The organism is Cupriavidus sp. USMAHM13 (assembly GCF_001854285.1).
Lineage (GTDB): Bacteria > Pseudomonadota > Gammaproteobacteria > Burkholderiales > Burkholderiaceae > Cupriavidus > Cupriavidus malaysiensis.
This window is the reverse complement of the sequence record NZ_CP017752.1, coordinates 566,065-679,122: the sequence shown is the minus strand read 5'-3', so window position 1 is coordinate 679,122 and position 113,058 is coordinate 566,065. Positions and strand designations below refer to the sequence as shown.

Annotated in this window: 96 protein-coding genes, 2 tRNA genes, 3 rRNA genes and 1 pseudogene (2 of these 102 cut by a window edge); 60 read left to right on the top strand and 42 right to left on the bottom strand. The window is 69.5% G+C overall.

Going from position 1 to position 113,058, the window contains the following annotated elements; translation table 11 throughout:
* A protein-coding gene (gene eutC / locus BKK81_RS21415) for an ethanolamine ammonia-lyase subunit EutC (RefSeq protein WP_442873319.1) crosses the window boundary here: on the top strand, positions 1-482 show its 3' portion. The gene continues 325 nt to the left of window position 1, outside the view; the window shows 482 of its 807 coding nt (coding positions 326-807); the start codon falls outside the window, past its left edge; the stop codon is at positions 480-482.
* A 58-nt stretch (positions 483-540) separates the two neighbouring features.
* Here the strand turns inward: eutC and BKK81_RS21410 are convergent, their stop codons facing one another.
* Entirely contained in the window at positions 541-1,968 is a 1,428-nt protein-coding gene (locus BKK81_RS21410; RefSeq protein ID WP_231908188.1) for an FAD-binding oxidoreductase, read from the bottom strand.
* A 161-nt stretch (positions 1,969-2,129) separates the two neighbouring features.
* Complete coding sequence (pdxR, locus tag BKK81_RS21405) at positions 2,130-3,728, bottom strand: MocR-like pyridoxine biosynthesis transcription factor PdxR (protein WP_197524033.1); 1,599 nt, start codon at positions 3,726-3,728, stop codon at positions 2,130-2,132.
* Between the two features lie 145 nt (positions 3,729-3,873).
* Between pdxR and BKK81_RS21400 the strand changes: the two genes are divergently transcribed.
* From BKK81_RS21400 to BKK81_RS21345, 12 genes are all read left to right on the top strand, one after another.
* Positions 3,874-5,217 (top strand): ArgE/DapE family deacylase, encoded by a 1,344-nt coding sequence (locus BKK81_RS21400; RefSeq protein WP_071017527.1) that lies wholly within the window; start codon positions 3,874-3,876, stop codon positions 5,215-5,217.
* Positions 5,218-5,412: 195 nt separating this feature from the next.
* Entirely contained in the window at positions 5,413-6,975 is a 1,563-nt protein-coding gene (locus tag BKK81_RS21395; protein WP_071021964.1) for an ABC transporter substrate-binding protein, read from the top strand.
* Positions 6,976-7,133: 158 nt separating this feature from the next.
* On the top strand, positions 7,134-8,138 hold the full coding sequence (locus BKK81_RS21390) for an ABC transporter permease (RefSeq protein ID WP_071017524.1): 1,005 nt from the start codon (positions 7,134-7,136) through the stop codon (positions 8,136-8,138).
* The gene (locus tag BKK81_RS21385) at positions 8,135-8,974 is read left to right on the top strand and encodes an ABC transporter permease (RefSeq protein WP_071017522.1); all 840 of its coding nucleotides are present in this window, start codon (positions 8,135-8,137) and stop codon (positions 8,972-8,974) included. The genes BKK81_RS21390 and BKK81_RS21385 overlap by 4 nt, the downstream gene beginning before the upstream one ends.
* A 21-nt stretch (positions 8,975-8,995) precedes the next feature.
* Positions 8,996-10,666 (top strand): ABC transporter ATP-binding protein, encoded by a 1,671-nt coding sequence (locus BKK81_RS21380; RefSeq protein ID WP_071021962.1) that lies wholly within the window; start codon positions 8,996-8,998, stop codon positions 10,664-10,666.
* Between the two features lie 73 nt (positions 10,667-10,739).
* Positions 10,740-12,002: a 4-aminobutyrate--2-oxoglutarate transaminase gene (gene gabT / locus BKK81_RS21375; protein WP_071017520.1), complete on the top strand. Its 1,263-nt coding sequence runs from the start codon at positions 10,740-10,742 to the stop codon at positions 12,000-12,002.
* 24 nt (positions 12,003-12,026) lie between these two features.
* On the top strand, positions 12,027-12,338 hold the full coding sequence (locus tag BKK81_RS21370; protein ID WP_071017518.1) for a cupin domain-containing protein: 312 nt from the start codon (positions 12,027-12,029) through the stop codon (positions 12,336-12,338).
* The gene (locus BKK81_RS21365) at positions 12,335-14,083 is read left to right on the top strand and encodes a thiamine pyrophosphate-binding protein (protein ID WP_071017516.1); all 1,749 of its coding nucleotides are present in this window, start codon (positions 12,335-12,337) and stop codon (positions 14,081-14,083) included. The genes BKK81_RS21370 and BKK81_RS21365 overlap by 4 nt, the downstream gene beginning before the upstream one ends.
* A 93-nt stretch (positions 14,084-14,176) precedes the next feature.
* Positions 14,177-15,250, top strand: coding sequence for a histone deacetylase family protein (locus tag BKK81_RS21360; protein WP_071017514.1), 1,074 nt, complete (start codon positions 14,177-14,179; stop codon positions 15,248-15,250).
* 87 nt (positions 15,251-15,337) lie between these two features.
* A complete protein-coding gene (locus BKK81_RS21355; RefSeq protein WP_071017511.1) occupies positions 15,338-16,582 on the top strand; it encodes a Zn-dependent hydrolase in 1,245 nt (414 codons plus the stop codon).
* Positions 16,579-17,487 carry a DMT family transporter gene (locus BKK81_RS21350; protein ID WP_071017509.1) on the top strand — a complete coding sequence of 303 codons (909 nt, stop codon included), beginning with the start codon at positions 16,579-16,581 and terminating at the stop codon, positions 17,485-17,487. The genes BKK81_RS21355 and BKK81_RS21350 overlap by 4 nt, the downstream gene beginning before the upstream one ends.
* 278 nt (positions 17,488-17,765) lie before the next feature.
* Positions 17,766-18,713, top strand: coding sequence for a Bug family tripartite tricarboxylate transporter substrate binding protein (locus tag BKK81_RS21345; RefSeq protein ID WP_071021959.1), 948 nt, complete (start codon positions 17,766-17,768; stop codon positions 18,711-18,713).
* An 82-nt stretch (positions 18,714-18,795) separates the two neighbouring features.
* On the opposite strand, the gene BKK81_RS21340 is transcribed toward BKK81_RS21345, so the two are convergent.
* Together BKK81_RS21340 and BKK81_RS21335 are read right to left on the bottom strand one after the other, a co-directional pair.
* Positions 18,796-19,269 carry an aminoacyl-tRNA deacylase gene (locus BKK81_RS21340; protein ID WP_071017507.1) on the bottom strand — a complete coding sequence of 158 codons (474 nt, stop codon included), beginning with the start codon at positions 19,267-19,269 and terminating at the stop codon, positions 18,796-18,798.
* Between the two features lie 180 nt (positions 19,270-19,449).
* The gene (locus tag BKK81_RS21335) at positions 19,450-20,388 is read right to left on the bottom strand and encodes a LysR family transcriptional regulator (protein WP_071017505.1); all 939 of its coding nucleotides are present in this window, start codon (positions 20,386-20,388) and stop codon (positions 19,450-19,452) included.
* Positions 20,389-20,549: 161 nt separating this feature from the next.
* Here BKK81_RS21335 and BKK81_RS21330 point away from each other — a divergent pair, with 161 nt between their 5' ends.
* Together BKK81_RS21330 and BKK81_RS21325 are read left to right on the top strand one after the other, a co-directional pair.
* Positions 20,550-21,707 (top strand): acyl-CoA dehydrogenase family protein, encoded by a 1,158-nt coding sequence (locus tag BKK81_RS21330; protein WP_071017503.1) that lies wholly within the window; start codon positions 20,550-20,552, stop codon positions 21,705-21,707.
* Between the two features lie 6 nt (positions 21,708-21,713).
* Positions 21,714-22,322, top strand: a complete 609-nt coding sequence (locus tag BKK81_RS21325; protein WP_071017502.1) for a hypothetical protein — start codon at positions 21,714-21,716, stop codon at positions 22,320-22,322.
* Positions 22,323-22,683: 361 nt separating this feature from the next.
* On the opposite strand, the gene BKK81_RS21320 is transcribed toward BKK81_RS21325, so the two are convergent.
* Positions 22,684-23,058, bottom strand: a complete 375-nt coding sequence (locus tag BKK81_RS21320) for a PHA-granule associated protein 4 (RefSeq protein ID WP_071017500.1) — start codon at positions 23,056-23,058, stop codon at positions 22,684-22,686.
* A gap of 284 nt (positions 23,059-23,342) precedes the next feature.
* Between BKK81_RS21320 and BKK81_RS21315 the strand changes: the two genes are divergently transcribed.
* The 3 genes from BKK81_RS21315 to thpR all read left to right on the top strand — a co-directional run bounded on the left by BKK81_RS21315 (position 23,343) and on the right by thpR (position 25,995).
* Complete coding sequence (locus BKK81_RS21315; RefSeq protein WP_071017498.1) at positions 23,343-24,785, top strand: DNA-3-methyladenine glycosylase 2 family protein; 1,443 nt, start codon at positions 23,343-23,345, stop codon at positions 24,783-24,785.
* A complete protein-coding gene (locus tag BKK81_RS21310) occupies positions 24,782-25,318 on the top strand; it encodes a methylated-DNA--[protein]-cysteine S-methyltransferase (protein WP_071017497.1) in 537 nt (178 codons plus the stop codon). The genes BKK81_RS21315 and BKK81_RS21310 overlap by 4 nt, the downstream gene beginning before the upstream one ends.
* 92 nt (positions 25,319-25,410) lie before the next feature.
* Entirely contained in the window at positions 25,411-25,995 is a 585-nt protein-coding gene (thpR, locus tag BKK81_RS21305) for an RNA 2',3'-cyclic phosphodiesterase (RefSeq protein ID WP_071021957.1), read from the top strand.
* Here thpR and BKK81_RS21300 read toward each other — a convergent pair.
* Positions 25,945-26,568: a LysE family translocator gene (locus BKK81_RS21300; protein ID WP_071017495.1), complete on the bottom strand. Its 624-nt coding sequence runs from the start codon at positions 26,566-26,568 to the stop codon at positions 25,945-25,947. The two genes, thpR and BKK81_RS21300, sit on opposite strands and share 51 nt — an antisense overlap.
* A gap of 150 nt (positions 26,569-26,718) precedes the next feature.
* On the opposite strand from BKK81_RS21300, the gene BKK81_RS21295 reads away from it, so the two are divergent.
* Together BKK81_RS21295 and BKK81_RS21290 are read left to right on the top strand one after the other, a co-directional pair.
* On the top strand, positions 26,719-27,606 hold the full coding sequence (locus BKK81_RS21295) for a LysR family transcriptional regulator (protein ID WP_071017493.1): 888 nt from the start codon (positions 26,719-26,721) through the stop codon (positions 27,604-27,606).
* A gap of 200 nt (positions 27,607-27,806) precedes the next feature.
* Positions 27,807-28,577: a flagellar brake protein gene (locus BKK81_RS21290; protein WP_071017492.1), complete on the top strand. Its 771-nt coding sequence runs from the start codon at positions 27,807-27,809 to the stop codon at positions 28,575-28,577.
* A 51-nt stretch (positions 28,578-28,628) separates the two neighbouring features.
* On the opposite strand, the gene BKK81_RS21285 is transcribed toward BKK81_RS21290, so the two are convergent.
* Complete coding sequence (locus BKK81_RS21285; RefSeq protein ID WP_071017490.1) at positions 28,629-29,477, bottom strand: IclR family transcriptional regulator domain-containing protein; 849 nt, start codon at positions 29,475-29,477, stop codon at positions 28,629-28,631.
* Positions 29,478-29,951: 474 nt separating this feature from the next.
* On the opposite strand from BKK81_RS21285, the gene BKK81_RS21280 reads away from it, so the two are divergent.
* From BKK81_RS21280 to BKK81_RS21265, 4 genes are all read left to right on the top strand, one after another.
* Positions 29,952-30,188 (top strand): hypothetical protein, encoded by a 237-nt coding sequence (locus BKK81_RS21280; protein WP_071017488.1) that lies wholly within the window; start codon positions 29,952-29,954, stop codon positions 30,186-30,188.
* A 161-nt stretch (positions 30,189-30,349) separates the two neighbouring features.
* Entirely contained in the window at positions 30,350-30,676 is a 327-nt protein-coding gene (locus BKK81_RS21275; RefSeq protein WP_071017487.1) for a hypothetical protein, read from the top strand.
* Positions 30,677-30,825: 149 nt separating this feature from the next.
* Positions 30,826-31,017 (top strand): oxidoreductase-like domain-containing protein, encoded by a 192-nt coding sequence (locus tag BKK81_RS36525; RefSeq protein ID WP_231908187.1) that lies wholly within the window; start codon positions 30,826-30,828, stop codon positions 31,015-31,017.
* Positions 31,018-31,039: 22 nt separating this feature from the next.
* Positions 31,040-31,861 (top strand): NAD-dependent protein deacetylase, encoded by an 822-nt coding sequence (locus BKK81_RS21265; protein ID WP_071017484.1) that lies wholly within the window; start codon positions 31,040-31,042, stop codon positions 31,859-31,861.
* 43 nt (positions 31,862-31,904) lie between these two features.
* Here BKK81_RS21265 and BKK81_RS21260 read toward each other — a convergent pair whose 3' ends face one another.
* From BKK81_RS21260 to BKK81_RS21250, 3 genes are all read right to left on the bottom strand, one after another.
* Positions 31,905-32,474 carry a DUF1439 domain-containing protein gene (locus BKK81_RS21260; RefSeq protein WP_071017482.1) on the bottom strand — a complete coding sequence of 190 codons (570 nt, stop codon included), beginning with the start codon at positions 32,472-32,474 and terminating at the stop codon, positions 31,905-31,907.
* 163 nt (positions 32,475-32,637) lie between these two features.
* Entirely contained in the window at positions 32,638-32,838 is a 201-nt protein-coding gene (locus BKK81_RS21255; RefSeq protein WP_071017480.1) for a SlyX family protein, read from the bottom strand.
* Positions 32,839-32,952: 114 nt separating this feature from the next.
* Positions 32,953-33,381, bottom strand: coding sequence for a VOC family protein (locus BKK81_RS21250; RefSeq protein WP_071017478.1), 429 nt, complete (start codon positions 33,379-33,381; stop codon positions 32,953-32,955).
* Between the two features lie 223 nt (positions 33,382-33,604).
* Between BKK81_RS21250 and BKK81_RS21245 the strand changes: the two genes are divergently transcribed.
* Positions 33,605-34,549 carry a LysR family transcriptional regulator gene (locus BKK81_RS21245; RefSeq protein ID WP_071017476.1) on the top strand — a complete coding sequence of 315 codons (945 nt, stop codon included), beginning with the start codon at positions 33,605-33,607 and terminating at the stop codon, positions 34,547-34,549.
* A 43-nt stretch (positions 34,550-34,592) separates the two neighbouring features.
* Here the strand turns inward: BKK81_RS21245 and BKK81_RS21240 are convergent, their stop codons facing one another.
* Positions 34,593-35,420: an enoyl-CoA hydratase gene (locus tag BKK81_RS21240; RefSeq protein WP_083384317.1), complete on the bottom strand. Its 828-nt coding sequence runs from the start codon at positions 35,418-35,420 to the stop codon at positions 34,593-34,595.
* 70 nt (positions 35,421-35,490) lie between these two features.
* Positions 35,491-35,883: pseudogene (locus BKK81_RS34560) on the bottom strand (tripartite tricarboxylate transporter substrate-binding protein); the annotation flags it as partial.
* Between the two features lie 373 nt (positions 35,884-36,256).
* Here BKK81_RS34560 and argG point away from each other — a divergent pair.
* A complete protein-coding gene (argG, locus tag BKK81_RS21230) occupies positions 36,257-37,579 on the top strand; it encodes an argininosuccinate synthase (protein WP_071017472.1) in 1,323 nt (440 codons plus the stop codon).
* 167 nt (positions 37,580-37,746) lie between these two features.
* Positions 37,747-38,421: a 5,6-dimethylbenzimidazole synthase gene (bluB, locus tag BKK81_RS21225; protein ID WP_071017470.1), complete on the top strand. Its 675-nt coding sequence runs from the start codon at positions 37,747-37,749 to the stop codon at positions 38,419-38,421.
* Between the two features lie 86 nt (positions 38,422-38,507).
* Here the strand turns inward: bluB and BKK81_RS21220 are convergent, their stop codons facing one another.
* Complete coding sequence (locus tag BKK81_RS21220; protein ID WP_197524032.1) at positions 38,508-39,389, bottom strand: alpha/beta hydrolase; 882 nt, start codon at positions 39,387-39,389, stop codon at positions 38,508-38,510.
* A gap of 225 nt (positions 39,390-39,614) precedes the next feature.
* Here BKK81_RS21220 and BKK81_RS21215 point away from each other — a divergent pair, with 225 nt between their 5' ends.
* Positions 39,615-40,646, top strand: coding sequence for an aldo/keto reductase (locus tag BKK81_RS21215; protein WP_071017468.1), 1,032 nt, complete (start codon positions 39,615-39,617; stop codon positions 40,644-40,646).
* Between the two features lie 196 nt (positions 40,647-40,842).
* On the top strand, positions 40,843-43,962 hold the full coding sequence (locus tag BKK81_RS21210) for a transglycosylase domain-containing protein (protein WP_442873414.1): 3,120 nt from the start codon (positions 40,843-40,845) through the stop codon (positions 43,960-43,962).
* A 179-nt stretch (positions 43,963-44,141) separates the two neighbouring features.
* On the opposite strand, the gene fusA is transcribed toward BKK81_RS21210, so the two are convergent.
* Positions 44,142-46,250, bottom strand: a complete 2,109-nt coding sequence (gene fusA, locus BKK81_RS21205; protein WP_071017466.1) for an elongation factor G — start codon at positions 46,248-46,250, stop codon at positions 44,142-44,144.
* 135 nt (positions 46,251-46,385) lie between these two features.
* The gene (locus tag BKK81_RS21200) at positions 46,386-47,270 is read right to left on the bottom strand and encodes a LysR family transcriptional regulator (RefSeq protein ID WP_071017464.1); all 885 of its coding nucleotides are present in this window, start codon (positions 47,268-47,270) and stop codon (positions 46,386-46,388) included.
* Between the two features lie 174 nt (positions 47,271-47,444).
* Here BKK81_RS21200 and BKK81_RS21195 point away from each other — a divergent pair, with 174 nt between their 5' ends.
* Positions 47,445-48,884, top strand: a complete 1,440-nt coding sequence (locus tag BKK81_RS21195; RefSeq protein ID WP_071017462.1) for an MFS transporter — start codon at positions 47,445-47,447, stop codon at positions 48,882-48,884.
* Between the two features lie 70 nt (positions 48,885-48,954).
* Here BKK81_RS21195 and BKK81_RS21190 read toward each other — a convergent pair whose 3' ends face one another.
* The gene (locus BKK81_RS21190; protein ID WP_071017460.1) at positions 48,955-49,500 is read right to left on the bottom strand and encodes a cupin domain-containing protein; all 546 of its coding nucleotides are present in this window, start codon (positions 49,498-49,500) and stop codon (positions 48,955-48,957) included.
* Between the two features lie 218 nt (positions 49,501-49,718).
* Here BKK81_RS21190 and BKK81_RS21185 point away from each other — a divergent pair, with 218 nt between their 5' ends.
* The 3 genes from BKK81_RS21185 (at position 49,719) to BKK81_RS21175 (ending at position 54,398) form a co-directional block, all read left to right on the top strand.
* Entirely contained in the window at positions 49,719-50,348 is a 630-nt protein-coding gene (locus tag BKK81_RS21185) for a response regulator transcription factor (protein ID WP_071017458.1), read from the top strand.
* 149 nt (positions 50,349-50,497) lie between these two features.
* Positions 50,498-51,475 (top strand): DedA family protein/thiosulfate sulfurtransferase GlpE, encoded by a 978-nt coding sequence (locus tag BKK81_RS21180; RefSeq protein ID WP_071017456.1) that lies wholly within the window; start codon positions 50,498-50,500, stop codon positions 51,473-51,475.
* A gap of 145 nt (positions 51,476-51,620) precedes the next feature.
* Positions 51,621-54,398, top strand: a complete 2,778-nt coding sequence (locus BKK81_RS21175) for a hypothetical protein (RefSeq protein ID WP_071017454.1) — start codon at positions 51,621-51,623, stop codon at positions 54,396-54,398.
* Positions 54,399-54,412: 14 nt separating this feature from the next.
* On the opposite strand, the gene BKK81_RS21170 is transcribed toward BKK81_RS21175, so the two are convergent.
* Complete coding sequence (locus BKK81_RS21170) at positions 54,413-55,144, bottom strand: TetR/AcrR family transcriptional regulator (protein WP_071017453.1); 732 nt, start codon at positions 55,142-55,144, stop codon at positions 54,413-54,415.
* A 300-nt stretch (positions 55,145-55,444) separates the two neighbouring features.
* Between BKK81_RS21170 and BKK81_RS21165 the strand changes: the two genes are divergently transcribed.
* The 3 genes from BKK81_RS21165 to BKK81_RS21155 all read left to right on the top strand — a co-directional run bounded on the left by BKK81_RS21165 (position 55,445) and on the right by BKK81_RS21155 (position 59,665).
* Positions 55,445-56,776, top strand: coding sequence for a nitrate- and nitrite sensing domain-containing protein (locus tag BKK81_RS21165; RefSeq protein ID WP_071017451.1), 1,332 nt, complete (start codon positions 55,445-55,447; stop codon positions 56,774-56,776).
* A gap of 315 nt (positions 56,777-57,091) precedes the next feature.
* On the top strand, positions 57,092-57,928 hold the full coding sequence (locus tag BKK81_RS21160) for a formate/nitrite transporter family protein (protein ID WP_071017449.1): 837 nt from the start codon (positions 57,092-57,094) through the stop codon (positions 57,926-57,928).
* A gap of 9 nt (positions 57,929-57,937) precedes the next feature.
* Positions 57,938-59,665 (top strand): bifunctional protein-serine/threonine kinase/phosphatase, encoded by a 1,728-nt coding sequence (locus BKK81_RS21155; RefSeq protein WP_071017447.1) that lies wholly within the window; start codon positions 57,938-57,940, stop codon positions 59,663-59,665.
* A 102-nt stretch (positions 59,666-59,767) separates the two neighbouring features.
* On the opposite strand, the gene BKK81_RS21150 is transcribed toward BKK81_RS21155, so the two are convergent.
* Together BKK81_RS21150 and BKK81_RS21145 are read right to left on the bottom strand one after the other, a co-directional pair.
* Positions 59,768-60,748, bottom strand: a complete 981-nt coding sequence (locus BKK81_RS21150) for a TauD/TfdA dioxygenase family protein (RefSeq protein WP_071017445.1) — start codon at positions 60,746-60,748, stop codon at positions 59,768-59,770.
* 173 nt (positions 60,749-60,921) lie between these two features.
* Positions 60,922-61,551 (bottom strand): TetR/AcrR family transcriptional regulator, encoded by a 630-nt coding sequence (locus tag BKK81_RS21145; RefSeq protein WP_071017444.1) that lies wholly within the window; start codon positions 61,549-61,551, stop codon positions 60,922-60,924.
* A gap of 125 nt (positions 61,552-61,676) precedes the next feature.
* Here BKK81_RS21145 and BKK81_RS21140 point away from each other — a divergent pair, with 125 nt between their 5' ends.
* From BKK81_RS21140 to BKK81_RS21110, 7 genes are all read left to right on the top strand, one after another.
* Complete coding sequence (locus BKK81_RS21140; protein ID WP_071017442.1) at positions 61,677-62,675, top strand: LLM class flavin-dependent oxidoreductase; 999 nt, start codon at positions 61,677-61,679, stop codon at positions 62,673-62,675.
* A 355-nt stretch (positions 62,676-63,030) separates the two neighbouring features.
* The gene (locus BKK81_RS21135; protein WP_071017440.1) at positions 63,031-65,019 is read left to right on the top strand and encodes a sigma-54-dependent Fis family transcriptional regulator; all 1,989 of its coding nucleotides are present in this window, start codon (positions 63,031-63,033) and stop codon (positions 65,017-65,019) included.
* A gap of 432 nt (positions 65,020-65,451) precedes the next feature.
* Positions 65,452-66,510, top strand: coding sequence for an ATP-NAD kinase family protein (locus tag BKK81_RS21130; protein WP_071017439.1), 1,059 nt, complete (start codon positions 65,452-65,454; stop codon positions 66,508-66,510).
* A gap of 40 nt (positions 66,511-66,550) precedes the next feature.
* Positions 66,551-67,555 carry a thiamine pyrophosphate-dependent dehydrogenase E1 component subunit alpha gene (locus tag BKK81_RS21125; protein ID WP_071017436.1) on the top strand — a complete coding sequence of 335 codons (1,005 nt, stop codon included), beginning with the start codon at positions 66,551-66,553 and terminating at the stop codon, positions 67,553-67,555.
* Between the two features lie 109 nt (positions 67,556-67,664).
* Entirely contained in the window at positions 67,665-68,681 is a 1,017-nt protein-coding gene (locus tag BKK81_RS21120; RefSeq protein WP_071017434.1) for an alpha-ketoacid dehydrogenase subunit beta, read from the top strand.
* Positions 68,681-69,814, top strand: coding sequence for an acetoin dehydrogenase dihydrolipoyllysine-residue acetyltransferase subunit (locus tag BKK81_RS21115; protein ID WP_071017433.1), 1,134 nt, complete (start codon positions 68,681-68,683; stop codon positions 69,812-69,814). The genes BKK81_RS21120 and BKK81_RS21115 overlap by 1 nt, the downstream gene beginning before the upstream one ends.
* A gap of 179 nt (positions 69,815-69,993) precedes the next feature.
* Complete coding sequence (locus BKK81_RS21110; protein WP_071017431.1) at positions 69,994-70,737, top strand: lipoyl protein ligase domain-containing protein; 744 nt, start codon at positions 69,994-69,996, stop codon at positions 70,735-70,737.
* Between the two features lie 49 nt (positions 70,738-70,786).
* On the opposite strand, the gene BKK81_RS21105 is transcribed toward BKK81_RS21110, so the two are convergent.
* The 4 genes from BKK81_RS21105 to BKK81_RS21090 form a co-directional block, all read right to left on the bottom strand.
* Complete coding sequence (locus BKK81_RS21105; RefSeq protein ID WP_231908185.1) at positions 70,787-71,668, bottom strand: DUF3047 domain-containing protein; 882 nt, start codon at positions 71,666-71,668, stop codon at positions 70,787-70,789.
* A gap of 234 nt (positions 71,669-71,902) precedes the next feature.
* A complete protein-coding gene (locus tag BKK81_RS21100; RefSeq protein WP_071017429.1) occupies positions 71,903-72,724 on the bottom strand; it encodes a hypothetical protein in 822 nt (273 codons plus the stop codon).
* A 434-nt stretch (positions 72,725-73,158) separates the two neighbouring features.
* Positions 73,159-74,328: a 4-hydroxybenzoate 3-monooxygenase gene (gene pobA / locus BKK81_RS21095; RefSeq protein ID WP_071017427.1), complete on the bottom strand. Its 1,170-nt coding sequence runs from the start codon at positions 74,326-74,328 to the stop codon at positions 73,159-73,161.
* Positions 74,329-74,618: 290 nt separating this feature from the next.
* Positions 74,619-75,008, bottom strand: coding sequence for an OsmC family protein (locus tag BKK81_RS21090; RefSeq protein ID WP_071017426.1), 390 nt, complete (start codon positions 75,006-75,008; stop codon positions 74,619-74,621).
* Between the two features lie 658 nt (positions 75,009-75,666).
* On the opposite strand from BKK81_RS21090, the gene BKK81_RS21085 reads away from it, so the two are divergent.
* The 6 genes from BKK81_RS21085 (at position 75,667) to BKK81_RS21060 (ending at position 81,300) form a co-directional block, all read left to right on the top strand.
* Positions 75,667-77,198 (top strand): 16S ribosomal RNA (locus BKK81_RS21085).
* Between the two features lie 61 nt (positions 77,199-77,259).
* Positions 77,260-77,336: transfer RNA gene (locus BKK81_RS21080), tRNA-Ile, on the top strand.
* 10 nt (positions 77,337-77,346) lie between these two features.
* Positions 77,347-77,422: transfer RNA gene (locus BKK81_RS21075), tRNA-Ala, on the top strand.
* Between the two features lie 288 nt (positions 77,423-77,710).
* A 23S ribosomal RNA gene (locus BKK81_RS21070) occupies positions 77,711-80,589 on the top strand.
* 122 nt (positions 80,590-80,711) lie between these two features.
* Positions 80,712-80,825, top strand: a 5S ribosomal RNA gene (gene rrf / locus BKK81_RS21065).
* The 16S, 23S and 5S rRNA genes sit together here with 2 tRNA genes alongside, the layout of an rRNA operon.
* Before the next feature lie 187 nt (positions 80,826-81,012).
* The gene (locus tag BKK81_RS21060; protein WP_071017424.1) at positions 81,013-81,300 is read left to right on the top strand and encodes a GIY-YIG nuclease family protein; all 288 of its coding nucleotides are present in this window, start codon (positions 81,013-81,015) and stop codon (positions 81,298-81,300) included.
* A 34-nt stretch (positions 81,301-81,334) separates the two neighbouring features.
* Here BKK81_RS21060 and BKK81_RS21055 read toward each other — a convergent pair whose 3' ends face one another.
* Positions 81,335-81,757, bottom strand: coding sequence for an organic hydroperoxide resistance protein (locus BKK81_RS21055; RefSeq protein ID WP_071021943.1), 423 nt, complete (start codon positions 81,755-81,757; stop codon positions 81,335-81,337).
* A 371-nt stretch (positions 81,758-82,128) separates the two neighbouring features.
* On the opposite strand from BKK81_RS21055, the gene BKK81_RS21050 reads away from it, so the two are divergent.
* Complete coding sequence (locus BKK81_RS21050) at positions 82,129-83,589, top strand: DegQ family serine endoprotease (RefSeq protein WP_071017422.1); 1,461 nt, start codon at positions 82,129-82,131, stop codon at positions 83,587-83,589.
* A gap of 296 nt (positions 83,590-83,885) precedes the next feature.
* A complete protein-coding gene (locus BKK81_RS21045; RefSeq protein ID WP_071017420.1) occupies positions 83,886-84,209 on the top strand; it encodes a hypothetical protein in 324 nt (107 codons plus the stop codon).
* 90 nt (positions 84,210-84,299) lie between these two features.
* Here BKK81_RS21045 and BKK81_RS21040 read toward each other — a convergent pair whose 3' ends face one another.
* From BKK81_RS21040 to BKK81_RS21020, 5 genes are all read right to left on the bottom strand, one after another.
* Positions 84,300-85,874: an MFS transporter gene (locus BKK81_RS21040; RefSeq protein WP_197524031.1), complete on the bottom strand. Its 1,575-nt coding sequence runs from the start codon at positions 85,872-85,874 to the stop codon at positions 84,300-84,302.
* Complete coding sequence (locus tag BKK81_RS21035; protein ID WP_071017417.1) at positions 85,871-86,362, bottom strand: MarR family winged helix-turn-helix transcriptional regulator; 492 nt, start codon at positions 86,360-86,362, stop codon at positions 85,871-85,873. Before BKK81_RS21035 ends, BKK81_RS21040 begins: the two co-directional genes overlap by 4 nt.
* Before the next feature lie 132 nt (positions 86,363-86,494).
* Positions 86,495-88,486 (bottom strand): transglutaminase TgpA family protein, encoded by a 1,992-nt coding sequence (locus BKK81_RS21030; protein ID WP_071017415.1) that lies wholly within the window; start codon positions 88,484-88,486, stop codon positions 86,495-86,497.
* Complete coding sequence (locus BKK81_RS21025) at positions 88,483-89,541, bottom strand: DUF58 domain-containing protein (RefSeq protein WP_083384315.1); 1,059 nt, start codon at positions 89,539-89,541, stop codon at positions 88,483-88,485. Before BKK81_RS21025 ends, BKK81_RS21030 begins: the two co-directional genes overlap by 4 nt.
* A gap of 4 nt (positions 89,542-89,545) precedes the next feature.
* Complete coding sequence (locus BKK81_RS21020) at positions 89,546-90,463, bottom strand: AAA family ATPase (RefSeq protein ID WP_071017413.1); 918 nt, start codon at positions 90,461-90,463, stop codon at positions 89,546-89,548.
* Between the two features lie 149 nt (positions 90,464-90,612).
* Between BKK81_RS21020 and BKK81_RS21015 the strand changes: the two genes are divergently transcribed.
* Positions 90,613-91,440, top strand: a complete 828-nt coding sequence (locus tag BKK81_RS21015) for a phytanoyl-CoA dioxygenase family protein (RefSeq protein ID WP_071017411.1) — start codon at positions 90,613-90,615, stop codon at positions 91,438-91,440.
* Between the two features lie 42 nt (positions 91,441-91,482).
* On the opposite strand, the gene BKK81_RS21010 is transcribed toward BKK81_RS21015, so the two are convergent.
* Positions 91,483-92,307, bottom strand: a complete 825-nt coding sequence (locus BKK81_RS21010; protein ID WP_071017409.1) for an IclR family transcriptional regulator — start codon at positions 92,305-92,307, stop codon at positions 91,483-91,485.
* 275 nt (positions 92,308-92,582) lie between these two features.
* Here BKK81_RS21010 and BKK81_RS21005 point away from each other — a divergent pair, with 275 nt between their 5' ends.
* Entirely contained in the window at positions 92,583-93,509 is a 927-nt protein-coding gene (locus tag BKK81_RS21005) for a LysR family transcriptional regulator (RefSeq protein ID WP_071017407.1), read from the top strand.
* Positions 93,510-93,616: 107 nt separating this feature from the next.
* On the opposite strand, the gene BKK81_RS21000 is transcribed toward BKK81_RS21005, so the two are convergent.
* Positions 93,617-93,934, bottom strand: a complete 318-nt coding sequence (locus BKK81_RS21000; protein ID WP_071017405.1) for a hypothetical protein — start codon at positions 93,932-93,934, stop codon at positions 93,617-93,619.
* A 158-nt stretch (positions 93,935-94,092) separates the two neighbouring features.
* Positions 94,093-94,662, bottom strand: coding sequence for a YggT family protein (locus BKK81_RS20995; protein WP_071017403.1), 570 nt, complete (start codon positions 94,660-94,662; stop codon positions 94,093-94,095).
* Between the two features lie 176 nt (positions 94,663-94,838).
* Here BKK81_RS20995 and BKK81_RS20990 point away from each other — a divergent pair, with 176 nt between their 5' ends.
* Both BKK81_RS20990 and BKK81_RS20985 read left to right on the top strand, forming a co-directional pair.
* Positions 94,839-95,291: a MarR family winged helix-turn-helix transcriptional regulator gene (locus tag BKK81_RS20990; protein ID WP_071017401.1), complete on the top strand. Its 453-nt coding sequence runs from the start codon at positions 94,839-94,841 to the stop codon at positions 95,289-95,291.
* Between the two features lie 135 nt (positions 95,292-95,426).
* Positions 95,427-96,212, top strand: a complete 786-nt coding sequence (locus tag BKK81_RS20985) for a glycine zipper 2TM domain-containing protein (RefSeq protein ID WP_071017399.1) — start codon at positions 95,427-95,429, stop codon at positions 96,210-96,212.
* A gap of 75 nt (positions 96,213-96,287) precedes the next feature.
* Here the strand turns inward: BKK81_RS20985 and BKK81_RS20980 are convergent, their stop codons facing one another.
* The 3 genes from BKK81_RS20980 to BKK81_RS20970 all read right to left on the bottom strand — a co-directional run bounded on the left by BKK81_RS20980 (position 96,288) and on the right by BKK81_RS20970 (position 99,282).
* The gene (locus tag BKK81_RS20980) at positions 96,288-97,826 is read right to left on the bottom strand and encodes an acyl-CoA synthetase (protein WP_071017398.1); all 1,539 of its coding nucleotides are present in this window, start codon (positions 97,824-97,826) and stop codon (positions 96,288-96,290) included.
* A gap of 179 nt (positions 97,827-98,005) precedes the next feature.
* The gene (locus BKK81_RS20975) at positions 98,006-98,704 is read right to left on the bottom strand and encodes a dienelactone hydrolase family protein (RefSeq protein ID WP_071017396.1); all 699 of its coding nucleotides are present in this window, start codon (positions 98,702-98,704) and stop codon (positions 98,006-98,008) included.
* A 155-nt stretch (positions 98,705-98,859) separates the two neighbouring features.
* Positions 98,860-99,282 carry a hypothetical protein gene (locus BKK81_RS20970; protein WP_071017394.1) on the bottom strand — a complete coding sequence of 141 codons (423 nt, stop codon included), beginning with the start codon at positions 99,280-99,282 and terminating at the stop codon, positions 98,860-98,862.
* Positions 99,283-99,895: 613 nt separating this feature from the next.
* On the opposite strand from BKK81_RS20970, the gene BKK81_RS20965 reads away from it, so the two are divergent.
* The 4 genes from BKK81_RS20965 (at position 99,896) to BKK81_RS20950 (ending at position 103,577) form a co-directional block, all read left to right on the top strand.
* Positions 99,896-100,681, top strand: coding sequence for an ABC transporter ATP-binding protein (locus tag BKK81_RS20965; RefSeq protein WP_071017392.1), 786 nt, complete (start codon positions 99,896-99,898; stop codon positions 100,679-100,681).
* A 69-nt stretch (positions 100,682-100,750) separates the two neighbouring features.
* Positions 100,751-101,734 carry an ABC transporter substrate-binding protein gene (locus BKK81_RS20960; protein WP_071017390.1) on the top strand — a complete coding sequence of 328 codons (984 nt, stop codon included), beginning with the start codon at positions 100,751-100,753 and terminating at the stop codon, positions 101,732-101,734.
* Complete coding sequence (locus BKK81_RS20955; protein ID WP_156811413.1) at positions 101,734-102,582, top strand: ABC transporter permease; 849 nt, start codon at positions 101,734-101,736, stop codon at positions 102,580-102,582. Before BKK81_RS20960 ends, BKK81_RS20955 begins: the two co-directional genes overlap by 1 nt.
* Entirely contained in the window at positions 102,579-103,577 is a 999-nt protein-coding gene (locus BKK81_RS20950) for a tripartite tricarboxylate transporter substrate binding protein (RefSeq protein ID WP_071017388.1), read from the top strand. The genes BKK81_RS20955 and BKK81_RS20950 overlap by 4 nt, the downstream gene beginning before the upstream one ends.
* A 389-nt stretch (positions 103,578-103,966) precedes the next feature.
* Here BKK81_RS20950 and BKK81_RS20945 read toward each other — a convergent pair whose 3' ends face one another.
* The 7 genes from BKK81_RS20945 to BKK81_RS20915 all read right to left on the bottom strand — a co-directional run bounded on the left by BKK81_RS20945 (position 103,967) and on the right by BKK81_RS20915 (position 112,648).
* Positions 103,967-104,851 carry an IclR family transcriptional regulator gene (locus BKK81_RS20945; protein ID WP_083384314.1) on the bottom strand — a complete coding sequence of 295 codons (885 nt, stop codon included), beginning with the start codon at positions 104,849-104,851 and terminating at the stop codon, positions 103,967-103,969.
* A gap of 32 nt (positions 104,852-104,883) precedes the next feature.
* Positions 104,884-106,011: an FAD-dependent monooxygenase gene (locus tag BKK81_RS20940; protein ID WP_071017387.1), complete on the bottom strand. Its 1,128-nt coding sequence runs from the start codon at positions 106,009-106,011 to the stop codon at positions 104,884-104,886.
* A gap of 331 nt (positions 106,012-106,342) precedes the next feature.
* Positions 106,343-107,155: a 4-hydroxy-2-oxoheptanedioate aldolase gene (hpaI, locus tag BKK81_RS20935; RefSeq protein ID WP_071017385.1), complete on the bottom strand. Its 813-nt coding sequence runs from the start codon at positions 107,153-107,155 to the stop codon at positions 106,343-106,345.
* A 47-nt stretch (positions 107,156-107,202) separates the two neighbouring features.
* Complete coding sequence (locus tag BKK81_RS20930; RefSeq protein WP_071017384.1) at positions 107,203-108,729, bottom strand: NAD-dependent succinate-semialdehyde dehydrogenase; 1,527 nt, start codon at positions 108,727-108,729, stop codon at positions 107,203-107,205.
* A gap of 97 nt (positions 108,730-108,826) precedes the next feature.
* Entirely contained in the window at positions 108,827-110,395 is a 1,569-nt protein-coding gene (locus BKK81_RS20925; RefSeq protein ID WP_071017382.1) for a UxaA family hydrolase, read from the bottom strand.
* 27 nt (positions 110,396-110,422) lie between these two features.
* Positions 110,423-111,421, bottom strand: a complete 999-nt coding sequence (locus tag BKK81_RS20920; RefSeq protein WP_071017380.1) for a Bug family tripartite tricarboxylate transporter substrate binding protein — start codon at positions 111,419-111,421, stop codon at positions 110,423-110,425.
* 81 nt (positions 111,422-111,502) lie between these two features.
* A complete protein-coding gene (locus BKK81_RS20915) occupies positions 111,503-112,648 on the bottom strand; it encodes a tartrate dehydrogenase (RefSeq protein WP_071017379.1) in 1,146 nt (381 codons plus the stop codon).
* Between the two features lie 97 nt (positions 112,649-112,745).
* Here BKK81_RS20915 and BKK81_RS20910 point away from each other — a divergent pair, with 97 nt between their 5' ends.
* Positions 112,746-113,058: the 5' end (the start) of a LysR substrate-binding domain-containing protein gene (locus BKK81_RS20910; RefSeq protein WP_071017377.1), read on the top strand. It continues 602 nt past the right edge of the window; the window shows 313 of its 915 coding nt (coding positions 1-313); it begins with the start codon at positions 112,746-112,748; the stop codon falls past the right edge of the window.

Here is a 113,058-nt window from a genome sequence, read left to right as displayed (position 1 = left end):
CCCGGCTGGCGGCGGCACGCGCCGTGCCGGGGCCCGACGTGGTCTTCGTGATCGCCGACGGCCTGTCCGCCGTCGCCGCCGAGCGCCATGCGCTGCCCCTGCTGCAGGCCGTGCGGCCGCTGCTGCCCGGCTGGCGCTTCGGGCCGGTGGTGGTGGCCGAGCAGGCACGCGTGGCGCTGGGCGATGAGATCGGCGCAGAAATGGGTACGCTTCAGGTCGTGATGCTGATCGGCGAGCGTCCCGGCCTCAGTTCGCCGGACAGCCTCGGCATCTACCTGACCCATGGTCCGCGCGTCGGCCGCACCGATGCCGAGCGCAACTGCATCTCCAACGTGCGCCCGCAGGGGCTGTCCTACGCCGAGGCGGCGGCGCGGCTGGCCTTCCTGCTGCGGGGCGCGCTGGCGCTGGGACGCTCGGGGGTGGACCTGAAGGACGATAGCGGGCCGGGCGCGCTGGTTCCGACCGTACCCGTATCGCGCTGACCCGCGCTGACCCGCGCGCGGGCCGCGGGCCGCGGGCGGCAGGGGCCGGCCGGCGTCCTCAGGCCATGTCGAACACCCGTCCCGGATTGAGGATGCCGCGCGGGTCCAGCGCTTGCTTGAGCGTGCGCATCAGGGCCAGCTCGGCCGGCGTGCGCGAGTGGTGCAGGTAGGGCTTCTTGTGCAGGCCGATGCCGTGCTCGGCCGAGATGCTGCCGGCGAATTCGCCGACCACGCCATAGACCAGGGCCTCGATCTCCGCCTCGGGAAAGCTTGCCGCGGTGGCGCCGGGCAGGTGCACGCTGACATGCAGGTTGCTGTCGCCGACGTGGCCGAAGTTGACCAGCTCGGCCCGCGGCCAGGCGGCCAGCACGCGGGCGCGCAGGGTGTCGGCGAAGGTGCCGATGGACCCGATCGGCAGGCTGACGTCGAAGGCGGCGTTGGGAGCCCAGCGTTGCGGGAACTCGGCCACGGCGTCGCGCAGCGCCCACAAGGCATCGGCCTCCTTCTGGCTGGTGGCCAGCGCGGCGTCGGCGATCAGGCCGGCTTCCAGCGCGGCTTCGAGCAGGGCTTCGAAGGCGGCGCCGTCCTGGGCGGCATCGTCGCCCTGCAGGTCGAGCAGCACGTAGAAGGGGTGGCCGGCCGGCAGCGGGGCGCGCATGCCGGGCACGCGGCCGGTGACGATGCCGTAGTAGTCCGCCCACATGACTTCGAAGGCGGACAGCCGTCCCGACAACCGCCGCTGCGCCAGGCGCAGCAGCGCGACCACATCCTCGTAGCGTGCCAGCGCGCACAGCGCCGTCTGCGTGCAGGCCGGCAGCGGCGCCAGCCGCAGCACCGCGCGCGTGATGACGCCGAGCGTACCTTCGCTGCCGACGAAGAGCTGGCGCAGGTCGTAGCCGGCGTTGTTCTTCTGCATCTTGTTGAGGGCGCTGAGCACGGTGCCGTCGGCCAGCACCGCCTCGAGCCCGAGCACCTGCTCGCGCGCCATGCCGTAGCGGATCACGCGGTTGCCGCCGGCATTGGTGGCGAGGTTGCCGCCGATCTGGCAGCTGCCGCGCGCGCCCAGGTCCAGCGCGAGCAGCCAGCCGGCCTCGCGCGCGGCCTCCTGCGCGGCCTGCAGCGTGGTGCCGGCGCGCACGGTCATGGTGCCGGCCTGGGGATCGATTGCCTCCACGCCGCGCAGGCGTTCGAGCGATAGCACCAGTTCGCCGCCGCGCGGCGTGGCGCCGGCCGCCAGCCCGGTCAGGCCACCCTGCGGCACCACCGGCTGGCCGTAGCGATGGCAGGCGGCCAGCACGGCCGCCACTTCGCCGGTGTCGCGCGGCCGCGCCACCGCGAGTGGCGGCTGTGGATCGAGCGGGGCGTACCAGTCCTTGCGGAAACGCATCTCGATGTCGGCACCGGCCTGCAGGCCGGCGGGGTCGAGGCGGTCCCGCAAGGCCTGCAGCAGCGAGGCGCGGTCGGAGGACATGAGAGTGCTGGGCATGGCGGGCATGGTCGAGGTGGCAGCGGAGGTGGCCGCGCGCCCGGGATGGTCCCATGGCGCGCAGGACGGTCGCAGATGCTAGGCCGCCGCGGTGGTCCGGTTAAGAGCCAATCGGCGCCGGCCGCATGGCGCCACCTCGGGGTGCCGGCCTGGGGCCGCCCTCAGGCCCCGCTCCAGGCCTCCCGGTTGATGGTGGCGGCGCCCAGCACCGGGCGCGGCCGCTGCGTGCGCGCCAGGTGTTCCAGCGCGGGTTCGATCACCTCGGCGAGCTTGTGGAAGGCGGGGCCGATGGTTTCCTCGGGCACGCAGGCGTAGCCCAGCAGCAGGCCCTGCTGCGGTGTCGAGGTATCGCTGTAGTAGCGCGACAGCGGGCGCGCGGACAGCCCCTGGGTGCGGGCCGCCATGCTGATGCCGAGGTCGTCGGTGCCCGCCGGCAGGTGCATCACCATGTGCAGGCCGGCCTCGTGCGTGGAGGTCGGCCAGTCGGCGCCGAAGCGGGTGGCGATGGCCTCGCGCAACAGGCCCTGGCGCTGGGCATAGCGCTGGCGCATGCGGCGGATGTGGGTCGCGTAGTGTCCTTCCTCGATGAATTCGGCCAGCACCGCCTGCTGCACCAGCTGGCCTTCGCGGAAGAGCTCGGACTGGGCGGTGGCGAAGTGCGGGGCGAGCGGCTTGGGCAGCACCATGAAGCCCATGCGCAGGCCCGGGAACAGCGTCTTGGAGAAGGTGCCCATGTAGATCACGCGGTCGTGCTCGTCCAGGCCCTGCAGCGAGGCCAGCGGCCGTCCCTCGAAGCGGAACTCGCTGTCGTAGTCGTCCTCCACCAGCCAGGCGCCGCGCTGGCGCGCGTACTCCAGCAGCATGCGCCGCCGCGGCAGGCTCATCACCATGCCGAGCGGGTACTGGTGCGAGGGCGTGACGAAGATGAAGCGCGGCGGGTCCTGCAGCATGGCGGCATCGGGCGCGATGCCTTCCTGGTCGACCGGTACCGGCAGCGTTTCGATGCCGGCGTTGGTGAGCAGGCTGCGCGTGCCCCAGTAGCCGGGGTCCTCCATCCACGCCTTGTCGCCCGGGTCGGCCAGCAGCCGCCCGATCAGGTCGATGGCCTGGTGGATACCCGTGGTGAGGATGATCTGGTCGGGCTCGCAGCGTACCGAGCGCACCAGGCGCAGGTGTTCGGCCAGCACGCGCTTGAGCGGCGGGTAGCCACCGTTGTGCGCATACGTCAGCAGCTCGGGGCGCGGCGCGCGCCAGACCTTGTTGAGCAGCCGCGCCCAGACCGCGTGCGGGAACAGCGAGACATCGGGCACGCCGGCGACGAAGGCACCCCATTGGCGATCGGATGCACTGGCGTGGGACACGAGATGCTGGCCGCGCCGGGAAAGGGTGAATCGGTTTGGATTTTGCTGCACTGCGGGCACTGGCGTGGTGCCACTTTGCGCCTTACCGTGGTGCAGTGCACTGTGGTCGGGAAAACTATGCGACACGAAGGTGCCACTTCCCGTCGAGGCCGTGACATAGCCCTCGGCGAGCAGTTGCTCATAGGCATAGAGCACGGTGTTGCGCGAGACCCCGACTTCCTTCGCCAGCATGCGCGAAGCGGGCAGCTTGCTGCCCGCCACCAGCGTTCCGGCAAGGATTTCCTGCCGGATGATGTCGTAGAGCTGGCGGTTCATATGCGCCCCGTTTTTATCCACGGCGCCGCCCGCCGGCCGTTCCAGACGCTGCAGCAGCAGTTCCGACAGAATCGTTTCCTTCAAAGTGGCACCTGATGAAATCGGAAATATGGACCTACCTATGGTACCAACCTTGCGTTAATTTTCCAGCGACTTGTTCCTTGCCGTCGCGTTGCGACGGTCCCTCTGATCTTCCCGGGCCTGGCCCGGACAGCCAGTGGAGTCCCCCATGCAAGACGCTGCCAGCCACGCGCCCGCGAGTGCCGTGACGCTGCCCACCGAAGCCATCGCGGCCGCCGTGCGGGCGCTCACGCCGTACATGATCGAGACCCTGTCGCAGCTGGTGGCGGCGCCCAGTCCCTCGGGGCAGGAGCAGCCGGCGGTGGCCGTGATGGAGCGCGCCTTGCAGGACCTGGGGCTGGAGCCGGAGCGCATCTACCTGAACTCCGATTCGCTCAAGCACCTGCCGCTGTTCTCGCCGCCCTGCTGTCCCGACGGCGGCCGCTACAACCTGCTGGCGGCCTACCGCCCGCCCGTGCCGGGCGGCCGCTCGGTGCTGTTCAACGGCCACCTCGACGTGGTCCCGACCGGTCCGGACGCGATGTGGCGCCAGTCGCCCTACGCGCCTTTCGTCGAGGACGGCTGGCTGTACGGCCGCGGTGCCGGCGACATGAAGGCCGGCATCGTGTGCGCGCTGGCCGCCTTCAAGGCGCTGGACGCGCTGGGCGCGCGCCCGGCGGGCGCGGTCGGCTTCAATGCGGTGCTGGAGGAAGAGAACACCGGCAATGGCGCGCTGGCCACGGTGGCGGCGCTGCGCAGCGCGGTGGGCGCGGGCAAGCTGGCGTCCTTCGACACGGTGGTGATCCCCGAGCCGCTGGGCGAGTGCCTGATGAGCGCGCAGATGGGCGTGTTCTGGATGTTCGTCGAGCTGACCGGGCGCCCGGCGCACGCGGCCTACATGACGTCGGGCGTCAATCCGGTCGAGGCCGGCATCGCCGTGGTGGCCGGCCTGCGCGAGCTGGAAGCCGAGTGGAACCTGCCGCAGAACCGTCCCGCCGCCTATCGCGAGCATGCCCACCCGATCAACTTCAACCTCGGCCAGATCCATGGCGGCGAGTGGAATTCCTCGGTGCCGTGCACCTGCACGCTGGGCGTGCGCATCGGCTTCTATCCGGACATGGACGTGAACGATGCCAAGGCGCGGGTCGAGGCCTGCATCCGCGCCACGCTGGCGCGCCTGGACAGCAACCTCGACCTTGCCATCCGCTATGAGGGCTTCCACGCGCCGGGCTGCGAGTTCGATCTCGACACGCCCAGCATGGCCGCGCTGGGCGAGGCCCACCGCAAGGTCCACGGCGAACCGGTGCGGCGCCAGGCCACCACGGCCACCACCGATGCGCGCCACTTCAAGCTGATGCTGGAGACGCCCGTGACCTGCTACGGGCCGGAGGCACGCAACATCCACGGCATCGACGAATCCGTCTCCATCGACAGCATGGTGCGCGTGACCACCACGCTGGCGCAGTTCATCCACGACTGGTGCGGCGTCGAGCCCGCCGGCGTGGCCGGCTGAGGCGCCCCTGAGGCGCTCCTGAGGCGCCCGATGGCGAGCCTTGCCGTCACGCGGGGCCGGGCGGGCATGTCCCGCCGCGGCTTTACCCGGATTCCGACGACTCCGACGACTTCCACGCACCCACTCAGAGGGAACTGAACGATGACATTCCATTCACCACTGCTGAAGCAGCGGCTGGGCGCGCGCCTGGCCTCGATGGCGCTGGCGCTGGCCGGCATCGGTTTCGCCGCGCTGGCGCTGCCGGCCGGCAACGCCGCCGCCCAGACCGTCGGCGGCACGTTGTCCGGCATCGTGCAACCCGAGCCGCCCACGCTGATCAGCGCGATGAACTCGCAGGCGCCGACGCAGTACGTGGCCGGCAAGATCTACCAGAGCCTGCTGACCTACGGCCCCGACCTGAAGCCGCGCCCCGAGCTGGCCAGGTCCTGGAAGATCTCGCCCGATGGCCTGACCTACACCTTCGAGCTGCAGAGCGGCGTGAAGTGGCACGACGGCAAGCCCTTCACCTCGGCCGACGTGGTGTTCTCGGTCGACAAGATGCTGCGCGAGGTGCAGCTGCGCGCGCGCGCCATCATCAACAAGTACATGGAGTCGATCCGCGCGGTCAACGACACCACCGTCGAGATCAAGCTCAAGGAGCCGTTCCCGCCCTTCATCTCGATGTTCGAGGCCGGCACCATGCCGATCATGCCCAAGCACCTCTACGAGGGCACCGACTACCGCAACAACCCGGCCAACCAGAAGCCGGTCGGCACCGGTCCCTTCATGTTCAAGGAGTGGAAGAAGGGCGCCTATATCAAGCTGGTGAAGAACCCCAACTACTGGAAGAAGGGCAAGCCCTACCTCGACGAGCTGGTGTTCTACGTGATCCCGGACTCCGCCTCGCGCGCGGTCGCCTTCGAGAAGGGCGACGTGCAGGTGCTGCGCGGCGGCGACGTCGACAACGTCGACGTCAAGCGGCTGCGCGCCCTGCCCAACGTGGACTACACCACCAAGGGCTGGGAGATGTTCGCGCCGATGTCCAACCTGCTGATGAACACGCGCAAGCCGCCCTTCAACAACGTCAAGGTGCGCCAGGCGGTGATGCATGCGCTCAACCGCAAGCTGATCGTCGACAACATCTTCTTCGGCATGGGCAAGCCGGCGGTGAGCCCGTTCTCGTCGACCACGCTGTTCTTCGACAAGAACATGCCGGCCTACGACTTCAACCTGAAGAAGGCGCGCGAGCTGATCAAGGAGTCGGGCGTCAACGTGGGCCAGTACCCGGTCAAGATCCTGTCGTCGTCCTACGGCGCCAACTGGGACCGTCTCGATGAGTACATGAAGCAGATGCTCGAGCAGCTCGGCTTCAAGGTCAGCATCGAATCGGCCGACGCCGGCACCTGGTCCAGCCGCGTCAGCAACTGGGACTTCGACCTGACCGCCACCTACACCTACCAGTACGGCGATCCGGCGCTGGGCGTGGAGCGCCTCTATGTGACGCGCAATATCGTCAAGGGCACGCCGTTCGCCAACGTGCAGGGCTACAGCAACCCGCAGGCCGATGAACTGTGGGCCAAGGCCGGCGCCACCATGGACCCGGCCGAGCGGCAGAAGATGTACAGCCAGGTGCAGCAGATCCTGACCACCGACGTCGCCGCCGGCAACCTGTTCGAGATCGAGTTCCCCACGCTCTACCGCAAGAACGTGAAGAACCTGGTGACGACCGCGATCGGCCTGAACGAGTCCTTCGACAACGTCTCGATCGAAAAGAACTGAGCGCGGGACGCGCGCGCGGTCACCGCTGCGCGCCTGACCCGCCTCCTCGCCGGGCCGGCTGCGGCCGCGCCCGGCGCGAACGGCAGGTGTCCGCCGTCGCCCCGCCTCGTGCCGGGGCACGGCGGGCACGGGCCAGACCTTGCCGCGTGGAGTGAGCCGTGAACTTCCTCTCCTTCCTTTCCGCCCGCCTTGCCAAGGCCATCGTGGTCGTGCTCGGCGTGGTGATCATCAATTTCTTCCTGATCCGCATGGCGCCGGGCGATCCCGCCACCGTGCTGGCCGGTGAAGCGGGCGCGGGCGACGCCGCCTTCGTCGGGCAGCTGCGCGAGCAGTTCGGCCTGGACAAGCCGGTGCTGACCCAGCTCGGCATCTACCTGAAGGGCGTGGCCACGCTCGACCTCGGCTACTCCTACCGCAACCACCTGCCGGTGCTCGACCTGATCCTGGACCGGCTGCCCGCCACCTTCCTGCTGATGAGCGGGGCCTTCCTCTTCTCCATCGTGATGGGCGTGATGCTGGGCGTGGTGGCGGCGCGCACCCGCTACGAGAACCGAAGGCGCTGGGTCGACAGCGCGGTCATGTCCGGCGCGCTGCTGCTGTACGCGACGCCACTGTTCTGGCTGTCGCTGATGGCCATCATCCTGTTCTCGGTGGTGCTGGGCTGGTTGCCGGCCTTCGGCATGGAAAGCGTGGGCGCGGGCTACACCGGGCTGGCGCGCGCCAGGGACGTGGCCCTGCACATGGTGCTGCCGACCATCTCGCTGGGCTGCTTCTTCATGGCCGTGTACGTGCGCCTGACGCGCGCCTCGATGCTGGAGGTGATGGGCATGGACTTCGTCAAGACCGCGCGCGCCAAGGGCGTGCCGGCCGGCCGCGTGGTGCGCGTGCACGTGCTGCGCAACGCGCTGCTGCCGGTGGTGACCTTCGCCGGCATCCAGCTCGGCCAGATGGCCGGCGGCGCGGTGCTGACCGAGACCGTGTTCTCCTGGCCCGGCATCGGCCGGCTGATGTTCGATGCCCTGCTGCAGCGCGACTACCAGCTGCTGCTCGGCATCTTCTTCGTCACCTCGGCGCTGGTGGTGTTCTTCAACCTGCTGACCGACATCCTCTATCGATTCATCGACCCGCGCATCGCCGTGGGTGCCAAGGGAGCCGCGGCATGAAATCCTTCCTGCTTCGCTACAGCCGCAACTACGGCGCGGTGGCGGGCCTGCTCGTGCTGCTGGCGGTGATCGCGCTGGCCGTGCTGGCGCCGCTGGTCTACGAGGACTCGCCCTGGCTGATGGTGGCCGAGCCGCTGACGCGGCCCTTCACCGATGGGGCCTATCCGTTCGGCACCGACATGCTGGGCCGCGACATCACCGCCGGGCTGGTCTACGGCGCGCGCGTCTCGCTGCTGGTGGGCGTGATCTCCACCGGCGTGGCGCTGGTGTTCGGCATCCTGATCGGCTCGGTGGCGGGCTACTGCGGCGGCCGCGTCGACGATGTGCTGATGCGCTTCACGGAGTTCTTCCAGACCATCCCGCAGCTCGCCATGGCGGTGGTGATCGTGGCCATCTTCAACCCGACCATCTATTCCATCGTCGGCGCCATCTCGGTGGTGTCGTGGCCGCCGGTGGCGCGCCTGGTGCGCGGCGAATTCCTCACGCTGAAGCAGCGCGAGTTCGTGCAGGCCGCGGTGGTGATCGGGCAGAAGCCGCTGCGCATCATCTTCACGCAGATCCTGCCCAATGCCATGTCGCCCATCATCGTCTCGGCTTCCTTCATGGTGGCCACCGCCATCCTGACCGAGTCGGCGCTGGCCTTCCTGGGCCTGGGCGACCGCAACATGATGAGCTGGGGCTTCATGATCGGAGCGGCGCGCACCATGATCCGCGAGGCCTGGTGGATGAGCGTGTGGCCCGGCGTGGCCATCCTGCTGACGGTGCTGTCGATCAACCTGATCGGCGAGGGCCTGAACGACGCCATGAACCCCCAGCTGCGCCGCCGCGGCGAGTAGGAGACCCACGCCATGCATCTGATGCAAGCCAATCTAGGCGCCAACCCGGCCACGCGCGACGGCGCGGCGCCGCTGCTGTCGATCCGCGACCTGTCCATCGCCCTGCCCGCGGGCGGCGACCGGCCCTACGCGGTGCGCGACGTGTCCTACGACCTGCACGCGGGCGAGATCCTCTGCATCGTCGGCGAGTCGGGCTCCGGCAAGTCGATGAGCGCCAACGCCATCATGGGACTGCTGCCGTCCTACCTGAAGCCGGAGCGCGGCCGCATCCTGTTCGAGGGGCGCGACCTGCTGGCGCAGGACGAGGCCACGCTGCTGGGCATGCGCGGCAAGGACATGGCCATGGTGTTCCAGGAGCCGCTGTCGGCGCTCAATCCGGTGATGACCATCGGCGAGCAGATCGCCGAGGTGATGCGCGTGCACCATGCCTATCCGGGCGAAGCCTGCCAGCGCCGCGTGCTGGAACTGCTGGAGTTCGTCGGCCTGCCCGATCCGGCCGCGCTGGTGCACAGCTACCCCTTCCGCCTGTCGGGCGGCCAGCGCCAGCGCGTGGTGATCGCCATGGCGCTGGCGCTGGAGCCCAAGCTGCTGATCGCCGACGAACCCACCACCGCGCTCGATGTCACCACGCAGGCGCAGATCCTGGCGCTGATCCAGCGCATCCAGGCCGAGAAGGGCATGGGCGTGATGTTCGTCACCCACGACTTCGGCGTGGTGGCCGAGATCGCCGACCGCGTCGCGGTGATGGAGAAGGGCGTGCTGGTCGAGGCCGGGCCTGCGGCCCAGGTGCTGAACCATCCGCAGCACCCCTATACGCGGCGCCTGATCGCGGCGGTGCCGCACGGCCGCGCCGGCGACGGTGCCGAGGCGCGGCGCAAGGAGGAGGTGGTGCTCGACGTGCGCGGCCTGCGCAAGACCTATGTCTCCGGCGGCGGGCTGTTCGCGCGCAAGCGCGTGGTGCACGCGGTCGATGGCGTCAGCTTCTCGGTGCGGCGCGGCGAGACGCTCGGCATCGTCGGCGAGTCCGGTTCGGGCAAGTCGACCATCGGCAAATGCCTGCTGCGCCTGACCGATATCGACGGCGGCGAGCTGCATTTCGACGGGCAGGATATCGCCCGCCTGTCCGAGCGCCAGTTCCGCCCGCTGCGGCGCGACGTGCAGATGATCTTCCAGGATCCTTTCGCCTCGCTCAACCCGCGCCATACGGTGGGCCGCATCATCAGCGACGGCCCGGTCGCCAACGGCGTGCCGCCGGCGCAGGCCGAGGCGCGCACGCGCGAGCTGCTGGAGCTGGTCGGCCTGGAGGCGAGCGCCTTCGACCGCTACCCCAACCAGTTCTCGGGCGGGCAGCGCCAGCGCATCGGCATCGCGCGGGCGCTGGCGCTGGAGCCCAAGCTGCTGGTGGCCGACGAATCGGTCTCGGCGCTCGACGTCTCGGTGCAGGCGCAGGTGCTGGCCCTGCTCGATACGCTGCAGCGCAAACTGGACATCGCCCTGATCTTCATCACCCATGACCTGCGCGTGGCGGCGCAGATCTGCCACCAGGTCATCGTGATGCACAAGGGCAAGGTGGTCGAGTCCGGCCCGCCGGACCAGATCTTCGATGCCCCGCAGCACCCGTACACGCAACGCCTGATCGGCGCCATTCCCGGCAAGGAGTGGGACCCGTCGGCGATCCGCGCCGCCGCCTAGGCGACGGCATGCCCCCACCGCCAATCCACCATTCCGCTAATCCAGCCGAACCCGACCCATGGGAGCCTCACAGATGAAGAATGCCGAACTGGTCCGCCGCAAGGACGCCGCCACCCCGCGCGGCGTCGGCGTGATGTGCAATTTCTACGCCGAGCGAGCCGATAATGCCGAGATCTGGGACGTCGAAGGCAAGCGCTACATCGACTTCGCCGCCGGTATCGCCGTGCTGAACACGGGCCATCGCCATCCGCGCCTGGTGCAGGCCATCGAGCGCCAGCTCGCGCGCTTCACCCATACCGCCTACCAGATCGTGCCCTACGCCAGCTACGTGGAGCTGGCCGAGAAGATCAATGCGCGTGCGCCCGGCCGCTTCGCCAAGAAGACGGCCTTCTTCACCACTGGCGCGGAGGCCGTGGAGAACGCCATCAAGATCGCCCGCGCGGCCACCGGCCGGCCCGGCGTGATCGCCTTTTCGGGCGGCTTCCACGGCCGCACCATGATGGGCATGGCGCTGACCGGCAAGGTGGTGCCCTACAAGGTGGGCTTCGGCCCCTTCCCGGGCGAGGTCTATCACGCGCCCTATCCCTGCGAACTGCATGGCGTCACGGTGGAGGACTCGCTCAAGAGCCTGCAGCACCTGTTCAAGGCCGACGTCGATCCGCGCCGCGTGGCGGCCATCATCTTCGAGCCGGTGCAGGGCGAGGGCGGCTTCAACGTGGCCCCGCCCGCCTTCGTCGAAGCGCTGCGCGCCCTCTGCGACGAGCACGGCATCCTGCTGGTCGCCGACGAGGTGCAGACCGGTTTCGGCCGCACCGGCAAGCTGTTCGCCATGGAGCACTACGGCGTGGTGCCGGACCTCACCACCATGGCCAAGAGCCTGGCCGGCGGCATGCCGCTGTCGGCCGTGTGCGGCCGCGCCGAGGTGATGGACGCGCCGGCGCCCGGCGGCCTGGGCGGCACTTATGCGGGCAACCCGCTGGCGGTGGCCTCGGCGCTGGCCGTGCTGGACGTGCTGGAAGCCGAACAGCTGCCGGCACGCGGCGCGCTGCTGGGCGAGCGGCTGGTGGCGCGGCTGCAGGCCCTGCAGCCGCGGGTGCCGCAGATCGCCGAAGTGCGCGGCCTCGGCGCCATGGTGGCGGTCGAGTTCCGCCAGGCCGACGGCAGCCCGGACGCGGCCTTCACGCGCGAGGTGCAGAACCGCGCGCTGGAGCGCGGCCTGCTGCTGCTGTCGTGCGGCGTGTACGGCAATGTGATCCGCTTCCTGTTCCCGCTCACCATTCCCGACGGAGTGATGGAGGAAGGACTGGATATCCTGGCCGACGTGCTGACGCGCTGACGCCAACCGCACCGGAGCAAGCAGATGACGAGAGCCCAGGCAGTGCCGACCGTGCAGGTCGACAACGAACGCGTGACGGTGACCGAATGGCGCTTTGCGCCGGGGGCCGAGACCGGCCATCACCGCCACGGCTACGACTATGTGGTGGTGCCGATGACGAGCGGCCCGCTGCGCCTGCAGACACCGGCCGGCGAAGTCACCAGCCAGCTGGTGGCGGGGCAGGCCTATTACCGTCCGGCAGGGGTCGAGCACAACGTGATCAATGCGCACGAGGGCGAGTGCGTCTTCGTCGAGATCGAGATCAAGCGCCCGCCCGCCGATGGGGCGGCATCATGAGCGAGGGCGCAGTGACCGTGGCGACCGCAGCGGGCACGGCGCCGCTGCGCGAGCGCAATGGCGGGCAGATCCTGGTCGAGCAGTTGCGCATCCAGGGCGTCAAGCGCGTGTTCCTGGTGCCGGGGGAGAGCTACCTGCCCTGCATCGATGCGCTGCACGACCACCAGGATGCGATCCAGCCCATCGTCTGCCGCCAGGAGAGCGGCGCCGGCTACATGGCGGAGGCCCACGGCAAGCTGACCGGCGAGCCCGGCATCTGCTTCGTCACGCGCGGGCCCGGCGCCACCAATGCCAGCATCGCCGTGCATACGGCCTACCAGGACTCGACGCCGATGATCCTGTTCGTCGGCCAGGTGGGCAACGACTTTGCCGAGCGCGAGGCCTTCCAGGAGATCGACTACCGCCGCATGTTCGGCCAGATGGCCAAGTGGGTGGCGCAGATCGACCGTACCGAGCGCATCCCCGAGTTCATCGCGCGCGCCTTCGCGGTGGCCACCAGCGGGCGTCCCGGCCCGGTGGTGCTGGCGTTGCCGGAGGACACGCTGTGGGGCAAGGCCAGCGTGCCCGACATGCCGCGCTACCAGCGCGCGCGCAGCGCGCCGGCACCGGCTGCGCTCGATGCGCTGCAGACCCTGCTGGCCGGCGCGCGCCGGCCCTTCCTGCTGGTCGGCGGCTCGGGCTGGACGGCAGCGGCGCTGCGCGACCTGGAGACCTTCGCCGAGCGCTTCGACCTGCCGGTGGGCGTGGCCTGGCGCCGGCTGGAGTGCTTCGACAATCACCATGCCAACTATGCCGGCCATGTCGGCTGGGGCATGGACGATGCGCTGCGCGCGCGTATCCGCGACGCCGACCTGCTGATCGCGGTCGGCACACGCATGGGCGAGGCGACCACCGAGGGCTACACGCTGGTGCAGAGTCCGCTGCCGCGGCAGACCCTGGTCCACGTCTATCCGGATGCCGGCGAGCTGGGGCGCGTCTTCCGCGCCGAGCTGCCGATCGCCGCCGACGTGGTGTCCTTCGCCGCCGCGGCGGCGGCCCTGCGCCCGGCCGCCGAACCCGCCTGGCGCGGCCTGGCGCGCGCCGCCCATGCCGGATTCCTGGCCCACCAGCAGGCCCGGCCGGCGCCGGGGCCGCTCAACCTCGACCGGGCGGCCTGCGTGGTGCGCGAGCGCCTGCCGCGCGATGCCTGCCTCACGGTTGGCGCCGGCAACTATGCGCTGTTCCCGCACACCTACTACCGCTTCCAGGGGCCCGGCACCAGCCTGGCGCCGACGGTGGGCTCGATGGGCTACGGGCTGCCGGCCGCGATCTCGGCCAAGCTGGAATACCCGCAGCGCACCGTGGTGTGCTACGCCGGCGATGGCTGCTTCCAGATGAACCTGCAGGAGCTGGGCGTGGCGATGCAGTACCGGCTCGGCATCGTGCTGCTGGTCTTCAACAACGGCATGTGGGGCACCATCCGCGCCCACCAGGAACGCGAGTTCCCGGGCCGCACCATCGCGCTGGAGTTCGACAACCCCGATTTCGCCGCGCTGGTGCGCGCCTACCGGGGCCACGGCGAGGTGGTGCAGAGCGACGCCGAGTTCGGCCCGGCGCTGGAGCGCGCGCTTGCCTTCGCGCAGGAGCACAGCCTGCCGGCGCTGATCGAGATGCGCTACGAAGCGGATGGCATCGCTCCCGGACAGACCTTGTCCGGCATCCGTGCGGCGGCGCTGGCGCAACGGGCGCCGGCCGCCGTGCCCTGAGGCGCACCGCCCGGCACCGTGCGGTGCCGGGCGGGCACCTGCCATGGCGCGGGCCGCCGCCGGCCCGCGCGCTTACCAAGAGAACACCACAAGATGCGCGCTTTCTTCTCGGATGACCAGTTGTTGCACCAGCCGCGCCAGTTCATGCGCGCGGGACGGCTCTGCGAGCCGACCGACGTGCCCGCGCGCGCCGCCGCGCTGCAAGGCGCGCTGGCCGGCCGCGGCATCGCGCTGGCGGCGCCGCCGGACTACGGTCGCGCGCCGCTGGAAGCCGTGCACAGCCCGGCCTACCTCGACTTCCTGGAGCAGGCCTATGCCGATTGGCAGGGCCTGGCCAAGCCCGGCTTCACTCCGGGCATCGAAGTGCTGCCCAACCTTTCGCCCTACCACAACGGCCGCATCGAGCAGGGACGCCGCCCGCCATGCCCGGCGGATTCGGTGATCGCGCGCGCCGGCTACTATCTCGGCGACCTGAGCTGCCCGCTCGGCCCGGACAGCTGGCGCGCCATCCTGCGCTCGGCGCATAGCGCGGTGGCGGCGGCGCAGCATGTGTGCGAGCCGCAGCACCGCTGCGGCCTGGCCTACGCGCTGTGCCGCCCGTCGGGCCACCACGCCCACAGCGACCGCGCCGCCGGCTTCTGCTACGTCAACAACTCCGCCATCGCCGCCGAGACGCTGCTCAAGCGCTTCGGCAAGGTGGCGGTGCTGGACGTGGACGCCCACCACGGCGACGGCACCCAGCAGATCTTCTACCAGCGCGCCGATGTGATGACGATCTCGCTGCATGCCGACCCGTCCGGCTACTACCCGTTCTACAGCGGTTACGCCCACGAGCGCGGCTACGGCGCCGGCTACGGCTACAACCTCAATTTCCCGCTGGCCCACGGCACCGAGGACGCCGGCTTCCTGGCCGCGCTGGACAGCGCGCTCGACGCCCTGCGTGACTACCGCCCGCAGGCCCTGGTGCTGGCGCTGGGCTTCGACACCTATATGCACGACCCGATCAGCGTGCTGCGCCTCGGCATGGACGCCTACCGCGGCATCGGTGCGCGCATCAATGCGCTCGGCGTGCCCACCGTGGTGGTGCAGGAGGGCGGCTACGAGGTCGACGCCATCGGCCTGGCGCTCGATGCCTTCCTGTCCGGCTTCATGCCGGTGGCGGCCTGAAGCAGCGGGCCGGGGGCGCGGAGCGCTCCGGCCCGGCACAGAACCACAGCAGGGGCGCCGGCCCGGCGCCCGATTTGGAGCCCCTTCATGACGAATCTGCAGATCAATGGACAGCGGCTGTGGCAGTCGCTGATGGACCTGGCAAGGATCGGCGCCACGCCCAAGGGCGGCAATGCGCGCCTGGCGCTGACCGCGCTCGACGGGCAGGGGCGCGACCTCGTGTGCGGCTGGATGCGCGAGGCGGGCCTGACGGTCACGGTCGACCAGGTGGGCAATATCTTCGGCCGCCGCGCCGGGCGCAATGCCGCGCTGGCACCGGTGATGACCGGCAGCCATATCGACACCCAGCCGACCGGCGGCAAGTTCGACGGCTGCTTCGGCGTGCTGGCGGGCCTGGAGGTGATGCGTACGCTCAACGACCACGGCATCGAGACCGAGGCCCCGCTCGAGCTGGCGATCTGGACCAATGAAGAGGGCACGCGCTTCGTGCCGGTGATGATGGGCTCGGGCGTGTTCGCCGGCGTTTTCCCGCTGCAGACCGCGCTGGAAGCCACCGACGCCGAAGGCAAGCGCGTCGGCGACGAGCTGCGCGCGATCGGCTACGCCGGCGCGGCCGAAGTGGGCGGCCGGGCGCTCGGCGCCTATTTCGAAGCGCATATCGAGCAGGGGCCCATCCTGGAGGAGCAAGGCAACGTGATCGGCGTGGTGACCGGCTCGCTGGGCCTGCGCTGGTACGACGTGACGGTCACGGGCATGGAGGCGCACGCCGGCCCGACGCCGATGCCGATGCGGCGCGATGCGCTGTTCGGCGCCACCTTCCTGATGCAGGAAGTGGTGCGCATCGGGCGCGATTTCGCCCCGCACGGGCGCGGCACGGTCGGCGTGGTCAACGTGCATCCGGCTTCGCGCAACGTGATTCCCGGGCAGGTCCGCTTCACCGTGGACCTGCGCCATGAGGATGCCGCGCAGCTCGCGCAGATGGACGCGCGTTTCCGTGCCGCCTGCGAGGCGCTCGCCGCCGGCGACACCACCGGCACCGCGCTCGACGTGACGGTGCAGGACGTGCAGTATTTCGCGCCCACGCCGTTTGCGCCGGAACTGGTGGCGCAGGTGCGCGCGCAGGCCGCCGCGCGCGGCTACGCGCACCAGGACATCGTCACCGGCGCGGGCCACGACGCCGTCTACATCGCCGGCGTGGCGCCGACGGCCATGATCTTCGTGCCGTGCAAGGACGGTATCAGCCACAACGAAGTGGAAGATGCCCGGCCCGAGCACCTGGCGGCCGGCGCCGACGTGCTGCTGGGCGCGATGCTGGCGCAGGCCGGGTCATGAGCGGCGCGGCGCGCGGTGCGCCGGCCGAATGGCGCACCGGCGCCTGGATCTTCCTGTGCGTGGTCGCATTGTTCGCCACCGTCGATGCCACCGCCAAGCACCTGGTCGGACGTTATCCCGCGCCCTTCCTCAATGCGGTGCGCTATGCGGCCACCTTCGCCGTGGCGCTCGGCATGCTGGCGGTGCGCGGCCGCGCGCGCTGGTGGGACACGCCGCACCGCGCGCTGCTGGTGGTGCGCGGCCTGATGCTGGCAGTGGTGGGCACCTGCTTCATGACCGCGTTGCTGTGGATGCCGCTGGCCGAGGCCACGGCCATCTACTTCATGGCGCCGCTGCTGGTGGTGGCGCTGTCGCCCTGGGTGCTGGGCGAGCGCGTCGGCGCGCGCCAGTGGCTGGCGGTGGTGGCGGGCTTCGCCGGCATGCTGCTGATCGTGCGCCCGGGTGGCCGGCTGCCGGCGCTCGGTACCGCGCTGATGCTGGCCGCGGCGCTGGCCTATGCGCTGCTGCAACTGCTGACGCGGCGCATGGCGGGCCGCGTCGACGCCGGTGTGCAGTACGGCTTTGCCGCGGTGATCTGCCTGCTCGCCACCGGCGTGCCGGCACCCTTCTTTCCGCCGGCGGCCTGGCCGGGCCTGGCCGACTGGTGCGCGATGCTGGCCATGGGCCTGATGAGCGCCGCCGCGCAGGTGCTGCTGATCTTCGCGCTGCAACGTGCGCCGGCTTCGACGCTGGCGCCGCTGAACTATTTCCATCTGCTGCTGGCGCTGCTCTACAGCGCACTGTGGTTCGGTCGCTGGCCCGACGGCGTGGCCCTGGCGGGCATCGGCCTGATCATGGCCGCGGGCTTGAGCCTGACGCTGCCGCGGCGTACTTCCCCGTCACTGCCAGAGATGGCGCGTCGATGACACCCCGCGGGCCCGGCCCCGGGGTCCGTGGACCGCCGGAGCGGCGCGTGCGGACGGCGTCGCCGCGTGGCGGGGATGGCACGTTGCTTGCGGCGCATGCCGCAGCGCCGCCGCGGCGCACCGTCCGGGCGCAGCGCCCGGCGTGCCGCGGCGGGCGACCCCATCCGCGGGCGGGCATGGTGCCGGCCCCATGCCAGAGGGAGGTTTCCATGTTTGCATGTCTCGCATCCGCCCGTGCCCTGCCGCGCGGCCTGTGCCGCGCCGGCATTGCCGCGCTGATGATCGCCGCGTCCGGCGCGGTGCCGCCCGCGTCCGCGCAGGTGGCCAAGGAATGGCCGAGCCAGCCGGTGCGCATCATCGTGCCGTTCCAGGCAGGAGGTGCCACCGACCTGATCAGCCGCTATCTCGGCACCGGTCTCGGCCAGATCTTCCAGCAGCCCTTCGTGGTGGAGAACCGGCCGGGTGCCGCCGCCATGATCGGCAGCGACCTGGCGGCGCGCGCGCCATCCGACGGTTACACGCTGCTGATGTCGGGACCGGCCTCGATGGTGACGAACCGCTTCCTCTACAAGAAGCTGAGCTACGACCCGGACGCCTTCGAGAAGGTCGCGGTGGTGGCCGACACGCCCAATATCCTGCTGGCCAGCCCCGCGCTGCCCTTCCGCACCTTGCCGGAAATGATCGCCTACGCGAAGGCCAATCCCGGCAAGCTGACCTATGCATCCTTCGGCACCGGCACGACCTCGCATATCGCCGGCGAGATGCTCAAGGCCGAGGCCGGCATCGACATCGTGCACGTGCCCTACAAGGGCGCCGCCGAGGCCTTGCCCGCACTGCTGTCAGGCCAGGTGTCGCTGTACTTCGACACCATCATGACCGGGTTGCCTTACGTGAAGGCCGGCAAGCTGCGTGCGCTCGGTGTGACGCGGCGCGAGCGCTCGCCGATGGCGCCGGACGTGCCGACCATTGCCGAGCAGGGCTATCCCGGCTTCGATATCGCGCCGTGGTACGGCATCGTCGCGCCCAAGGGCACGCCGGCGGCGGTGGTCGGCAAGCTCAATGCGGCCGTCAACCGCCTGCTCAAGGAGCCGGGTTTCCGCGACAAGCTGGCCTCGACCGGTGCCGAGCCGCGCGGTGGCAGCGTGGCGGACTTCCGCGCCATGATCGACGCGGAGGTGCCGCGCACGGAGAAGCTGGTCAAGCAGTCAGGCGTCAGCCTGCAGTAGAGGCGGCGGCGCGCGCCGGCCCATCGGCCGCCATGGCGGTTCGTGGCGGCCCGGTGTGGCTGGCGCAGGGGCGTGGTGGCGCCTACATCATGCGGCGCGCGAAATGCCCGATCTCGGCCTCGCCCATCAGGTCGAGGAAGGCATCCATGCTCATGTGCACCAGGTCCTGGTGGTTGCCCGACTCGAAGTACACGTCGGGATGCTTGAGCAGCGTGTCGTCCATATAGGTGCGCATGCCATAGGCCATCGCCACCGGCGGGATCGCGCCGAGTTCGCAGTCCTTGAACACCTCGCGGATCTCGTCTTCGTGCGCCAGGACCAGGTCGCGGCCGGTCTGCTCGCACAGGGCGGCGATCTGCAGGTGGTGGCTGGCGGGTATCACCGCGGCCACATAGCCCTGGCTGTCTTCCAGCAGCAGGGTCTTGGCCAAGCGGTCTCCGGGAACGTGCGCCGCTTCGGCAGTGGCCATGCTGCTGAGCGTGTAGGGATGGTGGAGCAGGTCGTAGGGGCTGTGCCTGTCGGTCAGGCAGTGCGCCAGGGTGCCAGCCAGTGCCATGATGTGTCTCCTGGCGGCCGTCGCGCGCCGGCGGCGGCCGCATGGCGCAGGGCGAGGGATCGTCCTTGTGCTTCCCTACTATAGTGCCTGCGAGCATGCCCGCGAGGCGCCCGCGGGACGGGGACGGGATGGGGGCGGGACCGGGCGCGCGGCATCGGCGCCCCCCCCCCGCGGGCTTGCTCAGCCGGCGGAGGACGTGGCGGTGCCCGGGTGCGGCCAGACGGCCTGCAGCTCGCTCTTCAGGAAGTTCATCAGGTAGCGCGTGGCCAGCGTCTGGTAGCGGTTGGGCATGGTCAGCATGTACAGCCGGCTGCCGAACACGCTGACGCGGTAGCCCGGCAGCAGCGGGCGCAGCGCGCCGTCGGCCAGTTCCGCGCCGATCGCGTAGAGGGGGAAGATGCCGATGCCCAGGCCCGCCACCACCGCCTCCTTGAGGAAGGCGAAGTTCTCCGAGCTGAGGGTGGGCTCCAGCGCCACCTGCTCGCGCGCCGCGGCGCCGCCGTCGCCGCGCACGCCGAATGCCTTGAGCTTCTGCCCGACCGGCGAGGCGCACACGATGGCATGGGCCTGCAGGTCTGCCAGCACGTGCGGGGCCGGATGGGCGTCGGCATAGCCGGGCGAAGCGCACACCACCCAGTCGACCGCGCCGATCTCGGTGGCCACCACCGAATCCGGTGGGGTCGAGATGATGCGCAAGGCCACTTCCACGTCCTCCGACACGAGGTTGTGGATGCGGTTGTCGAACACCACGTCGAGCACGATGTCGGGGTAGCGCTGCTTGAAGCGGACCAGCAGCGGCGACAGCAGCGAGTGTCCCAGGCCGGTCGGCACCGAGAGCCGTACATGGCCCTGCAGGCTCTTGCCCAGGTTGCTGATCAGCGCGGTGGCGGCAGCGACTTCGCCGAGGATGTTGCGGCCGTGCTCGTACAGCCCGGCGCCCACCGGCGTCGGCTCGACGTGGCGCGTGGTCCGCCGCAGCAGCTGCACGCCCAGTTCTTCCTCCAGGGCGCGCAGGTGGTAGCTGACGTTGGCGCGCGTCATCTTGAGCTTGCGCGCGGCCGCGCTGAGATTGCCGGCGTCGACGATGTCGACGAACAGGCGCAGGGCGTTGAGGTCCATCGGAGGTAAGGAGGGGGAGGGAGCAGCGGCGGCGGCGAGGACGCCGCCGCTTTGTCAAATAATATTATCCATTCTGTCCAATCGATGGTGGATTGTCAAAGCGCGTGGTCGGCGTACCATGATGGGCTACTTTGTCGTAATGGATTGACCGGAGAATCGCCATGGCCCTGGATGCCGAATCCTTCTCGCTGCTGCGCGCCTCGGTGCAGCGTTTCATCGACGAGCGCCTGAAGCCGGCCGAGGACATCCTCGAAGAAACGGACGACGTGCCGGCCGAGATCGTGGCCGACATGAAGGAGATGGGCCTGTTCGGCATCTCCATTCCCGAGAATTACGGCGGCATCGGCCTGTCGATGTCGCAGGAGTGCGATGTGGTCTACGACCTGGGCCACACCGCCTTCGCCTTCCGCTCGGTGTTCGGCACCAATGTCGGCATCGGTTCGCAGGGCATCCTGATGGATGGCACCGAAGCGCAGAAGGAGGACTACCTGCCGCGCATCGCCAGCGGCGAACTGATCATCTCCTTCGCGCTGACCGAGCCCAACGCCGGTTCCGACGCCGCTTCGCTGCAGACCAAGGCCGAGCTGGATGGTGACCACTATGTCATCAACGGCACCAAGCGCTTCATCACCAACGCGCCGCGCGCCGGCGCCTTCACGCTGATGGCGCGTACCGGCGGCAGCGGTGCCTCGGGCATCTCGGCCTTCATCGTGCCGGCCGACACCCCGGGTATCTCGCTCGGCAAGCCTGACAAGAAGATGGGCCAGCGCGGCACCAAGACCTGCGACGTGGTGCTGGACAACGTGCGCGTGCCCGCCGCCAACATCATCGGCGGCGTGCCGGGCGTGGGGTTCAAGACCGCGATGAAGGTGCTCGACCGCGGCCGCCTGCACATCTCGGCGCTGGCCTGCGGCATGGCGCACCGGCTCATCACCGATGCCGTGGCCTATGCCAAGGACCGCAAGCAGTTCGGCCAGCCGATCGCCGACTTCCAGCTGATCCAGGCCATGCTCGCCGACAGCCAGGCCGAGCTCTACGCCGGCCTGTCGATGGTGCGCGACTGCGCCCAGCGCTACGACGCCAAGACGCCCGGCAAGAGCGATCCCGAAGTCAGCATGCTGGCCTCCTGCACCAAGATGTTCTGTACCGAGATGGTGGGCCGCGTGGCCGATCGCGTGGTGCAGATCCATGGCGGCGCCGGTTATATCGCCGAGTACAAGGCCGAACGCTTCTACCGCGACGTGCGCCTGCTGCGCCTGTACGAGGGCACCACGCAGATCCAGCAGTTGATCATCGCCAAGCAGCTGTTGCGCGACTGAGGCGCCGTGGGCACCGTCAAACCCGCCGGTGCGGCGCAGCGCACCACCTTGCGCGCGGTCGTCGCCACCTATCGCGGCGCGGTGCCGGCGTATACGCTGATCGCCACGCCGGCCATGCTGCAGGCCCTGTGCGAGCCGCACCTGCCGGCCCGCGCGGTCGTCGACCCGAGGGCCCGTGCCCACCGCGAGATGCTGCGCGGCTACGTGCGCGACAGCCGTATCGCCTTGCCCGGCGCGGTGGTGGTGGCAGTGGCCGGCGGTCGCATGCGCTGCGAAGCCGACCACCTCTATGTGCTGGAACTGGAGCCGGAGGCCGGCGACCGGCTGATCGTGCTGGACGGTGCCGAGCGCCTGGCGGAACTGGCGCGCAGCCCTTGGGGCGCATGCCAGACCTATGTCTCGGCGGTGCCTTGGCAGGGAGGTGTCGCCCGCGAGGCGGCTGCGGCCGTGGCCGTGGCGTGCGACGGGGGGATGGCCGCGATGCTGGCACAGATGCGCGCGGCCGGAACCACGCCGGCGGTGGCCGCGCCACCGCCCGGCGACGATGCAGGCATGGCCGCGGCGGTCCGCTCGGCCGCCGCACGCTGGGCCAACGCCGCGCGCGTCTGGCACTGATTTCGCGCAGGACCCGGCGCGTCGGCCGGAGACGGCCTGCCGCGCCTGCCATGCCTGTCACGCGCATGCCTGTGGGCGGCGGCGTGGGTGCCGCTGCCTGGCCGCATTGATCCGCTGCGGGCCGCAGCCGGGGTTTGCCGGCAGGCCGGCCGCCATGTGGAAAGAATGGAATCGCGGGATGCGGTGGCTGCGCGCCGGACCGCATGAGCACCGCCTGAGCACCGGCGGAGCCGGCCGTCTCGCCAGCGCAGCCGCATGTCGCGGCGCTGTCAGATCTTCAGAACCTTCCCTTGGATCACCGCATTGGGTCACCGGCCTCAGCCGGGGCCGAAGCTATGGCGGCATCGCGGCGCCCGCCGCATCACTCCGGCCAGACGGCGTCCACGTCGCGCAGCAGGTGGCCGGCCAGGATGTAGTCGCCGAGGCGGCTCGCCTTGGCTTCGAGCTCGAGCAGCTCGCGGTCGGCCAGCGTGCCCAGGTCGAACTGGCAATAGAGATTGCGCTGCCGGAAGGTCGACTTGGGCCGCGCCAGCCCTTCGACCAGGGCTTCACGGGAACGAACGGCGATGCTCTCCTGCCCGCGGTACTGCACCTTGATGCCGCGCTTGTCCCCGAGCCTGCCGAGTTCGACGGCATCCTGCCATCCGGTTTCATAGTCCAGCTCAAGCGCCAGCACGCCTTCGGTGGCGAGAAGCCGGAGCGCTTCCGCCTTGCTGCCAGCTCGCACGATCGACATCCACACCTCTTGTATCGACTTATACTGTACGAATATACAGGCAATGCCGGGGTGCCGGCAAGGACTGCAGCCTGCCGGCCGCCGCACGGCGCCCGCCGTGCCGGAGACCGGCCGTGTTCCATCCTCCTCGGAGTCGTGTGAAGAACGGCGCCGGGGCGCCATCCGCCGCCCCATTCTAGCGGTGGCGGGTGCAGTCGATGTGACACCTCCCCCATTGGTCGGGAATGCAAGGCGCAGGTCCGAATCCAGCCAGTTTCCGCCGCGCGGGAGGGTAGGATGAGGCCATGGAACTCGATCCCGACACCTGCTACAAGGCCATTGCCTCGCGCGACCGCCGCTTCGACGGGCGCTTCTTCGTCGGCGTCTCGTCGACCGGGGTGTATTGCCGGCCCATCTGCGCGGTGCGCACGCCCAAGCCGCAGAACTGCAGCTTCTATGAAAGCGCCGCGGCCGCCGAGAAGCATGGCTTCCGCCCCTGCCTGCGCTGCCGGCCCGAGCTGGCGCCGGGGCACGGCCTGGCCGATATCTCGGGGCGCCTGGCACAGGCTGCGGCCACCCTGATCGAAGAGGGCCAGATGGCCGAGAGCGGGGTGGCCGGGCTGGCGCAGCGTGTCGGTGTCAGCGAGCGCCACCTGCGCCGCCTGTTCGAGGCCCAGTTCGGCGTCTCGGTACTGGAATACGCGCAGACCCAGCGCCTGCTGCTGGCCAAGCGATTGCTGACCGACACCGGGATGCCGGTGACCGAGGTGGCGCTGGCCGCCGGCTTCGGCAGCGTGCGCCGTTTCAACGATGTGCTGAAGGCCCGCTATGGCCTGACGCCCCTGGCCATGCGCAAGCGCGCCGCCGACGCGCCGGCGGACCAGTTCGTGTTCGATCTCGGCTACCGGCCGCCGCTGGCCTGGGAGGCCCTGCTCGGGTTTCTCGCCGCGCGCGTGGTGGAGGGTGTCGAGGCCGTCGACGGCGACGCCTACGCGCGTACCCTGGCGGTGTCGAGCGGCCGCCGCACCCACCTCGGCTGGTTGCGTGTCGAGCACGTGCCGGTGCGCTCGGTCCTGCGCGTGACGCTGTCCGGTTCGCTGGCGCATGCGATCCCGCAGGCGCTGGGCAAGGTCCGCCGGCTGTGCGACCTGGGCTGCCGGCCGGACGTGGTCGACCGCCACCTGGGCGTGCTGGCCGACGACCTGCCCGGCATGCGCCTGCCCGGCGCGGTCGACGGCTTCGAGATCGCGGTGCGGGCGGTGGCCGGGCAGGTGGTCTCGGTCAAGCAGGCCCGCGTCATGCTGGCGCGCCTGGCGGCGGCACACGGCCCGCTGCTGCCCCAAACCCATGGGCCGCTGCAGCGCTGCTTCCCGGATGCCGCCACCCTGGCCGCGCTGCCGGCGGGGGCGCTGGCCGCCTGCGGCGTGCCGCCGGCCAAGGCGCGCGCCATCCAGGCCATCGCCGCCGAGGTGGCGCAGGGCCGGCTGCTGCTGGAGCCGCCGGCCGAGCCGGAGCAGACCGTGGCCCGCTTGTGCGCGCTGCCGGGCGTCGGCGACTGGACCGCGCAGTATGTCGCCATGCGCGCGCTCGGCTGGCCCGATGCCTTTCCCGCCACCGACTACGCGCTGCGCAAGGTGCTGGAGGCCGATGGCGTGCGCGCCGTCCAGGCGCACGCCGCCCAGTGGGCGCCCTGGCGGGCCTATGCCGCCGTCCACCTGTGGCGCCGCTATGAGGAGAGCAAGCCATGATCAGCCATCGTCTCATCGCCAGCCCGCTGGGCGACATCCTGCTGCGCGCCGACGGCGCACGGCTGACCGGCGCCTACTTCTCCGGCCAGAAGTACCACCCGGCCGGCGTGGTGCCGACGGCCGCGCCGCCGGCCGCATCGGCCCGCCTGTTCGAGCAGGCGGCGGACGAGCTGGCCGACTATTTCCGCGCCGGCGCGCCGCGCTTCACCGTGCCGCTGGGGCTGGTCGGGAGCCCGTTCCAGCGCCGCGTGTGGCAGGCCCTGCTGGCGATCGCGCCGGGCAGCACGCGCACCTATGGCGAGATCGCGCGGGAGCTGGGGCTGGCCGCGGGGCATGCGCGCGCGGTCGGGGGCGCGGTCGGGCGCAATCCGCTCTCGGTGCTGGTGCCCTGCCATCGCGTGCTTGGCGCCGACGGCAGCCTGACCGGCTATGCGGGCGGCGTGGAGCGCAAGCGCTTCCTGCTGCGGCTGGAAGCCGATGCCGCGGCGGCGCGGTCGCCGTTGCTGCATGCGGCCGCGCTGGCCGCCGCCTGAGGTGGCCTGAGATGGTGCGGGCGGGGCAGCCTGCGCCGGCAGGGGCGACGGCCCCGGACGCGGCCGGCCGGGGCGAGCCGGGCACTGCCACGGTGCGCCTGTTCGTCGCCGTCGACGTGCCGCCGGCACTGGCGGCAGCGCTGCTGGCGACGCTGCCGCGCGACGCCGCCGTCCGCCCGGCGCCGGTGGCGCAGGTCCATCTGACCTTGTGCTTTCTCGGTGCTTGTGCGGCGCCGGCGGTCGCGCAGGTGGAGCACGCGCTGGCCGGTGTGACGTCGCCCGCCTTCACGCTGGTGCCGCGCGATGGCGGCCGCTTCCGCGGCCGCCAGGGCAGTGTGCTCTGGATCGGTGTGGCGGATCCGGCGCCACTGCGGGCGCTGCACGAGGCGGTGCGCTCCGCGCTGCGCGAGGCGGGGCTGTCCTTGCCGCGCGAGCGTTTCCTGCCGCACCTGACCGTCGCCCGCTGCCGGCCCGGCGCGCCGGAACCGCTGCTGCAGGCGTGGCTGGCCGCGCGGCGCGGGGCTGCCTGGCCGGCCGTCGAGGTCGGCCGCTTCCTGCTCTATGCGAGCGAACTGTCTCCGGGCGGCGCGCGCCACCATGTCTTGCGGGCCTTCCCGCTGGCGCCTTCAGGCCAGCTTGCTGAACCCGAGCGCCAGCCCCAGGCTGACCAGGGCTGAGCCGATGCAGCGGTCGAGCAGGCGGGCATGGCGGAGCAAGGCCACGCGCAGTGCCGGCGCGGCGAAGCAGCAGGCCACCAGGCTGAACCACGCCAGGTGGGCGGCCGACATGAACAAGCCATAGCCGAACTGCGCCGGCAAGGGGGTCTGCGCGTCCACCACCTGGGTGTAGGTGCTGACCACGAACAGCGTGGTCTTGGGATTGAGCGCATTGGTCAGGAACCCCATGCGCAGTGCCGCGCGCGCGGGCAGGGCTTCCGGCTCCTGCCGTACCGGCCCGGCGGGCGGCGGGCGGCGCCAGGTCTGGATGCCGATCCACACCAGGTAGGCCGCGCCGAGCAGCTTCACCACGTACAGCAGGCCGTGCGCGTGCTGCATCAGCAGGGTCACGCCGAACATGGTGTAGAAGACGTGGACCTGCACCCCGAGCGCGATGCCCAGCGCGCCCAGCAGGCCCGCGCGGCGGCCGTGCCGGTAACTGTTGCGGACCACCATGGCGAAGTCCGGCCCTGGGCTGACGACCGCCAGCACGGTGATGGCGGCGACGGCGAGTACCTCGGTCGTTGAGCTCATTCTGCTAGTTTCCCTATCCTGTTTCGTTGCCGGCCGGACCCCCGATGGTCTGGCCATCTGTCGATATTCTGTTGACACTCCGGCCGAAGAAAAAGCGAGTTATCCTGCGCCAGATACGTGAGGAAAACTGACATGAAAGAGGGCAGGTCGATGCATTGGCTGGGAGCCATCCGCTTCTTCGAGGCGGCGGCGCGGCATGGCAGTTTCGTGCGCGCCGCCGAGGAACTGCACCTGACCCACGGGGCGGTCAGCCGGCAGATCCGCCAGCTCGAGGAAGTGCTGGGCACGCCCTTGTTCGAGCGCCGCAACCGGGCTGTGCACCTGACCGACGCCGGACGCACGCTCCAGGCCGCGGCCAGCCAGTCGCTCGAACTCCTGGCGGCGGCGGCCGAACGCATCCGCGCCGGCAGCCGTGCGCGTGCCCTGGTGTTGTCCTGCGAGCCGACCATCGCCATGCGCTGGCTGATCCCGCGTCTGCCGCTGCTGGCGGCCAGCCACCCGGACATCGAGGTGCATCTGCTGGCTGCCGGCGGGCCGATCGATTTCTCCCGCAGCGGCGCCGACCTGGCGTTGCGGCGCAATGATTTCCCCTTCGACGCCCGCCTGCACGTGGCGGAGGTGGTGCCCGAGTGGGTGGGGCCCGTTTGCCGGCCGGACCTGGCCGCCGGCGTGGCGGGCGAGGGGGCGCCGCCGCCGCGCCTGCACACGCGCACGCGGCCGGATGCGTGGGCGGCCTGGCAGCGGGCCTCGGGGGCAACGCTGCGCCCGGGTGCAGAGGCCTGGTACGAACACTTCTACCTGAGCCTGCAGGCCGCCGCCGCGGGTCTGGGCTGCGCGCTGGCCTCGCGCCTGATGGCGGCCGACGAGCTGGCCGACCGCCGCCTGGCGGCCCCCTTCGGCTTCGTTCGCGACGGCTCGGCCTACTGCCTGCTGTCGCCGCGCCCGATCGACGGGGATCCCCGCCGTGCTGCCGTGCTCGACTGGCTGCGGGCGCAGGCCCATGCCTGCCAGCCGGCCGCGGCGGGGCTGGCCGAATAGCCGATGCCGGTCGCGGCGTGATTCCGGCACCTCTTTGCTCAAGTTTTGCTCCGGGCGGCCGAAGGCCTAGTGAGGCCTTGCGCGGGGACGGGAAGCACGCTTAACATGCGGGCGCCCATCTCCTTCGCCCGGCTGCGACCCCTCCGGCGCCGCGTCCCCAGGTCCGTGCGCCGTCGAATTCCTAGTGTTTGCGTGAAGTCATGAACTTTGAAGATTCCTCCGAGCCGTCCCAGGCCGAACTCGAACAGGCCTCGGATGAATCGAGCCCGATGTCTGACGAGCGCTACCGGCTCACGCATCCCTCCCAGATCGGCACCGTGCTGCGGGATCTCGCCTGGCAGAAGTGCATCGTCAATGTGCACGCACGCAGCGGCCATGACCTGGTGACGACGGTGTTGCACGTCGATCCCGCCGCGCGCAGCTTCGTTTTCGACTGGTCCCGCTCGGAGACCGAGTGCGAGGCCCTGCTGGAGTCGAGCGAGAATGCGTTTTCCGCCTCGCTGCGCGGCGTGCCGGTGAACTTCGTGATCGGCAAGCCGGCGGCCACCGATTTCCAGGGCGGGCCGGCCTTCGTCGCCAGCTTTCCCGAGAAGCTCTACCACTTCCAGCGCCGCCGCCATTTCCGCGCGCGCACGCTGGTCACCAAGGGCTATAGCTGCGAATTGCGGACACCGAAGGGCCAGGCGATGAAGCTGGACATCGCCGACCTGTCGCTGTCCGGCGTCGGCCTGCGTTCCAAGGCACTGGGCGTGGAGCAACTGCCATCGGGCGCGGTGCTGGAGAAGTGCGTGCTCGATTTCCGCGAACTCGGCAAGCTGACCGTCAACCTGCAGGTCGTCGGCCATTGGGCCGTATCCAGCCAGAACGGCGGCATCTATCACTTCGGCTGCGCTTTCTCCTCGCTCGACGGCCGTCTCGAGAACTTCCTGCAGCGTCTCGTGTTCCAGCTCGAACTGGCGCACCGCGGCTGAGCCCGCCGGGCTCGCGCCGCTCTCCTTCGGGGAGCGGCGACCTTGCGCCGTTCAGGCGGCGATCAGCTTGCCGATCGCCGCGGCCGCCTCGCGCATCGGCGGCAGCAGGCGTCCCACCATCTCCGCTTCCGTCACCTGCTCGGCACGCACGCTGACGCTGATGCCCGCCAGCACGGTGCCCGAGACCGAGCGCACCGGCACCGCGATGGCGCGCAGGCCGGGTTCCAGCTCCTCGTCGATCAGCACGAAGTCCTGCTCGCGCGCGTGGACGAAGCTCGCCTCCAGGTCGGCCCGCGCCACCTTGGTCTGCATGGTGCGGGGACGCAGTTCGGCCCGGGCGAAGAAGGCCTCGAGCGCCGCCGGGGGCTGGTGCGCCAGCAGCAGCCGTCCGATCGAGGTGCAGTAGGCCGGCAGGCGGCTGCCCATGCCGAGCGAGAAAGTGAGCACGCGCTGTACTTCGGAGCGCACCAGGTAAAGGATGTCCGTGTCGTCGAGGATGGCCAGCGCGCAGGTTTCACGGATGGCTGTGCTGAGTCCGTCCAGGATCGGCTGTGCCAGCGAGACCAGCGAGGTGGACGAAAAATAGGCGTGGCCCAGGTGCAGCACGCGCGGGCGCAGCGCGAACTGGCCATCCTGCTGGCTGACATAGCCAAGCTGCTCCAGGGTATAGAGGCAGCGCCGCACCGAGGCGCGCGACAGCTGGGTGCGCTGGGCCACCTGCGAGATGGTCAGTGGGCGCTTGCGCTCGGAGAAGGCCTCCAGCACGGTCAGGCCGCGGGCAAGCGAGAGCATGAAGTTGGGGTCGCCGGCAAAGCCCGCGAGCTGGTCGCTCGCGGGTTTGGCGGCGCGGACGGTGTCGGCCAAGGCTTGGCCGATGCCCAGGCGGCGGGAAGATTCCATGTCCTGTCATGCGCTGTTCGATAATCGCGCAATGGTAAACCGGCTGGTCCGGCTCGGCCAGCCTTTCGCCGTCCCGGAATGACCTGGCGCACGAGGATTGGCCGCTGTCGGGCGGCCAGCACGTCCGCGGCCCCCCAAAAAAAACCGCCGTCAGCGAGGACGGCGAGTGTAAGGGGGGCCGCCGGGATGGGGAGCCCGACGGCTTTTGCAGCATAGATGTCGCATACAAGACATTAAATACAACTTTGGGAGGGACTGAATGTGATGCCGGCTGGGATCGGGGCGCTCGCGCCGTCCAGCCGCCCGGCGCACCGCCGACTAGAATGCAAGCAGTGCTCAATCCCGGTTGGATGAGGGCCGCTGCATACTGGCTGCATTGTGGAGATGACGGCCGCCAATCGCGGCCGGAGCGGTTGGCGCGGGCGGTCTGCCCGGTCCTCGTGCCGGCCCGGGTGCTGCGAGCCCGGAGTTCTCGTGTACGGTTATTTTTTCTGCCAGACGGCCGCGGGGCAGTTCTCGCTGATTCCGCGCGAGCGCGACTGGATGTTGATGCTGGGAAACGGTGTGATGGGGCGTTACCCGGACGCGCAGGCGGCCGTGGATGCTCTGTGGGGCGGGTGCCTGTCCAGCGACGGTGAGGTGCTGGATGCCGGTGCGCTCGGCGTACCGCCCCGCGCGCAGGAGTGGCTGTTCCACATCCTCAGCCGCTGAGTCCGAGCCACCGGGGCCGCGGCTTTCCGGTGGCGCCAGGCGATGCCCGGCCGCGCTGCGGCGCCGGCCGCGGCGCAGTCGAATACCGATCGGTGCGGGCGGCAGCGATGCCGCCTGCGGCTTTGACCTGCCGAATCCGGCATGACGAGGGGAGGCGCGCCATGGGTAGACTAGTCGATTGGACGCGGACGCACACCAGCCGCTTTTTCCCGATCTCGGCCCAGTACACGGGGGAGGGCGGCAGCCAGGTGCGCGTGAGTTGGCTGGCCCTCTCGTCCGCGCGCGACGGCCAGCGCACCTGCGCGGCGGCGCTGCAGTTCGACCAGGATGTCATCGATGCGCTCTATCTCGCTACGCCCGGCGAGCTGGAGCGCATCGGCTGCCGCCTGGCGGACCTGGTGCAGCGCTGGCTGAGTATGGAGGACGTGGCGCGCATGGGCGGCGAGCCGGTCGTCATCCCGGTCGGTGAGCGCCTGTTGGAGCACTGATGGAGCACTGACCGGCGGCGCGGGCGCCCAAGCCGCCGGTCGCCGCCTGCCATTGCCTGCCGCCGCAGGCGCAGGGCGGTATACTGGTCCGGTCTCCATTGTCCCCAGCGCCGCTGGCCGGCCGAATCGCCGCGCGGCGAGTCCCTACCGTGCCAGACCATCCTGCCAATCGCGATCCCCGTCCCGTGCCGCCCGAGCGCCCGGGCGACAACGAATGCTGCCAGAGCGGCTGCGATCCCTGCGTGTTCGATTTCTACGCCGACGAAATGGAGCGCTACCGCGCCGAACTTCGCGCCTGGGAAGCACGCCATCCCGAGCACGCCGCGCACCCGGCCGCCTGACCCATCCCAGAGGCCTGCGCCGATGACCGCGCTGCGCGATTTCCTGCTGCGCCACCCCCGGCTGTTCGTGCTGACGGGGGCCGGTATCAGCACCGATTCCGGCATTCCCGGCTACCGCGACGAACAGGGCGCCTGGCAGCGCACGCCGCCGGTGCTGCTGCAGGATTTCCTCGGCTCGCATGCGGCGCGCCAGCGCTATTGGGCGCGCAGCATGGTCGGCTGGCCGATCGCCGCCGGCGCGCAGCCCAATGCGGCGCATCACGCGCTCGCCGCGCTGCAGGCGCAGGGCAGGGTGGCCGGGCTTGTCACGCAGAATGTCGACGGGCTGCACCAGCGCGCGGGCAGTGCCGGCGTGATCGAACTGCACGGCACCATTGCCAGCGCCTCCTGCCTGGCCTGCGGCGAGCGGCACGAGCGCGCGGGCATCCAGCGGGAGCTGGAGACGCACAATCCGGACTGGCTCGGCCTGCAGGCCGAGGCCGCGGCCGACGGCGACGCCCATCTCGAGTCCGAGCATTTCGGACGGTTCCGCGTGCCGGCCTGCCGCCGCTGTGCCGGCGTGCTCAAGCCCGACGTGGTCTTCTTCGGCGATTCGGTGCCGCGCGAGCGCGTCCAGGCCGCCACGCAGGCGCTGGAGGCGGCCGACGCGGTGCTGGTGGTCGGCTCTTCGCTGATGGTCTATTCGGGCTATCGCTTCTGTGTCTGGGCCGAGCGCATGGGCAAGCCCGTGGCGGCGTTGAACCTGGGCAGGACGCGCGCCGACGCCATGCTTTCGCTCAAGGTGGCCGAGCCCTGCGGCCCGGCACTGACCGCGCTGGTGGCAGCGCTCGCCGCCACGGCCTGAGCGGGCCCTGTGCCCGCTGTGTCGTTGCGCGGGTTGCAGTCGCTCAGCGCGGCTTGATCTGCACGCGGATGCCGTCGTCGGAGACCGTGATCGCGCCCGGTTCGACCTCCTGCCCGCCGACGTGGAGCTGCTCCGGCGTGAAGGTGTAGAGCGGATAGTCCTGCAGCAGCTGGCTGGCCGCGGCCGCGCCGATGGCGTTCAGCGGTTCGCGATACTGCGGCGGCAGCCCGGCGACCTGTACCTGCTGCAGCGTCGGCTGGTCGAGCAGCACCGCCCGCCGCGCGGGATCGTAGCGGATGCCGCTGGTGAGCGCGAGCGAGCCGTCCACCGGTGGCCCGCCCAGCACGGTGTTGGTGAGCCGCGCGTCCACCAGCGTGGTGACACGGTTGGCGCCGGCGTCCAGTGTCAGGCGCGGATGGCTGAGCTGCACGCTGAGCAGTTCGCCATAGCGCAGCGTGGCGGGGAAGCGCTGTGCCAGCGCCCGCTGCAGTTCCTCGCGCGTGAAGGTGTACTCGCCGGTCCAGATGTTGTAGCCGGCCAGGGCCGCCGGCGCCGTGGCGCAGGCGGCAGCGGCCGTGGCGGCGGCGAGGGCGCGCAGGGCGAGGCGGCGCATGGGCCGCTGCGGCGTTTCCAAGAGGGTGGACATCACGGGCGGTGGCGGGGCGGCAAAGGGTTTCGCCAAAGGGTTTCGCGATACCCCGTCTGACCGCGGCGCGGCGCGCGCGTTCCGTGCCGCGCGGCCCGTCGTCCCGGCCGCCGGCGCGGCGGGCCTCGGTTCAGTAGTGCGGCGGGATCTCGTGCTGCGGGCCGGCATGGTCGGCGCCGCCGCCTTGGCGCACCTGCTGGTAAAGGGCGCGGAACTGCTCCTGCAGCGATGCGATCTCCTGCTGCTGCCGCGCCACGGTCGCGTTCAGCGCTTCCAGCAGGTCCTCCTGGAAGGCCAGCTTGATCTCCAGTTCGGTAAGGCGGGATTCCATCACGCGTTCTCCGTTCTCCAACTCACGTCGCCGTGCGGGCGGGCATTGTAGAACAACGGACGCGTGCGCGCTCCGCGTCACCCGGCGAAGCAGGTGCGCGGGCGCCGGCCACGCTCAGGGCGTGTCCGGCGCGACCAGCACCATCCACGATACGCCGAAGCGGTCCGCCACCATGCCGAAGGCCGGCGAGAAGAAGGTACGCCCCAGTGGCATCAGCACCTGGCCGCCGTCGCCGAGCGCATCGAACAGCTTGCGCGCGGCGGCTTCGTCCGGCGTATTGAGCGACAGTGCGAAGCCCTGGAACGCGGGCTTGCCCTCGCAGCGGCCATCCGAGCCCATCACCGTGGTGGCGCCGATACGCATGGCCATATGCATCACCTTGTCGCCTGCGGGGGGCGCCTGCATGCAGCCGTTGCCGGCCTGCGGCTCAGGATTGTCCTGGTAGCGCATCATGGTGATCAGTTCGGCGCCGATGGCGCGCTGGTAGAACGCGACCGCCTCTTCGCAGCGGCCCTCGAAGAACAGGTAAGGCTGGACTTGCATGGGGATCTCCTGGAGCGCACCGTTACCGGTGATGGCCATCGGTGCGGTTTTGTGTACGGCGTACACAAAGATAGGCGTTGATGTGGCGATTGTCCACATTGGCGCGCATGCGGTTACAACTTGCGCAGCTGGGCAGGCCGGGGCGCTTCCACTAGACTGGCGTGCCGCGCTGGCGCTGCCATCACATCGCCGAGGCACCGGCCTGCAGCAGGAAGGAGACAATGTGCGCTACGAACTGACGGACCTGCGCCTGTTCCAGGCGATCGCGCAGGCACAGAGCCTGTCGAACGGCGCCGCGGCCGTGCATATCACGGCATCGGCCGCGAGCTATCGCTTGAAGAACCTGGAGCACGCGCTGGGCACGCCGCTGTTCGTGCGCAGCGCGCGCGGCATGGAGCTGACGCCTGCCGGCGAAACGCTGCTGGTGCACGTGCGCGAGCTGCTGCTCGGCGTCGAGCGCATGCATGGCGAAGTGGGCCGCTTCTCGTCCGGCCTGCGCGGGCATATCAAGCTGCTGGCCAACAGCAGCTCGCTCAACGGTTTCATCATCCCCAGCGTGAGCCGCTTCCTGAGCGCGCATCCCGAGGTCAACATCGACCTGGAAGAGCGGGCCAGCGAGGCGATCCTGGCTGCTGTCGCAGCGCAGGAAGCCGACATCGGCATCCTTGCCGCCGCCGTCGACACGCCGGGGGTGCGCGCGTCGCGCTATGCGGTGGACGAACTGATCCTGGCGGTGCCGCCGGGCCATCCGCTGCTGCGCCTGCCGGGGCTGGCCGCCGGCATCCGCTTCGGCGCGGCGCTCGAGTTCGATTTCGTCTGCATGAGCCGCGCCAGCAGCAACTACCTGTTCTTGCGCGAGATGGCCCAGCGCGAAGGGCGCAGTCCCAACGTGCGGCTGCACGCGCATGGTTTCGAGGCGGTGCTGGCGCTGGTGGAAGCCGGCGTCGGCCTGGCCCTGGTGCCGCGCAGCGTCGCCGCCGAGGCGCTGGCGCAGGCGTGCGTGGGCGCCGTGCCGCTGGCCGAGCCATGGGCCCGGCGCGAACTGAGCCTGATCGTGCGGGCCGACGGCAGGCTGCCGGCTTTCGCCGCGGCCTTTGCGCAGTTCCTGCTGGACGATCCGCGCGTGGCGGCTACGCGCGACGCGCCGGCTGCGTCCACGCCCGCCTGAGGCCGGCAGCGGCCAAGCGGGCGTCATGCCGCCGGTGCGGGCGTCAGCGCTTGCGCTGCAGGAAGCCCTGCATATGCTGCTGGGGCTCGCCGGTGTCGAAGGCGCTGCCGAACTCAGCCACGCTGCGCGCGATCGAGGTGTCGACCGGGGCGTCTTCCCATTCGCGCAGCAGCCGCTTCTGCTGGCGCAGCGCGGTCGGGCCGAAGCCCGCCAGCAGCGTGGCCAGCTGCGCCACCGCCTCGTCCAGCCCGGCCAGCGGCACGACCTTGTGCACCAGTCCCCAGGACAAGGCCTCGGCGGCGTCGCAAGGCTCGCCGGTCAGCAGCATCCAGGCCGCGCGCGCGTTGCCGATCAGGCGCGGCATCAGCGCGGCATGGATCACCGACGGAATGCCCACCTTCACTTCCGGCATGCCCAGCCGCACGTCGTCGGCAGCGATGCGCAGGTCGCAGGCGAGCGCCAGTTCCAGGCCGCCGCCCAGGCACCAGCCCGGCATGCGCGCGATGACCGGCGCGGGGAAGTGACGCATGGCATCGCACAGGCCGCGCAGGCTGCTGATGAAGCGCTCGGCGCTGGCGCGGTCGAGCGCCGCCATCTCCTTGATGTCGGCGCCGCCGACCAGGCCCTTGTCGCCGCTGCCGCGCAGGACCAGCACGCGGATATCGGGATCGGCGGCCAGGGCCGTGACCGCCGCGGTCAGGGCGCGGATCACGGGTGTGCCGAGGATGTTGAGCGAGCCGGCGCCGCAGATGGTCAGGGTGGCGACGCCTTGCGCGTCGATCGCCACGCTGGCGTGGCGGGCGACTTCCTGTTCCGGCAGGTCCTGCGGATCGGGTGCGGTCGATGAAGTCGCTGCGGGGGTGGCGGTCATGCGGGTCTCCTTGGATGCTGCCCGACCCGGGCCGGGCGGGCAGCGGATGCCGGTTGGCGATGGCGCTGCGTCATTGCAGCTTGGCGAAGTGGATATCCTCGACGATCTTGCGCCAGCGCGCATTCTCCGTGTGCACCAGCTCGGCGAACTCCGCGCGCGAGGTCGGGCTGGGCAGCGCGCCCTGCTTCTCGATGGCGGCCACCACGTCCGGCCCGGCCAGCACCTGGCGCACCGCCTGGTTGAGCTGGTCGAGGATGGGCCCCGGCACGCCGGCCGGCACGCCCAGGCCGAACCGGCAGGGCGATGAAGGCATGCAGGTCCTTGGCGGCGAAGGCGGGGTTGACCACCAGCACGCTGGGCACGTCGGCCAGATTGCTGATCGGCGCGAAGTCCTTGACCGGGTCGTAGGGGTCTTCTGGTAGACGTCGGGGTTGACCGCGTGCGAGCTTTCCACCGCCATCACCGGCATGTCAGCTCCGTGTCGATGAACCGTGCGGCGGAGTATAGGGAGCGCCCTCGGCGGCGGGCCAGTCGAGAGTTTTGAAGCGGGCGTTCGCGCGATTCGAACGCCCTGTGGTGGGCGCGTGGCGGGCGTGTGGCGACCTGGCCCGGGGGAGGGAGCCGGCGCGGGGAAGGCGCATGGCCGGCGGCGCGAGCCACGCAGCCGGCCGCCCCTGTTTGGCGCTCCGCCGCGTCCGTGTCACAATTGCGGACTGGCATCCGAAACCGGCTGCTCGCGTTGCCTGGTCCCGCCCGGGGCCGGAAAGCCGGCGTCTGCGCCGCACGGCGGCGGGAAACGCGCCGCAAGAGCCGACAAACTCACACCATCATTGGCGATGACTACCATTCTGCAGCACATTCCGACCGGCCAGCGCGTCGGTATCGCCTTCTCGGGCGGCCTCGACACCAGCGCAGCGCTCCTGTGGATGCGCCAAAAGGGCGCGATTCCCTATGCCTACACGGCCAACCTGGGCCAGCCTGACGAGCCGGACTACTCGGACATCCCGCGCCGCGCCAAGGCGTATGGTGCCGAGGATGCGCGCCTGATCGATTGCCGCCAGCAACTGGTGGCCGAGGGCATCGCCGCACTGCAGTGCGGCGCCTTCCACATCTCCACCGCCGGCGTCACCTACTTCAACACCACGCCGATCGGCCGCGCCGTCACCGGCACCATGCTGGTGGCCGCGATGAAGGAGGATGGCGTCAATATCTGGGGCGATGGCAGCACGTTCAAGGGCAATGACATCGAGCGCTTCTACCGCTACGGCCTCCTGACCAACCCTGGCCTGCAGATCTACAAGCCGTGGCTGGACCAGACCTTCATCGACGAGCTGGGCGGCCGCAAGGAAATGAGCGAGTTCCTGATCGCCAACGGCTTCGACTACAAGATGTCGGTGGAGAAGGCCTACTCGACCGACTCGAACATGCTGGGCGCCACGCACGAGGCCAAGGATCTCGAGCACCTGAACGCCGGCATCAAGATCGTCGAGCCCATCATGGGCGTGCCGTTCTGGCGCGATGACTGCGCCATCAAGGCAGAGGAAGTCACGGTGCGCTTCGAGGCCGGCCAGCCGGTCGCGCTGAACGGCCAGACCTTCGCCAATGCCGTCGAGCTGCTGGCCGAGGCCAACCGCATCGGCGGCCGCCACGGCCTGGGCATGAGCGACCAGATCGAGAACCGCATCATCGAGGCCAAGAGCCGCGGCATCTACGAGGCCCCGGGCCTGGCGCTGCTGTTCATCGCCTACGAGCGCCTGGTGACCGGCATCCACAACGAGGACACCATCGAGCAGTACCGCGACAACGGCCGCCGCCTGGGCCGCCTGCTGTACCAGGGCCGCTGGTTCGACCCGCAGGCCATCATGCTGCGCGAGGCCGCGCAGCGCTGGGTGGCCAGCGCCATCACCGGCGAAGTGACCATCGAGCTGCGCCGCGGCAATGATTACTCGCTGCTGAACACCACCTCGCCGAACCTGACCTACAAGCCGGAGCGGCTGACCATGGAAAAGGGCGAGTCGATGTTCTCGCCGCAGGACCGTATCGGCCAGCTGACCATGCGCACGCTGGACATCGTCGACACGCGCGAGAAACTGGTCAACTACACCAAGGGTGGCCTGCTGACCGGCGGCGACGCCGGGCTGCCGCAGCTGGAAGACTGAAGCATGGGCGGCGGGTCGGGCGGCATGCCCGTTCCCGCGCGCTTGCCCGGCGTCCGCAGGGAGGCCGGGCCGACGCCGCCGGCAGGCTTGCCGGCGGCGTTTTGTTTTTGCCGGCCATCGACCCGTTTCCCTTCCCGTTCCTTCGCCCTCGCCCTCGTCCCGATCCTATGACCACCCCCGCCAGCGACCCGCGACCGGCCGAGCCGGACTTCACGCCCGACGAACAGGCGGCCTTCTACCGGCTGGCGGCGGCGCGGCGCGACATGCGCCATTTCATCGCCGGCGCCCGCGTCGACGAGGCGGTGCTGCGCCGGCTGCTGGAGGCCGCCCACCGCGCGCCGTCGGTCGGCCTGATGCAGCCCTGGCGCTTCGTGCGCATCGTCGACGCCGGCCTGCGCGAGCGCATCGCCGGCCTGGTGGAGCAGGAGCGCCAGCGCACGGCCCAGGCGCTCGGCGCGCGCGGCGAGGCTTTCCTGAAGCTCAAGGTGGAGGGTGTGAGGGACTGCGCCGAGCTGCTGGTGGCGGCGCTGGCGCCCGACGACGGTACCGTGTTCGGGCGGCGCACCATGCCGCGCGAAATGGCGCTGTGCTCGGCCGCCTGCGCCATCCAGAACCTGTGGCTGGCGGCCCGCGTGGAGAACCTCGGCATGGGCTGGGTCTCGATGTTCGAGCCGCAGGCCCTGGCCGCGCTGCTGGGCATGCCGTCCGGCAGCCAGCCCATCGCCATCCTGTGCCTGGGCCCGGTCCATGCCTTCTACCCGGCGCCGATGCTGGAGCTGGAGGACTGGCGGCACGGCCGCCCGCTCGACGCGCTGCTGTCCACCGACGGCTGGGGCGGCTAAGTCCACTGCACCAGAGCATGCGCCCCCGAGCGGCGGTGCTTTCTCTGACGCAGCGGACTAGCGCCCGCGGCCGCGCGTGCCGGCGCTCAGCGCGCCGCGGTGATCCACGTCGCGATCGACTGCACCACCTGCGGTTCGATCCCGTTGTAGCCGTGATAGGCCATGGCCTCGCACGGATCGCCCTGGTTGCTGCCGCCGCTGACCACCACCAGCTCCTTGCGCGACGCGGCCGTGAGCCGGTCCATCAGCATGCCGGTATCGGCCACCGGGCACAGCTTGCAGCCATCGTCCTTGTGGTGCACCACCAGCACCGGTAGCGCCAGCCTGGCCAGTTCCATCTGCGGCACCGCGCGCCCGCGCTCCTCGCGCAGGATGGTCGAGGTCAGCACGATGCCGTCGGGGCCGCCGCCGTCCGCCAGGCGGATGGCGATCGCCGCCACCGACTGCGTGCCGCGGCTGGTGCCGACCAGCCATACCGGCACCTTGGCATGCTCGCGCACCCAGGCGATCACCGCGCGCGCGTCGGCCGCGTGTTCCGCACCCTGCCGGAAGCCGTTCAGGTAGGGCGGGGACAGCCGGTCGCTGGGGGCGTCGACCACCGCCACCGCCAGGCCGGCCGCGGCGAAGTCCTGGCGCGTACGCACCACGAAGTTGCCGGCGCCCCAGCCCATCGAGCCGTTGGGGAAGATGCGCAGGCCGCCGTGGCCGCCCGCGTAGAGCACCACGGCCGCCTTCGGCGCCGCCGGTGCGAGGTAGAGGAAGCGCTGGGTCACGCCGGGGCGGGTGGGGATGTCCACCACCTGCTCGGGTACCTGCGCGCGCGCCGCGCCGGCACTGGCGCAGGCCAGTCCGGCCAGCCAGGCGAGGCGGGCCAGCCAGGCGAGGGCGGCCGCGCGCAGCGGGCGGGACTGGCGAACTGCCTGGCCAAGGGGGGCGGGAGCGGCGACGGGACGGTCGGCAGCAGACATGGAAGACCTCGGCTCGGGAGATGGTCGGCACGCAGCGCGGGCGTGCTTCCCAAGATAGCCCGCTCCTGCGGCGCCGGCAATGCCGCCGTGGCGGCGGCGCGGCGGATCGCCCCGCCCGCGCCTCCTGCAGGCGCGCCCGGCTCGCGGCACAATGCCAGTCGCGGCGGCCGTCTGCCTGTCGTGCACGCCGCGCATTCCCGAACCCCTCTCCAGCACGAACCTGCCATGCCCGAATCGAACATGCCATACCGGCGCCTGGGCGCCAGCAACCTGAAGGTGTCGGCCCTGTGCCTCGGCACCATGATGTTCGCCGACCAGACCGACGAGAGCGAAGCCTCGCGCATCGTGGCCAGCGCGCGCGAACACGGTGTCAACTTCATCGACACCGCCGACGTGTACAGCCGCGGCGCCTCGGAACAGATGGTGGGCCGCCTGCTCACCGGCGACCGCGAGCGCTGGGTGCTGGCCAGCAAGCTGGGCAACGCCATGGGCGCCGGTCCCAATCTTTCGCACTATTCGCGCAGCTGGATCCTGCGTGCGGTAGAGGACAGCCTGCGCCGCCTCGCCACCGATTACCTCGACATCCTCTACCTGCACCGCGACTACGAGGGCGAGAACCTCGAGGAAGCGGTGCGTGCCATGGGCGACCTGGTGCGCGCCGGCAAGATCCGCTACTGGGCCTTGTCCAACTTCCGCGGCTGGCGCATCGCCGAGGTGGCGCGCCTGTGCGAGCAGCTCGGCGTGCCGCGCCCGGTCTGCTGCCAGCCCTACTACAACCTGCTCAACCGCATGCCGGAGGTGGAGATCCTGCCGGCCTGCGGCCACTACGGCCTGGGCGTGGTGCCCTACAGCCCGATCGCGCGCGGCGTGCTGACCGGCAAGTACCTGCCGGGCCAGCAGCCGCCGGAAGGCACCCGCGCAGGGCGTGCCGACCGTCGCATCATGGAGACCGAGTTCCGTCAGGAGTCGCTCCTCATCGCCCAGCAGCTCAAGGCGCATGCCGAGGCACGCGGACTGACGCTGGGGCAGTTCGCCACGGCCTGGGTGCTGGCCAATCCGCTGGTCAGCGCAGTCATTGCCGGGCCGCGCACGCTGGCCCAGTTCGAGGACTACTTCGGTGCGCTGGGCGTGGCGGTATCGCCGCAGGAAGAGGCGATGGTCGATGCGCTGGTGCGTCCCGGCCATGCCTCCACGCCCGGCTACAGCGACCCCAGCTATCCCTTTACCGGCCGCCCCGTGCCGGTGGCCGCGAACTAGTCCGCGCAGTCCGTGCGGCGCCGGGCCGACCACCCCGGTGCCGCCCCCGGCACCCCGGGTGGCACGGCCTCCACCTGTTGCGCGGCCGCGCGCTTCGGTGTGCTTCCGTGCGCGAAAGCACGCGCATTCCTCGCGCCAGCGACGATACTAGTAGCATCATCGATGTCCGTCGCAACGCTGCCGCTGGATTATCGCCGTGCTGCCAAGGGTCCTGAACCGGTCTTCCGCCTCCGCGCGCAGCGCGAAGCGCGAGGCCGCTCGCCGCCCGCCACGGCGGGGCTGGCTGCGCCTGGTGGTGCTGGCCACCACCCTGGGTGGCGTCTACGTCATCGGCCACGGCATCGCCGACGAATTGCGCACCTCGCGCCTGCAGGCCCGCTACCTGTCCCGCCTGGGGCGCGACATCCGCTTCGAGGTGCAGCCGGGGGCCAGTGACAGCATCCGCTTTCCCGACCCCTCGCCTTATGACACCCGCCTGGGCTACGCGCTGCTGCCCGGCATCAGCAAGCGCCTGGCGGCCCGTGGCTACGCGCCGGTGGCGCAGGCGCGCATGTCGGACGACATGCTGCGGGCCATCGACTACGGCCTGTTCGCGCCCTACCCCGAGAAGGACCAGGCCGGGCTGTCCCTGCTGGACTGCAACGGCCTGACCTTGGCCGCGCAGCACTATCCGCAACGCCAGTACGCCGGCTTCGCAGCCGTGCCGACGGTGATGGTCAACGCCCTGCTGTTCGTCGAGAACCAGGGCCTGCTCAATCCCGAATTCCCGGAGCGCAATCCGGCGCTGGACTGGGTACGCTTCTCGCATGCGATCGCCGACCAGGGCCTGCGCCTGGCACTGCGCCACCATGACTCGCCCGGCGGCAGCACGCTGGCTACGCAGATCGAGAAATACCGGCACTCGCCAGAGGGCCGCACGGTCTCTGTCAGGGAGAAGTTCCGGCAGATGGCGTCCGCCTCGCTGCGCGCCTACCTGGAAGGCCCCGACACGCAGGCCGCGCGCGAGCGCGTGGTGGTGGACTACCTGAACACGGTGCCGCTGGCGGCGCGGGCCGGCTTCGGCGAGGTCAACGGCATCGGTGACGGCCTGTGGGTCTGGTACGGCGAGGATTTCGCCGAGGCGAACCGCCTGCTGACCGGCATGGACCCGGTCCATCCCACGCCGCGCGAGGCGCAGGTGTTCAAGCGCGCGCTGTCGCTGATCATCGCGCAGCGCCGTCCCACCTTCCATCTGCGCCGCGACGACACCAACCTGGATGCGCTGACCGGCAGCTATCTGCGCCTGCTGGCCGCCAACGGCAGCATCACGCCCGCGCTGCGCGACGCCGCGCTGGCCCAGCCCCTGGACAAGGCGGCACCGCCGCCGCGGCCGCCGCAGCCGCCCTATGTCACACGCAAGGCGGAGAACCAGTTGCGCGCCGACCTCTCGCACCTGACCGGGATACCGAGCCGCTATGAACTCGACCGGCTCGACCTGCGCGCCACCAGCAGCGTCAACCGCGAGGCGCAGCGCGACATCAGCGCGGTGCTGCAGCGCCTGCACGATCCCGCCGGCGCGCGCGAGATGGGGCTGTACGGCTACAACATGCTGCGTCCCGGCGACGATCCGGGCAAGCTGGTGGCGAGCTTCACGCTGTACGAGCGGGTTGGCAACGCCAGCCTGCTGCGCGTGCAGGCCGACAACGTCGACCAGCCGTTCGACCTCAATAGCGGTGCGCGGCTCAACCTCGGCTCCACCGCCAAGCTGCGCACGCTGGTCACCTACCTGGAGATCGTCACCGAACTGCAGGCGCGCTATGCCGACATGAGCCGCGCCGAACTGCAGGCGGCCAGGCTGGCGCGCAACGACGTGCTGAGCCGCTGGGCGGTCGACTACATGCTGAAGACGCGCGAGGTCGATGAGCGCGCGCTCGAACCGATGCTGGAAGCCGCGCTCGAGCGCAAGTATTCGGGCAATCCGGGTGAGGCGTTCTTTACCGGCGGCGGCATGCAGAGCTTCTCCAATTTCGAGCGCTGGGAAGGCGAGCGCATCATGACCGTGCGCCAGGGTTTCCAGCATTCGGTCAACCTCGTCTTCATCCGCTTGATGCGCGATATCGTGCGCTACGAAGTGGCGCAGGCCCATCCCGATGTCGACCGCCTGATGGAAGACCGTGCCGCGCCGGAGCGGCGCGGCTACCTCGAGCGCTTCGCCGATATCGAAGGCAGTGCCTATATGGCGGGCTTCTACCGGCGCTACCGTCACCTGGACCAGCCGCACCGCATCAGCGCGCTGCTGGATCGCGTGCGCACGCCGCCATCGCATCTCGGTGCGGTGCACCTGGCCGTAGCCCTGCTCAGCGTCGAGCCGTCGCTCGACGAGGCCGGTTTTGCCCGCGTCCTGCGCGCGCGCCTGCCGGCGCTGAAGCTTTCCGACGAAGACATCGACAAGCTGTACCAGAAATACGGCCACGACAAGTTCAACCTCAATGACCGCGGCTACCTGTCGCGCATCCATCCTCTGGAACTGTGGCTGGTCGAGTACCTGGCCGGGCATCCGGACGCCACGCTGGAACAGGTATTACGCGACAGCCGCGCGCAGCGCCAGGAGGTCTACCGCTGGCTGTTCCGCACGCACAGCAAGTTCGGCCAGGACAATCGCATCCGCACGCTGCTGGAACAGGATGCCTTCGCGCGCATCGCGCAGCGCTGGCACCGCCTGGGCTATCCCTTCGATGCGCTGACGCCGTCCTATGCCACCGCCATCGGCGCCTCGGGCGACCGCCCGGCCGCGCTGGCGGAACTGGCCGGCATCGTGCTCGGCGGCGGGCTGGCGGTGCGCACCGCGGCGCTGACTCGGCTGGATTTTGCCGAGGGGACTCCCTACGCCACGCAGTTCGCGCTGCAGGCGCCCACACCTCAACGCCTGCTGCCGCCCGAGGTGGCAGCGCTGGTGCGCCGCTCGATGACCGAGGTGGTGCAGGGCGGCACCGCCAGCTCCATCCGGGATGCCTTCACCGTGGCCGGCCAGCCGCCGTCCGCGCAGCTGGCGGTGGGCGGCAAGACCGGCACCGGCGACCAGCGCTACCAGGTCGGCGGCCCTGGCGGGCGGGTGGTGGCCTCGTATGCGGTGAGCCGGTCGGCGACCTTCGTCTTCGTGCTCGGCGAGCGCTACTTCGGCACCGTCACGCTGTTCGTCAAGGGACAGGACGCATCGCACTACAACTTCACCAGCGCCCTCGCCGTGCACCTGCTGCGCTCGCTTGCGCCGCAGCTCACGGCAATGGCGGGCAGCACGGGCACGGAGCGCGCATTGCTGCGGTGTCCGCGCGAGTGAGGAGGGCTGGCGAGCGGCACGGTGCCGTCGCGCCGGCCAGCGCCTGCCCTCACCCCCGGCCCCTCTCCCGCAGGCGGGAGAGGGGAGCGAACCGGCGCCGCGCGGATCCGATCGTGCTGGAAGGAGCCGCCAGGATGCACCCAAGGCGACCGAAGCAGCCGGCAGGCGAAGCCGGAAGCCTAGGCCGCCTTTTTCGCGTTGATGACCGCTTCGGCCACGCTGGCCGGCGCTTCCGCGTAGTGCTTGAACTCCATCGTGTAGGTGGCGCGGCCCTGCGTCAGCGAGCGCAGCGAGGTGGAGTAGCCGAACATGGTCGCCAGCGGCACTTCGGCGCGCACGATCTTGCCGCCGCCACCGGCGATATCTTCCATGCCCAGCACCATGCCGCGCCGCGAGGTGAGGTCGCCCATCACATTGCCGGTGAATTCCTCGGGCGTCTCCACTTCCACCGCCATCATCGGTTCGAGCAGGATCGGCCTGGCGCGGCGCATGCCTTCCTTGAAAGCCATCGAGCCTGCCGTGCGGAAGGCGTTCTCGTTGGAGTCGACGTCGTGGTAGGAGCCGAACACCAGCGTCACCTTGACGTCCACCACCGGGTAGCCCGCCAGCACGCCGGAATTGAGCGTGTCCTGGATGCCCTTGTCCACCGCCGGGATGAACTCGCGCGGCACCACGCCGCCCTTGATGGCATCGACGAACTCATAGCCTTTGCCGTGCGGTTGCGGCGCCACGTCGATCACCACATGGCCATACTGGCCGCGCCCGCCTGACTGCTTGACGAACTTGCCTTCGACGTCCTTGACCGCTTGCTTGATGGTCTCGCGGTAGGCCACCTGCGGCTTGCCGACCGAGGCCTCCACGCCGAACTCGCGCCGCATGCGGTCGACGATGATCTCCAGGTGCAGTTCGCCCATGCCGGAGATGATGGTCTGCCCCGATTCCTCGTCGGTCTTGACGCGGAAGGACGGGTCTTCCTGCGCCAGGCGGTTCAGCGCCAGCCCCATCTTCTCCTGGTCGGCCTTGGTCTTCGGCTCGACCGCCTGCGAGATCACCGGATCGGGGAAGCTCATGCGCTCGAGGATGATGATCTTGTGCGGGTCGCACAGCGTGTCGCCGGTGGTGGCCTCCTTCAGGCCCACCGCCGCGGCGATGTCGCCCGCGCGTACTTCCTTGATCTCGTTGCGCACGTTGGCGTGCATCTGCAGGATGCGCCCGATGCGCTCGCGCTTGCCCTTGCCCGGGTTGTAGACGGTATCGCCCGAGTTGACCACGCCCGAGTAGACGCGGAAGAAGATCAACTGGCCGACGAAGGGATCGGTCATGATCTTGAAGGCGAGCGCGGAGAACGGCTCGTCGTCGCTCGGATGGCGCTCCGCCTCCCGGTCGTCCTCGGTGTGCCCGAGGATGGCGGGCACGTCCACCGGCGACGGCAGGTAATCGATCACCGCGTCGAGCATGCTCTGCACGCCCTTGTTCTTGAACGCGCTGCCGCACAGCATGGGCACGATCTCGTTGGCGACGGTGCGCTTGCGCAGGCCGGCCTTGATCTGCGCTTCGCTCAGGGACTCGCCGGACAGGTACTGCTCGAGCAGTTCCTCGCTGGCCTCGGCGGCGGCCTCGATCATCTTCTCGCGCCAATGCTGCGCGGTCTCCAGCAGCTCGGGCGGGATCTCGACGTACTCGAAGCGCACGCCCTGGCTTTCGTCATCCCAGACGATGCCCTTCATCTTGACCAGGTCGATCACGCCGCGGAACTGGTCCTCGGCGCCGATCGGCACCTGGATCGGTACCACATTGCCCTTCAGGCGCTCGACGATCTGGCCGTGCACGCGGAAGAAGTCCGCGCCGACGCGATCCATCTTGTTGACGAAGGCCAGGCGCGGCACCTTGTACTTGTTGGCCTGGCGCCAGACGGTCTCGGACTGCGGCTGCACGCCGCCGACGGCGTCGTAGACCATGCAGGCGCCGTCGAGCACGCGCATCGAGCGCTCGACCTCGATGGTGAAGTCGACGTGGCCCGGGGTGTCGATGATGTTGATGCGATGCTCGGGATAGTTGCCCGCCATGCCACGCCAGAATGCCGTGGTGGCGGCCGAGGTGATGGTGATCCCGCGCTCCTGCTCCTGCTCCATCCAGTCCATCGTGGCCGCGCCGTCGTGCACTTCACCGATCTTGTGGTTCACGCCGGTGTAGAACAGGATGCGTTCGGTCGTGGTGGTCTTGCCGGCATCGATATGGGCGCTGATGCCGATGTTGCGGTAGCGTTCGATCGGTGTTTTGCGAGGCACGTTTGGCTCCTGGGGTAGCGGCTCGGACTGCTGAGATAGCGTAGCACTTTCGGAGTTTTCCGGTGCAAGGCTGGGCACATTCCCATGATCGCCGCATGTCATGCCGCCTGCCCTTGCACGCCGGGGCGCGCCGGTCTACCACTCGGCTTGCGCCAGCGCCTCCACCAGTGCGCCGATCTTCAGGGAACACTGGCGCGAAGGCGGATAGACCAGCGAGACCTGCCGGCCCGGACCTTCGAAGGCTTCGAGCACGGGCACCAGCCGTCCCGCGGCAATGGCGTCACGCGCCATGAAGGCCAGCACCTGCACCACGCCATGGCCGAGCACTGCTGCATCGACCAGTGCATCGGGCGCATCGAAGGTGAGCTTGCCTTCGACCGGCACGCTGAAGGCCCCGTCGGCGCGCGCGAACAGCCAGTCCTCCAGCCGGCCGGTGCGCGCGCAGCGCACCGTCAGGCAGTTGTGCCGCGCCAGGTCTTCGGGTTGCGCCGGCGTACCGTGCGCGGCGAGGTAGGACGGCGCCGCCACGGTGACGCGGCGCGCCATGCCGAGCGTGCGCACCACGATGCGGCCCTCGGGAACGGGGCCCATGCGCACCGCCGCATCGAAGCCCTCCTCGCTGAGGTCGACCATGCGGTCGGTCATCACCGACTCGATGCGCAGCGCGGGGTGCTGTTCGGCCAGCCGGGCGATCAGCGGCAGCAGCACGACGCGGCCGAGGCCGGCCGGCATGCTGAGCTTGAACGGCCCGGACGGGGCGCAACGGCGGTCCACCAGCAGCTTTTCCGCCTGCTCGAGTTCCGCCAGCAGCGGCGCGCAGCGTTCGTAGAAGAACTGGCCGTCGGGCGTCAGGCCGACGCTGCGCGTGGTCCGGTGCAGCAGGCGCACCCCCAGCTCGGCCTCGAGGCGGCTGATGGCGCGTGACAGGCCGGGCTGGGTCATCTGCAGCGATGCCGCCGCCAGCGTGAAGCTCCTGGCCTCGGCCACGCGGATCAGCATCTTGACGGCATTCAGGTCCATGTCTGGGTCATCGCGGAAGGCGCCGGAGCCGCCCGGGCGCGGGCGGCATGCCGACCCCTGGTTCGATGCACGGATTCATGCATCAAAGCATAGGTGAAAGCAAAGATAACGTATTTATCATTCTAGAGGCATGAGACAGACTCTGCATCCGTCACTTTTTCGGATCGACCCACCATGACCGTCCCGGCTACCCGACCTGCGCCGGCCGCCGCCAGCCTGCCGGCGGGCGCGCTGACCGTGCTTGCCATGGCCCAGCTCATCATTGCGCTGGATGCCACCATCGTCTTCGTTGCCCTGCCCGAAATCGGCGGCGCCCTGCGCTTCTCGGCACAGCAGCTGCAGTGGGTGGTGAGCGCCTACACGGTTGCCTTCGGCGGCTTCCTGCTGCTGGGCGGGCGCGCCACCGACCTGCTCGGGCGGCGCCGCATCTATGTGCTGGGCCAGGCGCTTTACGCGCTGGCATCGCTGGCCGGGGGCGTGGCCACCGACCAGGCCCTGCTGATCGCCGCGCGCGCGCTGCAGGGCATCGGCGGTGCCATGCTGTTTCCAGCCACGCTGGCGCTGATCCATGCCTGCTTCGCCGAAGGGCCCGCCCGCACGCGCGCATTCGCGGTCTGGAGCGCGGCCTCGGCGGTCGGGCTGGCGCTCGGCTCGCTGCTGGGCGGCGTGCTGACCGAGTGGCTGGGCTGGCAGGCCATCTTCCTGGTCAACGTGCCGCTGGCCGGCGGCTGCGCGCTGGCCGCGCTGCGCTGCCTGCCGGCCGACGGCCCGCCGCTGCGCGGGCGCCGCTTCGACGTGGCCGGTGGGCTCACCGTGACCGCCGGCGGCACCCTGCTGGTCCTGGCCCTGGTGCAGGGCCCCGAAACGGGCTGGGATGCGCCGGGCATCATCGGCAGCATCGTGCTGGCCTGCGCCCTGCTGGCAGCCTTCGTCGCCATCGAGCGGCACAGCCCCGATCCCCTGGTGCCGCTGCGCATGTTCGGCCACCGCAAGCTGCGCCTGGCCATGCTGCTGACCTGCGTCTTCATGGCGAGCTTCGGTGCGCAGTACTACTTCCTCGCGCTGTACTACCAGGAGGTCTATCGCTACAGCGTGCTGCAGGCCGGCCTGGCCTTCCTGCCGCCGACGGTGCTGTGCACGGCCGGCATCCATTGCGCCGAGCGCATGCTGCTGCGCGCGGGCGAACGCGCCACCCTGCTCGCCGGCTTGCTGGCCGGCGCGGCCGGCACGGCCTGGCTGTGCCTGGCGCTGCCGGGCGGTGCCGGCTACTGGCGCCTGCTGGCGCCGATCATGCTGCTGAGCGTGGGCCAGGGGATGACCTGGACCGCGATGTGGGTGACGGCCGGCAGCGGCGTCGCCGTACACGAACAGGGCGTGGCCTCCGGCATGGCCTCGATGAGCCAGCAGGTCGGCGGGGCCCTGGCACTGGCCGTGCTGGTGGCGGTGGCGAATGCCGGCAGCGCGGGGCTGGATGGCGAGGCGCTGCGCCAGGCGCAGGCGCATGGCATCGAGCGGGCCTTCTGGGGCATGGCGGGGGTGTTGCTGCTGGGCGTCGCGATCGCCGCCCGCCTGCGCCGGCCGGCCCCGCTGCGCGGCGGTACCGCGGCCGGCTGAGGCGGCTCTCCGCCGCCGTGCCGTGCCGCGGCATCAGCGCGTCATCGGCGGTCGATCAGCAAGCGGCCGATCAGCGGTCCGCCGGCGCACGCGGCGCCAGCCGGGCCAGCAGGGCGGCATGGTCCGGGTAGGCGGCCAGCAACGCCGGCATGTCGGCCAGCTCGAACTCGGCGAACTCGAAGCCGGGCGCCACCGTGCATCCGGCCAGCGCGAAGCCGTCCGGATCGGCGCCGGCATCGGCGCGCTCGGCGGCGAACCAGCTGCCCGCCGGCACCACTGCCTGGAACACCGTGCCGGGATGTGCCAGAGCGTTGCCCAGGTGCAGGGTGTGCACGCCACCGTCCGGGTCGAGCACATGCACGTCGAGCGGGCCGCCGGCGTAGAAATGCCAGACCTCGTCGGAACGGATGCGGTGCCAGGCCGAGTGGGCCGTGCCGCACAACAGGTAGTAGATGGCGGTCGAGGCGTGGCGCAGGCCTTCCTCCACGGCGCCCTCGCGCCGCACGCGGCGCGGATCGCGGTGGGTCTCGCGGTAATAGCCGCCCTCGGGGTGCGGCTGCAGCGCGAAGCGTGCGATCAGTTCCGGGATGACGGGCACGGGTGGTTTCGGTGTCATCGGGGCTGTGGTCCTTGGTGCGCTTCCTCCCCCGTCGCCATGACCGGCCCATCTCGTGGTTCGTCATTCGAACGAGCGGAAGAAAAATCTGACTAGAGAAGAAGAAAGGTCTCGTAGATCGTGCAATAGCGCCTTTTTAAACTCGGGCCTTGCATACCAATGCAGGTATTTCCGACCGACCCGCTCGACCTTTCGGGCATTTCAAAGGTGACGATTCTATGACGACGATCCTGATCGTGGACGACCATCCCGCCCTGCGGATGGTGATGAAGGCGCAATTGGAGCAGATACTGGGCGTCGGCAACATCCTGGAGGCCGACAACGGCCAGGCGACCGTGGAGGCGGTGCGCCAGTATGCGCCGGACCTGGTGGTGCTGGACCTGGACATCCCCAAGATCAACGGGCTGGACGTGGTGCCCCGCCTCAAGGTCATGCAGCCGGAAATCCGCGTGCTGGTGGTGTCCGGCCAGGACCAGTCGGCTTTCGCCACGCGGGCCATGCAGGCGGGGGCGCAAGGCTTCGTCAGCAAGACGCAGGACATCAAGGAGATCGTCCGTTGCGTCGAGGCCGTGATGGCCGGATACATGGTCTTCCCCGACCTGAGCCGCACCGGCGCCGCGGTGCGCGGCGCCACGCCGGACGACGAGCGCCTGCGCCGCCTGTCCGACAAGGAAGTGGTGATCCTGCAGATGCTGGCCAAGGGCCTGACCAACAAGTCCATCGGCGAGGCACTCTTCATCAGCAACAAGACGGTCAGCAGCCACAAGGCGCGCATCATGGTCAAGCTGCAGGCCACCTCCCTGGTCGAGCTGGTCGACTTCGCGCGGCGCTGCAAGATCACCGCCTGATGCCGGCGCGGCGGTGCGGGCGGCAGCGGGGACACATTCAGGGAATTTGATCTCCTCGTGCAAGGCGCAAGCGTGCAAGCGCCGCGCGCCGCTGGCACACTGAGGCCTCGTTCCCGGCGCGGCCGGGGCGTGCTGCGCGGGAGAGTGTCGTGGGTGATTTGCAGGGCTTGCTGGAAAGCCATGGGCTGATGCTGGTATTCCTCAACGTGCTGGCCGAGCAGGCCGGCCTGCCGGTGCCCGCCTATCCGATGCTGTTCGTGGCCGGCGCGCTCGGCATGCAGGACGGCGGCCCGTCCATCGGCGCCGTGCTGGCGGCGGTGATCGCGGCCTGCCTGATCGCCGACACGGCCTGGTACCTGGCTGGCCAGCGCCTCGGGCAACCGATGCTGCGTACCGTCTGCCGCGTGTCGATCTCGCCCGACAGCTGTATCCGCCAGACCCAGTCGGTCTATCTCAAGCTGGGGCCGCGCTCGCTGCTGTTCGCCAAGCTGCTGCCCGGCGCCGGCGCGCTGTCCACGGCCATGGCCGGCATGACCGGCACGCCCTATCCGCTTTTCCTTTTCTACGACGCTCTCGGCTCGCTGGTCTGGGCCGGCGGCGCGCTGCTGGTCGGCGTGGTCTTCAGCGACTTCGTCGATGCCATCCTGCATGCCTTCAGCACCTACGGCCACCTCGCGGTGCTGGCCGCGCTGGCGCTCTTCGCGCTCTTCCTCGCCTGGCGCTGGTGGCGGCGCGTGCATCTGCTGCGCCGCACCCGGCGCATCCCGCGCATGACCGTGGACGAACTGGAGAGGCGCCGCCGCAACGGCGTGCTGCCGCTGGTGCTGGACGTGCGCTCAGCGCCAGCGGAGATCGAGCGCATCCCGGGCGCGCAGGTGGTCGACCTGGATAGCGCCCTGCAGATGCTGGCGTCCCATCCCGCCACGGCCGAGATCGTGACCTACTGCGCCTGCCCGAACGAGGTGTCGGCCGCCATCCTGGCGGAACGGCTGATCGCGGCGGGCTATGCCAGCACCTGGGCGCTGGCCGGCGGCTTCGACGAATGGAAGCGCCTGCAGGGCGAGGCGGGCATCGAGCCGCCGGCCGCCCGGGACGAGCTATCGTCGCCCGCGCCCGGCAAGCCCTGACCGCCACGGGTCAGCCACGCAGGCCGGCCGCCTCCGCACCCGGGTAAACCTGGGGCCCTTGCAAGCAGTGCTTTGCACGACGCTCCGGCTACCTATACTGGGCTGAACACTTCGCCGGGCTGAACCCTTCGAGACGGAGGATCGGATGCGAGACGACGCCCACCCAGGCAGCGACGAGGCGGCCCGCATCGCGCGCCGGCGCAAGCTGCTCGGCATTCCCCCGCGTCAGCGCGACGCGGCGCGCAACTGGGCGCTGGCGCTGTCGGGTGGCGGCATCCGCAGCGCCACCTTCTGCCTGGGTGTACTGCAGGCCCTGGCCAAGGCGCCGCCACCGCCGGTGGCGGCCCAGGCCGAACCCGAGCCGGGTACGGCCCCGGCCAATCCCGCCACCGCCACCACGGCCCCGCCGCTGCCGCCGAACCTGCTGGCGCAGTTCGACTACCTCTCCACCGTCAGCGGCGGCGGCTACCTGGGTGCCTTCTTCGCCAGCCTGTTCTTGCCCGGCCGCCTGCGCCGCGGCAGCAACCCGGTCCAGGCGGCCGCCGACGCCTACCGCACGCTGCAGAACGAGCCGCCCGGGCGCATCCATACCAGCCACGGCGAGGAGCCGACGCGCGACGCCGTGGCCTGGCTGCGCGAGAACGGACGCTACCTGACCCCGACCGGGGCCGGCGATGCCTTCTACGCGGCGGCCACCGTGGTGCGCAACTGGTTTGCCATGCACTGCGTGCTGGGCAGCGCGCTGGTGGTACTGCTGGCCGCGCTGGCGCTCGGCCGCCAACTGCTGGGCGGCAGCTGGCTCGCGCTCGGCAATTACCAGATGGATCTGCTGCACGACGCCCGCCAGGCCTTCAACCAGGGTGGCCTGCCGCTGTGGTGGAGCGAACTGATGTGGCTGCCGCCGGCGAGCCTGCTGCTGCTGGTGCTGCCACCCGGGCTGGCCTACTGGTTCGTCTATCCGTCGCAGGCCGAGCCGCAGCGCGCGCGCCTGCTCAATGCCGCCACGGTGCTGGCAGCGCTCGCCGCGGCGGGCTTCCTGCTGGCCGCAGTGTGGTTCCGGTTGCAGCCGCCGGCCATGTCGCTGGGCTGGTCGCTGGCGTGCCTGTTCCTCTTCCTCGGCGCCTGGCTCCTGCTGGGCCTGGCCTGGTGCGCCGCCATGCTGCTGCAGCCGGCCACGGTCAGCGCCTACCGCGTGCGCGCCACCCGCGCACTGCGCTTCGGCCTCGCGCTCACGCTCTGGCTGGCCGCGCTGGGGTTGGCCGACACCTTGGCGCGCACCACCTTCCTCTACGGCTATATGGCGACACAGCGCTGGGGGACGCTGCTGCCCGGCGGACTGCTGGCGGCCCTGGTCTGGCTGGTGCGCTACGGCAGCACGCAGCTGGACGAACGCAGCCGCGCCGGCGGCGCCGCGCAGGCGGGCTGGCGCGGCCGGCTGCCGGTCTCGCTGCTGGCTGGCGCGGCGGCGGCGGTGCTGGCCCTGCTCGTCTTCCTGTTGTGGTCGTGGCTGGTGCTGTGGGTGCGCTGGAACGGCCGCGAGCCGTTCGACTGGCTGGTGTTCGGCAACGCCTGGACCACGCCGGTGCTGGCGCTGCTGCTGGCGGCCGCGCTCGGCCTCGCGCTGCTGGCCGGCCGCTTCGCCGGCTTCCTCAACCTGTCGACGCTGCAGCCCTTCTATGCGGCGCGGCTCACGCGCGCCTACCTGGGCGCTTCGAACGGCCAGCGCTTCGGCGCCGCCGAGATGCTGGCGCCGCTCCGGCGCAGCGCGCTGAGCGTGGCGGAGCCGGTGGCGGGCGATGGCATCAGCCTCAATGCCTACTATGACCCCAAGGTGCTGGCGCCGCTGCACCTGATCAATGTGACGCTCAACCTCACCGTCGACCCGGCCGAGCAATTGGTGCAGCGCGATCGCAAGGGCAAGCCCCTTTGCGTGGCGCCCGGCGCCGGCAGCGTGCCGCACGGCTCGGCCTTTCTGCCGACGGACAACTATGTGCGCTTCACGGTCGACGGGCAGCCCTATCATCCCGCCAGCGGCAAGGCCTTGGCGAGCGAGCTGACGCAGGCACAGGGGGTGGGCGACTGGGTGGCCATCTCCGGCGCGGCGATCTCGACCGGGCTGGGCCGCGCCACCACGCTGGGGACGTCGCTGCTGCTCGGGCTGGCCAACCTGCGCCTGGGCGTGTGGTGGCCCTCCTACCCGCTCGATGCCGGGCATGGCGCGCACGCGGTGCGGCGCCAGGCCGACCGCGCCACGCATCCCTGGCTGGGGCGCCTGATCGCCTTGTTCCGCACGCAGTACTACCTCGGCTGCGAACTGGCCGCGCGCTTCCACGGCACGCAGCGCGGCTGGCAGTACCTGTCGGATGGCGGCCACTTCGAGAACACCGCCGTCTACGAACTGCTGCGTCCCGAGCGCAACGTCAGCCTGATCGTGCTGTGCGATTGCGGCTGCGATCCGGACTACCGCTTCGGCGACCTGGCCAACCTGGTGCGGCTGGCGCGCATCGACCACGGCCTGGAGATCGCCGTCGACGCCGGCGCCGCGGCGGATCCCGTGCTGGGGCAGGTGTTCGGCGTGCCGGAGGATTTCCGCGCAGCCGCGCAGCCGCAGCCGCAGCCGGAGCCGGCCGGCGCCGGCAAATGCGCGCTGCTGCTGCAGGTCTTCCGTGCCGCCGATGCGCAGCCGCGCCAGCCCGTGTGCCGCATCGTGCTGCTCAAGCCGCGCCTGACGGCCTGCGCGCCGCTCGATGTCGCCGAGTATGCCGCCACCCGCCCGGCCTTCCCGCAGGAGCCGACCGCCGACCAGTTCTTCGACGAGGCGCAGTGGGAGAGTTACCGTGCGCTGGGCCTGGCCATCGGCGCGCGCGTATTCGGTGGCGGCCCGCACGGCGACGCGGTGGCGCGGACCCTGTTCGCGCTGTAGCGATGGCCGCAGGCCTAAGCCTTGCGCGCGCTGCGGGCGCGGGCGGCCTTCGCGCCGCCGGGTGCCGCCGGCGCGCTGCTGTCCGGCGCCACCACGCACACCGTGCGCATCACGGTCGCCTGGATCACCTCGCGCCAATGGGCGAGCGCCGGCTGGCTCATCATCGCCTCGCCAAGGAAGGCGCTCAGCGTGTGGTGGTTCGAGTTGTAGAAGTAGCCGAGCGAGGCGATCACCAGGTAGATGTCGCGCGCCTGTGAATCTGCACGGAAGGTGCCCGCGGCCTTGCCACGCGCGAGGATGCCGTCCAGCACCGACAGCGCATAGCGCGAGATGTCGCGCAGCCGTTCCGACTTCTTCGCATGCTTGCCCTGGCTCATGTTCTCGCTGGACAGGATGGCGACGAATTCAGGATGCTCGAGGTAGTAGTGCCAGACGAAGTCGATCAGCTGGGACAGTGCCCGCACCGGGTCCTCGGTATCGAGTTCCAGCTTCTGCTCGGCTTCGTTGAGCTGGGCATAGATGGTCTCGAGCACTTCGACGAAGAGTTTCTCCTTGCTGCCGAAGTAGTAATAGATCATCCGGTCGTAGGTCTTGGCCAGCGACGAGATGCGTTCCACGCGGCCGCCTTCGTAGCCGCGCTGGGCGAAGACCTTGATGGCTGCCTTGAGGATCTTGGCACGGGTGTCCTGTGCCTGCCGGGCCCGGGTTCCGGCTGCCGCGCTCTTTCTTGCGGTCGGGGTGCTCATATGTCAGCGGCGTGACGCCGCGTTGCTGTACGGATCGAGGCCGCCAGTATACCGATGCCATGCGTGCCGTCGCGGCTTCTCTGCGGCATGGCCCGCATGGCTTCCGGTCGCGGCCGGGAGGCCGGGCGCGCCGGTGCCGCACTCGGCACAGATGGCCGCCGTCGTCCGGAGCGTCGCGTGCCGGCCATGGGCATGGAGCTTGCTTGATGCCAGTCGAGTCGGCGTACGCCTGCCTGCCGATGTGGCAGGCAGGGCAGGTGCGCCAACCTGCTTCCCGCAACGCGACACCCGCTTTCGCCGATGCCATTGCCCGTCTTCCAATTCGTCCTGCGCGCCAAGCAACTCGAGATCGAGGGCCTGCAGCGGATGGCTGCGCGCATCGAGCTGGTGGACCTGATCGGCCGCCTGATCGACGCGTTGCAGCGCGAGCGTGGCGCCAGCAGCCTCTATGTGGCTTCCGGCGGCATGCGCTTCGGCCAGGAACGGCAAGACGCGACGGCTCAGGCCGAGCCGCTCGAGGCGACGCTGCGCCAGCGCTTCATGGAACAGCTCGATCCCGCCCAGGGCAGCTCTGCGCGCATGCTGTCGTTGATCGCCTGGGTGCTGCTCGACCTGGACACGCTGGCCGGGCTGCGCCAGCGCATCGGCCAGCGCGGCATCTCGGCGCATGACGCGGTGGCGGCATTCAGCCGCGTGATCGCGGGCATGGTCGAGCTGATCTTCCACCTGGCCGACGTGGCCCTGCAGCCGGGTATCTCGCGCCTGCTGGTCGCGCTGGTGCACGTGGTGCAGGGCAAGGAACTGGCGGGGCAGGAGCGCGCGGTCGGGGCCCAGCTGTTCGCATCGGGACAGTGCAGCGCCGATCCGCAGCAGCGCATCCTCCATTTGATCGACGCGCAGGAACGCAGCCTGCAGGTGTTCGAGGATTTCGCCGAGCCGAGCCAGCTCGCCTGGTGGCAGCGGCATCAACTGCAGCCGCACGTGGCGGCGCTGGAACGCCTGCGCCGCGCGCTGTGCACGGCAAAGCCGGGAGCCGCGCTCGACGGCCAGCTCAGCGAGAACTGGTTCGAGGCGAGCAGCGAGCGCATCGCCGGCCTGTGGCAGGTGGAGGTCGGCCTGGCGCAAGCGCTGCGCCAGGCCTGCGAGGCGCAGATCCAGGCATCGGAGCAAGAGCTGCAGGATTCCGAGGGCTTGCTGCGCCAATTGCGCGACAACCCGCCGCCCCATACCCACGCCGTGGCCTGTTTCTTCGAAGAAGCCGCGCAGGTCGAGGCGGTGCCGGTGCTGCCGGGCGTGGCGGATGGACCTGCCTCGGCGGTGCCGGGCGGCGCCGACCAGCCCACGGTGGCGGCGCTCAAGACCCTGCTGCAGGCGCAGTCCTCGCGGCTGGCGCGTGTCGAGGTGGAACTGGATACGGCGCGGCGCGCCTTGCACGAGCGCAAGGTCATCGAGCGTGCCAAGCGCGCGCTGATGTCGCGCCTGGGCATGAGCGAGGAGGATGCCTTCCGCGCCTTGCAGAAGGCGTCGATGGACCATAACCGCAGGCTGGTCGATGTCGCCGAGGCGACGCTTGCCATGCCGGAACTGGCAGCGCCGGCAAGCGGGCGCGCCCGGCCGCCGCACCGGAGTTGAGCGTGCCGGTGTGCGCTTGCCGTGCCCCTGCACCGTATGTGTGCGGCGGCGGCACGCCTGCGCCCGTGCGGCGCGATGGGGCGGGCGGCGCCGGCCCTGCGGGTCGGGCACGGAACGTGCGTAAGGGCAGGGCATCAGGCTAATGATGGCTTGGTGAGGTTGCCCCCGTGCGCGGCGAGGCGAGGCATCGCGAATCGTGCGGCGCGGGCGACAGGAATACGTGGATAACGGCGTCCCGTCCACGCATCGGCTGCGGCCGGTGCGTGGACGCGGACGCTTTTTTTTTCTTTGTCCTACCGCTCAGAGGAAATTCCGATGGCCTACCTAGCCCCTGCCGAGTTCGTCTCCAAGATGGTCGATGCCGGTGAGTCCAAGTTGCTCATGTCGACCCGGGATACCTTGATCCGCGCCTATATGGCCGGCGCCATCCTCGCGCTGTCCGCGGCCTTCGCGGTCAGCGTCACCGTCAACACGGGCGATCCGCTGGTCGGCTCGCTGCTGTTCCCGGTGGGCTTCTGCATGCTCTACCTGCTGGGCTTCGACCTGCTGACCGGCGTCTTCACCCTGGCGCCGCTGGCCGTGCTCGACCAGCGCCCGGGCGCCACCTGGGGCGGCGTCATGCGCAACTGGACCCTGGTCTTCGCCGGCAACTTTGCCGGCGCGCTGACCGTGGCGGTCTTCATGGCCATCATCTTCACCTATGGCTTTTCCGAAGCGCCCAACCTGATCGGCCAGAAGATCGGCAGCATCGGCGAGAGCCGCACGCTGGGCTACGCGGCCCACGGCGCGGCCGGCATGCTGACGCTGTTCATCCGCGGCGTGATGTGCAACTGGATGGTGTCGACCGGCGTGGTCGCTGCGATGATGTCGACCTCGGTGTCGGGCAAGGTCATCGCCATGTGGATGCCCATCCTGGTGTTCTTCTACATGGGCTTCGAGCACTCGGTGGTCAACATGTTCCTGTTTCCCTCGGGCCTGATGCTGGGTGGCCATTTCACCCTGATGGACTATCTGCTGTGGAACGAGATTCCCACCGTGGTGGGCAATGTCGTCGGCGGCCTGACCTTCGTCGGCGCGACGCTGTACAGCACGCACTACAAGACCGCGCCCAAGCGCGTTCCGGCTGCCCCGGCCAAGCGCGCCGCCGTCTGAGGCCGTGCGATGGACGCGCTGCGCGTGGCGGTCGGCCAGCATTCGCAAGCCGGGTGCAAGCGCGTCAACCAGGATTTCCACGGCGCCGCGCTGCCCGCCGAGCCGCAGCGCAGCGCCAAGGGCATCGCCGTGGCGCTGGCCGACGGCATCGGCAGCAGCGCCGTCAGCCAGGTGGCGAGCGCCGCGGCGGTGCGCGGCTTTCTCGAAGACTACTATGGCACGAGCGAGGCCTGGAGCGTGCGCCGCGCGGCGCAGTGCGTGCTCGCCGCGACCAATTCCTGGCTGCACGCGCAGAACCAGCGCGGCGATGCGCGCTTCGACAAAGAGCGTGGCTACGTCTCCACCTTCAGCGCGCTGATCTTCAAGGGCCGCGACGTCCATCTGCTGCACGTGGGCGACGCGCGCGTCTACCGCCTGCATGCACAGGCCTGGGAGCAGCTCAGCGACGATCACCGCGTGCGCCTGTCCTCGCGCGAGTCCTACCTGGGGCGCGCGCTCGGTGTGGGGCCGACGGTCGAGGCGGACTATCGCTGCTGGGCCGCCGAGGCGGGCGAGGTTTACCTGCTGGCCAGCGACGGTGCCTATGAATACCTCGACCACGCGGATGCGCGGCAGGCGCTGGCCGAGCACCCGGGCGACCTCGATGCCGCCGCCGCGAAGCTGGTCGCCATCGCGCTGGCGCGCGGCAGCCAGGACAATGCCACGGTGCAACTGGTGCGAGTGGAGGCGTTGCCCGACAGCGACGCCGCGGGTCTGTGGCGGCAGCGCGCGGAACTGGCGCTGCCGCCGCCGCTGCAGCCGCGCATGGAATTCGAAGGCTATCGCATCGAGCGCGAGCTGTACGCCAGCGCGCGCTGCCACGTGCACCTGGCGCGCGACCTGGAGGATGGCGCGTGCATTGCGCTGAAGACGCCCTCGGTCGACCTGCGTGAAGATCCGGCTTATCTCGACCGCTTCCTGCTCGAGGAGTGGGTGGCCCGGCGCATCGACAATGCGCACGTGCTCAGGCCGCATGCCGTGACGCGCGCGCGCCGCTACCTCTATACCGCCATGGAGTTCATCGACGGGCAGACCCTGGCGCAATGGATGCGCGACCATCCGCGCCCCGCGCTGGCGGACGTGCGCCAGCTGGTCGAGCAGGTCGCGCGCGGCCTGCAGGCTTTCCACCGGCGTGAGATGCTGCACCAGGACCTGCGCCCGGACAACGTGATGATCGACCGCACCGGCACGGCCCGCATCATCGACTTCGCCGCGGTGCACGTGGCCGGCCTGGAAGAAGGCATGGTCGACCCGCATGCGCGCGCGCCGCTCGGCGCGCTGCAGTATGTCGCGCCCGAGTACTTCCTGGGCCAGCCCGGCACGACGGCCTCGGACCTGTTTACGCTGGCGGTGGTGACCTACCAGATGCTGGCCGGGCAGCTGCCGTACGGCCTGCAGGTGACCCGCCTGCGCCAGGCCGGCGAACTGCGCGGCCTGCGCTATGTCAGCGTGCGCGAGCGGCGGCCCGACCTGCCGCCGTGGATCGACCAGGCGCTGCGCAAGGCCCTGCATCCCCTGCCGCACAAGCGTCATGAGGCCTTGTCGGAGTTTCTCGAAGACCTGCGCGCTTCTCCCCGGCAGCAGCGGTTGCGCGACGCGCCGGCGCTGATCGAGCGCAATCCGGTGCGCTTCTGGCAGGGCTTGTCGCTGCTGCTGGCGCTGGCGGTCGTGCTGCTGCTGGGCCTGCGCTGGGGCTGAGGCAGGCTGCCGGCGATCAACGCTGGGAGTCAACGATCCGAGTCAACGACCGGCGTCACCTCGCAGGGCTGCCCCCCGCTGGCAGCGTACCGCGCAGGCCGACTACGCGGCGGCACCGTGCGCCGCCAGCACCGGGTCGCCTTCCAGCGCCACCGAGGGCCTGCCGTCCACGCCGACCGGCACGTCGCCGACCAGCGTGGTGCGATAGAGCTGGCGGTCGAAGTCGAGGTCGAAGATGTCGGCGGGCGCCAGGTGCGCGGTGGCGCGGTTGTCCCAGAAGGCGAGGCTGCCGGGCTCCCACTGGAAGCGCACGGTGAATTCCGGACGGACCGCATGTTCCCACAGCAGTTCCAGCAGTTGCTGGCTCTCGCGCGGGTGGAAGCCGCTCAGGTGCTGCAGGAAGGACGGGCTGATGTAGAGCACGCGCTCGCCGGTCTCGGGATGCACGCGCACCAGCGGATGCTCGCTGACCAGGGTGTGCGCCTTGACGGCCTGGTCGAAGGCGGCGGTGGCGCTGGCGCCGACGGGCGCGGTGAAGCGGTGCACGCCGCGCAGGCCGTCGACGATGGCGCGCAGCGGCGCGGACAGCGCCTGGTAGGCGGCCGCGAGATTGGTCCACTGGGTGTCGCCGCCGTAGGGCGGGATCACCACGCCGCGCAGGATGGAAGCCGCGGGCGGGTTCACCGCCGCGGTGACGTCGGTGTGCCAGCCGCTCCAGGGACGCAGCAGCGCCCGGCCCTCGAAGCGGTTGGCCTTGCGGTGCTTGCTGACCGAGTACAGCTCGGGATGCCCGTCGACGTGGCCGAACACCGGATGCCCCACCGTCAGTTCGCCGAACTGGCGGGCGAAGGCGATGTGCTGCGCATGGCTGAGGTGCTGGTCGCGGAAGAACACCACCTTCCATTTCAGCAGCGCGGCGCGGATCGCGCCGATCTCGGCCGGGTGCAGCGGCGCGCGCAGGTCGACGCCGCCGATCAGCGCGCCGATATGGGCGGACAGCGGCCGCACGGTCACGGCACCTGCCGCTGACCCGGCGGCTGCCTGGGTATCTTGATCCTGGGTTTCCAGCACGGTCTGGGTCATCGTTGGCTCCGGGGAAGGGCGATGGGTGCGCCGGCCGGTGCGACGGCCGCCGAGGGACTCCCACCATAAGCCCGGCCGGCACCGGCGCCAACGAAGCATTCCGCCGATGGATATGCGGAGCCGCTGCCGGCGCGGCCAAGGCGGCGGTCAGTGCCGCCCACTGCCTCGCCGGTTCAGCGGCGTACCCGTTTCTGCGGCCACGCCAGCATGGCCGTTTCGGCCACGGACTCCAGCGCCGCGCGCGTGGCACCGTCGCGCGCCTGCATCGACATGCCCTGCAGCACGGTGTTGAAGAAGCGCGCCAGGGCGGCCGCGTCGGCCTGCGCCGGCAGTTCGCCGCCGTCGATGCCCTGCTGGATGCGCGCCTGCAGCGCCGCCTGCCGCTCGCGGCGGCGCGCCTTCAGGGTGTCGTCGATATACGCGCAGTCGACCGAGTGGCTGGCCCCGGACAGCAGGAAGCAGCCGGACGGGTGGCCCCGCGTACTGAACTGCGCCGCCGCGCCGCGCAGCAGCGCGTGGATGGCATCGCGCGCGGCGCCGGGGCGGGCCAGCGGCGCGTACAACTCCATGCCGTGTGTCTGCGCATAACGGTCGACGGCCTCGTAGAAGAGCTGTTCCTTGCTGCCGAAGGCGGCATACAGGCTGGGCGCCGTGATCGACATGGCGTCGGTGAGGGCCGCGATCGAGGTGGCGTCATAGCCATGGCGCCAGAACAGCGCCATGGCGGTGCCGAGGGCCGCGTCGCGGTCGAACTGGCGGGGGCGGCCGCGGCCGGGCGATACACGCTTTTCCATAGTGGTCATTATATTTTTCCGTTGCCAGCGCCGCCAGCGCTGATTACTATAGCGATCGTTCTATAAATCAGGACAGCGTTCCGGCCGCGCGGCTGCGTTCCCGTTGCCGCGGCCGCCGGAACCAGGCAACGCCGATGATCCCCTACTCCCTGCTGGACCTGGCGCCGGTCGCCGAAGGGTCCGATCCTGGCCAGGCCATGCGCAATTCGCTCGACCTGGCACGCCATGCCGAAGCGCTGGGCTATCGCCGCTTCTGGCTGGCCGAGCACCACAACATGCCGGGCATCGCCAGCGCGGCCACCGCCGTGCTGATGGGCTACGTGGCCGGCGGCACGTCCACCATCCTGGTGGGATCGGGCGGCGTGATGCTGCCCAACCATGCGCCGCTGGTGGTGGCGGAGCAGTTCGGCACACTGGCCTCGCTGTACCCCGGCCGCATCGAACTGGGCCTGGGCCGCGCGCCGGGCACCGACCAGGCCACGGCGCGCGCCCTGCGGCGCCATCTCGGCCAGGATTCGGCGGATAGCTTCCCGCAGGATGTCGAGGAACTGCTGGCCTATTTCGACGAGCCCCGGCCGGGGCAGCGCGTGCGCGCGGTGCCCGGCGCCGGCCTCAAGGTGCCGGTGTGGCTGCTGGGATCGAGCCTGTTCAGCGCGCAGCTGGCGGCGGCGCTGGGCCTGCCCTTCGCCTTCGCTTCGCACTTCGCGCCGGGGTTCATGCGCCAGGCGGTCGATCTGTACCGCCGCACCTTCCGGCCTTCGGCGGAGCTGGCGCAGCCCTATGTGATGCTCGGCCTGAACGTGTTCGCCGCCGACTCCGACGCCGAGGCCAGGCGGCTGTTCAGCTCGCTGCAGCAGCAGTTCCTGGCCCTGGTGCGCGGCACGCCCGGCCGCCTGCGCGCGCCGGTTGACGACATCGCGTCGCTGTGGACGGAGAGCGAGGCCGACCACATCCGCCGCTCGCTGGCCTGTTCGGTGGTGGGCGACGCGGCGGGCGTGCGGGCCGGCCTGCAACGCTTCATCGAGGACCTGCGTCCGGACGAGCTGATGCTGACGGCCCAGGTCTTCGATCACGGCGCACGGTGCCGCTCCTTCGAACTGGCGGCGCAGGCGCTCGGCGAACTGGCGCGCTGAGCCTGGGACGCGCCGGCGCGTCCGCGCCGCGTGCCCGCCTGCCATCGGCGGCTGTCAGCATCAGCTGCCGCGGCGCAACATCGTCAAGGAACCCGCTCCGCTTCCGGCCCGCGCCAAGTGGCGCCACCGGCACCGGCGCCCCCGGCAGGCCACCCGGCCCCCGCCGTGCCCCCGGAGCCGGCCCGGTCGCCGTGTTTGCTCAAGCCGGAGCCTCTCGGATACAGTAGAAGTCCGAATTCAGGCGTTCCATTCCACAGGCAGAGAAAGCGCATCCATGCGCCCGCCCGCCGGTCGCCCGACGGCCGCCCGCCAGCGCGCGGTGGCCGCCGGGGCACCGGACGACTAGGAGACGACGATGGACCTGCGCCAGCGCGAGCACATCGAGACGGTAGTCCAGGCGACGGCACGCGGCCTGGCGCTGTGGCCCGAGGCCGCGGACGATGCTGTCATCCACAATTCCTGGCGCCGCTGCGTGCACCAGTACGGGCTCGATCCGTCACGCATGCAGGAGGCACGCATCCTGCCGCAGGCGCGGCTGCGCGAGCACCAGCAGCGCCTGGACGACTTCGTGCGGATCGCGCGCCACGGTCTGCAGACGCTCTACGGCCAGGTGGCCGGCATGGGCTACGTGGTGCTGCTGACCGACGCGCAGGGCGTCACCGTCGATTACCTCGGCGACGCCGGCGCCGACGCGCCGCTGCGCCGCGCCGGACTCTATCTCGGCGCCGAGTGGAGCGAGCGCGGTGCCGGCACCTGCGCGGTGGGCACCGCGCTGGCGACCGGCGAGGCGCTGACCGTCCACCAGGCCGATCACTTCGACGCCACCCATATTCCGCTGACCTGCACCGCCGCACCGCTGTTCGACACGCGCGGCAGCCTCAACGCCGTGCTCGACATTTCCGCGCTGGTCTCGCCATCGGCCAAGGCCAGCCAGGCGCTGGCGCTGCAGCTGGTGAAGATCTACGCGGCCCATATCGAGAACGCCAACTTCCTGCGCGTGCACCGGCGCGACTGGATCCTGCGGCTGAACGCCGCGCCCGAGTTCCTCGATGTCAATCCCGAATACCTGATCGCGCTCGACGCGGCCGGGCGCATCGTCGGCCACAACCGGCGGGCCCAGCGCATGCTCGAGGCGGAGTGGGGGCCGGCCGGCCTGGCGCGTCCGCTGCTCGGGCTGGCCTTCGACGAGGTGTTCGAGGCGCGCCTGGACGAACTCGGGCGCTTCGTGCACTCCACGCCCAGCGAGCAGCGCGTGCTGGCGCTGGCGCGCAGCGGCGGCCTGCTCTACCTGAGCGCGACGCCGCCGGCGCGGCCCGCGGTGGCGGCCGAGGCGCCGCGCCGCGTCGCGCTGCCGGCGCCGCTGGCCGCGCTGTGCGGGGGCGATGCGGCGCTGCAGCAGCAACTGGAACGCGCGGCCAGGCTGGTGGATTCGCCCATCCACCTGCTGGTCCACGGCGAGACCGGCAGCGGCAAGGAGTACTTCGCCAAGGCGCTGCACGCCGCCAGTGCGCGGCGTGCCGGGCCTTTCGTCGCCGTCAATTGCGCGGCGATTCCCGAGACGCTGATCGAAAGCGAGCTGTTCGGCCACCTGCCCAACAGCTTCTCCGGCGCCGGCGCGCGCGGCAAGCGCGGCCTGATCCAGGAAGCCGATGGCGGCACGCTGTTCCTCGACGAGATCGGGGACATGCCGCTCGGCTTGCAGTCGCGCCTGCTGCGCGTGCTGGCCGAGGGAGAGGTGATGCCGGTCGGTGCGGCCCGGCCGGTGCCGGTGCGCCTGCGCGTGGTCTGCGCCACCCACCAGGACCTGGAGGCGCTCGTGCGGCAGGGACGCTTCCGCGAGGACCTCTACTACCGCCTCAACGGCGCCCGCTTCACTTTGCCGCCGCTGCGCGCGCGCGCCGACCTCGACTGGCTGGTCGACAAGCTGCTGGCCGAAGGCGAGCCGGCCGCCGCCGCCGGGCCGGTGCTGCTGTCGGCCGAGGCGCGGGCGTGCCTGCACCGGCACCGCTGGCCGGGCAACCTGCGCGAACTGCGCAATGCGCTGGAGTATGCGCGCGCGGTCTGCGCGGGTGCCTGCATCGAATCGGCGGACCTGCCGGAGGCCTTGCACGGTAACGCTGGCGCGGCCGCGGTAGCGCGCGCGCAGGAGGGTTCCATGCCCTTGCCACAGACGGCGCAGACGACCCTGTCAGCGGACGGCCTGCTGCTGATGCAGTACCTGCGCGCGGCCAACTGGAACCTGAGCGCGGTGGCGCGCCAGATCGGTGTCAGCCGTATGACGCTCTACCGGCGCATGGCACGCCTCGGCATCCAGTCGCCGAACCATCGCGACGCGGCAGGGTAGGCAAGGGCCGGCCGCGCCGGCGCTCGCTGCCCTGCATTGCTCCTCTCCCCCGCCATTGCGCGTCCCGGTACGCGTGTCTCCGCCCATCCGTCTCCGCTCACACCCTCTCTGCTCACCTTCTGCGTTCACCTTCGGCACGCGGTGGGCGTCTCCGCCGGCGGCGGGGCGCCGCGCGTTCCGGCGCGCGCGTCACCGCACGTGTCACCTGTTCACGTGATGTGACACCCGCCCCGTGACACCTGTCACGCCCGCATTGCAGCAAGCCGCCGCGTAGCGAGGGACGGTGCCGCCCGTGCGCGCGGGCCGGGCCCAGCCGCGGCGCGCCTGTGCGGGCGGCGGTGGCGTTTCCGCCGCTGCCGCGGCCGCCCGCCCGAAGGCTGGCACGCCCGTTGCAGATACCTGTGCAGACATCCAAAAACACAGGAGACAGGCATGGGCCAGCCGACCCGCGCCGCAGCGCCGCTGGTGGGCATCATCGCCAACCCGGTGTCGGCGCGCGACATCCGCCGCGTGATCGCCAACGCCAACAGCCTGCAACTGGCTGACCGCGTCAATATCGTGCTGCGCCTGCTGGCCGCGCTGGCGGCCTGCGGCGTCGGCCGCGTCCTGATGATGCCGGACCGCGAAGGGTTGCGCGTGATGCTGGCGCGCCATCTGTCGCGCCGGCATGGCCCCGATGCCGCGCTGCCGGCCGTCGACTACCTCGACATGCCGGTCACGGCCAGCGTCGACGACACGCTGCTGGCCGCGCGCCGCATGGCCGAGGCCGGCGTGGCGGCCATCATCGTGCTGGGCGGCGACGGCACCCATCGCGCCGTGGTGCGCGAATGCGGCGCGGTGCCGATCGCCGGCCTGTCGACCGGCACCAACAACGCCTTTCCCGAGATGCGCGAGCCGACCGTGACCGGCCTCGCCGCCGGCCTGTTCGCCAGCGGGCGCGTGCCCGCCGCGCGGGCGCTGCTGTGGAACAAGCGGCTCGACATCGCCATTCGCGATGGCGACGGCGGCCTGCGGCGCGATATCGCGCTGGTCGACGCGGTGATCTCGCATGAACACTTCATCGGCGCGCGCGCCCTGTGGAAGCCCGACACGCTGGCCGCGATCTATGCCGCCTATGCCGATCCGGAGGCGATCGGCCTGTCGTCCATCGCCGGCCTGCTGCAGCCCATCGGCCGCCGCGAGGCGGGCGGGTTGGCGATCGAGCTCGGCACGCACGACGATTGCGCCTTCGTGCTGCAGGCGCCGATCGCGCCCGGCCTGCTGTGCCCGGTGCCGGTGGCGGGCTGGCGCCGGCTGGAGCACGGCCATCCGGCCCCGGTGCGACAGCGCAGCGGCATCGTGGCGCTGGACGGCGAACGCGAGCTCGCCTTCGGCGCGCACGACGAGGTCACCATCACGCTGCACGAGCAGGCCTTCCGCAGCCTCGACGTGTCGGCCTGCATGCGGTATGCGGCCGATGCCGGACTGATGCGCGGCACCGTGCAGGCATGACCCAGTTTTCCCCCCCAAAGCCATGACAAAGGAGACAGCGATGGCCACTTCCTCTTCGCGCGGCGCGGCGGCGCCGCTACCGCTCGACAAGCAGATGCTGCTGGACGTCTACCGCAGGATGCGCACGATCCGCGAGTTCGAGGAACGTCTGCACGTGGATTTCTCGCGCGGCGACATTCCCGGCTTCGTTCACCTGTATGCCGGCGAGGAAGCCGCGGGCGTCGGCATCCTGCACCACCTGCATGACGGCGACCGCATCGCCAGTACCCATCGCGGGCACGGCCACTGCATCGCCAAGGGCGTGGACCCGGTGGCGATGATGAAGGAGATCTACGGACGCAAGGGCGGATCCTGCAATGGCAAGGGCGGCTCCATGCATATCGCCGACCTGTCCAAGGGCATGATGGGCGCCAACGGCATCCTGGGCGCGGGCGCGCCGCTGATCTGCGGTGCCGCGCTGGCAGCGAAGTTCCGCGGCAAGGGCGAGGTCGGCGTGACCTTCGTCGGCGATGGCGCCTCCAACCAGGGCACTTTCCTCGAAAGCCTCAACCTGGCCGCGGTGTGGAACCTGCCGGTGATCTTCGTCATCGAGAACAACGGCTACGCCGAGTCGACCGCGCGCGAGTACGGCACCGCGGTCGACAGCTACGTGGACCGCGCCGCCGGCTTCGGCGTACCCGGCGTGACCGTGGACGGCACCGATTTCTTCGCTGTGCACGAAGCGGCCGGCGAGGTGATCCGGCGCGCGCGCGAAGGCGGCGGCCCTTCGTTGCTCGAGTGCAAGATGGTCCGCTTCTACGGCCACTTCGAGGGCGATGCGCAGACCTACCGTGCCGCCGGCGAGCTGGACGACATCCGCGCCAACAAGGACTGCCTGAAGCGCTTCGCACGCACGGTCACGCAGGCGGAGGCGCTGTCCGCCGCGGAACTCGAAGCGATCGACCGCGAGGTGGCCGCGCTGATCGAGCACGCGGTGCAGGAGGCGAAGGCCGCGCCGCAGCCCGGTCCGGCAGACCTGCTCACCGACGTCTACGTGCGCTACTGAGCGCGGGCAGACCGATATCGCGCCACCGGCGGATTCGATACGTTCGATACGTTCGATACGCAGCGGCAAGCGCCGAGAAAACACCACCAGCATCGACAGGAGACAAGACATGTCGCGCAGACTCAGCATGAAGCTGGCGATCAACGAAGCGATCGACCAGGAAATGACCCGTGACCCGAGCGTGATCATGCTCGGCGAGGATATCGTCGGCGGCGCCGGCGCGGACGGCGAGAAGGACGCCTGGGGCGGGGTCCTCGGCGTCACCAAGGGCTTGTACGCCAAGCATGGCGACCGGCTGCTCGACACGCCGCTGTCGGAGTCCGCCTACGTCGGCGCCGCCATCGGCGCCGCCGCCTGCGGCATGCGCCCCATCGCCGAACTGATGTTCATCGACTTCATGGGCGTGTGCTTCGACCAGATCTTCAACCAGGCGGCCAAGTTCCGCTACATGTTCGGCGGCAAGGCCGAGACGCCGGTGGTGATCCGCGCCATGGTGGGCGCGGGCTTCCGTGCGGCCGCGCAGCACAGCCAGATGCTGACGCCGATCTTCACCCACGTGCCCGGGCTCAAGGTGGTGTGCCCGTCCACGCCCTACGACACCAAGGGCCTGCTGATCCAGGCGATCCGCGACAACGATCCGGTCATCTTCTGCGAGCACAAGAACCTCTATGGCCTGGAGGGCGAAGTACCGGAGAACTCCTATGCGATTCCCTTCGGCGAAGCCAATGTGGTGCGCGACGGCAAGGACGTGTCCATCGTCACCTATGGCCTGATGGTGCACCGCGCGCTGGAAGCGGCCGCGACGCTGGCCAAGGAAGGCATCGAGGCCGAAGTGGTGGACCTGCGCACGCTGTCGCCGCTGGATCTCGATACGGTGCTGGAGACAGTCGAGAATACCGGCCGCCTGGTGGTGGTCGACGAGGCCAGCCCGCGCTGCAACATCGCCACCGACATCGCCGCGCAGGTCGCCTCGCAGGCGTTCGGCGCGCTCAAGGCCGGCATCGAGATGGTATGCCCGCCGCATACGCCGGTGCCGTTCTCGCCCGTGCTGGAGGATCTCTACATCCCCAGCGCGGCGCAGATCGCCGATGCCGCGCGCAAGACCATGAAGGGAGGGAAACACTGATGGGCGCGACCACGCAAGACAAGGGCATCACGCCCATCGTGATGCCCAAATGGGGCCTGTCGATGAAGGAAGGGACGATCAACGACTGGCTGGTCGCCGAAGGCGATGCGATTGCGGTCGGCATGCCGATTCTCGACGTGGAGACCGACAAGATCGCCAATGCGGTGGAGGCGTCCGACGCCGGCATCCTGCGGCGCAAGGTGGCCGCCGTGGGTGACGTGCTGCCGGTCAAGGCGCTGCTCGGCGTGCTGGCGTCGCCCGAGGTCAGCGACGCCGAGATCGACGCTTACGTGGCGGGCTACGAGACGCCGTCGAGCGACGAGGACGAAGCGGACGAAGCCGCTTCCGCCTACCAGTATGCAGACGTCGACGGCATCCGCGTGCGCTATGCGAAGAAGGGCGTGGGCGGTGCGCCGGTGCTGTTCCTGCACGGCTTCGGCGGCGACCTCGACAACTGGCTGTTCAATCTCGATGCCCTGGCCGAGGGCCACGCCGTCTATGCGCTCGACCTCCCCGCGCACGGACAGTCCACGCCACGGCTGCCCGGCACCACGCTAGCCGCACTGGCGGCCTTCGTGGCGCGCTTCATGGATGCGGCCGGACTCGAGGCCGCGCATGTGGTCGGCCACTCGATGGGCGGCGGGGTCGCGGCACAGCTCGCGCTCGATGCGCCGGGGCGGGTGCTGTCGCTGGCGCTGATATCGCCCGCGGGCCTGGGCGAGGAGGTCAACCAGGGCTATACGGCCGGCTTCGTCGCGGCACAGTCGCGGCGCGAACTGAAGCCGGTGGTGGAGCAGCTCTTCGCCGATCCGGCACTGGTCAGCCGGCAGATGCTGGATGACCTGCTCCGCTACAAGCGCCTGGACGGTGTGGGCGAGGCGCTGGCGGCCCTGGACGCCGGCCTGTTCGCCGGCGGGCGGCAGCAGGAGCGTCCCGGCCTGCGCCTGGCCGGGGCAGGGCCGGCGCGCGTGCTGGTGATCTGGGGCGCGCAGGATCGCATCATCCCCGCCGAGCACGCCGGCAATGCGCCAGCCGGTGCCACGGTGAAGGTGTTTGCCGACGCCGGCCATATGAGCCAGATGGAGAAGGCGGCCGAAGTCAACGCCTTGCTCAGGCAGCACGTGGCAGGCTGACACGGCGTGCGGCGGCGCGCCGCCGCACGCTGCTCCCGGGCCCGTCGCACAGCGGCGTCGCGGTCCGGGCGGCGGCTGGCGCCACGGTCCGCTGCGATGGACAATGGCATGCGGTCCAATGGCACGCGGTCGCCTGCCGCCGGTCGCGGCCCGTCCTTCCCTTTCCGATCACCACAACGATGCCATTCGAACTCGTCGAGCCGGAAGTCTCCGCGGACGACCCGCTGCACGCCGAGCTGGCGCTGCTCGCCAGGGCGGAGGCGGGCGCGCCGCTGGCGCAGCTGTGGCAGGCGCCCGCCTCGCTGGTGGTGCCGCGCAGCTACCTGCGCTTCGCTGCCTTCGAGGCGGCGCGGACGGACTTCGCCGCGCGCGGCTGTCCGGTGTGGCTGCGCCAGTCCGGCGGCGGGCTGGTGCCGCAGGGACCGGGCATCCTGAACCTGACCTTGGCCTACCGCGTGGGCGGCGCTCCGGGCGACCTGGCCGAGGCGGTCTACCTGCATCTGTGCGACGTGCTGCGGGCGGCCCTGGACGCGCTCGGCGTGGCGACGCACTGGCAGGCGGTCGACGGGTCGTTCTGCGACGGCCGCTTCAATCTCGCCTGGGGGCCGGCCGGTGCCGCGCGCAAGATCGCGGGCACGGCGCAATACTGGCGCCGCGTGCCGGCGGCGCAGGCCGGAGCCACCCCGGGGCATGTGGTGCTGGCCCATGCGGTGCTGGTGGTCGATGCCGACCTGGACGAGATCCACCGGCGCGCCAACGGATTCGAGGCGCGGCTTGGCAGCGGCCGCCATTACGACCCGGCCGCCGTGGTCAGCGTGCGGCAGGCGATCGAGGCGGGCGGGGCGAGTGCGGGCGGCGCGCTTGCCGCACGCGTCGGCGAGCGGCTGCGCGCCGCGCTGGCGCAGCGGCCGCCGCCCCGCTAAGCGGCGCGGAGGTGGGCGGGCTGCTTCCGGGCGGGCGCGCCACGGGGGCTCAATGCTCGGGCTGGAAATGCAGGTCACCGTACCAGGCACGTGCCGTGGTGCCGGTATTGTCGGTGTCGGTCAACAGGCCGTAGGCGATCAGCTTGCCCGGTTTCTCATGGAAGACCTGCTCGTAGTCGCGCACGATGTCGCGCTGGAACTGCAGCCAGCGGCCGGCCTCGGCGCTGCCGCCGCTGACCACGATCATCTGCACCCGTGAGGTGAGGGGATTGGCGATCACGGCGCCCGGCGGTGCGGATTCCGACCAGATGTACATCAAGGTGGCGTAGGGCAGTTCCATGCCGGCCAGGCCCTGGGCGAGGTGCATCTGTACCCGCTGGCCAAACGTCAGCTTGCTGCGGTCGCCGTCGAAGAAGAACACCAGGCGCGCGGGCGCGTCTTCCTGTGCGGACAGGTGGTTGTCGGCACCGGTGATCGGCGCGGCGACCTTCCAGCGCCAGCTGACGGCGGGCGTCTGCGCCAGGTCGATGTCGCCGTGGCGCAGCAGCGCCGAGGCGGAGCCGTCGGCATCGGCCTGGATCACGGTGTTGCCGCCATCGTCCACCAGCGTGTAATGGGTCAGGCGCTTGCCCTTGACGACCGGCAGGTTATGCCAGCCGGGTGGCAGGGGGCCGGCCGGATGGGCGGAGGAGAAGGCGCCGCCGGCCGGTCCCCGCGGGGCTGGCACCGCCGAAGCGGCTGCGGCCGGCTGGACCGATGCCGCTGCCGTCGCGGCCGGGGTGGTGTCGTGCGCCGGTTGCGCCAGCGCCAGCGCAGGCATCAGCAGCGCGCAGCGCCAGGCGAAACCGAACCGGAGCCGCAGGCGGGCCGCTGGGCGCCACTGGCGATGGAGGACGGGGCGGCTGGTGGCGGCGTGCCGGTCGATGGGCATGGGGCCGGTCGTGTGGTGAAGTCAACCACGATTGTAGGGCGCGGCGCCGGCGGGAGGCCGGCAGCGACGGCCCGGGCCAGGCAAAAAAATCGCGGCCACGGGGGCCGCGAAATCGGGAACTTGAGGGGGGTCGAATCCCTCATGAGCGATAACGGGCGATTGCGTAGTGCTTTTCACCCTACTTCCCGGGGGGCAGGTGGAGGCGAGCATGTGGCTGGACATACGGGGAGCGGGCTAGCCGGCGGTGGCCAGGGTTCCGCGTGGCGCCGCTTGCCCGGCCAGGCGTGCGCTGATGGCAGCCTCCAGTTCCGCCCGGGCCGCGTCCAGCCAGGGCAGGCGGTGGCGTACCGGATCGTTGCCGGACAATTCGTGGGCGTGGATCTCGCGCAGGAAGTAACGCACCATATTGCCGGCCCTGGCGGGCACCGGCAGCATGCCCAGCAGCTGGCGCCGGGGCAGCAGGCCCAGCGCCGCAGCGTGCAGCAGGCCGGCCCAGGCCGTGCGGCCCAGGCCGAGATAGAGCATGTCTACCGGCAGGCGCGGCAACAGGCCGAGGAAATGTTCGTCATAGATGGCGCGCAGCATGGGCACGTCGAGCAGGGCCGCCAGCGCGCCGTCGAAGACCTGTCCGCGCCGGGTCGTGGCATGGGGCAGCAGCGCGAGCGGCTGCAGGAGGTCGAAGGCCTCGCCCCACAGCGAGGCCGCCGCCGCTATCCCGAGCAGCCTGGGTAGTTGGAAATGGTCAAGCATGCGGATCAGGTTGGGGCGGATCAGCGCTCCACCCAATTCCACTTCCCGCTTGTTCTCGCGCTGGATCGCGCGTCCGGGCCGCTGTGTCGCCAGCAGGCGCGCGGTCAGCTCCGCCGCGAGCCTGACGTGCGTGTGGCCTGGCGTCAGGCTGACCAGCGCCAGCCTGGCGCCGGGATTCCGGTGCTCGAACGGCACATAGCTGGCGCTATGGATGGCATCGTGCTGGACCAGGACCGGCGACGCGATCACGCCCACCGCCCCGCCGCGCAGGATGCGGGCGCAATACTCTTCGAAATAACTTGCCAAGATGGAGACCCCCTCCGCATCCCTACCCGTCGAAATGCCTAGCAACAAAGCTCTTGTCTTTGTCCCTTGATCGTACGAGCGGGGCCGGGCGGCGGCAAAAACCGCTGTGCTGTTTGCGGCAGCCGGGGGCGCGTGCTTGGTGGTGCAGCGAACAGAGTCGGGTGCGTCCGCCCTGGGTCTGCCGCGCATGTCGGGCAGGGCAATGCGGGAACAGTCCGGGCGGCGAGGCATGACCTGGGTGCGGGCATGGCGCCGCGGGGCGCGTGCCGAGGTATTGGCGGACGTGGGAAAAAACGCCGGACACGAGGTGTCCGGCAACCCATTTGCTGACTCAGGCGGTGTCGAATGACCTGAGATTCAAATGATAAGCATTATCATTTGTGGCGGCAAGCTTGCCGGCCACCGCCGGCTTCACGCCGGCAGTGGCTCGGTACTCAGTACGGCAGGCCCACGTAGTTCTCGGCCAGCGCGGCCGAGGCCGCAGCCGAGCCGACCACATAGTCCAGTTCGGCCTGCTGCAAGCGCCTGGCGAAGGCGTCCGCATCGGGGAAGCGGTGCAGCAGGGAGGTCATCCACCAGGAGAAGCGCTCCGCCTTCCAGATGCGCGCCAGGCATTTGTGCGAGTAGCCGTCGAGGCCGCCGCCGTCGCGCTCCTGGTAGTACTGGATCAGGCCGTCGGCCAGGTAGAGCACGTCGCTCGCCGCCAGGTTCAGGCCTTTGGCGCCGGTGGGTGGCACGATGTGAGCGGCATCCCCGGCGAGGAACAGCCGGCCGAAGCGTATGGGCTCGCAGACGAAGCTGCGCAGTGGCGCGATGCTCTTTTCGATGCTGGGGCCGGTGACCAATGCCTCGGCGGCGGCCGGATCGAGGCGGCGGCGCAGTTCGTCCCAGAAGCGTGCATCGCTCCAGTCCTTCGCCTGCTCGTCTGCGGGTACCTGGATGTAGTAGCGGCTGCGCGTCAGCGAGCGCATGCTGCATAGCGCGAAGCCGCGCTCGTGGCTGGCGTAGATCAGTTCGTCGGCAACCGGCGGCGTCTCGCTCAGCACGCCGAGCCAGCCGAACGGATAGACGCGTTCGAAGATCTGGCGCGAGCGCTCGGGGACGCTCTGCCGGCTGACGCCGTGGAAGCCGTCGCAGCCGGCGATGAAATCGCACTGCAGTTCATGCTGTCGGCCGTCCTTCGTGTAGCGCACGCGCGGCGTGTCCGCGTCGAAGTCGTGCAGACTGACCTGCTCCGCTTCATAGATGGTGAGCGCGCCTGCGGCGGCGCGGGCGTCCATCAGGTCGTGGGTGACCTCGGTCTGCCCGTAGACCGTGACCGAACGGCCGATCAGCGCGTGCAGGTCGATGCGGTGGCGCGTACCGTCGAATGCCAGCTCGATGCCATGGTGGACCAGTCCTTCCCGGTGCAGCCGTGCTGCGACGCCGGCGCGCTCGAGGGCATCGACCGTGACACTCTCCAGGATGCCCGCTCGGATCCGGCCGAGCACATAGTCGGGACTGCGCTGTTCGAGGATGACGGCGTCGATGCCGGCGCGGGCCAGCAATTGTCCGAGCAGCAGGCCTGCGGGGCCCGCGCCGATGATGGCGACTTGGGTGCGCATCGTTGTCTCCAGGGGCGGATGTTATGTGTGGAGGTAACGATAGCCGCGGCTGCGGGCCGTCGGGAAGGGACGGAGCGAACCAAGACCAGGACATATCGAACATTGTGCTTCTGTCCGCGTCGAAGCCCGCCCGGTTCACGCTCCGCGGCCTGGCATACTGCAGTGCGTCATGCCAGCTCTTTCCGCCCGAGGGTTTGATGGCAGAAGAGATGTCGGCAAGGACGTCTCGAACATGCCGGGGTGCGCCCGCCTGCGCCTGGGCCTTGCCGGTAGGCGAGGCGGCGCGTCGCTCAGGCCAGCGAGGTCTCGATACTGATCTGGGCCGACAGGCTCTTGTGGACCGGGCAGCGATTGGCCACGCGCAGGAGATCGTCGAGCACCGGCTGTTCCAGTTCGCCCTCGATCTTGATGGTCCGCTTGAGCTGGTACTTGCCGGCTTCTTCCACGTGAGCGACCGAGACGGCGACCGATCGGATCGGGTAGGCCTTGCGCTTGGCATAAAGCTGGATCGTCAGCGTGGTGCAGGCGGCCAGTGCCGAATCCAGCAGATCGTGCGGATTGGGCAGGCTCGGGTCGCCGCCGGCCGAGGTATCGAGGTCGGCTGCCCAATGGGCGGTGCCGTTGTCCAGTGCGCAGGCACTCGAGCCCTGGTCGGCTTTCCAGCTTGCGTGAATCGTCATGGGGTGTCCTTGTACAGTGTGGTGAGGGGGAGAGACTGGACGAGGTGGCGTGGCCGCCCCGTCATCCCGGCCATCTGGGATATGTCGATTCTATATATAGAGAGTGGAGAGGACTGGCGGGACGGCCCCCTGGCCCCGTCGGGCAGCATAGGTGGCGCTTGCGCCACCTATGCTGTGTTTTTTCGGCTTTTTCTTCTTCTTGTCAAAAAGGCTTGCCAAGGCGGCCGGACTGGCCTACTATTCGCCCCCTCGCAACACGAAGCGCAGCGGCAAAGCCAGCAGCGACGCGGGTTGCGGGGTTGGCAGGATGATGGGTGGTGCTGCAAAGCGCGACTGACCGAAGCGAAAAAGATGCTTCGAACCTGTTGACGAAACGCAGAAAGTTGTTCATAATCTCGTTTCTCTGCTGCTGACAACGCAGCGACGCGGTAAGCAAAGCGAATCGCGTGAGTTCTTTAACAAACAAACAGCCGATAAGTGTGGGCGCTTGATGCGGGAAGCGGAAGACCTCGGTCTTCTAGCTTACAAGTTATCAGTGCTCGCACAGTAAACATGTTTGGTTTCGTCTTCGGACGGAGCCAGTCAGTTTTCTGAGAGTGAGCGACCGCTCGAAAGAGCGAGGTTTGCGCAGGCAACTGCGCGGAACCACACAGAGATTGAACTGAAGAGTTTGATCCTGGCTCAGATTGAACGCTGGCGGCATGCCTTACACATGCAAGTCGAACGGCAGCGCGGACTTCGGTCTGGCGGCGAGTGGCGAACGGGTGAGTAATACATCGGAACGTGCCCTGTTGTGGGGGATAACTAGTCGAAAGATTAGCTAATACCGCATACGACCTGAGGGTGAAAGCGGGGGACCGTAAGGCCTCGCGCAATAGGAGCGGCCGATGTCTGATTAGCTAGTTGGTGAGGTAAAGGCTCACCAAGGCGACGATCAGTAGCTGGTCTGAGGGGACGATCAGCCACACTGGGACTGAGACACGGCCCAGACTCCTACGGGAGGCAGCAGTGGGGAATTTTGGACAATGGGGGCAACCCTGATCCAGCAATGCCGCGTGTGTGAAGAAGGCCTTCGGGTTGTAAAGCACTTTTGTCCGGAAAGAAATCCTTTGGGCTAATACCCCGGAGGGATGACGGTACCGGAAGAATAAGCACCGGCTAACTACGTGCCAGCAGCCGCGGTAATACGTAGGGTGCGAGCGTTAATCGGAATTACTGGGCGTAAAGCGTGCGCAGGCGGTTTTGTAAGACAGGCGTGAAATCCCCGGGCTCAACCTGGGAATGGCGCTTGTGACTGCAAGGCTAGAGTGCGTCAGAGGGGGGTAGAATTCCACGTGTAGCAGTGAAATGCGTAGAGATGTGGAGGAATACCGATGGCGAAGGCAGCCCCCTGGGACGTGACTGACGCTCATGCACGAAAGCGTGGGGAGCAAACAGGATTAGATACCCTGGTAGTCCACGCCCTAAACGATGTCAACTAGTTGTTGGGGATTCATTTCTTCAGTAACGAAGCTAACGCGTGAAGTTGACCGCCTGGGGAGTACGGTCGCAAGATTAAAACTCAAAGGAATTGACGGGGACCCGCACAAGCGGTGGATGATGTGGATTAATTCGATGCAACGCGAAAAACCTTACCTACCCTTGACATGCCACTAACGAAGCAGAGATGCATTAGGTGCCCGAAAGGGAAAGTGGACACAGGTGCTGCATGGCTGTCGTCAGCTCGTGTCGTGAGATGTTGGGTTAAGTCCCGCAACGAGCGCAACCCTTGTCTCTAGTTGCTACGAAAGGGCACTCTAGAGAGACTGCCGGTGACAAACCGGAGGAAGGTGGGGATGACGTCAAGTCCTCATGGCCCTTATGGGTAGGGCTTCACACGTCATACAATGGTGCGTACAGAGGGTTGCCAACCCGCGAGGGGGAGCTAATCCCAGAAAACGCATCGTAGTCCGGATCGTAGTCTGCAACTCGACTACGTGAAGCTGGAATCGCTAGTAATCGCGGATCAGCATGCCGCGGTGAATACGTTCCCGGGTCTTGTACACACCGCCCGTCACACCATGGGAGTGGGTTTTGCCAGAAGTAGTTAGCCTAACCGCAAGGAGGGCGATTACCACGGCAGGGTTCATGACTGGGGTGAAGTCGTAACAAGGTAGCCGTACCGGAAGGTGCGGCTGGATCACCTCCTTTCCAGAGCGTGCTTCCCAAGTGAAGCGTTCACACTTATCGGTCTGTTTGCTGTTACAGCCAAGGGTCTGTAGCTCAGGTGGTTAGAGCACCGTCTTGATAAGGCGGGGGTCGTAGGTTCAAGTCCTACCAGACCCACCAAGTTATCCGAGGGGGATTAGCTCAGCTGGGAGAGCACCTGCTTTGCAAGCAGGGGGTCGTCGGTTCGATCCCGTCATCCTCCACCATCGACCTTGGGTTGGACAAGCCAAATGCAAGCGCTTAGCGTTGAGCGCTTGCATTTGGCGTTGGCCAAGCGATGTGAAAGCATCGGCTGTTCTTTAACAATATGGGATGTAGTAAAGGTGTCGTGAAGCCTTGATGAGAGGCTGAAGTAACCAACACGATACCGGGTTGTGATTGTATCAACCAAAGTATTTAAGTGATCGAAAGATGACTTGGAATACGGCACAAATGCGAGAACTCAACCTGTAATGAAGCGTTTCAAGCGCGAGCTTGAGACACACTCGTTATAGGGTCAAGCGAACAAGTGCATGTGGTGGATGCCTTGGCGATCACAGGCGATGAAGGACGCGGTAGCCTGCGAAAAGCTTCGGGGAGCTGGCAAACGAGCTTTGATCCGGAGATGTCCGAATGGGGAAACCCGGCCCGTATGGGTCATCCCTTGCTGAATACATAGGCAAGGGAAGCGAACGCGGCGAACTGAAACATCTAAGTAGCTGCAGGAACAGAAATCAACCGAGATTCCCAGAGTAGTGGCGAACGAAATGGGAACAGCCTTGTACTCTTTAGCAGCATTGTTAGCAGAACGGGATGGAAAGCCCGGCCATAGCAGGTGATAGCCCTGTATGCGAAAACAGCGTTGTGGAACTAGGTGTACGACAAGTAGGGCGGGACACGTGAAATCCTGTCTGAAGATGGGGGGACCATCCTCCAAGGCTAAATACTCGTGATCGACCGATAGTGAACCAGTACCGTGAGGGAAAGGCGAAAAGAACCCCGGGAGGGGAGTGAAATAGATCCTGAAACCGCATGCATACAAACAGTCGGAGCCTGGAAACGGGTGACGGCGTACCTTTTGTATAATGGGTCAGCGACTTACATTCAGTGGCAAGCTTAACCGATTAGGGCAGGCGTAGCGAAAGCGAGTCCGAACAGGGCGTTCAGTCGCTGGGTGTAGACCCGAAACCAGATGATCTATCCATGGCCAGGTTGAAGGTGCGGTAACACGTACTGGAGGACCGAACCCACTAGTGTTGAAAAACTAGGGGATGAGCTGTGGATAGGGGTGAAAGGCTAAACAAATCTGGAAATAGCTGGTTCTCTCCGAAAACTATTTAGGTAGTGCCTCGTGTCTCACCTTCGGGGGTAGAGCACTGTCATGGTTGGGGGGTCTATTGCTGATTACCCCGCCATAGCAAACTCCGAATACCGAAGAGTGCAATCACGGGAGACAGACATCGGGTGCTAACGTCCGGTGTCAAGAGGGAAACAACCCAGACCGCCAGCTAAGGTCCCAAAGATTGGCTAAGTGGGAAACGAAGTGGGAAGGCTAAAACAGTCAGGAGGTTGGCTTAGAAGCAGCCACCCTTTAAAGAAAGCGTAATAGCTCACTGATCGAGTCGTCCTGCGCGGAAGATGTAACGGGGCTAAGCCAGTCACCGAAGCTGCGGACGCGCGCAAGCGCGTGGTAGGAGAGCGTTCTGTAAGCCTGTGAAGGTGTCTTGTAAAGGATGCTGGAGGTATCAGAAGTGCGAATGCTGACATGAGTAGCGATAAAGGGGGTGAAAGGCCCCCTCGCCGTAAGCCCAAGGTTTCCTACGCAACGTTCATCGGCGTAGGGTGAGTCGGCCCCTAAGGCGAGGCAGAGATGCGTAGCTGATGGGAAGCAGGTTAATATTCCTGCACCGTCGTATGATGCGATGGGGGGACGGATCGCGGAAGGTTGTCCGGGTGTTGGAAGTCCCGGTCCCTGCAGTGGAGAAGGCGCTTAGGCAAATCCGGGCGCAGGATTCAAGGCTGTGGGGCGAGCGACCATGTGTCGCGAAGCAATCGGAAGTGGTTCCAAGAAAAGCCTCTAAGCTTCAGTCATACGAGACCGTACCGCAAACCGACACAGGTGGGCGAGATGAGTATTCTAAGGCGCTTGAGAGAACTCGGGAGAAGGAACTCGGCAAATTGGTACCGTAACTTCGGGATAAGGTACGCCCTGGTAGCTTGACTGGCCTGCGCCAGAAGGGTGAAGGGGTTGCAATAAACTGGTGGCTGCGACTGTTTAATAAAAACACAGCACTCTGCAAACACGAAAGTGGACGTATAGGGTGTGACGCCTGCCCGGTGCCGGAAGATTAAATGATGGGGTGCAAGCTCTTGATTGAAGTCCCGGTAAACGGCGGCCGTAACTATAACGGTCCTAAGGTAGCGAAATTCCTTGTCGGGTAAGTTCCGACCTGCACGAATGGCGTAACGATGGCCACACTGTCTCCTCCCGAGACTCAGCGAAGTTGAAGTGTTTGTGATGATGCAATCTCCCCGCGGCTAGACGGAAAGACCCCATGAACCTTTACTGTAGCTTTGCATTGGACTTTGAACCGATCTGTGTAGGATAGGTGGGAGGCTTTGAAACCGGGACGCTAGTTCCGGTGGAGCCGTCCTTGAAATACCACCCTGGTTTGTTTGAGGTTCTAACCTTGGCCCGTGAATCCGGGTCGGGGACAGTGCATGGTAGGCAGTTTGACTGGGGCGGTCTCCTCCCAAAGTGTAACGGAGGAGTTCGAAGGTACGCTTGGTACGGTCGGACATCGTACCTAAAGTGCAATGGCAAAAGCGTGCTTAACTGCGAGACCGACAAGTCGAGCAGGTGCGAAAGCAGGACATAGTGATCCGGTGGTTCTGTATGGAAGGGCCATCGCTCAACGGATAAAAGGTACTCTGGGGATAACAGGCTGATACCGCCCAAGAGTTCATATCGACGGCGGTGTTTGGCACCTCGATGTCGGCTCATCTCATCCTGGGGCTGTAGCCGGTCCCAAGGGTATGGCTGTTCGCCATTTAAAGAGGTACGTGAGCTGGGTTTAAAACGTCGTGAGACAGTTTGGTCCCTATCTGCCGTGGGCGTTGGAATCTTGACGGGGGCTGCTCCTAGTACGAGAGGACCGGAGTGGACGTACCGCTGGTGTACCTGTTGTCTCGCCAGAGGCATCGCAGGGTAGCTATGTACGGAAGAGATAACCGCTGAAAGCATCTAAGCGGGAAACTCGCCTGAAGATGAGGATTCCCTGGAGGCTTGACCTCCTTGAAGGGTCGTTCGAGACCAGGACGTTGATAGGCTGGGTGTGGAAGCGCAGTAATGCGTTAAGCTAACCAGTACTAATTGCCCGTAAGGCTTGATCCTATAACCAGTGTGTTTCACTGGCTGACGTATCGCGTGTGCCCAGGACGGTGCCGATACCTCACAACCAAGACTACATCCCTATTCGCTGCGACGGCTCAACCCCGGCGCAGCAACCCTTAATGCCTGGTGACCATAGCGAGTCGGAACCACCCCTTCCCATCCCGAACAGGACCGTGAAACGACTTTGCGCCGATGATAGTGCGGACTACCCGTGTGAAAGTAGGTCATCGCCAGGCTCTCCCTCCCGCAAAACCCCTCGACAGCAAACGCTGCGAGGGGTTTTGTCTTTGCGGCGCGCCGTCGTACCTGTCTTTCGCACATCGCGGCGCAATCCAAGGCGATAATCGTGCTGCGTTACCCACGTGCAGCCGCGCCGGGTCGGCGGCGATTCGCGCCGAACGTCTCTATCGCACCACTCACCTCATGCCGAATCCGGCCACCTGGTACCTCTACCTGCTCGAATGCGAGGGCAATGCCATCTACACCGGTATTACCACCGATGTAGCACGGCGCTTCGCCCAGCACCTGGCGGGTACCGGGGCGAAGTACACGCGTTCGCGCAAGCCGATCCGTGTCCTCGGCAGTCACCCCTTTCCCAACCGCTCCGAAGCCTCGCGCGCCGAGGCGGCGGTCAAGCGCCTCAGTCCCGAGCAGAAGCGTGCTTATTGCGCCACTCTGGCATCGACGCAAGCCGCGCCCGGCGCCGGCTGAGGCCGCCGGACAGGCCGGCCCCTCACGCAACTGCTCACACCACCGTCAGCACCACATCGATATTGCCCCGCGTCGCATTGGAGTACGGGCAGACCTGATGGGCCTGTTCGACCAGCTTCTGGGCCTGTGCCTTGTCATAGCCGGGAATCGAGATCTTCAACTCCACCTGCAGGCCGAAGCCCTGTCCGGCCGGTCCGATGCTGACGGCACCTTCGATCGACGTATCGGCCGGCAAGGCGGCCTTCTGCTGGCCGGCAACGTAACGCATCGCTCCGATGAAGCAGGCCGAATAGCCTGCGGCGAACAGCTGCTCGGGATTCAAGCCATTGCCGGCCCCGCCCATTTCCTTGGGAACGGCGAGTTTGATGTCGAGTTGGCCATCCGAGGTCACAGCGCGCCCATCGCGGCCGCCGGTGGCGGTTGCGTGGGCGGTGTACAGCACTTTTTCGAGTGTCATATCGGCTCCCATCATGTTTTCGTGGGAAAGTGGAAGTGAAGGCTTACCTGAGCCCGGCTCGACTCGGGAATCCGGCGAGCGGCCTTCCAGCTTAGTGCCTGCGCAGACCCGTGGCGGAAAAAATGGCGGAGAGATGGCGGACAACGAGGGCCACCCACCGGAGGATCTGCTGGTCGGTTGGGTCATCATATTCCACCGAACTTGAGATTGTGCGAGAGTGAGCATGTGCTGACAAAGCCGGAGGCCAGCCAGCGGGACCAGGGCCAGGATGCGTGCGCCCGCTTAAGTCTGCGTTAAGGATCGTTGGATAGCATGGTTCCGTCGCGCCAGGGAAGGCCAAGGCGCTGGAACTTCAAAGAAAGGGACACTCCATGATTCGCCAGACTCTTGCTCGCTCGGCTCTCGGCATCGCCGCGCTGGCCGCCATCGGCGGTGGTTATGCCTACCTGCAGAAGGAAGTCATCACGCCCAGCTACGCGGCCACCACGCCTGCCATCGCTGCCGCGCAATCCGTCGCCGTGGCGACACCGACCGACTTTTCCGGCATCGTGCAGCAGTACGGCCCGGCCGTGGTCAATATCAGTGTGACCGCGCGCGCGCAGCGGACCTCGGCCCAGACGCAAGGCATGGATCCGGAAGATCCGCTGTTCCAGTTCTTCAAGCGCTTCGGCCCGCAGTTCCAGATGCCGCAGAACAACCAGCCGCAACTGGTGCGCGGCCTCGGCTCGGGCTTCATCATCAGCCATGACGGACTGATCCTGACCAACGCTCACGTGGTCGACAATGCACAGGAAGTGACGGTCAAGCTGACCGACCGGCGCGAGTTCAAGGCCAAGGTCCTGGGTTCCGACGCGCAGTCCGACATCGCGGTCATCCGTATCGATGCCAAGGACCTGCCGACCGTCAAGCTCGGCGATGCTTCCGTGGTACGCGTCGGCGAACCGGTGCTCGCGATCGGCTCGCCCTATGGTTTCGAGAACACGGCGACCGCCGGCATCGTCAGCGCCAAGTCGCGCTCGCTGCCCGACGACACCTACGTGCCCTTCATCCAGACCGATGTCGCGGTCAATCCCGGCAACTCGGGCGGCCCGCTGTTCAACCAGCGTGGCGAGGTGATCGGTATCAATTCGCAGATCTACAGCCAGACCGGCGGTTACCAGGGCCTGTCCTTCGCCATCCCGATCAACGTGGCGACCAAGGTCGAGCAGCAGCTGGTCGAGCATGGCAAGGTGACCCGCGGCCGCCTGGGCCTTGCGGTCCAGGAGGTCAACCAGGCGCTGGCCAATTCCTTCGGCCTGCCGAAGCCGTCGGGCGCGCTGGTGACGTCGGTCGAACCGGACAGCCCGGCCTCCAAGGCGGGACTGAAGGCCGGCGATGTGATCGTGCAGTTCAACAATGACGTCATCGACCATTCGGGCGACCTGCCGGAACGCGTGGCCGACATCAAGCCGGGCACCGACAGCACCGTGAAGATCATCCGCAAGGGCCAGCCGATGACGCTCACGGTCAAGGTGGGCGCGGCACGCGAACAGAACGTGGCGCAAAAAGGCGGCAACAGCGATGCCGGCGGCCGGCTCGGGCTGGCGGTACGCCAGCTGACGGCCGAGGAGAAGCGCGACAGCGGCATCGATGCAGGCCTGGTGGTCGAGGACGTCAGCGGCCCGGCTGCGCGCGTCGGCATCCAGCCCGGTGACGTGATCCTGTCGCTCAACGGTACGCCCATCACCTCCGCCGACCAGCTGCGCTCGCTGGTGGCCAAGTCCGGCAAGCAGGTGGCACTGCTGGTGCAGCGGGACGATGCACGCATCTTCATTCCGCTCGACCTCGGCTGATCCCGCCACGATCCGCTGAGCGACGGCGGCGCACCGGGTGGACCGGCGCGCCGCCGATTTCGTTTACCGGGGCGGGTCGGCGGCAGGTATACCCCGCGTAAACGGCATCGTATACGCGGGGTATACGAAGCGGGTATACCTCCCGCGAAGCCTTGCAGATCGCGGCATTCCGGCTCACAAAGGGCTTTCAACGGGCGCCTTTACAGGTATCATCACGCCTGCGACGCATCAAATCATGCTCCGTCCCCGCGACCGGTATTTCCGACGCAAGCCGGAGCGATTGAACAAGGAAGTCTATGCAGTTGGATTTCACCCGGGCCCCGGCCGGTGCGGGTACAGAGAGAGCGCGCCGCGCGCCTCACTCCACGCCGTCGGCGCCCCGCCGCCGCAAGAAGGCCGCTACCCCGCCTCACTGGGAGCGCGGATACCGATCGCACTACTACCGCAATGAGCGCGGCGACAAGCTGGGCGAGGTCCGGCTGTCCGAGCGCGGCGATCTGCCCGTGGTCTACCATTGGGCCGCCGGCAACTATTCCGGCGCAGAAGGCTCGCTCGCCCACGCCCGCATGCGCGTCGAAGAGACCGTCGGTTTCGGCATGCGCCAGCTTCCCCTGTTCTGAGCCCCGGGAACACGCTTTTCCCAGGGTGGCTTGCGCCATCCACTCCCAGCCGCGCTTCACCCAGCCGCGCCTCACGGCCACCCGGCCGTCTCAGTTGAGCCGGCGCTGTATCAGCACGAAGGCCGCAGTGGCCAGTGCCAGTACGACCACCAGTCGGTACAGATCCTCGCAGGCGATCAGCCTTGCCTGCTGCTCGACCAGCAATCCCAGTTGTGCCACCGCGCCTTGATGGCCGTGTGCGGCATCCATGCCTCGCGCCACCAGTGTTTCCTGGACCTGGGCAAGCCATTGCGATACCTGCTCCGGACGCTGCCCCAGCGCATCGGTCAGGCTGGTATGGACGGCGAACTGCCGGTTCTGCAGCAACACCGCCCCGAGTGCAGAGGCAAAGGTGCCGGCGATCTGCCGGATCAGGTTCTTGCTGCGATAGCCGTGCGCGAAGTCGTCGTCAGCCAGTGAGCGGAAGGTCAGCCCGGCGACCGGGATCACCACCATCACGCCGAACAGTCCCTTGCCGACCAGGCCCCAGGCCAGGGCCGATGGCCCCGCGTCGGGCGGCATCACCGAGAACCACCAGGCGGCGCCGGCCATCACCAGCAGCCCGCAGACGATCAGCGGCTTCTTGTCCGGCAGGCGCGGCGCCACGCGCAGGTAGACCAGGATGCCGCCAAAGCTCACCAGCGCGGCGAAGCTGTTGAGCCAGCCCGTGGTGGCCAGCGGGATCTTCAGGGCCTGCTCCGCATAGACGGGGAAGAGATAGGCGCTCAGGTTGCTGACCACGTAGTAGAGGAAGTACAGCGCCAGGCCGGTCAGGTAGACCGGGTTGCGCAACGGGCGCAGGCGCAGCACCGGTGCCGCATGGTGCCATTGCTGCCACAGGAAGGAGGCGAGCAGCGCCAGCCCGAGCAGGCACACCAGCAGCAGGCGCAGCGGGTGCGAGAAGATATCGAAGCGCGCCTCGGTCATGGCGGCCTGCAGCGCCACCACCGCGGTACCGAACAGCAACAGCGGCCCCAGCGCCGGGCCTTCGTCCGGCGCACGCTGCTCGGCGTCCGGCAGCAGCAGCCAGGCGCCGATCGCCGCCAGCACCGCGAACGGCAGCACGCCGTAGAACACGTCCTGCCACACGCCGCGGTCGATCAGCTCCGCGGCCAGCGCGGGTGCCAGCGCCGAGGCGCCAAAGATGCCGATCATGAAGATGCGCGTGGCGCGCGGCCGGTCCGCGGCGCCGAACATCGCCACGATCAGGATGCGGCAACTGGTGAAGAGCGAGCCGCCGCCCACGCCCTGCACGAAGCGCGCGGCGACGAGCTGGGCGAGGTTGTGGCTGGTGGCGGCGGCCAGCGTGCCGGCGATGAACAGCAGCAGCGCGCCGGTCATGTAGTAGCGATAGCCGAAGCGCCGCGCCAGCCATTGCTGCTTGAGGATCATCAGCATGCCGCCCACGGCGTAGCCGCCCTGCACCAGGGCGAAGCCGCGCGGATCGGCGTCGACGCCGCCCACGATGTGGCTCGAGGCGAACACGAACATGATGTTCTCGAGAAACTCGACGGCGGTGGCCAGGGCCAGCAGCATCATCACCAGGGTCTGGCGCTGCCGGTGGCTCAGCAGCCGCAGCCAGCGCCAGCCGATGCGCAGCGGCTGCAAGGCCGGATTCGCTCTCATGGCTCGAGGGCCTCCAGGTTGGCGTGCAGGCGGGCCAGTGCGCGCGTGGCCTTGTCCAGGCCGCCGCTTCCGAGGGGTTCCCACGCTTCGCCATAGGCCGCGTGCACGGCGGGCATCGCCTGTTCCAGCAGCCGGCGCCCGGCGGGCGTCAGCACCAGGTCGAGGCTGCGCCGGTCCTGCGTGGACGCGTGGCGCTGGACCAGCCCGCGCGTTTCCAGCCCGTCCACCAGCCGCGTCATCTGCGTGCGGGTGGCGTCGATGGCGACGCCGAGTTCGGAGGGCATGGTGGGCTCGCCGGCATCGGCGGCCAGCATGCTGATGACCAGATACTGCGACAGGTCGAGCCCGAACGGGGCCAGCGCGCGCTCGATATGCGCGCGCAGCAGGCGGCTGGTTCGCAGCAGCAGGCGCGAGGCGAGGATCAGCTCGCGCGGGGCATCGGCGTAGGTGGTGCAGATGCGGTCGATACGCGCTTCGAAAGATGACATGGAGGGCGGACAAGGCGTGGGAGGCTGCCGTGCCATTCGGTGTGTTAGTTACGAATGAAATTATATCATTCGCAACGAATGCCGCGGCCGAGGGCGGTGTACCTGGGTCCCTTGTCCGCCAGGCCGGCCGCCTCAGCGGCGACGCAGCCGCGCCAGCTTGCCGAGGGTGCGGCGCATGATGGCGAGTGCGGCGGCGCGCTGCTGCGCGGTAGCGGTACCGTAGCGCAGCGCGATGTAGGCGTCGATGAAGGCCTGTGCGTGCGGCGCCACGGCCGGCAGCTGCGCCGCGGCGCGCGTGGCGAAGTCGCGCGGCCCTTCGCCGGTGCGGCGCACGCAGCCGAGGCGCCCCAGCCTGGCACAGAAACGTGCGTACAGGGCCGTGACCGGATCGGTGCCGCGGCGCCGTAGCCACCAGGGCAGAGGCAGCAGCAGCGCCAGCACGGCCATGCCGGCCAGCAGCAGTTGCATCAGGCTGGCGCCGATGCCGAGCCGCTCGAGATGTCCGAGCAGGCGGGCCTGCTGCCGGCGATCGTACTGCAGTACCCAGCGCTGCCAGGCGTAGACCATGCCGTCCAGGCCCCAGTGCAGGCGCCGCAGCCAGGCCGGGCCGCGCTGCCACCCCCCCAGGCCGGCGGCTCCGTCGCCCAGGACATCCGCTGCGCCCAGGTCGATGCGGTCCGGCGCGACGGCCGCGGTCGGATCGACCCGGACCCAGCCACGCCCGGCCAGCCAGACCTCGGCCCAGGCGTGGGCATCGGACTGCCGCACGAGGTAGTGGCCGCCGATCGGGTTGTATTCGCCGCCCTGGTAGCCGGTCACCACGCGCGCCGGCACTCCGGCGGCGCGCATCAGGAAGACGAAGCTGCCGGCGTAGTGCTCGCAGAAGCCGCTGCGCGTGCCGAACAGGAAGCTGTCCACCTGCTGTTGTCCGAGCGGGGGCGGCGACAGGGTGTAGCGGAAGGGCGCGCCGGCGAACAGCTGCAGTGCCGCCTGCACGCGCTGCCAGGGGGCGGCAAGGTCTGTCTGCCATTGCCGCGCCAGGGCGCGGCTGCGCGCATTGCCGGGCGGCAGCTCCAGCGCCAGCCGCGCGGTGCGCTCGTCCAGTATCTCGGCGGCCGGCGGCGGTGCCGAGCGCGCACGGTATTGCAGACGGTGGTCGGCCGGAGCGCCGGCGAGGAATTCGCCGTCGACGGTGACCGCGGCCGAGCCCGCCTGTTCGAGCGACCGGCCGCGGTCGAGCAGCAGCAGCCAGCGCTGCCCGCTGGGCTCGAGCGCGATGTCGTAATCGACGGCGTCACCCGCCGCGGCGGCGGACAGCGGCGGAGGCGGCTGGAGCGTGCGGCGCCGCGCGGCATCGGGCAGCCAGGCCGTGCCGTCGTAGTGCCACAGCACCATGGCACGCCAGTAGAGGGCGGCATTGGGCAGCGGCGCGCCACGGAGGGTCGCATGGAAGGCCGGTTCCGCCGAGCGGATCAGTTCGCCCACGCTGCCCGGCCGCATGGTGTCGCTCAATCCAGTGGTGGCCGTCCGCGCGGCTTGCGGCAGCCGCCATAGGGGCTGCTCCAGGCGCGGAAACAACAGGAACAGCAGCAGTGCCCAGGGCAGGCCGAGCAGCGCCATGCGCGCCAGCATCGGCCAGGGGGCCAGTCGCGCGCGGGCTTCCGGATGCTGCAGCCACAGCCAGTTGCGCAACATCCAGGCCGCCACCCCGGTGCCATACACGGCCAGCCAGAAGGGCTGCTCGAACAGGTACAGGCTCAGCAGCAGGTAGAAGCAGAGCTGGGTCACGAAGGTGGCATCGGCGAGCGCGCGGCACTCCAGCAACTTGAGCACGACAAAGGCGCCGAGCAGCGCGACCGCCAGCTCGCGGCCGACGCTGCCGCCGTCCTGCCAGGCCAGGGCCGCGCCGGTCAGCACCACCAGGCCGGCCACCGTGCCGAGCGCCAGCCGCGATGGCAGCGGGGCGCGCTGCTGCCAGAGCAGCCAGCGCCACAACATCAGCAGCATCAGCAGCAGGCTGACCGCGAGCGGGAGGGTACGGGCCTGCGGCGCCAGCACCAGGGCGAGCTGGCCCAGCAGCAGGCCGTGCTCATCGTGCCCGAGCGGGTGCGCGGCAGTCTTCATGGGACGGCTTCCGCCGCCGCCGCGCCCCCTGCGCCTCGCCCATCCGGCCAGAGCGCAAGCGCCTCCAGGCAGGCGCGTCGCTGCGCGGCGCCGCTGCCGGGCGGGATCTCCACGCCCGGCAGGCGCAGGCCGAAGCGCACGGACTCGTCCGCCGCCAGCACCCAGGCACACAGCCGCGACAAGCGTGCCTCCTCGTCGAGCGAAGCCGGCATGTCTTGCCACGCCAGCCAGCAGGCCGGCCGGTCCTCATTGCCGCCGGTGCGTGTCAGCCAGCTGCCGGTGCGGGCGCTGTGCTTCCACGCGATACGGTGCAGGGGGTCGCCATTGCGGTAGCGGCGCAACCGGTCGATGCCGTCGTCGCCGCTGCGCGCCGCAGACTCGTCCCCGGTGTCCGGCGCGGTCCAGGGCGGCGGCGGCGCGCCGGTTTCCGGCGCGGGGTAGACCAGGGCCGCGAGCGGCAGGTCGGCGTGGCTCCAGACGCGGAACAGCGCCAGCGGGAAGCGGCTGGATACAGTCAGGCGCGGCAAGGCCAGCCAGCCCCGCTGCGGCGCGTCGAGGCGCAGCGCCAGCACGGCATCGGCCTCTGCTGCCAGGAACTCGCCGCCGTCCGCGAGCACGGGACCGCGAGCTGCCTGCAGCGCCACGCTGTAGCGGGGCATGGTCCCGGCATTGCGCAGCCGGACGCGGAAGGTGGCGGCGTCGCCGGCAAAGGCAGGCTCGGCGGCTACGGCCCCGACCGCGAGGTCGAGCAGGTTGCGGTAGGCCTGCCACATGCTGCCCATGGCGATGCCGCCCAGCACGAAGGTCAGGGCGAAGCCCAGGCTGATGTTGTAGTTCAGCGCGGTCAGCAGCATGGCCGCCAGCAGCACCGCGAAGCCGGCGCCGCTGCGCGTGGGCAGGATGTAGAGATGGCGGCGGTCGAGTGTGACGACGCCGTCCAGCGGCGCGCGCCGGCGCCGCAGCCGCATGGCGGTCCAGCGGCGCAGCGCCGCCAGTGCGGGCCCGGTGGGCCGGGCGCGCGGCGCCGTGGCGGCATCTGCGCGGGTGCGCGCCATGGTGTCAGGGGATGGCGACCTCGGCCAGCAGCCGCGCCACGTCGTCCTGCCCGCTGCGTGCCGCGCCGGGCAGCAAGCGGTGGCCGGCCACCGCGGTGAACACGGCCTGCACATCCTCGGGCAGTACCAGCTCGCGATGGTCGAGCAGTGCCCAGGCGCGCGCGCACGCCAGCAGCGCCAGGCCGGCGCGCGGCGACAGGCCCGCGGCGAACTCGCGCCGGCCGCGCGTGGCCTGCACCAGCGCCAGCACATAGTCGACCAGCGCCGGGCTGGCGTAGACCTGCGCCGCCGCGGCCTGCAGGCCGCGCACCTGGGTGGCGTCCAGGATGGCCGGCGCCGCCGCTTCGTCGGCGCCTCCCAGGTAGAGCACGCGTTCGAAGGCGGGGTCCGGATAGCCGAGCGACAGCCGCATGGTGAAACGGTCGAGCTGCGATTCGGGCAGGGCGTGGGTGCCGAGCTGCTCCAGCGGGTTCTGCGTGGCGATCACGAAGAAAGGGGAGGGCAGCGCATGCGTGGTGCCGTCATGGGTCACCTGTCCTTCCGCCATGGCTTCCAGCAGCGCGCTCTGGGTCTTCGGGGGGGCCCGGTTGATCTCGTCGGCCAGCACCACCTGGGCGAACACCGGCCCGGGATGGAAGCGGAATTCACCGGCATCGCGCAGGAACACTGAGACGCCGATCAGGTCGGCCGGCAGCAGGTCGCTGGTGAACTGCACGCGCCGGTACTGCAGCCCCAGCGTACGCGCCAGCGCATGGGCCAGGGTGGTCTTGCCCACGCCCGGCAGGTCCTCCAGCAGCAGGTGGCCGCGCGCCAGCATGCAGGCCAGCGCCAGCCGCACCTGGCGCGGCTTGCCCAGTACGATGCGGCCCAGCTGGGTCTGCGCTTCGCCGAGGGCGTCGGTGATTCTCGGGCGGGCGGTCACGGTGGCCGTCTCCGGGTGGGGCTGACGCGCCATTGTAGCGGTGCGCGCCACCGCGCGGACTGTCCGCTGCCGCACCCTCCGGGCGGGTACACCGGGGCGCCCCGCTTCTGGCATCATCGAAGCTATTGCCGATCAACCGGTCACACGCGATGACTTCCCCGCAGCAACCCCACCCGACGGCGCCAGCGGCGGCCGGCGGGATTTCCCCGTCCCCGGCCGAACTGGACAAACTGGCCGTGGATTTCCACCAGGATGGCTACCTGGTCTTGCGCAGCTTCGCGCCCGAGGCCGTTTGCGCGGCGCTGGAGCAGGTGGCCCGCGCGCATCTGGCCGGCGCTGTGCCGCCGGTGGAGTACGAAGCCGAGCTGGGCTATCCCGGCGCGCCGGCCAGCCGCGATGCCGCCGGCGGCGGCACCGTGCGGCGGCTGCGCCAGGCTTATGGCCGGGACGAGGTGTTCCGCCGCTGGGCCGGTGATCCGGCGCTGGTGCGGGTGGTCGAAGGCCTGCTGGGCGAACCGGCCCGGCTGACGCTGGCGCACCACAATTGCGTGATGACCAAGCACCCGCAGTTCGGCAGCCAGACCGGCTGGCACCGCGATACGCGCTACTGGTCGTTTACCAGCCCCGAGTTGGTGACGGTGTGGCTGGCGTTGGGCGACGAGGACGAGCGTAACGGCGTGCTGCGCGTGATTCCCGGCTCGCACCGGGCGGCGCTCGAACCCGGACAGCTCGACGCGCTGGAATTCCTGGTGGAGGCGCATCCGGCCAGCCAGGCGCTGCTGCAGGGCGTGGTGCCCTTGTCGCTGCATCGTGGCGACGTGCTGTTCTTCGACAGCCGCCTGTTCCACAGTGCCGGGCGCAATGCCTCGGAAGCGGTCAAGCTGTCGGTGGCCTTCGCCTACCACGGCGCCGGCAACCAACCGCTGCCGGGCACGCGTTCGGCCGAGTTCGGCAGCATCGCGCTGCCTCCGGCCTGAGCGGCGCGGGGCTGGCCCCCGCGCGACGCCCCCGCCAGCGCCTCAGGTGCGCAGGCCGACCAGGTTGGAGATCTTCTCCGAGGCCGCCAGCAGCGGCGGCAGGAAGTTCTGGATCATTTCGGCGGCGCTGGTGCGGTTGGCCTGGCCGCTGATATTGATGGCGGCGAGCACCTGTCCCGCACGGTTGCGGATGGGCGCCGCCAGCGACACCAGCCCTTCCTCCAGTTCCTGGTCGTTCTCCGCCCAGCCGCGCGCGCGGATATCGGCGATCACCTGCTTGAGCGCGTCGATATCGGTGACGGTGTTGCGCGTGCGCGCGCGCAGATCCGAGGCCCGCAGCACGCGGTCCAGTTCGGCTTCCGGCAGGCCGGCCAGCAGCACGCGCCCCATCGACGAGCAGTAGGCGGGCAGGCGGCTGCCGATTGACAGGTTGATGGTCATGATCTTGCGCGCCGGCACCCGCAGCACGTAGACGATCTCCGTGCCGTCCAGCACCGAGATGGAACAGCTCTCGTGCACCTGCTGCGACAGCGTCTCCATGATCGGCTCGGCCAGGTTCCAGAACGGCATCGAGGTCAGGTAGGCGAAGCCCAGGTCCAGGATCTTGGGGGTCAGGCGGAACAGCCGGCCGTCTGCCTGCACGTAGCCGAGACCGACCAGCGTCAGCAGGATGCGGCGCGCGCCGGCCCGCGTCAGCCCGCTGGCCTGCGCGATCTCGGTCAGGGTCTGGGCCGGGTGCTCGGCGTTGAAGGCGCGAATCACGGACAGGCCGCGCGCGAAGGACTGCACGTAGCTGTCGCTCGGCTTCTCGGCCGCCGGACCGGCGCCGGCTTCGGCCGTCGGATGGGAGGTGGCTGGGGTGGCCATCGGTGGAATCGGCTTGGCGCCGAATAGCACGGAAAGGCCGAAAGGGTAGAGGAAATGCGCGTTCGGCGCCAGTGGCGCACCCGCCGCATCCTGCCGCTGGCGGCAGCCGCGGCGGCGCGCTGTATGGCGCCGGAGTGCGCAAGCCGGCGCCGGCGGGCCGGCTTTCGGTGCCGCGCCCGCCGGCTTGTGCAGACGCTGTCCGCCGCGTGCCGCATAATGTCGCGCGAATTCGGCCGATTAGGAGGCGCGGCGCACCGACTGTGCCGCAGAGGAAAGTGTCGTCAGCGAACGAAACGATTCAGTGGAACGATTGGGAGGCATTCTGCAGCGTGGTGGAGTACGGCACCTTCACCGCTGCCGCCGAGCAGCTCGAGTGCCCGAAGTCCCGCGTCTCGGCGGCGGTGGCCCGGCTCGAGGACGCCATCGGTGCCAAGCTGCTGGAGCGCACCACGCGCCGCATGCGCCTGACGGACGCGGGCAGCGCCGTCTACCGGGATGTGGCGCCCTTGTTCGCGCGGCTGCGCGAGATCCGGCAGGAAACCCTGGCGCGCGAGGAGCGCGTGCAGGGCGTGCTGCGCATTGCCACCCCCTACGAGTTCGGCGCCCAGCAGCTCGGGGGCGTGATCTGCCGTACCCTGGCCGCGTACCCGGAGCTGGACGTGTCGGTGGAAACGGCACAAGGCCTGGTCGATCCGATCCGTGACGGCTTCGATATCGCCTTCGTCGCGGTCGATGCCGATCTGCCGGACTCCGGCACGGTCGCGCGCCGCATCTACCATGTCGAGCGCGGCCTGTTCGCCGCGCCCGCGCTGGCCGCCACGCTGCCGCAGGCGGCCGTGCCCGAGCAGCTGGCCAACCTGCCGGTGCTGACCACGCCGGGCGATACGGTCTGGGAGTTCACCTACGCCGGCGAGCGCGTATCGGTGCCGATCCACCCGCGCATGCAGACGTTCAACGCGGAACTGCGCCTGCAAGGGGCGCTCGCCGGGCTGGGCATCGCGCGGCTGGCGCTGCACTACTGCGAGGCCGAGGTGGCCCAGGGCAGGCTGGTGCGCGTTTTGCCGGAATTCACGCCGCCGCCCTTGCGGGTCTTCGCCCTGTTGCCGGACCGGCGCCTGCAGCCGCGCAAGGTGCGGGCCTTCATGGAAGAGGTGGAGTCGATGCTGGCTGCCCACGAGCAGGCCGGCATCGCGATCTGCTGAGGCAGCGCAGGGCGGGGAGTCCCTGCGCCACCGGTACCGGCGGCAGCGGTCCCGGCAAGGGCGCGGCGCCGTCAGGTGTGCCCGACGTGCCGGACGTGCCCGATGTCTCAGGCGCCTTCGCTGAAGCTGTCGCGGCGGCCGAGGTTGGCGCCTTCCGAGTACGGGTCGCGGCGGCCCAGGTTCGCGCCTTCCGCATACGGGTCACGGGCGCCGATGCGTGCGCCATCCGAGTACGGGTCGCGATTGCCGGCGCGTGCGCCTTCCGAGTACGGATCGCGCGCACCCGCGTGGCCGACGCCGCCGTCCAGGCGGGTCAGGTCGGAGTCCAGTGCCGCTGCGTGCGCGCCGGCGGCGGCACCCAGCGAGAGGCCGACGGCGCAGAGCAGGGAGAGGACGAGGCTGCGGGTTTGGGAGGGAGTCTTCATGATGTTTTCTTCTCTTGACTTGGCAGTGTGCGTGGTTCGGGCCACGTTGACCGTACTGTAGTCGCTGCAGAATTCGAGAAAAAGCATCAATTCTCAACACACTGTCCAGGCTCGTGGACAATGCTTGCCCCGGCGGCCTGGGCCGCCAGGCCCAGCCTTTACAGCAGGAAGCGCGTGCCGGTCAGGCCGGCGCCCAGGCGCGCGATCATCATCAGCAGGATCTGCGCGATCACGAACAGCACCAGCGGCGAGATGTCGAAGCCGCCCAGGCGCGGCACCACGCGCTGGATCGGCCGCAGCAGCGGGGCCGTCAGGTGGTGGATGATGGGGGTGATCGGGGAGTGCGGGTTGACCCAGGACAGCAGGGCCATCAGCAAGGTCACCCACATCACCAGGCTGACGCCCCACTTCAGCACGCTCGGAATCGCCATCAGCAGCGAGAACGGCAGGAAGTCGAGCGGATTGCCGCCCGACACCATCAGCGCCAGCGTCAGGTAGACCACCGCCGCCAGCCAGGCACCGACCAGCGTGGCCCAGTCGAAGCCGCCCAGGCCGGGAATGATGCGGCGCAAGGGACGCACCAGCCAGTCGGTCACCTGGAACACGCCCTGCGACACGGGATTGCGGGTGGGCAGCCGTGTCAACTGCATCCACAGCCGCAGCAGCAGCGCCATGCCGAACAGGGAGAAGACGGTATCGAGCAGGAAGAGTGCAATTTCCGTGAACATCGGGGGAGTTCCGTGGGCGTGGATAAGGAGCCGCAAAGGGTCTGCAACCGCACAGATTCTGCCACAGCCCTCGCCCCCGACGGCATTCCGCGCGGGGTGTGGCGTGCCTCTCCCTATAATGCCGGGCAACGACGCAGGCCGCCGCATCGGTGCCGCCCGTCTTTCTCCCAGCCCAGATGACGCGCCGAACCACCGCAGCCCCGATCCCGCTCGACAAGCGGGATTTCGAAGCCCTGTCCGATTTCCGCTACCAGCTGCGGCGTTTCCTCCGCTTTTCGGAGGATGCCGCGCGCGAGGAGGGGCTGACGGTGCAGCAGTACCTGCTGCTGCTCCATGTGCGCGGCTGTCCTGGCAAGGACTGGGCCTCGATCGGTGAGCTGGCGGAGCGCCTGCAGGCCAAGCCGCATGGCGTGGTGGCCCTGGTCAACCGCTGCGAGGAAGCCGGGCTGGTGCGGCGCCAGGTCAATGCCGGCGACCGCCGCATCGTCGAGGTACACCTGTTGCCCGCCGGAGAGCGCTCGCTGGCGCGGCTGGCCATGCTCCACCGGGTCGAACTCGAGTCGCTGCAGGGTACCTTCCGCGTGGCGCGTATCACCGCGTTCAACGACGACGGCGCCGAACGGGGCTGAGGCCGGCCGCTGCTGCGGCCCCATGGCGTTTGGTTACAGCGCGTTACGAATCCGTGTTCTCCGTGACACCCATGCAGCGGCCGCGGCCCTAGACTCGCGCGCATTCCCACCACCTTGCGCTGGAGTCGCATTCCCATGTCCGTGCCTGTCCGTTCCCTGCTGTCCGTCACCCTTGCAGCGCTTGCCGCGCTGGGGCTTGGCGCCTGTGCCGCGCCGTATGGCTACGGCAGCCCGGGAGGCTACGGCGGGTACGCCCCCTATGGCAGTGCAGGCGCCACGGCGTACGCCAATGGCTATGGCGGCAGCACCGCCGGTGGCACCTATGTGAGCCAGGACGGCTATGCCTCTGCCGACGGGGCGCAGGCCGGCGCCTATGCGCCGCCTGCCTACCCCGGCCCGCAGGCGCCGGCGCCTGCCTATGCGCCGGCCGAGCCGGCTCCGGCCTATCCTCCGGCCGCTTATCCCCCGGCCACCTATCCCGGGGCGGCCGGCCAGCCGCCCGCCTATGGCCAGTCTGGCCAGCAAGGGTCCTACGGCGCACCGGGCTATGCGCAGGGAGCACCGGCGGCACCGGTGGCTTACGGCGTGCGCTACGGCTGGGTCGAATCCATCGAGCAGCTGCCGCCGCAGCCGGCCGGCACCAGTGGTGCGGGTGCCGTGGTGGGCGGCCTGGTCGGCGGCCTGCTCGGTCACCAGGTCGGCGGCGGCCGCGGCAACACCGTGGCGACCATCGGCGGCGCGGTGGTCGGCGCGCTGGCCGGCAACGAAGTCGAGAAGCGCGCCAGTACCGCGCCGCAGGCGTTCCGCGTGCGCGTGCGCACCAGCGACAACGCCTACCTGACGCTGACCCAGTCCGATGCCTACCGCCTGCGCAACGGTGACCGCGTCAGGATCGAGAACGGCGTCGCCGTCCCGTATTGATCCGGGCGATCCCTGCCGGACGCGCGCATGGCGCGCGTGTCCGGACCCGGCGCACACCGCCTGGCTGCTGCACGCTCAGTCGTCGAACAAGGCGGCGTAGTCGTCGCGCAACTGGCGCTTGAGCAGCTTGCCGGCCGTATTGCGCGGCAGGTCGTCGACGAAGACGATGCGCTTGGGAACCTTGTAGGCGGCCAGGCTGGCGCGGGCGTGTTCCAGCAGCGCGTCCTCGCTGACACCGCCGCCCGGCTTGCGCACCACGCACGCCACCACCGCCTCGACCCACCTGGGGTGCGGCAGCGCGATCACCGCCACCTCTCCGACCGACGCATGCGTGTACAGGCACTCCTCGACCTCGCGGCTGGACACCAGCACGCCGCCGGAGTTGATCACGTCCTTGATGCGGTCGACCACATAGAGGTAGCCGGCCTCGTCCATATAGCCCAGGTCGCCCGAATGGAACCAGCCGCCGGTAAAGGCTTCGGCAGTCTGCTCCGGCTTGTCCCAGTAGCCGGTGAGCAGTTGCGGCGAGCGATGCACGATCTCGCCCATCTCGCCCGGCGCCACGTCGCGCAGGGTCTCGTCGACGATGCGCGTCTCCACATTGAGCACCGGCCTTCCCGCCGAGGCCGGGCGGTCGCGATGTTCGCGCGGGCCCAGCACGGTGGCGAGCGGACCGATCTCGCTTTGCCCGTAGCAGTTGTAGAAGCCGAGCGCGGGCAGGCGCTGCTGCAGTTCCAGCAGCACCGGCACCGGCATGATCGAGGCCCCGTAGTAGGCCTTGGCCAGCGTGCCGAGGCGCGCCGGGTCGAAGCCGGGGTGGCGCAGCAGCGCGATCCAGACCGTGGGCGGCGCGAAGAAGCTGTTGAGTCCTTCCGCTTCGATCGTGCGCAGGCAGAAGCCTGCCTCCGGGCTCTCGGCGATCAGCGAGGTGCCGCCCATCAGCAGCAGCGGCATCAGGAACACATGCATCTGCGCCGAATGGTAGAGCGGCAGCGCGGCCAGCGCGCGATCCTCGGCGCGGATATCGCAGCAGGCGATGGCGCTGGCGTATTCGGCCAGCAGCGCGCGATGTGTCATCACCGCGCCCTTGGGCGCCGAGGTGGTGCCGGAGGTGTACAGGATCTGCGCCGGCATCTCGTCGTCGAGCGCGGGGGAGAGCTCCGCCAGCGGACCCTGGGCGGCGGCCTGCAGTACATCGTGCGCCGTGCCGCCGTGCAGCGTGCCATGCAGCCGGCACGGCAGGCCGTCGACGCGCTCGGCCAGCGCCGGATCGGCGAACACCGCGCTGGCGCCCGACTGGCCGATGATGTATTCGGCCTCCTTGCGCGTCATCGCGTAGTTGACCGGCACGTGGACCAGGCCGGCGCGCAGGCAGCCCAGCCACAGCAGCAGGTAGGCATCCGAGTTCTTGCCGAAGGCGGCCACGCGATCGCCCGGCTGCAGCCCCCAGGCGGCGAGGGCACCCGCCACGCGCGCGCTCGCCTGCTCGAGCGCGCGGAAGGACCAGCTGCGCTCCTGGAAACGGATGGCGATGCGCTCGGGGTCGCGCCGTACGGCGCGCGCGATGGCATCGGGGATGGTGTTGCGCCGGGCGCGCTGCTGCTCTGACTGCATGGTGGTCTCCGTCGTTATCGTGAGGTCCCATGGCGGGACGACGAAGGCCAAGCCCTCCTCACCCTGTCATGGGTACCTGGGTGCCAGCAAGCCTGAAAGCGGGTTTGGCGCCCAGCATAAGGGCGCCCGGTGAGGAAGGCAAGGCACCGCCGGTACGCGCCGGCGGCACCCGCGACGCGTCAGAGCGCGTCGGCGAGGAAGGTCAGCGCCCGGCCGTGCGACAGGGCCGCCGAATGCTGGTGGTAGGAGGCGCGTGCCCAGCAGTTGAAGCCGTGGTCCGCCTGCTCGTAGACGAAGACCTCGGCGCGCTTGCCCGCCACCGCCTCGCGCACCTGCCGTACCGCTTCGGGCGGGATGTGGGCATCGAGCGCGCCGTAGTGGAACTGCACCGGGACCTCGATGGCCGCGGCCTCCTGCAGGTTGTTCTGGATGCCGCCGCCGTAGAAGGGCACGGCCGCATCGACCAGGCCGCGCGCCGCGGACAGGTAGGACAGCAGGCCGCCGAAGCAGTAGCCTAGCGCGGCGACCTTGCCGCCACCGCTGTGCTGGCGCAGCGCGCGCACGGTCGCGCCGATGTCCTGCAGCGCGAGGCCGACGTCGACCTGCTTGCGCAGCGACAGCGCGCGCTCCATGTCGGCGCCGGCGTAGCCCAGTTCGACGCGCGGCGCGAGGCGCCAGAACACGTCAGGCGCCAGCACCACATAGCCGTCGGCGGCATACTGGTCGGCCACCGCGCGGATGTGTTCGTTGACACCGAAGATTTCCTGCAGCAGGACGATGCCGGGCGCACCGTCCAGCTTGGCTGCGGGCGGCAGGCTCAGATAGGCGTCGAAGCTGCCCGTGTCGGCTTCGATGCGGATCCAGCGGCTTTGGGGCATGGTGGCTCGCTCCATGGAGTTTGGTTCAGGGCGCAAGTGTGCCACCGCTGCCCGCTTCGTGCCGGGCACGGCGCCGGCCGTGCTGCCGGCGTCGCTGCCTGGCGCAAAGCGCTACCAGCGTTACCGGTTGGTTACCCGATGCGCATGCCGGCTGCTTACCAGTTGAGCTGCCGGCTTACGCCCGGGGCCAGCACGGTGTGCTTTTCCACACCGTCGTAGACGGCGCTGACCTGGTAGCTGCCCTGCGGCCCCTTCATCAGGCAGCGCGGCCCTTCCGCCTGGAACTCTGCCACGTCCTTGCCGTTGCGGCGGACCTTCACCGCCACGTCGGACAGGTACTCGCCGCGGCGTCCCTCCGTGAACAGCAGGCTCATGCCGTAATGCGGCGCGTCGGCCTGCAGCGCCTGCTGCTCGTCGGCACCGACGCCGCCGCAGACATAGGTGATAGAGCCCGACGTGGCCGGCACCATCGGCGCGGCGACGCCCGTGGCGGGCAGCAGCAGCGCACAAAGTGCGAGGCCGCCGGACAGGGCGGCACCGGTAGCGACGCTGCGCATGGAAGTGTGCTTGCCTTGCATGATCGCTCCTGAAGTTCCTACTGACTCAAATTGGAGTAAGGCCAGGTGCCATCGTTCCGCGTGGTGTCCGCGCGCCACCTTGGCCTGCGCTGGTGCCCTGCCGCCGCCACAAAGGCTGTCGGTGTCCGGCTGACATCGCGCGTGCCAGCGGCGGTGGCAGCGGCAAGGGTGACCGCAGCGATGCACATCAAAGGCATGCTTCATGCGCATCCAATGTGCATGTGTGCGGGATGTGCAGGAAATGAGTGATGGATGCAAAAGATGCGGTGCCTCTGCATCGCCGCGATTGTCGGGCAGGTGGCTCCGCCAACTCCGCGCCCCGTGGGGCGCGGCCCGCTGTCGGCGCGAGGCGGCGCGAGGTGGCGCGAGGTGGCACTCATCCGCCGGCACGGACGGTGGCCCGCGCGCCGGGGTCTTGCCCACCTTTTCTTTCTTTTCCTGGCTAAGGGACAACCCTAGTCTCGCTTCTCCGTCAGAGGCGCTATATTTTGTTTTCGTTCCATTTGTGGATCATAGTTTTATATATGAAACAAAACAAACGGCCGGCAGCAGCAAGAAGCGGCAACTGCCGGGCACAGGAGCGTGCGCCGAAGGCGGAGGGAAGACAGCAACCATGATCGAGATCGAGTTCCGCAAGGTCGGCAAGCGTTTCGTCGACCGCCAGAGCGGCGCGCTGCGCAGCGCCGTCAGCCACCTGGACATCCGCATCCGCAGCGGCGAGGTGGTGTCCATCATCGGACCGTCGGGCTGCGGCAAGAGCACGCTGCTCAATATGGGCGCCGGGCTTTACCTGCCCAGCGAAGGCGAGGTCTATGTCGGTGGCGAACGTGTCACGCGACCCGTCAAGAAGGTCGCCTTCATGCTGCAGAAGGACCTGCTGATGCCATGGCGCACGATCCGCGCCAACGTCGAGCTGGGCATGGAGATCGACGGTGTGCCGGCCGCCGAGCGCCGCCGCGTGGCCGACGAACTGCTGGCGCGTTGCCACCTCAAGGGTTTCGAGCAGCACTACCCGTACCAGCTTTCGGGTGGCATGCGCCAGCGCGCGGCGCTGGCCCGCACGCTGGCCGTCGACCCCCAGGTGCTGCTGCTCGACGAGCCGTTCTCCGCGCTCGATGCGCAGACCAAGATGGTGCTGCAGCAGGATCTGGCGCGCATGCTGCACCAAGGCCGCAAGACGGCGCTGTTCATCACGCACGACCTGGTCGAGGCGATCGCGCTGTCGGACCGGCTGCTGGTGATGAGCGAACGGCCCGGCACCATCATCGAGGAGATCGTGATCGACCTGCCGCTGCGCGAGAACCCGCTCGAGCGCCGCAAGCTGCCGCAGATCGGGCCGCTGCAGGGCCGCCTGATGGAACTGCTCAAGGTCGGCAGGGAGAGCGCCGCGCTGCACTAGCCGCGCGCTCGTCCGATGCACGACCCACGACAAGCCAAGCTGCCAGACACCACGACAAGGATCCCCCGCATGTCCAAGCCACTGACCGCATCGCTCGCCTGCGCCGCCGCGCTGCTCGCCACCGTCGCCGGCGGCGTCCAGGCCGCGCCCGAGGAAGTCACCTACCTGCTGCCTGCGCCGCCCAACCTGCCCGCCTTCGCGCCCTGGATGATCGCCCAGCAGAAGGGCTACTACGCTGACGAGAACATCAAGGTCACCTTCGTTGCCGCCAGGGGCGGCGTCGACGTGGCCAAGCAGATCGGTGCCGGCAACGCCATCATCGGCGGCGCGATCGGCGATACGCCGATCATCGTGCGCGCCAACGGCGTGCCGGTGAAGGCGGTGGCGGTGCTCGGCGCCGGTGCGCTGACCCAGCTCGCCGTGCACCAGGACGAAGGCATCAGGTCGGTCAAGGACCTGAAGGGCAAGACGGTCACCGTGATGGCCTATGCCGACACCACCTACTACGCACTGCTGGGCACGCTGCGCAAGGCGGGCCTGGGCAAGGAGGACGTGCCGGTGCAGGCGGCCGGGCCGGCCGGCGTGTGGCAGCTGTTCGCGGCGAAGAAGGCCAGCGCCATGGCCGGCGCGCCCGAGTGGGTCGTCAATGCCGCCGAGGCGGGCGCCAAGGTCGAACTGCTGCCCGCGCAGGACAGCTTCAAGAGCATGGCGCAGGCCATCCTCGCGTCCGACGAGGCCATCCGCACCAGGCCCGAACTGGTGCGCAAGCTGGTGCGCGCCACCCTGCGCGGCATGGACGACATCGTCAAGGACCCGAAGGCCGCGGCGCAGGTCTACGCGCAGGCGGTGCCGACCTTCAAGGGCAAGGAAGCCACCGTGGAGCGCATCTTCGCGCTGTATCGCCAGAACGTCTATGCCGGACAGAAGCCGCTGGGGATCATCGACGGCGCGCGCCTGGAAGCGGTGCAGAAGTTCTACGTCAGCGAAGGCATCGTGGCGCGCGCCACGCCGGTGAACGAGCTCTACACCAACCAGTTCGTCGGAGGCCGGTGATGGACGGCGCCACCACGACCACTTCCGCCACGTCCGCGGCTGCGCCGCCGGAGCCGCGCGCACGGCTGCTGCGCAGCGCGCGCGTGCGCGCCGGCCTCGGCAGCGTCGTGCTGCTGCTGGCCTTCCTCGCCGCCTGGCAGTGGGGACCGGGATGGCTCGGCATGCCGGAGTTCATCCTGCCCAGGTTCTCGCGCGTGGTGGCCGAGTCGCTGCGCATGTGGGAGCAGGAAAGCCTGTTGCGGCATTTCGGCATCACCGCCTTCGAAGTCATCGTCGGGTTTGCCCTGGGCTCGCTGCTGGGCCTGGCGGTCGGCGTGGTGCTGGGGCTGTCGCCCACCACCGAATCGGTGCTGTCGCCCTACATCCTGGCCCTGCAGATCGCACCCAAGGTAGCCTTCGCCCCGCTCTTCGTGATGTGGCTCGGCTATACCATCTACCCGAAGATCCTGGTGGCCATCCTGATCGTCTTTTTCCCGGTGATGATCAATGTGCTGTCCGCGGTGCGCACAGTCGATCCCGACATGGTCAACCTGGTGCGCACGCTGAACGCGGGGCGCTGGCAGATCTTCCGCCTGGTGGAGTTTCCGTCGGCGCTGCCGGCGCTGTTCTCCGGCCTGCGCATCGCTTCCACGCTGGCGGTGATCGGCGTGACGGTGGGAGAACTGGTCGGCGGCAACCAGGGCCTGGGCTTCCTGCTGGTCGACGGCGAAGGGCAGGGCAATACCGCCGCCGTGTTCGTCTCGATCGCGGCGCTGACCTTGATCGGCGTGGTGGCCTACGCGGCCGTGGTGTGGGCCGAGCGCAGGCTGCTCCACTACCTGCCGCGCGCGGCGGTCTCGACGACATGAAGGCCGCGGTCCTGGTCATGCGCACCGCGTATGGCCTCACCCTGGCCGCTGCGCTGGCCGCCGGCCCGGCGCGGGCGGACGGTGCGCTGCCAGCGTGCAAGCCGTTGCGGCTGGTGGTGCCGTTCCCCGCGGGCGGGCCCGCCGACCTGCTGGCGCGCGCGCTCGGCCACGCCATGCAGGAGCGCCATGGCATGGCGGTACTGGTCGACAACAAGCCGGGGGCCAACGGCAACATCGGCATGGATGCGGTGCGCCGCGCCGCCGGCGACGGCTGCACCCTGGCGGTGGTCCCGGCCGGCAACCTGACCATCAATCCCACGCTGATGCCGGCGCTGCCCTACCAGGTGGCACGCGACTATCGCTCGGTCGCGCTGCTGGCCGGCTCGCCCAACGTGCTGGCCGTGCATCCCGCCGTCAAGGCGCGCAGCGTGGCCGAACTGGTGCAGCTGGCGCGGCGCGCCGGTCCGCCGCTCGGCTTCGCCAGCCCCGGCGTCGGCAGCGGCCTGCACCTGGCGGGCGTGCTGTTCGCGCAGAAGGCGGGCGTCACCTTGCTGCACGTGCCCTACAAGGGCACCACGCAGGCGCTCAACGACGTGGTGGGCGGCCAGGTGCCGATCCTGTTCGGCACCCTGCCCACGCTCGCGCCCTTCCTGCAGTCCGGCGCGCTGCGCGCGCTGGCCGTCACCCAGGCGCGCCGCTCGCCGGCCGCACCGCAGATCCCGTCGCTGGCCGAGCAAGGCATCACCGGCGTGGAAGTGAGCTCCTGGTATGCATTGATGGCACCGGCGGGAACGCCGGCGCCGGTGGTCGACGCGCTCAGCCGCGAGGTGCGCGCGGTGCTGGCCTTGCCCACGGTGCGCGAGGCCTTGCAGCACCAGGGCATGGAGCCGGCCGACGAGGCGGACGGTGCCCCGCGCGCGCTGGACGCGCGCATCCGCGCCGAGACGGCGGCGTGGGCTGCGCTGATTCGCAAGCACGGGATCCGGGCGGAGTGAGGTGGGGCGCGGGGCGGGGATCTTGCGCTGGCGGGGAGGCTTGGGTTTGTGTGCCGGGTCACGTCGGTGGCTTCATCCGGTGCTTGCAGCTTGGACTACACCGTTGGTTTCATCCGGCGCTCGCGTGCTGGATCACACCGTTGGCTTCGCTGGATGTTGCGCCTTGCTAAACCACCCCTCTCCCCCGCCCTCGCCCCATGAGGGGAGAGGGAGCCAAGACCTTGTGCTTGGCGATTGGTGTTGGCGCATCCTGCCGGCTTCGTCCAGCGCGTCGGGTTCCGCACCGCGCTGTTTGGCTCCCCTCTCCCGCTTGCGGGAGAGGGGCCGGGGGAGAGGGCAGGCGCTGGCGCGTAGCGAATCCAGTTGATCTACCGCGAGCGAAACCCCCGCTATCGCCGCAGCCGACCCGGGTCGCCCAGCCAGGCCGACACATCGCGCGCCGCCCGCTTGACTTCCCGCTCCGCGCGCTCGCGCAGCGTGCCGTCCTGCTCGAAGCGCTGGGCCGGGCCGGCCACGCTGATGGCGGCCACGGTCTTGCCGGTGGCATCGCGCACCGGGGCCGCGCACGAATCGATGCCCGGTTCGTAGGCCGAAAAGCTCCAGGCGCAGCCGCGCTCGTGGTCGGCCGCGAGGATCTCGCCCAGCCGCGCGTAGCTGGCGGGGCTTTGCGGCGTCGCCGTGACCAGCGGCTCGGCGCCCAGGCGCTCGCGCTGCTCGTCCTCGGAGAGTCCGGCCAGCAGCATGCGCCCGGGAGTGGTCAGGTGGGCGGGCACGCGGCTGCCGACCTGGATGTTGCTGACCAGCGAGGCGGCCGGCATGTGGCGCAGCAGGTAGAGTGCATGGCCGCCGTCCAGCACCACCAGGTAGGCGGAGAGCTGCAGGCTGTCGGCCAGGCGCGGCAGCACCTGGCGGGCGAAGCCCACCAGGTCGCTGCCGGCCAGTACCCGCGACGACAGCTTGAGCAGTTCCAGCCCGGCCTGGTGGCCGCCCTGCGGCAGGGCGTCGAGCATGCCTTCGTGCTCTAGCGTGGCGAGCAGGCGCATCACGGTGACGCGGTTCACCTCGATGCGGCGGCCGACCTCGCTCAGGTTGGCGGTGGAGCCGCCTTCGGCAATGAAGCGCAGCAGGCGCAGCGCCCGTACCACGGGCGAGACCAGTTGCGTTTTCTCTTCGGCATCGCCATCGGCGTCGGCCGGCTCGGCGGCATGAGGGAGGGGAGAGGCGGATGCGGGCTTGCGCGCCCGTGCGCCGGTCGGCTTGGCTGGTGTCTGCATGGTTCTGCGTTGGGACCGGCGCGCTTGCGTCATCAGGCCAGGGGCGCGCGCCAGGCGTCGTAATCGTACACCCAGTCGGCATTGCTCCCCTCCTTGAGCCAGTGGTTGCCGCGCGAACCGATCTGGATGCGCGCGGTGCGCTCGAGGCGCGCGGCCTGGTAACGCTGCAGCGCGGCGGGCACGTCATCGCGCCAGGTGTCGAGGCAGCGTGCCAGTACCACCGCGTCCTCGACCGCCTGGCCCGCCCCTTGTGCCATGAAGGGCATCATCGGGTGGCAGGCGTCGCCCAGCAGTGTGCAGCAGCCCACTGACCAGCGCGGCAGCGGGTCGCGCACGTACAGCGCGGAGATCAGCACCTCGTCGCAGGCGTCGAGCAGCGCGCGCGCTTCCGCATGGAAGCCGGCGTAGGCCGCTCGCACGTCGGCGACCCGCCCCGGCGTGGTCCACGATTCGTGGCGCCAGCTTTCCTGCGCGACGGTGGCGAAGACAAAGATGTCGCGGCCGCGGTTGAGCGGGAAGGTGACGATCTGCGAGGTCGGCTGCGGTCCCCACCACTTGGTGAAGGCGTCGAGGTTGGGCACGCCGGCCAGGCGCTCGGCAGGCACCACGGCACGGTAGGCGACCTGGCCGGTGAAGACCGGGCTCTCCTGGCCGAACAGCGCGGTGCGCACCACCGAGTGGATGCCGTCCGCGCCGATCAGCACATCGACGTCGTCGCTGCTGCCATCGGCGAAGCGCAGCGTGGCGCCCTGCTCGCGCGGCACCACGGCGGTGGCCTTGCGGCCGAGCTGCACGCATGGCGCGGGCACCGCCTGCTCCAGCGCGTGCATCAGGTCGGCGCGGTGCATGGTGAGCTGCGGCGCGCCGTAGCGGGCTTCGGCCGCCTCCGACATCGGCAGGCGCGAGGTTTCCTCGCCGCTGTCCCAGGTGCGGCTGATGCGATGGCTCGGTCGTGCCGCCGTCTCGCGCAGCGCCGCGCCGACGCCCAGTCCGTCGAGCGCACGCACCGCGTTGGGCGTCAGGTTGATGTCGGCGCCCACGCGCGCGAAGCGTACCGCCTGTTCGTACACGACCACCTCGTGGCCGAGCTGGCGCAGTGCGATGGCCGCCGCCAGTCCACCGATGCCGGCGCCGTTGATGCCGATTCGTTGCCTTGCCATGTCTTCCTGCCTTCCTTGCGTTTGCCTGCCCGCCACGCTTGGCGTTGCACGGCGGATATGTGATATGTTCAAAAATGAACGTAATGTTCATAAAAATACTATTCAGATGGGAGAACGTCGTCAAGCAAAAGCGCGCGGAAGCCGTCGGTCATGGCGGGACCGGCACATGGGCGGGGTTTGCGGTGATGCCGGCGGCGCGCAGGGGCGGGTCTCCACGCGATCGGGGTCAGGCAGGCATAAGGGGGAGCGTCTCGGGCCGCAGCCAGGGGGGAGGGAAGGCGGGAGGGGCGGGGGCGGCCAGGCGCTGCGGTGGGTGCCTGGCCGGGCCGGCTCAGTAGGGGCCGGCGGGGGTGGCGCCGGTGGGCGCGGCCGCAGCCGCGTCCGGCAGGAAGTCGCGGGCGAGCGCGCGCGTGGCGCTGGCGAGCAGGCGCACGTCGAGCCCGACCGCGACGAAGGTGCAGCCCAGCGCGAGATAGCGGCGCGCCAGCACCGGGTCCGGCGTCAGCGTGCCGGCGGCCTTGCCGCTGGCGACGATGCGGCGGATGGCGTCCTCGATGGCGGCCTGCACCTCGGGGTGGCCCGGGTTGCCGCGGTGCCCGAGCGAGGCGCTCAGGTCGGCCGGGCCGATGAAGACGCCGTCCACGCCATCGACGGCGCAGATCGCCTCCAGGTTGTCGAGTGCCTGGCGGGTCTCGGCCTGCACCAGCAGGCAGGCCTCGGCATCGGCGCGGTCGAGGTAGTCGCGGCGCAGGTCCCAGCGCGAGACGCGCGCCACGCCGCTGCCCACGCCGCGCATGCCGGCGGGCGGATAGCGCATGGCCGAGACCAGCCGCCGTGCCTGCTCGGGCGTGTCCACCATCGGTACCAGCAGCGTCTGCGCGCCGATGTCGAGCAATTGCTTGATCAGCGCCGGGTCGCCGTGCGGCGGCCGTACGATGGGATGCGACCGGTAGGGCGCGGCGGCCTGCAACTGGGCCAGCACGTTGCGCACATCATTGGGCGCGTGCTCGCCGTCGAGCAGCAGCCAGTCGAAGCCGGCGGTGGCGCACAGCTCGGTGCTGTAAGGATCGGGCAGCGAGATCCACAGGCCGATCTGCTGGCGGCCGGCCGCGATGGCGGCCTTGAAGGCGTTGTCGTAGGTCATGGTGGCATGGTCTCCGGAGACGGGCTGGCGGCACGGCGCATCGCGCCTCAGGCGCGCGCGTGCCGTGCCAGGTTGCCCTGGCAAACATACTTGGTGTGCAGGTAGTCGTCCAGGCCGTAGCGCGAACCCTCGCGCCCGTAGCCCGACTCCTTGATGCCGCCGAAGGGCGCCGCCTCGCTCGACAGCGCGCCTTCGTTCACGCCCACCATGCCGGCCTCGAGCGCCTGGGCCACGTCCCAGACGCGGGCGATGTCGCGCGAGTAGAAGTAGGCGGCAAGCCCGTAGGGTGTCGCATTGGCCAGGGCGATGGCCTCGGCCTCGGTGGCGAAGCGGAACACCGGCACCATCGGGCCGAAGGTCTCTTCGTGGTTGAAGCGCATATCCGCGGTGGCGCCGGCCAGCACCGTGGGCGTGAAGAAGTGGCCGTGCGGCGCCTCGGCGCAATCGTGGCGGGCGCCGCCGGTGACCAGCCGGGCGCCCTTGGCCAGGGCGTCCTCGACATGGTGCTGCACCTTGGCCAGCGCGCGCTGGTTGATCAGCGGGCCGATCTCGGCGCTGCCGCCGTCTGCCGGTCCCACGCGCAGCGCCGCGACGGCGCGCACCAGCGCGGCGACGAAGGTGTCGTGGATGCCGTCCTGCACCAGCACCCGGTTCGGGCACACGCAGGTCTGGCCGGCATTGCGGAACTTGGCCGCCATCAGGCCGGCCACGGCGGCATCGACGTCGGCATCGTCGAAGACGATGAAGGGGGCATTGCCGCCCAGCTCCAGCGAGACCTTCTTCAGCGTATCGGCGCTGGCGCGTGCCAGGTGCTTGCCCACCGCGGTGGAGCCGGTGAAGGAGATCTTGCGCACGCGCGCATCGGCCAGCCAGGCATCGGCCACCGCCGGCGTCTGCGCGCGCGAAGCGGGCAGCACGTTGACCAGGCCCGCCGGCGCGCCGGCCTCCTGCAGCAGCCGGGCCAGCGCCAGCGCCGTCAGCGGCGTGTCTTCGGCCGGCTTGGCCACCACCGCGCAGCCGGCGGCCAGCGCGGGCGCGATCTTGCGTGCCAGCATCGCCAGCGGGAAGTTCCACGGCGTGATGGCGGCCACCACGCCGACCGGCTCCTTGAGCACGAACAGCTGCTTGCCGGCCTGCGCCTGCGGCAGGATGTCGCCATGGATGCGCTGCGCCTCTTCGGCGAACCACTCCACGTACGAGGCGCCGTACAGCACTTCGCCGCGGCTTTCCGCCAGCGGTTTGCCCTGTTCCAGCGAGATCAGGCGGGCCAGGTCTTCCTGGTTGGCGAGGATGGCGGCGTGCCAGCGCTTGAGCAGCGCGGCGCGTTCGCGCGAGGTGGCGTGCCGCCACGCGGCGAAGGCGCGCTGCGCGGCGTCGACGGCGGCGGCGGCGTCGGCCGTGCCGCAGTCGGGCACTTCCGCCAGCAGCGCGCCGCTGGCAGGATCGGTCACGGCGAAGCGGCGGCCGTCGGCGGCGTCGCGCCAGGCGCCGTCGATCAGGCAGCGCGAGACCAGCAGTTCAGGGCGGGCGAGGGCCAGGGTGGCGGGCAGCGTGGGAGCAGGGGTCGAAGACATGAGGGCGATCGGCAGGAAAGAAGGAAAAGGGTGCCGCGCGGCAGGGCCGCGCGGTGGTGGTGCAAGCAGGGGGGGCGGCTGCGCGGCGCGGGCCCGCTCAGCTGACGATGCCGAGGTGCCAGGGCACGAACTCGCCGTCGCCCAGGCCGAGCGCCTCGCTGCGCGTGGTCTCGCCGGAGGCGGCGCGCAGCAGATGGGCGAAGATCTCTTCGCCCATCTGCTGCACCGTCAGCTCGCCGTCAAGCACGCGGCCGCAGTTGATGTCCATGTCGTCGCGCAGCCGCTCGAACATCGGCGTGTTGCTGGACAGCTTCAGCGTCGGCGCGGGCTTGGAACCGAACATGGAGCCGCGCCCGGTGGTGAACAGGATCATGTTGGCGCCGCTGGCGATCTGGCCGGTGACGGCGCAGGGATCGTAGCCCGGCGAATCCATGAAGACGAAGCCGGCGCGGTCGATCGGCTCGGCGTACTCGTAGACTCCCTGCAGCGGCGTGGTGCCGCCCTTCATGGCGGAGCCGAGCGATTTCTCGAAGATGTTGGCCAGGCCGCCCTGCTGGTTGCCGGGGCCCACCACGCCGTTGAACTGGCCGTTGTGGCCGCGCGTGTACTCCTTCCACCAGGCGATGCGGTCGAGCAGCTTCTGCCCGACCTTGGGCGTCACCGCGCGCCGGGTCAGCATATGCTCGACGCCATAGATCTCGGGCGTCTCGGACAGGATGGCGGTGCCCCCGTGGCGCACCAGGATGTCCATGGCCGCGCCCAGCGCCGGATTGGCGGTGATGCCGGAGAAGCCATCCGAGCCGCCGCATTCGAGGCCGACCTTGATATGGCTGGCCGGCACCGTCTGGCGTACCGCCGCGTCGGCGCGCGGCAGCATCTCGCGCACGGCTGCCACGCCGGCCTCGATGGTGGCGCGCGTGCCGCCGGTCTCCTGCATCACCAGCGTGCGCAGCAGGGTGCCGCCCTCGCCGTCGCGCAGCGCCTGCGAATCGACCAGGTCCGCGACCTGGTTGCGCTCGCAGCCCAGCCCGACGACCAGCACACCGGCCAGGTTGGGGTGGCGCGCGTAGCCGGCCAGCGTGCGGCGCAGCACGTCGAAGTGCAGGCTCGGCGAGGACATGCCGCAGCCGCTGCTGTGCTGGAAGGCCACCACGCCGTCGACGTTGGGGAAGCCGGCCAGGCGCTCCGGCGTGAACCACTCGGCGATCTTGCGGATCACGGTGGCCGAGCAGTTCACCGAGGACAGGATGCCGATGTAGTTGCGCGTGCCCACGCGGCCATCGGCGCGCACGATGCCCTGGAAGGTGGCGCGCGCGTGCTCGGGCACGTAGTCGACCGGGCGCACGTCGGTGCAGAAGGCCGGCTCGCGCTCGAACTCGACGAAGCGCAGATTGTGCGCATGGACGTGCTCGCCCGGCGCGATAGCGCGCGCGGCCAGGCCGATCACGGTGTCGTACTTGCGCACCGGCGTGCCGGCGGCGATGGCTTCGGCGGCCACCTTGTGGCCCGCCGGCACCTGGGCGCGCAGGCGCAGCACGCGGCCGTCGACCTCGACGTTCTGGCCGAGCGCCAGCGGCGCGCGCGCGATCACGATATTGTCCCGCGCGTGCAGGCGGATCAGCGCGCGCGAGAGGTCCTTGGTGGTGTCCTGGGTGGCGGTGGTCATCGGGCTTTCTTCGTGTGGCGCTGGTGATCAGCCCAGCATCTGCTTGAGGTTGAGCCGTTCGATCAGCTTCTTCTCGTGTTCGTAGTTGTCGGCGACGAACTTGCGGTACTCGTCGGCGTCCTGGTACATGACGATGGCATCGATCTTCTCGCAGGCCGCCTTGAATTCCGTGCTGAGGATGGCGCGGCGCAGCGCCTCGCGCAGCTTCAGCGCGATCTTCGGGTCGAGTCCGCGCGGCGCGCCGATGCCGTTGGGCGCATCCATCACCACGTGGTAGCCGAGTTCCTTGAGCGTGGGCGTGCTGCCGAAGCGCGGCAGGCGCTGCGCGCCCCAGGTGGCGAGCAGGCGCAGCTTGCCTTGTTCCACATAGGGCGCCCAGGAGCTGGAGTCGGCCAGCAGGTCGACCTGGCCGCCGAGCAGGTCGGACAGGGCCGGCGCGCCGCCCTTGTAGGGGATGTGGTTGAGCTTGATGCCGGCATTGAGCGCGAACTCTTCCATGCCGACGTGGGTCTGGCCGGCGACGCCGGCGGTGGCGTAGTTGACCTTGCCGGGGTTGGCGCGGGCGTAGGCCACGAGGTCGGCCAGCGTCTTGAAGCGCGCGTCGCTGCGCACCACCATGCCGAAGGTCTGGCCCGAGGCGCGCGCCAGGTAGGTCAGGTCCTTGAGCGGGTCCATCTGCACCACGCCGAGCTGCGAGAAGCGGGTCACCGAGAGCGGGATCTGGCCGATGGTGTAGCCGTCCGGGCGGGCGTTGGCGAGTGCCTTGGTGCCGATCATGCCGGAAGCGCCGGCACGGTTGTCCACCACGATGGACTGGCCCAGCTCGCGCCCCGCCAGCTGCATCAGCACGCGCATGGTCACGTCGGCGGTGCCGCCGGCCGGCCACGGGCAGATGAAGGTGATCGGACGCGAAGGATAGTCGCTCTCGGCCGCCAGCGCGGACGCGGCGGGGAGCATGCCGGCAAGGGTGCCGGCGGCACCGAGCAGCAGTTGCCGGCGCCCCGGCTTGAATGTGCTGTCTTGCATGTCTGTCTCCTGTGGGGGGCCTTGATGGGGCAAGCAGGTGCCATGCGCCGTGGCCGCCCTCGGCGGCGCATGGGGGAGGGGTCAGGCGGCCAGCGCGTCGGCCGCGGTGCCCGCGCCGACCAGCCGGGCGATGGCTTCGCCGACCTCGGTGGTGCTGGCGCCGCCGCCCAGGTCGGGCGTGCGCGGGCCCTGCGCCAGCACGGTCTCGATGGCGCCCAGGATGGCATCGTGCGCCTGGCGGAAACGTGCATCAGGCGCGCCGTCCCCCGCGCGCGCGCCGCCGAGGAAATCGAGCATCAGCGCGCCCGACCAGATCATGGCGACCGGGTTGGCGATGTTCTTGCCGTAGATGTCGGGCGCGGAGCCATGCACCGGCTCGAACAGCGAGGGAAAGCGGCGCTCGGGGTTCAGGTTGGCCGAGGGCGCCAGGCCGATGGTGCCGGCGCAGGCCGGGCCCAGGTCGGACAGGATGTCGCCGAACAGGTTGGAGGCCACCACCACGTCGAAGCGCGTGGGCTGCAGCACGAAGCGCGCGGTCAGGATGTCGATGTGCTGGCGATCGACGGCGACGTCGGGATACTGCACCGCCATCGCATCGGTGCGTTCGTCCCAGTAGGGCATGCTGACCGCGATGCCGTTGGATTTGGTGGCCACGGTCAAATGGCGGCGCTGGCGCGCGCGGGCCAGCTCGAAGGCGTAGCGCAGCACGCGGTCGGTGCCGTGCCGGCTGAACACGGATTCCTGCAGCACCACCTCGCGCTCGGTGCCTTCGAACATGCGGCCGCCCAGCGAGGTGTATTCGCCCTCGGTGTTCTCGCGCACCACCAGGAAGTCGATGTCGCCGGGCTTGCGGTTGGCCAGCGGGCAAGGCACGCCTTCGAACAGGCGCACCGGGCGCAGGTTCACGTACTGGTCGAACTCGCGGCGGAACTTGAGCAGCGAGCCCCACAGCGAGACATGGTCGGGCACCTTGTCGGGCCAGCCGACCGCGCCGAAGTACAGCGCGTCGCAGCCTTCCAGCTGCGCGCGCCAGTCAGGTGGCATCATCGCGCCGGTCTGCAGGTAGTAGTCGCAGTGGGCCCAGTCGAAGTGGACGAATTCCAGGTCGAGCGAGAAGCGCGCCGCGGCGGCCTCGAGCACGCGCAGGCCTTCCGGCATCACTTCCTTGCCGATGCCGTCTCCGGGGATGACGGCGATGCGCAGCGGGGCCTTGGGGGATAAGGTCATGGAGGAATCTGGTTCGCAGTAGGAGGATCGGCAGCCATGGTAAAGCCGGCCCGGCGGAATATAATCAGCCGGATCGTGAAGCGATAAAACACGATCCGTGAAGAATGAACTGCTCAACGAAGACCTCCGTGTCTTCATCGAGGTGGCGCGCCGGTCCAGCTTTTCCGCGGCCGCGGAGGCGCTGGGCGTGTCGCCGGCCTACATCAGCAAGCGCATCCATATGCTGGAGGCGGCGCTTTCCGTGCGCCTTTTCCACCGCACCACGCGCCGCGTGGTAGTCAGCGAGGACGGCGAACGCGTCTACGCGCTGGCGCAGCGCATCCTGGACGATATCGACCACCTCTACGAGGAAGTGTCGAGCACGCGGCGCAACCCGCGCGGCCTGCTGCGGGTGTGCTCCAGCTTCGGCT

What these genes read in the sequence shown, in the direction of transcription:
- BKK81_RS21410 (WP_231908188.1), bottom strand. Translation starts at nt 1,968, where the DNA reads ATGCCCAGCACTCTCATGTCCTCCGACCGCGCCTCGCTGCTGCAGGCC.
- BKK81_RS21400 (WP_071017527.1), top strand. Translation starts at nt 3,874, where the DNA reads ATGCAAGACGCTGCCAGCCACGCGCCCGCGAGTGCCGTGACGCTGCCC.
- BKK81_RS21395 (WP_071021964.1), top strand. Translation starts at nt 5,413, where the DNA reads ATGGCGCTGGCGCTGGCCGGCATCGGTTTCGCCGCGCTGGCGCTGCCG.
- BKK81_RS21385 (WP_071017522.1), top strand. Translation starts at nt 8,135, where the DNA reads ATGAAATCCTTCCTGCTTCGCTACAGCCGCAACTACGGCGCGGTGGCG.
- BKK81_RS21380 (WP_071021962.1), top strand. Translation starts at nt 8,996, where the DNA reads ATGCAAGCCAATCTAGGCGCCAACCCGGCCACGCGCGACGGCGCGGCG.
- gabT (WP_071017520.1), top strand. Translation starts at nt 10,740, where the DNA reads ATGAAGAATGCCGAACTGGTCCGCCGCAAGGACGCCGCCACCCCGCGC.
- BKK81_RS21370 (WP_071017518.1), top strand. Translation starts at nt 12,027, where the DNA reads ATGACGAGAGCCCAGGCAGTGCCGACCGTGCAGGTCGACAACGAACGC.
- BKK81_RS21365 (WP_071017516.1), top strand. Translation starts at nt 12,335, where the DNA reads ATGAGCGAGGGCGCAGTGACCGTGGCGACCGCAGCGGGCACGGCGCCG.
- BKK81_RS21360 (WP_071017514.1), top strand. Translation starts at nt 14,177, where the DNA reads ATGCGCGCTTTCTTCTCGGATGACCAGTTGTTGCACCAGCCGCGCCAG.
- BKK81_RS21355 (WP_071017511.1), top strand. Translation starts at nt 15,338, where the DNA reads ATGACGAATCTGCAGATCAATGGACAGCGGCTGTGGCAGTCGCTGATG.
- BKK81_RS21350 (WP_071017509.1), top strand. Translation starts at nt 16,579, where the DNA reads ATGAGCGGCGCGGCGCGCGGTGCGCCGGCCGAATGGCGCACCGGCGCC.
- BKK81_RS21345 (WP_071021959.1), top strand. Translation starts at nt 17,766, where the DNA reads ATGATCGCCGCGTCCGGCGCGGTGCCGCCCGCGTCCGCGCAGGTGGCC.
- BKK81_RS21340 (WP_071017507.1), bottom strand. Translation starts at nt 19,269, where the DNA reads ATGGCACTGGCTGGCACCCTGGCGCACTGCCTGACCGACAGGCACAGC.
- BKK81_RS21335 (WP_071017505.1), bottom strand. Translation starts at nt 20,388, where the DNA reads ATGGACCTCAACGCCCTGCGCCTGTTCGTCGACATCGTCGACGCCGGC.
- BKK81_RS21330 (WP_071017503.1), top strand. Translation starts at nt 20,550, where the DNA reads ATGGCCCTGGATGCCGAATCCTTCTCGCTGCTGCGCGCCTCGGTGCAG.
- BKK81_RS21320 (WP_071017500.1), bottom strand. Translation starts at nt 23,058, where the DNA reads ATGTCGATCGTGCGAGCTGGCAGCAAGGCGGAAGCGCTCCGGCTTCTC.
- BKK81_RS21315 (WP_071017498.1), top strand. Translation starts at nt 23,343, where the DNA reads ATGGAACTCGATCCCGACACCTGCTACAAGGCCATTGCCTCGCGCGAC.
- BKK81_RS21310 (WP_071017497.1), top strand. Translation starts at nt 24,782, where the DNA reads ATGATCAGCCATCGTCTCATCGCCAGCCCGCTGGGCGACATCCTGCTG.
- BKK81_RS21300 (WP_071017495.1), bottom strand. Translation starts at nt 26,568, where the DNA reads ATGAGCTCAACGACCGAGGTACTCGCCGTCGCCGCCATCACCGTGCTG.
- BKK81_RS21295 (WP_071017493.1), top strand. Translation starts at nt 26,719, where the DNA reads ATGCATTGGCTGGGAGCCATCCGCTTCTTCGAGGCGGCGGCGCGGCAT.
- BKK81_RS21290 (WP_071017492.1), top strand. Translation starts at nt 27,807, where the DNA reads ATGAACTTTGAAGATTCCTCCGAGCCGTCCCAGGCCGAACTCGAACAG.
- BKK81_RS21285 (WP_071017490.1), bottom strand. Translation starts at nt 29,477, where the DNA reads ATGGAATCTTCCCGCCGCCTGGGCATCGGCCAAGCCTTGGCCGACACC.
- BKK81_RS21275 (WP_071017487.1), top strand. Translation starts at nt 30,350, where the DNA reads ATGGGTAGACTAGTCGATTGGACGCGGACGCACACCAGCCGCTTTTTC.
- BKK81_RS21265 (WP_071017484.1), top strand. Translation starts at nt 31,040, where the DNA reads ATGACCGCGCTGCGCGATTTCCTGCTGCGCCACCCCCGGCTGTTCGTG.
- BKK81_RS21260 (WP_071017482.1), bottom strand. Translation starts at nt 32,474, where the DNA reads ATGCGCCGCCTCGCCCTGCGCGCCCTCGCCGCCGCCACGGCCGCTGCC.
- BKK81_RS21255 (WP_071017480.1), bottom strand. Translation starts at nt 32,838, where the DNA reads ATGGAATCCCGCCTTACCGAACTGGAGATCAAGCTGGCCTTCCAGGAG.
- BKK81_RS21250 (WP_071017478.1), bottom strand. Translation starts at nt 33,381, where the DNA reads ATGCAAGTCCAGCCTTACCTGTTCTTCGAGGGCCGCTGCGAAGAGGCG.
- BKK81_RS21240 (WP_083384317.1), bottom strand. Translation starts at nt 35,420, where the DNA reads ATGACCGCCACCCCCGCAGCGACTTCATCGACCGCACCCGATCCGCAG.
- argG (WP_071017472.1), top strand. Translation starts at nt 36,257, where the DNA reads ATGACTACCATTCTGCAGCACATTCCGACCGGCCAGCGCGTCGGTATC.
- bluB (WP_071017470.1), top strand. Translation starts at nt 37,747, where the DNA reads ATGACCACCCCCGCCAGCGACCCGCGACCGGCCGAGCCGGACTTCACG.
- BKK81_RS21220 (WP_197524032.1), bottom strand. Translation starts at nt 39,389, where the DNA reads ATGTCTGCTGCCGACCGTCCCGTCGCCGCTCCCGCCCCCCTTGGCCAG.
- BKK81_RS21215 (WP_071017468.1), top strand. Translation starts at nt 39,615, where the DNA reads ATGCCCGAATCGAACATGCCATACCGGCGCCTGGGCGCCAGCAACCTG.
- BKK81_RS21200 (WP_071017464.1), bottom strand. Translation starts at nt 47,270, where the DNA reads ATGGACCTGAATGCCGTCAAGATGCTGATCCGCGTGGCCGAGGCCAGG.
- BKK81_RS21195 (WP_071017462.1), top strand. Translation starts at nt 47,445, where the DNA reads ATGACCGTCCCGGCTACCCGACCTGCGCCGGCCGCCGCCAGCCTGCCG.
- BKK81_RS21190 (WP_071017460.1), bottom strand. Translation starts at nt 49,500, where the DNA reads ATGACACCGAAACCACCCGTGCCCGTCATCCCGGAACTGATCGCACGC.
- BKK81_RS21185 (WP_071017458.1), top strand. Translation starts at nt 49,719, where the DNA reads ATGACGACGATCCTGATCGTGGACGACCATCCCGCCCTGCGGATGGTG.
- BKK81_RS21175 (WP_071017454.1), top strand. Translation starts at nt 51,621, where the DNA reads ATGCGAGACGACGCCCACCCAGGCAGCGACGAGGCGGCCCGCATCGCG.
- BKK81_RS21170 (WP_071017453.1), bottom strand. Translation starts at nt 55,144, where the DNA reads ATGAGCACCCCGACCGCAAGAAAGAGCGCGGCAGCCGGAACCCGGGCC.
- BKK81_RS21165 (WP_071017451.1), top strand. Translation starts at nt 55,445, where the DNA reads ATGCCATTGCCCGTCTTCCAATTCGTCCTGCGCGCCAAGCAACTCGAG.
- BKK81_RS21160 (WP_071017449.1), top strand. Translation starts at nt 57,092, where the DNA reads ATGGCCTACCTAGCCCCTGCCGAGTTCGTCTCCAAGATGGTCGATGCC.
- BKK81_RS21155 (WP_071017447.1), top strand. Translation starts at nt 57,938, where the DNA reads ATGGACGCGCTGCGCGTGGCGGTCGGCCAGCATTCGCAAGCCGGGTGC.
- BKK81_RS21150 (WP_071017445.1), bottom strand. Translation starts at nt 60,748, where the DNA reads ATGACCCAGACCGTGCTGGAAACCCAGGATCAAGATACCCAGGCAGCC.
- BKK81_RS21145 (WP_071017444.1), bottom strand. Translation starts at nt 61,551, where the DNA reads ATGACCACTATGGAAAAGCGTGTATCGCCCGGCCGCGGCCGCCCCCGC.
- BKK81_RS21140 (WP_071017442.1), top strand. Translation starts at nt 61,677, where the DNA reads ATGATCCCCTACTCCCTGCTGGACCTGGCGCCGGTCGCCGAAGGGTCC.
- BKK81_RS21135 (WP_071017440.1), top strand. Translation starts at nt 63,031, where the DNA reads ATGGACCTGCGCCAGCGCGAGCACATCGAGACGGTAGTCCAGGCGACG.
- BKK81_RS21130 (WP_071017439.1), top strand. Translation starts at nt 65,452, where the DNA reads ATGGGCCAGCCGACCCGCGCCGCAGCGCCGCTGGTGGGCATCATCGCC.
- BKK81_RS21125 (WP_071017436.1), top strand. Translation starts at nt 66,551, where the DNA reads ATGGCCACTTCCTCTTCGCGCGGCGCGGCGGCGCCGCTACCGCTCGAC.
- BKK81_RS21120 (WP_071017434.1), top strand. Translation starts at nt 67,665, where the DNA reads ATGTCGCGCAGACTCAGCATGAAGCTGGCGATCAACGAAGCGATCGAC.
- BKK81_RS21115 (WP_071017433.1), top strand. Translation starts at nt 68,681, where the DNA reads ATGGGCGCGACCACGCAAGACAAGGGCATCACGCCCATCGTGATGCCC.
- BKK81_RS21110 (WP_071017431.1), top strand. Translation starts at nt 69,994, where the DNA reads ATGCCATTCGAACTCGTCGAGCCGGAAGTCTCCGCGGACGACCCGCTG.
- BKK81_RS21105 (WP_231908185.1), bottom strand. Translation starts at nt 71,668, where the DNA reads ATGCCCATCGACCGGCACGCCGCCACCAGCCGCCCCGTCCTCCATCGC.
- pobA (WP_071017427.1), bottom strand. Translation starts at nt 74,328, where the DNA reads ATGCGCACCCAAGTCGCCATCATCGGCGCGGGCCCCGCAGGCCTGCTG.
- BKK81_RS21090 (WP_071017426.1), bottom strand. Translation starts at nt 75,008, where the DNA reads ATGACGATTCACGCAAGCTGGAAAGCCGACCAGGGCTCGAGTGCCTGC.
- BKK81_RS21060 (WP_071017424.1), top strand. Translation starts at nt 81,013, where the DNA reads ATGCCGAATCCGGCCACCTGGTACCTCTACCTGCTCGAATGCGAGGGC.
- BKK81_RS21055 (WP_071021943.1), bottom strand. Translation starts at nt 81,757, where the DNA reads ATGACACTCGAAAAAGTGCTGTACACCGCCCACGCAACCGCCACCGGC.
- BKK81_RS21050 (WP_071017422.1), top strand. Translation starts at nt 82,129, where the DNA reads ATGATTCGCCAGACTCTTGCTCGCTCGGCTCTCGGCATCGCCGCGCTG.
- BKK81_RS21045 (WP_071017420.1), top strand. Translation starts at nt 83,886, where the DNA reads ATGCAGTTGGATTTCACCCGGGCCCCGGCCGGTGCGGGTACAGAGAGA.
- BKK81_RS21040 (WP_197524031.1), bottom strand. Translation starts at nt 85,874, where the DNA reads ATGAGAGCGAATCCGGCCTTGCAGCCGCTGCGCATCGGCTGGCGCTGG.
- BKK81_RS21035 (WP_071017417.1), bottom strand. Translation starts at nt 86,362, where the DNA reads ATGTCATCTTTCGAAGCGCGTATCGACCGCATCTGCACCACCTACGCC.
- BKK81_RS21030 (WP_071017415.1), bottom strand. Translation starts at nt 88,486, where the DNA reads ATGAAGACTGCCGCGCACCCGCTCGGGCACGATGAGCACGGCCTGCTG.
- BKK81_RS21025 (WP_083384315.1), bottom strand. Translation starts at nt 89,541, where the DNA reads ATGGCGCGCACCCGCGCAGATGCCGCCACGGCGCCGCGCGCCCGGCCC.
- BKK81_RS21015 (WP_071017411.1), top strand. Translation starts at nt 90,613, where the DNA reads ATGACTTCCCCGCAGCAACCCCACCCGACGGCGCCAGCGGCGGCCGGC.
- BKK81_RS21010 (WP_071017409.1), bottom strand. Translation starts at nt 92,307, where the DNA reads ATGGCCACCCCAGCCACCTCCCATCCGACGGCCGAAGCCGGCGCCGGT.
- BKK81_RS21000 (WP_071017405.1), bottom strand. Translation starts at nt 93,934, where the DNA reads ATGAAGACTCCCTCCCAAACCCGCAGCCTCGTCCTCTCCCTGCTCTGC.
- BKK81_RS20995 (WP_071017403.1), bottom strand. Translation starts at nt 94,662, where the DNA reads ATGTTCACGGAAATTGCACTCTTCCTGCTCGATACCGTCTTCTCCCTG.
- BKK81_RS20990 (WP_071017401.1), top strand. Translation starts at nt 94,839, where the DNA reads ATGACGCGCCGAACCACCGCAGCCCCGATCCCGCTCGACAAGCGGGAT.
- BKK81_RS20985 (WP_071017399.1), top strand. Translation starts at nt 95,427, where the DNA reads ATGTCCGTGCCTGTCCGTTCCCTGCTGTCCGTCACCCTTGCAGCGCTT.
- BKK81_RS20980 (WP_071017398.1), bottom strand. Translation starts at nt 97,826, where the DNA reads ATGCAGTCAGAGCAGCAGCGCGCCCGGCGCAACACCATCCCCGATGCC.
- BKK81_RS20975 (WP_071017396.1), bottom strand. Translation starts at nt 98,704, where the DNA reads ATGCCCCAAAGCCGCTGGATCCGCATCGAAGCCGACACGGGCAGCTTC.
- BKK81_RS20970 (WP_071017394.1), bottom strand. Translation starts at nt 99,282, where the DNA reads ATGCAAGGCAAGCACACTTCCATGCGCAGCGTCGCTACCGGTGCCGCC.
- BKK81_RS20965 (WP_071017392.1), top strand. Translation starts at nt 99,896, where the DNA reads ATGATCGAGATCGAGTTCCGCAAGGTCGGCAAGCGTTTCGTCGACCGC.
- BKK81_RS20960 (WP_071017390.1), top strand. Translation starts at nt 100,751, where the DNA reads ATGTCCAAGCCACTGACCGCATCGCTCGCCTGCGCCGCCGCGCTGCTC.
- BKK81_RS20955 (WP_156811413.1), top strand. Translation starts at nt 101,734, where the DNA reads ATGGACGGCGCCACCACGACCACTTCCGCCACGTCCGCGGCTGCGCCG.
- BKK81_RS20950 (WP_071017388.1), top strand. Translation starts at nt 102,579, where the DNA reads ATGAAGGCCGCGGTCCTGGTCATGCGCACCGCGTATGGCCTCACCCTG.
- BKK81_RS20945 (WP_083384314.1), bottom strand. Translation starts at nt 104,851, where the DNA reads ATGCAGACACCAGCCAAGCCGACCGGCGCACGGGCGCGCAAGCCCGCA.
- BKK81_RS20940 (WP_071017387.1), bottom strand. Translation starts at nt 106,011, where the DNA reads ATGGCAAGGCAACGAATCGGCATCAACGGCGCCGGCATCGGTGGACTG.
- hpaI (WP_071017385.1), bottom strand. Translation starts at nt 107,155, where the DNA reads ATGACCTACGACAACGCCTTCAAGGCCGCCATCGCGGCCGGCCGCCAG.
- BKK81_RS20930 (WP_071017384.1), bottom strand. Translation starts at nt 108,729, where the DNA reads ATGTCTTCGACCCCTGCTCCCACGCTGCCCGCCACCCTGGCCCTCGCC.
- BKK81_RS20925 (WP_071017382.1), bottom strand. Translation starts at nt 110,395, where the DNA reads ATGACCACCGCCACCCAGGACACCACCAAGGACCTCTCGCGCGCGCTG.
- BKK81_RS20920 (WP_071017380.1), bottom strand. Translation starts at nt 111,421, where the DNA reads ATGCAAGACAGCACATTCAAGCCGGGGCGCCGGCAACTGCTGCTCGGT.
- BKK81_RS20915 (WP_071017379.1), bottom strand. Translation starts at nt 112,648, where the DNA reads ATGACCTTATCCCCCAAGGCCCCGCTGCGCATCGCCGTCATCCCCGGA.